Here is a 106,477-nt window from a genome sequence, read left to right as displayed (position 1 = left end):
TAACGCGTCAGGTGAAAGACCTGGCAAGTCCTTGAAAGATTAGACGGCGGTGTTTCGCAAGAAACGTCAAAGTTATAGGGTCAAGTGACTAAGAGCATGTGGTGGATGCCTTGGCGATTACAGGCGACGAAAGACGTGATAGCCTGCGATAAGCTTCGGGGAGCTGGCAAATAAGCTTTGATCCGGAGATTTCTGAATGGGGAAACCCACCTCGCAAGAGGTATCGCATGATGAATACATAGTCATGCGAGGCGAACCGGGTGAACTGAAACATCTCAGTAGCTCGAGGAAAAGACATCAACCGAGATTCCGAAAGTAGTGGCGAGCGAAATCGGAAGAGCCTTCTATTGATAGCACGACTGTTAGCAAAACGGAATGGAAAGTCCGGCCATAGCAGGTGATAGCCCTGTATGCGAAAACAGACGTGTGGTACTAAGGTAGAGAAAAGTAGGGCGGGACACGAGAAATCCTGTCTGAATATGGGGGGACCATCCTCCAAGGCTAAATACTCGTAATCGACCGATAGTGAACCAGTACCGTGAGGGAAAGGCGAAAAGAACCCCGGGAGGGGAGTGAAATAGATCCTGAAACCGCATGCTTACAAAAAGTAGGAGCCCGCAAGGGTGACTGCGTACCTTTTGTATAATGGGTCAGCGACTTACATTCAGTGGCAAGGTTAACCGAATAGGGAAGCCGTAGAGAAATCGAGTCCGAATAGGGCGAATCAGTCGCTGGGTGTAGACCCGAAACCAAGTGATCTATCCATGGCCAGGATGAAGGTGCCGTAACAGGTACTGGAGGTCCGAACCGACTAGTGTTGCAAAACTAGCGGATGAGCTGTGGATAGGGGTGAAAGGCTAAACAAACTTGGAAATAGCTGGTTCTCTCCGAAAACTATTTAGGTAGTGCCTCAAGTATTACCGTCGGGGGTAGAGCACTGTTTAGGCTAGGGGGTCATGGCGACTTACCAAACCTATGCAAACTCCGAATACCGACGAGTACAGCTTGGGAGACAGAGCACCGGGTGCTAACGTCCGGACTCAAGAGGGAAACAACCCAGACCGCCAGCTAAGGTCCCTAAAATTGGCTAAGTGGGAAACGAAGTGGGAAGGCTAAAACAGTCAGGATGTTGGCTTAGAAGCAGCCATCATTTAAAGAAAGCGTAATAGCTCACTGATCGAGTCGTCCTGCGCGGAAGATGTAACGGGGCTAAGCCAGTTACCGAAGCTGCGGATTTGCAATTTATTGCAAGTGGTAGGAGAGCGTTCTGTAGGCCTGTGAAGGTGTCTGGTAACGGATGCTGGAGGTATCAGAAGTGCGAATGCTGACATGAGTAGCGTTAAAGGGGGTGAAAAGCCCCCTCGCCGTAAGCGCAAGGTTTTCTACGCAACGTTCATCGGCGTAGAGTGAGTCGGCCCCTAAGGCGAGGCAGAGATGCGTAGCTGATGGGAAACAGGTCAATATTCCTGTACCGATCAATAGTGCGATGTGGGGACGGAGAAGGTTAGCTCAGCCAACTGTTGGATATGTTGGTTCAAGCCTGTAGTCGTGCCTGGTAGGCAAATCCGCCGGGCTTAGATGAGGGGTGATAACGAGTCTGCTTGCAGACGAAGTGAGTGATACCCTGCTTCCAGGAAAAGCCACTAAGCTTCAGCTATTGACGACCGTACCGCAAACCGACACTGGTGCGCGAGATGAGTATTCTAAGGCGCTTGAGAGAACTCAGGAGAAGGAACTCGGCAAATTGATACCGTAACTTCGGGAGAAGGTATGCCCCAAGTAGGTGAACCTGTACAAGGCGAGCCCAACGGGGTTGCAAAAAATCGGTGGCTGCGACTGTTTAATAAAAACACAGCACTCTGCAAACACGAAAGTGGACGTATAGGGTGTGACGCCTGCCCGGTGCTGGAAGATTAAATGATGGGGTGCAAGCTCTTGATTGAAGTCCCAGTAAACGGCGGCCGTAACTATAACGGTCCTAAGGTAGCGAAATTCCTTGTCGGGTAAGTTCCGACCTGCACGAATGGCGTAACGATGGCCACACTGTCTCCTCCTGAGACTCAGCGAAGTTGAAATGTTTGTGATGATGCAATCTCCCCGCGGAAAGACGGAAAGACCCCATGAACCTTTACTGTAGCTTTGTATTGGACTTTGAACAGATCTGTGTAGGATAGGTGGGAGGCTTTGAAGTGAGGTCGCTAGATCTCATGGAGCCAACGTTGAAATACCACCCTGGTGTGTTTGAGGTTCTAACCTAGGTCCATTATCTGGATCGGGGACAGTGCATGGTAGGCAGTTTGACTGGGGCGGTCTCCTCCCAAAGCGTAACGGAGGAGTTCGAAGGTACGCTAGTTACGGTCGGACATCGTGACGATAGTGCAATGGCATAAGCGTGCTTAACTGCGAGACTGACAAGTCGAGCAGATGCGAAAGCAGGACATAGTGATCCGGTGGTTCTGTATGGAAGGGCCATCGCTCAACGGATAAAAGGTACTCTGGGGATAACAGGCTGATACCGCCCAAGAGTTCATATCGACGGCGGTGTTTGGCACCTCGATGTCGGCTCATCTCATCCTGGGGCTGTAGCCGGTCCCAAGGGTATGGCTGTTCGCCATTTAAAGAGGTACGTGAGCTGGGTTTAAAACGTCGTGAGACAGTTTGGTCCCTATCTTCCGTGGGCGCTGCAGATTTGAGGAAGCCTGCTCCTAGTACGAGAGGACCGGAGTGGACACACCTCTGGTGTATCGGTTGTCACGCCAGTGGCATTGCCGAGTAGCTAAGTGTGGAAGAGATAACCGCTGAAAGCATCTAAGCGGGAAACTCGTTTCAAGATGAGATCTGCCGGGGCCTTGAGCCCCCTAAAGAGTCGTTCAAGACCAGGACGTTGATAGGTCAGGTGTGGAAGCGCAGTAATGCGTTAAGCTAACTGATACTAATTGCTCGTGCGGCTTGACCCTATAACTTTGATAGCCAACACACGCAAGTGTGCAAAGCTCAAAGATTGTTATGCCAAGTTGACGCAGTCAAAAGACACAAAATCTGATTCCATACTCTATGAATTCGCCAGGCTGTTCCACGAACAGCCCAGCACCAAGTTATGCCTGATGACCATAGCAAGTTGGTACCACTCCTTCCCATCCCGAACAGGACAGTGAAACGACTTTGCGCCGATGATAGTGCGGGTTCCCGTGTGAAAGTAGGTCATCGTCAGGCTCTTACAGCCCAGAAAACCCCAGTCAGCAATGACTGGGGTTTTTTGCTTTGAGGGATGGCGAAAAGCACGTTGTGGGTAGTGCGTCTTCCGTGACACCACTGGCGTTTATCGAAGCTAAGTCCGGCAGGCGCGGGCGGTACACCCCGAGGATCGAGGGAAGGGCCTGCACGAAAGCCCGGTGGCTCAACCGCCTTGCCGCTGTCCGTCCACGAACACCAGCAGTTCTTCCTTGCCGAAGGCCGTCCACTCCTCATTCGTGGTGAGGGGGGCCGTCACGATCACGGCCACGCGGTCCGTGGCCGTGGTCCGGGTGGCGAAGTCGATGCGCACGTCCTCGTCCGACAACTGTGCCTCGCTGAACGGGTGTTTGCGCTCGATGTAGTACAGCCCTGTGGATGCATGGGCCCACAGCGCCTGGCCGTTGGAGAGCAGGAAATTGAAGGTGCCATGCGGCGCGATGCGCGCGGCCAGCTCTTTCAAGGTGATGGTCAGTTCGGCAATGCTGGGCACGCTGGCATGGGACTTGGCCAGCTCCTGCATGATCCAGCAGAAGGCGTGCTCGCTGTCGGTATCCCCCACCGGATGGAAATGCGCATGCAGGCGGGGGCGGAAGTCCTTCAAGTCACCGTTGTGGGCGAACACCCAGTACCGGCCCCACAGCTCGCGCACGAAGGGGTGGCAGTTCTGCAGGCTCACCACACCCTGGGTGGCCTTGCGGATGTGCGCGATCACGTTGCGGCTCTGGATGGGGTAGCGACGGATCAACTCCGCCACGGGCGAATTCACGGCGGGCAGATGGTCCACGAAGTGCCGCAGTCCCCGGTCTTCGAAAAAGGCGATGCCCCAGCCGTCGGCATGGTCGGCTGTGTTGCCGCCGCGCTGCGCGAAACCGGTGAAGCTGAAGGTCACGTCGGTCGGCGTGTTGCAGTTCATACCGAGCAGTTGGCACATGGTCGAGCAAAGTCCGGATCAATCGGCCATCAGGCCGGGGGTGAAGGGGGGGAGGTATCGGCCGGCGCCGCAGGCGCTTCGCGCAGCTGCCATGCGGCAACCAGGGCCAGCAGGCACAGCACGGTCAGCATCAGAAAGGTCTCGCCAAAGGCGTCGATGCGGGCCGTGTTGCTCGCGCCCGCGGTCAGCGATGCACCATGCGCCCCCAGGCGCCACTCCAGCACGATACCGCACAGGCTCACGCCGGCGGCTCCGCCGAGCATGCGCAGGAAGCCGATGGCGCTCGATCCCTGCGAGATCAGCGACTTGTCCAGCGGCCGCATGGCCCCCAGGTTGAGCGACGGCAGGATGAAGCCGAGTCCGATGCGGCCCAGGATCGCAAAAGCCACCAGCATCCACAGTGCGGAGCCCAGGCCCACCAGCACCATGAGTCCGAACGACAGGGCCAGCAGGGCCAGGCCGATGCTCACCAGCAGGTGCGTGGGCTGCCTGTCGGCCAGCCGTCCCACCAGGGCGATGGTGATGGCCAGCACGAAGCCCGCGGGCAGCATGATGGTGCCCACGTGCGAGGCCGAGAGCGACAACCCCAGTTGCATGAACACCGGCAACAGGTAGGTGGAGCCGAACAGCGCCGTGCCATAGATGAACGCCACGATGCTGCCCATGGCGAACTGCCGGTACTGGAACAACCGCAAATCCATCAGCGGCTTGCGCCCCTGCCGCAGCTGCCGGCGTTGCCAGCCGATGAAGAGGCCCGTGGCGACCACGGCACCGGCCAGCAACAGGATGGCCTCCGATGCGGTGCCCCCATGCAGTGCCACCAGCCCATTGAGCAGGCACAGCGTCCCGGCCGTGCCCAGCGCCAGGCCGCGCCAGTCGAGCGCCTCGCCCTGGCGGTTGGCGGCCACGCCGCCCGGCGCGGTGACGGGCACGAATTTGTAGGCGAGCCAGAGGGAGGCCAGGCACAGCGGCACGACCATGAAGAAAATGGAGCGCCAGCCGAACCAGTCGACCAGCAGGCCGCCGATGCTCGGTCCGATGGCGGGCGCCAGCACCACGCCCATGCCGAAGATGCCGCTGGCGCGGCCTTGCTCGTGGGGCTGGAAGGCGTAGAGGATGATGACGGCGGGAATGGGCTGCACGACCCCGGCCGCCAGCCCCTCGGCCACCCGGGCGGCCAGCACCAGGCCGAAATCACGGGCCAGCCCGCCGCCGATGCCGCCGGCCAGCAGCAGGAGCATGGCGCCCACATAGGTGGCGCGGTAGCCATAGCGGGACAGGAGCCACGGCGTGGTCAGCATCGAGACCGTGGTGGCCACCATGAAGCCCGAGGTGACCCATTGGGCGCGCTCCTGGCCCAGGGTGAAGTAGTGGCTCATGTCGGGGATGGCCACGTTCACGATGGTCGACGACATGATCGACGCCATCGTGCCGACCATGACGGACAGCAGCAGCAGCCAGCGGTAACGTTCGCCATGGCGTTCGCGCAGGGCGGCGAGGGAACCAGAAGAAGGCTGTGTTGTCATGGATCGGTGGGCTGGCGTTCAGTTGCGAAGAAGCACGGGCTCTTCAGTGGGCTGGCGCAGTCCCAGGCCAGCGCAGTCAGGGACGGGCCGCCCCGCACCGAGGACCGGGCCCTCCCTTTTTCGGATTGCTGCAAAGCAATTCGAGAGCAGGGGGAAGGCGCCCAGTGCCTCGGGGGGATAGTCAGCTCCTCTCCGACCAGAGCTTGCCGCCCGTGGCCCAGTTCTCCCGCTTGACGTCGGTGATCAGGATGTCCACCGACTCGGGCGAACCGCCGAGCACCTCGACGGAGACGCGGGTGATCTCTTCCACCAGCTTGCGCTTTTGCTCGACCGTGCGGCCTTCCATCATTTCGACGTGGTACGTGGGCATATCAGCCTCCTTGGAGATAGTTGCAGAAAACAAAAGCGGAAATCATATCGGCGCCGGCGCGTCCGCAGGGGCGCCGGGCCGGGGCGCCGCTGGAGCGCCCCGCGCGCCGCACGCAGGACAGATACACACCTGGCCCCGTGCTGGGGCCGGCAGCGCCGCCAGCGCTTCCGGGTTGATCACCCGCGCCATGCACCAGCAGCTCTCGGCGGGCTGGCCCGCCGCGATGGCGCACTGGTTCGGCTGGCCGCACAGGGGGCAGCTGGAGGAGGGGGAGGAAGACGGCGCAGCGGATGGCGGGGCACTGGAGGGCGGCATGATGGCGGGCGGCACGCGCCCGCTGTGGATGGGAGGCGGCTGCGGGCCCAGTGTAAGGCGCCTGCGGCGTCCCGTCTTCCGCGCAGCGGGAAAGCCTGGGCGCCGGTGCCATGCGCGGCGGGCGGTCCGTGCCGCGCACCACTGGCACCTGGCCCGCCGCAGCCAGGGCAATCCATAAAAAAACAGCTGCCAGCGCTTGATGGGCAGGCGCTGGCAGCTATCAATAGGTGAGCGTGGCGCGCTTTGCGCGCGGCGCTCCCGGAATCAGGTGGCCTGTGCGGCCTTGAGCTTCAGGCGCCAGGCATGCAGCAGGGGTTCGGTGTAGCCGCTGGGCTGCTCCTGGCCCTTGAAGACCAGGTCGCAGGCGGCCTGGTAGGCCATGCTGGTGGCGAAGTGGCCCGCCATCGGCTGGTACAGCGGGTCGCCCGCGTTCTGGCCGTCCACCACCGCGGCCATGCGCTCGAAGGTCTCGCGCACCTGCGCTTCGGTCACCACGCCGTGCAGCAGCCAGTTGGCCATGTGCTGGCTGCTGATGCGCAGCGTGGCACGGTCTTCCATCAGGCCCACGTTGTGGATGTCGGGCACCTTGGAGCAGCCCACGCCCTGGTCCACCCAGCGCACCACATAGCCCAGGATGCCCTGGGCGTTGTTGTCCAGCTCCTGCTGCTTCTCGGCGTCGCTCCAGTTGGGGGCGGCTGCCACGGGCACGGTGAGCAGGCCGGTCAGCAGGTTGTCGCGCTCGGCGTTCACGTCGGTCTTCTCCAGGCCGATCTGGATCTCGGCCACGTTGACCTGGTGGTAGTGCAGCGCGTGCAGCGTCGCGCCGGTAGGGCTGGGTACCCAGGCGGTGTTGGCGCCGGCCTTGGGGTGGGCGATCTTTTGCTTGAGCATCTCGGCCATCAGGTCGGGCATGGCCCACATGCCCTTGCCGATCTGTGCCTTGCCGCGCAGGCCGCAGGAGAGGCCCACCAGCACGTTGTTCTTCTCGTACGACTGGATCCAGGCGCTGGTCTTCATGTCGCCCTTGCGCACCATGGGGCCGGCGTGCATGGCGGTGTGCATCTCGTCGCCGGTGCGGTCCAGGAAGCCGGTGTTGATGAACGCCACGCGGCTCGATGCAGCGGCAATGCAGGCCTTGAGGTTGACGGAGGTGCGGCGCTCTTCGTCCATGATGCCCAGCTTCACGGTGTTGGCGGGCAGGCCCAGCAGTTGCTCCACGCGGCCGAACAGGTCGCTAGCAAAGCCCACCTCGGCCGGGCCGTGCATCTTGGGCTTGACGATGTAGACGCTGCCCTTGCGGGAGTTGCGGATACCGTTCGCGCCGTGGCCTTGCAGGTCGTGCAATGCGATGGCCGTTGTGACCACTGCATCCATGATGCCTTCTGGGATCTCGCGCTGCGCGCCCTGCGCGTCGGTCCAGAGAATGGCCGGGTTGGTCATCAGGTGGCCCACGTTGCGCAGGAACATGAGCGAGCGGCCGTGCAGGCGCACCTCGCCACCTTGCGGGCCCGTATAGATGCGGTCAGGGTTCAGCCCGCGCGTGATGGTCTTGCCGCCCTTGGCGACCTGCTCGGTCAGCGTGGCCTGGATGATGCCCAGCCAGTTGCTGTAGCCCAGCACCTTGTCCTCGGCGTCCACGGCGGCCACGGAGTCTTCCAGGTCCAGGATGGTGGAGAGCGCGGCTTCCAGCACCAGGTCGCTCACGCCCGCCGCATCGGACTGGCCGATGGGCGTGGAACGGTCGATCTGGATGTCCAGGTGCAGGCCGTTGTGCTGCAGCAGCACCGACGAAGGCGCCGCGGCGTTGCCCTGGTAGCCCTTGAACTGCGAGGGATCCTTCAGGCCCGTGGTGCTCCCGTTGGCGAACGAGACGACCAGCTGGCCGCCTTCCACCTTGTAGCCCGTCGAATCCTTGTGCGAACCCGCAGCCAGCGGCGCGGTGTCGTCCAGCACCTGGCGCGCGAACGCGATCACCTTGGCGCCGCGCACGGGGTTGTAGCCCTTGCCCTTTTCGGCGCCGCCTTCTTCGCTGATGGCATCCGTGCCGTACAGCGCGTCATACAGGCTGCCCCAGCGCGCGTTGGCGGCGTTCAGCGCATAGCGGGCGTTCAGGATGGGCACCACCAGCTGCGGGCCGGCCTGCGTGGCCAGCTCGTCGTCCACATTGGCGGTGGTGGCCTTCACATCGGCGGGCTGGGGCACCAGGTAGCCGATCTTTTCGAGGAAGCTGCGGTAGGCCACCATGTCCTTGATGGGGCCGGGATTGGCCTTGTGCCAGGTATCGAGCTCGGTCTGCAGGCGGTCGCGCTCGGCCAGCAGGGCGATGTTGCGCGGGGCCAGGTCGGCCACGATGGCGTCAAAGCCCTTCCAGAAGGCGGCGGCATCGACACCCGTGCCGGGCAGCACCTTGTCTTCGACAAAGCGGTACAGGGAGGTGGCCACTTGCAGGCCGTGGACTTTGGTGTGATCGGTCATGGGGTGCCTAGAAAGTTGTGCAAACGTGGATCAATGAAAAAGAAAATGGGACCTGCATGAGCAGGCCATGGACAGACTGTATTGCAAATATTTGCCCACATAAATACGCTGAAAATCTCTAAACCAGTGACTTTTACGCACAACTGGTGGCCGTCCGTAGTCGCCCGGAATGGTGCTTTGGCCGGTTACCCACTACGCTGCGCACACAATAAACCCACCGGGAGACAAACCCATGCAGGCACCCCTGGCCGCTGGCGCGCTGAACGCAGCCTACAAGAACAAGATCGTCAGCGCCGCCGACGCGGTGTTGCTCATCCACGATGGCGACACCGTGGCCACGGGCGGCTTCGTCGGCATCGGCTTTGCCGAGAGCATCGCCGTGGCGCTCGCCCAGCGCTGGGAGGCCACACAGACCCCGCGCGACCTCACGCTGGTCTACGCCGCAGGCCAGGGCGATGGCAAGCAGCGCGGCCTCAACCACCTGGGCCACGCGGGCCTGCTCAGGCGCGTGATCGGCGGGCACTGGAGCCTGGTGCCGCGCATCCAGAAGCTCGCGGTGGACAACCAGATCGAGGCCTGGAACCTGCCGCAGGGCGTGATCACGCACCTGTTCCGCGACATCGCCGCGGGCAAGCCCGGCACGCTCACGCGCGTGGGCCTCGACACCTTCGTGGACCCGCGCCATGGCGGCGGCAAGCTCAATGCGCGCACCACCGAAGACCTGGTGCGCATCCTGCCCATCGACGGGCAGGACTACCTGTTCTACAAGGCCTTCCCGATCCACGTCGGCATCATCCGCGCGACGACGGCCGACGCGGACGGCAACCTCACCATGGAGCGCGAGGCGCTCACGCTCGAAGCGCTGGCCATCGCCATGGCCGCGCGCAACTCGGGCGGCGTGGTCATCGCGCAGGTCGAGCGCATCGCCGAGCGCGGCACGCTCAACCCCCGGCAGGTGAAGGTGCCCGGCGTGCTGGTGGACGCCGTGGTGCTGGCCACCGAGCCCGCGCACCACCACCAGACCTTTGCCGAGCCCTACAGCGCCGCGTTCGCGGGCGAATTGCGCGTGCCCGTGGACACGCTGGAGGCCATGCCCCTGACCGAGCGCAAGATCATCGCCCGCCGCGCGGCGCTGGAGCTGCGCCCGCACCAGGTGGTGAACCTGGGGATCGGCATGCCCGAGGGCGTGGCCAACGTGGCGGCCGAGGAGCGCATCATCGACCTGGTCACGCTCACGGCCGAGCCCGGCGTGATCGGCGGCATCCCCGCCGGGGGCCTGAACTTCGGCGCGGCCGTGAACCCGCAGGCCATCATCGACCAGCCCAACCAGTTCGACTTCTACGACGGCGGCGGCCTGGACATCGCCATCCTGGGCCTGGCGCAGGCCGACCAGCACGGCAACCTCAACGTGAGCAAGTTCGGGCCGCGCCTGGCGGGTGCGGGCGGCTTCATCAACATCAGCCAGAACGCCAAGACCGTGGTGTTCGTCGGCACCTTCACGGCGGGGGCGCTGCAGGTGGAGGCGGTCGACGGCCACCTGCACATCCTGCACGAAGGCGGCGCGCGCAAGCTGGTGCGCGAGGTCGAGCACCGCACCTTCAGCGGCGCCGAGGCGCTGCGGCGCGGCCAGCGCGTGCTGTACGTCACCGAGCGCTGCGTGTTCCGCCTGGTGCCCTCGGGCGAGGAGGGCGGTGGCGGCGCGCTGGAGCTGATCGAGCTGGCGCCCGGCATCGACCTGCACCGCGACGTGCTGGCCCACATGGCCTTCACGCCGCGCATCAGCCCGGGCCTGCAGGCCATGGACATGCGCCTGTTCGAGCCCGGCCCGCTGGGCCTGCGCGAGCAGCTGCTCAACCGCCCGCTGGTGCAGCGCTTCGAGCTCGACGCCGCGCGCAGGCTGCTGCACATCGACTTCTCGGGCCTGCAGATCAACACGGCCACCACCATCGACGCCATCGAGCACGAGGTGCGTCGCCTGCTGGCACCGCTTGCCGCCCAGGGCGAGCGCGTGGAGGTCATCGTGAACTACGACCACTTCACCATCGCGCCCGACCTGGCCGATGCCTACACCGCCATGGTGCAGGGGCTCACGCGCGACCACTACGCGGACGTCAAGCGGTATGGCACGGTGGGTTTCCTCAAGTCGCGCCTGTTCTGAATGCTATAAAAACAATAGCTATTGGCGCAATGCCCCCGGGCGCTGGACGCTGTTTTTGCTTCAAGGCCGGGGGCGTAAGGCCCGTGCGGCGCCGGGCTTGCACGCCCTCGGATGTCTCCATAATCACTGCCCATGGACAAACTCAAGGCCTTCGAATCCTTTGTGTCGGTGGCCACGCGCGGCAGCCTCACGGCCGCCGCCAAGGCCGAGGGCGTGGCGCCCGCCATCATGGGGCGGCGGCTCGACGCACTGGAAGAGCACCTGGGCGTGAAGCTCTTGGTGCGCACCACGCGGCGCATCAGCCTCACGCACGAGGGCAGCGCGTTCCTGGAAGACTGCCAGCGCCTGCTGTCCGACGTGGCCAATGCCGAGGCCAGCGTGTCGGAAGGCGGGGTCAAGGCCACGGGCCATTTGCGCATCACCGCGCCCGCCGGTTTTGGCCGCCGCCATGTGGCGCCGCTGGTGCCGCGTTTTCGCTCGGCGCACCCGGACGTGACCATCTCGCTGAACCTCAGCGACCGCGTGGTGGACCTCGCGGGGGAAGGCTTCGACTGCGCCGTGCGCGTGGGCGACCTGCCCGACTCGTCGCTGGTGAGCGTTCGCATCGCCGACAACCGCCGCCTGTGCGTGGCCACGCCCGAATACCTGGCCCGGCGCGGCACGCCGCGCGCGCCGGCCGAACTCGTGCAGCACGACTGCCTCACGCTGTCCAGCGACGCATCGCAGACGCGCGGCTGGGCGTTCCGGGTGCCCCTTGCGGATGGCGCCACGGAGGTCATGCATCTGAAGCCCGGCGGGCCGCTCGACTGCTCCGACGGCCAGGTGCTGCACGACTGGTGCCTGGGCGGCTGGGGCATTGCCTGGCGCAGCACCTGGGAGGTCGAGGCCGAGATCGCCGCTGGTCGCCTGGTCGCGGTGCTGGAGGACTTCGCCGCGCCGCCCAACGGCATCTATGTGGTGTTCCCCCAGCGCAAGCACCTGCCGCTGCGCGTGCGGCTGTGGATCGACTTCCTGAAACACCAGTACGCGCAGCCCGCGTTCTGGAAAGGCGAATGACTTCCCCTGAGCCGCTGCGCGCCTTCCTCCGACGCGAAGCGGGATGCCTCCGGGGGCCAAGCCGGTTCCACGGTAGCGCTGGCCTTGGCGCGCCCCATGCGTTGGCCCGCTCCGTGCGACGGGTGGTGCTGATGGACCGCCCCGTGGCAGACTGCGCACTCCATGGCCGAGCCCACGCTTCTCGTCGCTGACGACCACCCGCTGTTCCGCGCCGCCGTGCTGCACGTGCTGCATGAGCGTCTGCCGCAGTTCCGCACGCTGGAGGCGGCCAGCGCCGCCACGCTGGGCACGGCGCTGCAGGAGCACTCCGAGGTGGAGCTGGTGCTGCTGGACCTGAGCATGCCCGGCGCGCGCGGCTTCTCCTCGCTGCTGCACGTGCGCGGCGAGTACCCCGAGCTGCCGGTGGTCATCATCTCGTCCAACGACCACCCGCGCGTGATCCGCCGCGCGCAGCAGTTCGGCGCGGCCGGTTTCATCCCCAAGTCCGCGCCGGCCGAGGCCATGGGCGAGGCCATCGAGGCCGTGCTCGACGGCGGCAGCTGGTTCCCGCCCATGGCGGCCGAGCGCTCCGAGGCCGACGCCGAGCTGGCCGCGCGGCTCGCGCAGCTCACGCCCCAGCAGTTCCGCGTGCTGCTGTGCCTGGCCGACGGCCTGCTCAACAAGCAGATCGCCGCCGCGCTGGGCCTGGCGGAGAACACCGTGAAGGTGCATGTCACGGCCATCCTGAAAAAGCTCGCGTGCTACAGCCGCACGCAGGCGGCGGTGCTGGTGAAAAGCCTGGAGGCCGAAGGGGTGGAGCCGGATTGATGGGATGCTTTTGAGAAAAATAGGCTCTAGCGCATATTGGATAAGCGCAAGCAGCTATGAAAAGAGGAGTGAGGGAATGGATTATCCAGCGCTGCAAGCCAGGCTGCGCAGTTTTGCCGCAGCCCGGGACTGGGAGTCTCGCCACACACCCAAGAACCTGGCCATGGCGCTGACGGTGGAGTCGGCGGGGCTGCTGGAGATGTTCCAGTGGACGACGCTGAGCGAATCGCGGGGTGTTGTGCGCGATCCCGCCCACAAAGAGCGCGTGGCCCATGGGATTGCCGACGTGCTGCTTTGCCTGTTGCAACTGGCAGACCATGCAGGGGTGGACCTTCCAGACGCCGTGGAGCACACGCTGCGTGCAAAGACGCTCGAACACCCACCCAAGCACCCGGAACTGGAGCCTCCCCTACCCGCTGCCGTCGTGTCCGGCATATGCGCCCCCACAACCCCTGCGACCTCCAGAGTGCACCTGCTCGTTGATTGGGAAAACGTGCAGCCCAAGGGCGATGAACTCAAGGCACTGGTGCCGCAGGGCACGGATGTGTGGCTGTTCCATGGCCCACATCAGACGGTGGACCCTGCGGGACACCAGCAGGTTTACGGGGCAGAGCAGGTGACACGTGTTCCGAGAACAGGTGCGGGCAGGAACGCGCTGGATTTTCAACTGGCTTACTACGTTGGATACATCTCGGCCCGTCAGCCGGAGGGCACGTTTGTGGTCGTCTCCAACGACCAGGGTTATGAACCCATGTTGGAGCATGCGAGGGAGCTGGGGTTTGATGCGCAGCGGTGTGGGTTCCGCAGGATGCCGACACCGCCCGCCGCATCCCTAGCGCTGAAGTCCGCGCCCTTGCCGCAGCCAGAGCCTCCATCGGCGGCGACCCCTGCGGTGGAGGCGACGGTCAAGACCACAGCAAAAGCTGTAGCACCACGGCCTCCGCCTGCAAAAGCTGCTCCGGTCCGCCCCCAGGCCACGCGGGCAGACATGCAGCAACTGCTGGCCCAACTGGATGGGCTGACTCCACCCCACCGCCCCGCGCGGAAGGATGCGCTGTTGATGCTGCTGCAAAGCTGGTTGGGCGAGTCCAGTGCCCGGTCGCCGCGCACATCGCACGCCTTGGCTCAGTTGCAGGCGCGAAAGCGGGTGGTGGTCAAGGGCGACGCGGTGTCCTACCCGCCCGTGTTGGAGGCCCAGCCTGTGGCGAAAACGTCCGCCGCTAAGGCTGCTTCTTCCAAGGCAGGGACTGCAAAGGCCGCGCCTGCCAAGAAAGCATCCGCTTCCAAAGCGCCCGCACAACCGCCACTGCCGAAGAAATCTGCCGTTTCAGCTCCATCCAAGTCGCACCTCCCTGCCGCTGGTAAGACCGCAGCAAAGGCTGTGCAACCCCCCACCGCAGCCCAGGTGGCGCGGGCGGTGCTGGCCAGCCTTCAGAAGATGAGTAAGAACAAGCCCCGGCAACGCTCGGGCTTGCTCAAGCATATCCAGGCCCACTCTGCACGGGCAGAAGACCCCGCGACCATGGCGCAGCGTGTGCTGCGCTTGCTGGAGGCGCGCAAGGACGTGGCCACTGCATCGGATGGCAAAGGGATTACCTACTTGACATTGAAATAGGTGCGTGGCGCTTGTCCATCAAGCGCTTAAAGCTATGAAAAATGCAGCATTAAGGCGTATCTTGCTGCAACCTCAGCAGCGTCTGGCTCACCAGCGCCCGCAGCGCCGGCGCCCGCACCGGCTTGGCCAGAAAGCCCCAGCCGCGTTCGGCCGCCTGCCGGCGCAGCGTGGCGTCGTGCTCGGCGGTGACCAGGATCACCGCTGGGGCCTGGCCCCAGCGTTCGCACAGCTGGGCGTAGACATCGGGGCCATGGTGGCGGGAGCCCAGGTGCACGTCCAGCAGCACCAGCTGCGGCGCCTGGCCGCGTTCGGCCTGGGCCAGCGCCTCGGGCGCGCCGCCGGCCAGCGGCACCTGGCAGCCCCAGCGCTCCAGCAGGGCGCGTGTCGCGGCGCAGGTGGGCCCGTCGTCCTCGATCACCCAGGCGCTGCTGCCCTGCAGCGGGGCGTCTTCCTGCGGCTGCCGTGGAGCGGCCGTGGCGGCGGCGGCTGGCTGTTGCCGCGCGGCGGCGGGGTCGCCCAGCGGCACGCGCACCCAGAACACGCTGCCGCGCCCCAGCTGCGAGCGCAGCCCGATCTCGTGCCCCAGCAGGCGGCCCAGGCGCTCGACGATGGCCAGGCCCAGGCCCGCGCCCCGGTCGTCGGCGCGGCCTTCGTCCAGGCGGCGGAACTCCTCGAAGATCTCGCGCTGCAGCGCCTCGGGGATGCCCGGGCCCTGGTCGTGCACCTCGATGCGCAGGTGGTCACCGGCCCTGCGGCAGCCCACCACGATGCGCCCCTGCCGGCTGTAGCGGATGGCGTTGGAGACGAAGTTCTGCAGGATGCGGCGCAGCAGGTTCTCGTCGGTGCGCACCACGGCGCGCGTGGGCACGCAGCGGAGCTTCAGGCCCTGGCCCTCGGCCAGCACGCCGAAGTTGTGGGCCAGCACCTGCAGCAGCGGGCCCAGGGCCACGTCGTGGATGTGCACGTCCAGTTGCCCCGACTCCATGCGCGAGATATCGAGCAGGCTGCTCAGGATCGCGTCCTGCGAAGCGAGCGCGCCGTCGATGCTGTCCACCGTGCGCCGCTCGGCGTCGTCCTGCAGGTGGCTGCGCAGCAGCGAGGTGAACATGCGCGCGGCATTGAGCGGCTGCAGCAGGTCGTGCACGGCGGCCGCGACGAAGCGGGTCTTGTAGCGGTTGGCGCGCTCGGCCTCGCGCCGCGCGGCGTCCAGGTCGCGCGTGCGGTCGGCCACGCGCTGCTCCAGCGCATCGGCCAGGCTGCGCAGTTCGCGTGCGGCGTTCTTGTAGCTGGTGATGTCGGCATAGCTGGTCACGAAGCCGCCTTCGGGCAGCGGGTTGCCGCGGATCTCGAGCACCGTGCCATCGCCCTTGGCGCTCTCGTGCAGATGGGGCAGGCCGCTGCGCAGGTGCGACAGGCGCCGCTCGATCGCCTCGTCGGCCGGGCCGGGGCCCAGCAGGCCGCGGCGCGCGTTGTGGCGCAGCAGGTCCGCGATGGGCTGGCCCACGCGCATCAGGTCGGCGGGGTAGCGAAACAGCTGCACGTAGCGCGAGTTCCAGGCCACGAGGTTCAGGTCGGCATCGATGATGACCACGCCCTGGGGCAGGTGCTCCAGGCTGCGCGACAGGCCCGTGTCGGTCTGCTGGGCGGCCTGCTGCGCCGCCTGCACGATGCCGTCCTGGGCGGTGCGCAGCTCCTGCGCGTGCTGCTGCAGCACGGTCTCCAGCTCCTGGCGGCTGCGCTGGCGCAGGTTCGCCAGGCGCTGCCGCTGGCGCACGAACAGCACCAGCAGGGCCAGTGCCAGCCACCCCCCGCCGCCGGCCGCCGCGGCCCAGCGGCTGTCGGCGATGCTGCTGTGCGTGTCGTGCACCAGGTGCAGCTGCCAGGGCGTGCCGGGCAGCGGCTGGGTCTGCCACAGCACGCGGCCGGGCAGGGGCGGCAGGTCGGGCGACAACAGGCGCACCAGGCGGCCGCCGTTGTCCATGTGGTCGTCCACGCGCCAGGCCAGCGGGCGCAGCGGCTGGTTCGAATACTGGCGCGTGGCGTTGAGCTCGCGGCGCTCCTCGTCGCCCAGGGGCTCCAGCAGGCGGTAGCGCCACGCGTCCTGGCTGGCCAGGAACACCACGCCGTGCGCGTCGGAGGCCAGCACGATGTCCGGCGTCTGCAGCCACTCGCGCTCGAGCTCCTGCAGCGCGATCTTGATCGCCACCAGACCCAGCGTGTGGCCGCTGGCGTCGCGGATGGCCTGCGACAGGAAGTAGCCCGGCTCGCCCGTGGTCACGCCGATGCCGTAGAAGCTGCCGCGCCCCTGCGCCAGCGCCTCCTGCACATACGGGCGAAAGCTGTAGTCCACCCCCACGTTGCTGGTGGTGGTGCGCCAGTTGCTGGCCGCCACGGCCAGCCCTTCGCGGTTGAGCAGGGTGAGCGTGGACGACTGGCTTGCGCCGTTGGCCTGCTCCAGCTTGAGGTTGAGCTGCTCCACCTCCGCCGGGCTCAGGGCGCGGGTCAGCGCATCCTGCAGCTGCGCGTCCAGCGCCAGCACCTCGGGCAGGGTGCGGTAGCGGTCGATGCGCTGGGCCAGCGTCTGGCCGTACAGGGTCAGCTGCTGCTGCACGCTGTCGCTCTCCTCGTGCAGCGAACGCTGCCACGCCCACTGCCCGGCCACGAACATGCTGCCCGCCATGCCGGTGAGGAGGATCAGCAGGGTCCAGAATTTGCGAAGGCGCGGCGTCGTCATGGGGCAGAAATCAGGGGGCCGGGAGCGTGCCCCGGGCTTGATGGTGAGGGCAGCGAGTGTGCCTCACCTCGCTGGCGCCTAGGGGTTTTCCCTATATTGGGGCACGGGGCGCCCTCTGGCGGTGCCACCGACTAATACCAATAGGTTATCGGCTGAATCCGGGGGCGGCGGTACAAACGGCACCCTCGACGCACCCCGCTGGTGCAGTCACCGTGATTTCAGGAGACATCCCCATGCACGCCATTACCGCCCCCACCGCCCATCCCGTGCGGCTTCCCTTTTACCGGCAACTGTACTTCCAGGTGGTGGTCGCCATCGTCCTCGGGGTGCTGCTGGGCCACTTCGAGCCGGCCTACGGCGAGGCGCTCAAGCCGCTGGGCGACGCGTTCATCAAGCTGGTGAAGATGATCATCGCCCCGGTGATCTTCCTGACCATCGTGACCGGCATCGCGGGCATGTCGCAGCTGTCCACCGTGGGCCGGGTGTTCGGCAAGGCCATGGCGTACTTCCTGTTCTTCTCCACGCTGGCGCTGGTCGTCGGCCTGGTGGTGGCCAACGTGGTGCAGCCCGGCGCGGGCATGAACATCAACCCCGCCGACCTGGACCAGACGGCCGTGAAGACCTACGTGGCCAAGTCGCACGAGATGTCGCTCACCGGCTTCGCGATGGACATCATCCCCAAGACGCTGGTCAGCCCCTTCGTGGGCGACAACATCCTGCAGGTGCTGCTGGTGGCCGTGCTGTTCGGCATCGCGCTGGCCATGGTGGGCGAGGCTGGCCGCCCGGTGCAGAATTTTCTGGAAGCGCTGACCACGCCCGTGTTCAAGGTGGTGGGCATCGTGATGAAGGCCGCGCCCATCGGCGCGTTCGGCGCCATGGCGTTCACCATCGGCAAGTTCGGCCTGGGTTCGCTCGTCAACCTGGCCTGGCTGGTGGGCTCGTTCTACATCACCTCGCTGCTGTTCGTGGTGGTCATCCTGGGCTTCGTGGCCCGGCTGTGCGGCTTCTCGGTGCTCAAGCTGTGCCGCTACCTGAAGGCCGAGCTGATGCTGGTGCTGGGCACCTCGTCGTCCGAATCGGCCCTGCCGTCGCTGATGGAGAAGATGGAAAAGGCCGGCTGCAGCAAGTCGGTGGTGGGCCTCGTGGTGCCCACGGGCTACTCGTTCAACCTGGACGGCACCAACATCTACATGACGCTGGCCGCGCTGTTCATCGCCCAGGCCACCAACACCGAACTCTCGCTGGGCCACCAGGTGGCGCTGCTGCTGGTGGCCATGCTGTCGTCCAAGGGCGCGGCGGGCGTGACCGGCGCGGGCTTCATCACCCTGGCCGCCACCCTGGCCGTGGTGCCCGAGGTGCCGGTGGCCGGCATGGCGCTGATCCTGGGCGTGGACCGCTTCATGAGCGAGTGCCGCTCGCTGACCAACTTCATCGGCAACGCGGTGGCCACCGTGGTCGTCTCGCGCTGGGAAAACGCGCTGGACCACGAACGCCTGGACGCCGCGCTGAACGGCCATCCGCTGCCCGCCCCCGGGGTGGTGCCCGCCGCCGAGGTGCCCCTGGGCGCGGTGGCCCGCTCCGCGGCCTGATACGCCGCCACTCGCCGCCGCAGCGGCGCGGGCCCCGGGGCTTGCGCCGCTGTTTTTTTGCTATTGATGTAATAGCTGCTTGCGCTTGCTGGACAAGCGCTGGCCCCCGTCTGTGTTCAGGCGAATGCCTTGCGCCGCTGCGCCACCATGCCTGCCGAGCCCGCCAGCAGCGTGAGCAGCAGCAAGCCCCATCCGCCCAGTGCCGGGATGCCATGGGCGCTGGGGGGTGCGGCGGCCAGGGGCATCGCCGGGTCCAGGATCTCGCCGTTCTGCAGGCCATCGTCATCGCCCACGCCGCCGTCGGTCACGTCAAAGCCCACGGTGTTGCCGTTGATGAGCAGGTTGCCGGGCGTGATGAAGTTGCCATGGCTGTGCTTGATGAAGTCGTCCACCGCCTGCGGCCAGATGGTGGTGACGCGCACCGTCGCGCCCGGGGTGCAGCCCACCAGCTTGAAGCGGAATGCGCCTTGCGGCGCGGTGCGGCCTGGCGGCGTTGCGGCCGCCGCGATGAACCCGGTGGCCGCCGGGTCGAAGCGGCAGCCCGCCCCCCCGCCGGTGAAGCTGGCGCTGGCCGCGCCCCCCGCGCCGCCGGCCGGCACGGTGGTGCCGGTGGCGGTGGTGATGGCCGCGTACTGCGCCTGCACGCCGCGCGGGGCCTGCACGTTGGCGAGGGTGCAGGTGCGGCTGGGCAGGTCCACGCCGTCGCAGCCGGTAAAGCCGGTGAAGGTGAAGCCCGCGTGGGGCGCGCTGGCGGTGCAGGTGGCGCCGCCGCCGTGGTTCACGCTCGCCGGGCAGGTGACGATGCCGCCGCCGGCGGGCGATGCGCTGGCGCTGAGGGCATGGGTGTTGATGGCGAAGCTCGCCGTCACGCTGCGCGCCTGGTCCAGGGTGACGGTGCAGGTGGTGGCGCTGCCGACGCAGTCGCCGCCCCACACCACGTGCCAGTCGGTGGCGGGCGTGGCCGTGAGGGTCACCACGCCGCCCGCGAGGTAGCTGGCCTGGCAGGTGCCGCTGCTCGCAATGCAGTTGGTGATCTGGCCTGCCGTGGGGGCGGGCGGGGCCGTGGCGCCCACGCTGCCGCCCGTGGACAGCACGGCCACTTGCAGCAGCTTGTCGTCGCGCAGGTCGGCGTCGGCGCGGTCAGGGCCTGCGTTCCGGCCCCGCATCCCGGCGCCGGCCGCGTTGCCGCTGACGCTGTGTTCGCAGCCGGGCGCCAGGGTCAGCTGGCCATCGTTCCACAGCCCGCCCACGGCCTGGCCGCCAGCGAAGCTGGCAGGGTGACCACTACCGCCACCGCCCGCGGCCAGGTTGGCGCTGATGGCGCAGCCCGCGCCCTGCACCGTGAGTTGCGCGCCCGGCGCGTTGTAGATGCCGCCGGCCGCCGCGCCGCCGGCGCTATTTCCGCCGCCGCTAATCCATCCCCCGCCCCCGCCGCCGCCCACCCAGACGCCGCCGAGCGTGGCATACCCCCCGCCGCCGCCCGTGTCACCAGCATTTCCTGGAAAGCCCGTGCTGCCGGTGCCGCCGTTTCCTGCAAGGGTTGCGCCTGCGCCGCCGCTGCTGCCGTTGCTGCCGTTCCCGGCGTCGGTGTTCCCACCGCCGCCGCCATAGCCGCCACCTCCCGCGCCGTACCATCCGCCACCGCCACCGCCGCCCGCCCAGCCACCGCCGCCGGCACCGCCACCACCGGCGCCCCCGCCCCCCGCGCCCCCGCCATGGCTGCCGCTGCCGCCATTGCTGAAACCCTCCCCACCCGTTGGTGCGTCGATGGCGCCGCTACCGCCTCCATTGAGGCTGCTGCCATTGCCTCCGCTGCCGCCCGCGCCCTTGATCTCGCCCGGCTGGCCGATGTTCAGCCCCACGCCGCTGCCCCCGCCGCCGCCGCCCATGCCGCTCTGCCCGCCGCCCGTGGCGTAGTTGCCCTGCACCTGCACGCCGTCGAGCGTGAGCGTGCCATCGTTGCGGATGCCCGCGCCCCAGGACGAGCCCGACTGCGCCGTGCCGCCCACGTCGATCCCCTTGCCTGCCAGCAGCCCGCGCGTGATGACCAGCCCGCGCAGGGTGGCGGTGGCGCCCGCGTTGACCCACAGCACGCGGCCCCGAAGCTGCCCGTCCAGCGTGACGCCGGGGCCGTCGATGGTGACGCTCTTGCCGATGACGAGCTGACCCAGCAGCGCCACGCGGGACACGCCGCCCGCGAAGGCGATGGTGTCGCCGCTGGCGTTGGCATCGGCGAGCGCCTGGCGCAGGCTGCCCGGGCCGCTGTCGTTGCCGTTGGTCACGGTGAGGCTGGCCGCCTGGGCGGCGCCAGCGGCCACCAGCGCGGCGGCGCAGGCCAGCCCGCGCAGGGGATGGGGGCACGGGGTGTGGAACATGGCTTGTTTGCTTTTGTTTTGATAGCTGTTTGCGCTTGCTGAGCGGGCGTTGAAGGGTGTTTTGGCTTTAAACGCCGCCTCGCCGCCGGTGCAAGCCCAGCGCGGCCACCAGCGCAGACAGCAGCGCCAGCGCCCAGGGCGCATCCACGGGGATGGCCGCGGGCGGCGCAAGGGGGTTGACGAAGCGGCCCGCGGCTGCGGGGCAGCTCGTGTCGCTCTCCGGCCAGTACTGGTTGCCCGTGCCGGTGAAGGGGATGGCGCTATAGCAGTTGTCGCCGGGCGTGTTGTCGGTGATCTGGTTGTGGTTCAGCGTGAACGTGTGCCCGGCCGGAGCACTGAACCGGACGCCCGCGCCCCTGTTCGCGCCGCCTGCGGCGGGGCTGGCGTTGTTGGCAATGATGCTGCCGGTGACCAGCGTGTTCACGCCGCTGTAGAGGGCGCCGCCCTGCTGGCCGGCGATGTTGCCCGTGAAGCGGCTGTTCGTCACCGTCAGCGAGCCGCTGCCCGTGCTGTAGACGGCGCCGCCCAGGCTGGCGGTGTTGGCGGTGAACTGGCTGTCCGTGATGGTCACCGTGCTGTCGCGGCTGAAGAGGCCGCCGCCGTTGGCCAGGGCCGTGTTGCCGGTGATGACGCTGTGGTCGATGTTCAGGGTGACGCCGTCCGCGTAGATGCCGCCGCCATCCGTCGGGCCGCCGCCGGCGGTATTGCCGCCGGCCAGCGTCAGCCCGCGCAGCGTGAGCGTGGTGCCCGCCAGCGTGGCGGTGACCAGGGGTGTGGCGCCGCCGCCGTCCAGGGTCACGCGCCCGCCGCCGTCGATGGTGGTGTTCGAGGCCTGGTAGATGTCCAGCGCGCTGCCCAGCGTGATGGTGCTGCCTGCGGGAAAGGCGGCGGGGTCGAACGCGATGGTGTCGGCGCCGCTGCCCAGCGGGCAGTCGGCGTCCCAGACGGTATCCGTCACCGCGCTGCCGAGGGCCTCGGTCAGGCTGCACAGGCCGTCGCCCCCCATGACGGTCGTGGTGTTGACGGTGATGGTGGCCGCGGGGGCCAGGCTGGCGGCCAGCAGGCAGGCGGCGGCGAGGGCGATTCGTTTGGGCATAAAAAAGGCTTCCAGCGCCCACACAGAAAGCGCAGGCAGCTATGAAATTGAAAGCATTGGCGTGAAGTCACAGATGGTAGGGATTGGCCATGCGCCTGTCTGTCCTCAGAACTGATGACATGGCGCTGCTGCCCGGCGCTTGCCCATAATCCAGCCCATGGCTCCCGACACCGCCCCGCCCCTGCCCGCCCCCTGGCCCGCGCGCCTGCCGGCTCCTTTGCGGGTGGGCGTGGTCGAGGACGACCCGGCCTGCCGCGACACCTTCATCGCCATGATCGGCGCGCAGCCCGACCTGGCGCTGGCCATGGCGGCGGCCAGCCGGGCCGAGGCGCTGGCGCTGCTGCCCCAGTCGCCCATGGATGTGCTGCTGGTGGACCTGGGCCTGCCCGACGGCTCGGGCCTGGACGTGATCCGCGCCGCGCGCGCGCAGTGGCCCGGCTGCAGCGTGCTGGTGAGCACCATCTTTGGCGATGAAACGCACGTGCTGCGCTCCATCGAGGCCGGGGCCATGGGCTACCTGCTCAAGGACGTGAGCGCCGCCGAGCTGGCCGAGGAAATCCGCAGCATCCACGCGGGCGGCAGCCCCATCAGCCCCATGGTGGCGCGCAAGATCCTGGCGCGCGCCGCCGCCAGCCTGCCGCCCGCCACCGAGCCGCCCGCCGCGCTGCTGTCCGCGCGCGAGCAGGAGGTGCTGCGCTGCGTGAGCAAGGGCTTCACCACCGAGGAGACGGCCCGCACCATGGGCGTCTCCCGCACCACGGTGCTCACCTTCGTGCGGCGCATCTACGCCAAGCTGCAGGTCAACACGCGCGCCGAGGCCATCCATGCCGCCCACAGGCAAGGCCTTCTGGCGAACGGGTAGGTGGTGCGCCGCGCTGCTGTTGGCCGCCTGGCTCGCGGCCTGCGGCGGCGGCAGCGCTACCGATAACCCCACGCACCTGCGGCAGGCCGCCTTCCGCATGGAGCCCGGCGCGGGCTGGGAACCTCCGCCCGCGCCGCCCTTCGCTGGGGAGGAGGAGAAAGGCGCGTGGGCCAGCGTGCCGCTGCCCCACGCGCGGGAGCGCAGCCTGGCCGAGGGCGGCGCCTCGCTGCGGGCCCCGCCCGACGTGGCCTGGTACCGGCTCGACCTGCCCCCGCCCGGTACACCCGGTGCCCCCAGCGCATCGGGCGCGCCGGGCCAGGACTTGTTTCTGTACCTGCCGCGCTGGCAGACCATCGGCATCGTCGCCGTCTATGTCGATGGCCGCATGGCCTACCGCACGCGCGGCAGCCGCGTGTGGAACAGCTTCAACCGGCCCCTGTGGGTGGCGCTGGGCAACCAAGCCGCCGGTGGCGAGCCGCCCCGCACCGTGTGGCTGCGCATGGCCAGCCAGCGCGGCGTGGGCGGGGCCGTCTCCAGCGCCTGGGTGGGCACCGAGCAGAACCTGCTGTGGCGCTACAGCGTGCGCCGCTTCGTGCAGAACGACTTCATCAGCCTGACCGGCGCCGCCTTTCTGGCCATTGGCCTGTTCGCGCTGGCCGTGGGCTGCGTGCGCCGGCGCGAGCCCATCTACCTGCTGTTCTTCGCCATCTCCGTCACCACCTTGCTGCGCAGCCTGCACTACGTGGTGGACGACCGGCCCCTGCCCGTGCCCGACGACTGGTTCGGCTGGATGACCGTCAATTCGCTGGGCTGGGCCATGGTGTGCACCTTCGCCTTCGCCTTCCGCGTGCACGGGCGGCGCATGCCCGCGCTGGCGCTGGGCATCGCGGGGCTGGTGTCGCTGGGCACCGTGCTCACCCTGCCGCTGCCGCCGCTGCTGCCGTACCTCGATGCCATGCTGCCGCTGGTCTATCTCGTCATCACCGTGCTGACGGCGGTGGTGGCCGCGTCGGGCCTGTGGGCCTCGTGGCGCGCGCGGTCGCGCGAAGGGCTGGTGCTGTTCGCCTGGTTCTCGCTGAACGTGCCCGCGGGCGCGCACGACCTGCTGATGGTCAACTACCGCATCGACATGGAGCATGTCTATCTGGCGCCCTACAACGCCATCGGCCTGTTCGCCATCTTCCTGGCCATCGTCTGGCGGCGCTACGTGGGCGCCATCCACGCGGTCGAGGTGGCCAACGCCGGGCTGGAAAGCCAGCTCGCCGCCCGCGAGCGCGAACTGACCGCCAGCCACGAGCAACTGCGCGCGCTGGAGCGCCAGCAGACCCTGGCCACCGAGCGCCAGCGCATGATGCAGGACATGCACGACGGCATCGGCTCGTCGCTGATGAGCGCGCTGCGCATGGTCGAGCGCGGCCAGGCCAGCACGGCCGACACGGCCCAGGTGCTCAAGGACTGCATCGACGACCTCAAGCTCGCCATCGACTCGCTGGACCCCGCCGATGCCGACCTGCTGGCGCTGCTGGCGGCCGTGCGCTTTCGCCTGGCGCCCCGGCTCAAGGCCGCGGGCATCACCCTTGCCTGGAACGTGCAGGACCTGCCCCCGCTGCCCTGGCTCGACCCGCAGTCCGCGCTGCACGTGCTGCGCATCCTGCAAGAAGTGCTGGCCAACATCCTCAAGCACACCCAGGCCACCCTGATCGACGTGGCCACCGCGCCGCAGGCGCAAGCCGGGCAGGGCGGCGCGGGCGTGGTGGTGCGCATCCGCGACAACGCAGGCGCCTTCGTGCTGTCCGAAGGCCCGCCCGCCGCCCTGGCCGGCCAGGGCCTGCTCAACGTGCGCCACCGCGCCCAGGCCCTGGGCGGGCGCTGCCAGTGGGCGGCATGGGAGGGCGGGGGCGAATTCACCCTGTGGCTGCCGCTGGCGCGCGGTGATTGAAGAACTACTCTTTTGATAGCTGCCGGCGCTTGCCCGCTAAGCGCTGGAGGCCTGTTGGGCATCAAACCCCGGCAAGGCCTTGTCCTCAGTTCTGAGGACATACAGGCGTGTTGCAATTTCTTAACATTCCGGCGGTTCGTCACACACCAAGGCCCCGCCATGCCCCGCCGCCCCTGCGCCCTGCGCGCCCTGCTGCTCCAGTTCGTGTTCATCGCCATCGCCTGCCTGGCCGCCTGGCCCGCCGCGCACGCCCAGGCGGGCACCTGGGCGGCCAGCGGCAGCCTGGGCGATGGGCGCCAATGGCACACCAGCACCCAGCTGCCCAACGGGAAGGTGCTCGTCGCGGGCGGCTATGGCGGCGGCAGCCTCAGCCACCTTGCCAGCGCCGAGCTGTACGACCCCGCCGCCGGCCAGTGGGCCGCCACCGGCCCGCTCGCCCACGCGCGCCGCGGCCACACCGCCACCTTGCTGCCCCATGGCAAGGTGCTCGTGGCGGGTGGCTACGACGGCAGCGCATTCATCGCCAGCGTCGAGCTGTACGACCCCGCCACCGGCTTGTGGAGCGGTGCCAGCGCGCTGGCCCAGCCGCGCACGGAACACACCGCCACCCTGCTGGCCGATGGCCGGGTGCTCGTCGCGGGCGGCCACGCCAGCGGGGGGCAGGTGGCCCAGGCCGAACTGTACGACCCCGCCACCGGCGCCTGGTCCCCCGCCGGGCAGTTGGCCGAAGCGCGCCAGGGCCATACCGCCACCTTGCTGGCCGACGGCAGGGTGCTCGTCGTCGGCGGCGGCAACGGCACCGGATACCTCGCCACCGCCGAGGTGTACCGCCCGAGCGACAACACCTGGGGCTCCGCCGCCCCGCTGCCGCAAGGGCCGCGCAGCGATTTCACCGCCACCTTGCTGCCCAACGGCAGGGTGCTTGCCGTGGGCGGAAACAGCGGCAGCGAGCAGCTTGCCAGCGCCGAGCTGTACGACCCCCAGGGCGATACCTGGGCGCCTGCCGCCCCGCTGAACAGCAAGCGCTTGTTCCACACCGCCACGCTGCTGCCCGGCGGCAAGGTGCTCGTGGCGGGAGGCTTCGGCAGCGGCAGCGCTCTCCAAAGCGCCGAACGGTACGACCCTGACACCAACCAATGGACCGCCGCCGGCGGCCTGAACGACGGGCGCTGGCGCCACATCGCCACCCTGCTGCCCCAGGGCAAGGTGCTCTTCATCGGGGGCGCCAGCGACCTTGGCGCGCTGCTCGCCAGCACCGAGCTCTACGACCCCGCCATCGGCACCTGGGCGGGCACCGGCGCGCTGCCAGGCCAGCGCACGGAGCACACGGCCACCCTGCTGCCGGACGGCAAGGTGCTCGTCGCGGGCGGGGGCGCCGGTTATGGCACCGGGCAGCTCATCGGCGCCGCCGCGCTGTACAACCCCGCCACCGGCGCCTGGGCCGCCACGGGCCCGCTGGCCGCCGCGCGCGCCTACCACACCGCCACCTTGCTGCCCGGCGGCAAGGTGCTCGTCGTGGGCGGCCTCGGCAGCGCAGGCGCCGTGCTCGCCAGCGCCGAACTCTACGACCCCGCCACGGGCACCTGGAGCGGCACCGGCGCGATGGCCAGCCCCCGCTTATGGCATGCCGCCGCCCTGCTGCCCAGCGGCCAGGTGCTGGTCGTGGGGGGCTGGGGCAGCAACATCAGCAACAGCCAAACCGCCACCGCCGAGCTGTACGACCCCGCCACCGGCCTCTGGTCCGCCACGAGCGCGATGAGCGCCGCACGCCAAGGGCCCACGGCCACCCTGCTGCCCACCGGCAGGGTGCTCGTCGCGGGGGGGAGTGGCAGCGGCGGCCCCCTGGGCAGCGCCGAGCTGTACGACCCCGCCTCGGGCACCTGGAGCGGCGCCGGCGCGATGGCCAGCCCGCGCTGGACACACACCGCCACCCTGCTGCCCCAGGGCAAGGTGCTTGTAGCGGGGGGGTACAGCGGCGCATACCTCGGCAGCGCCGAACTCTACGACCCCGCCCTGAACGCATGGAGCCCCACCGGCCCGCTCAACACCGGGCGCGCCAGCCACACCGCCACCCTGCTGCCCGGCGGCAAGGTTTTGGCCGCTGGGGGCTTTGGCGGCGGCTACCTGGGCAGCGCCGAGCTGTACGACCCCGCCACGGGCGCCTGGGCCGCCACCGGCGCGCTGGCCACTGTGCGCGCCTACCACACCGCCACCGTGCTGCCCGATGGCACGGTGCTCGCCGCCGGGGGGCGCGACGGCGTCACGGCCACCAGCGGCATCGCCACCGCCGAGCGCTACGACCCTGCCGGCGGCGCCGTGCCCCCGGCCCGCATTCCCGCATTGACCGGCGGCCCCGCCCGGTTGAGCGGCGCGGCCTTCACCCTCACCGGTTTGCGGCTGCGTGGCGACAGCGAGGCCAGCGGCGGCGGCACCAGCGCATCGCCCACCCCCTTGCCGCTGGTGCAGTTGACGCGGCTGGACAACGGCGCGCACACCTGGCTCGCGCCCACCGGCTCCACCGCCGCCAGCATCGACGTGGCCGCGCCGGGCGTGCTGCCCAGCGGCCGGTATGCGCTGCGGGCGTTCGTGAACGGCATGGCGTCCAACGCGCTGCTGCTGGGCACGCAGGCCCAGCCCACGCTGGCCCTGTCCGCCAGCGCCGTGGGCGCCAGCGCCGTGGGCGCCAGCGCCGTGGGCGCCAGCGTCACCTTCACCGCCACGCTGAACGGCGCATCCGCCAGCCCCACGGGCCAGGTGGCGTTCAGCGTGGATGGCGCGCCGCTGGCCTGCACCACGGCCACCTTCAGCGGCGGCGTGGCCACCTGCGCCACCAGCAGCCTGGCCATGGGCCTGCACAGCATCACCGCCAGCTACACGGGCGACGCCGACAACGCGCCCGCCACCGCCAGCCCGCTGGCGCACACCGTCAACACCGCCGCCGTGCCCGTGCCGGGCGGCGGCGGCGGCACGGCGCAGGTCGGCATCACCGGCGGCCCGCCCGGCTGCACCGTGAACACCCTGGGCCTGAGCGCGGCCACCGGCGCCGACAACCTGCCCGCAGGCGCCACCGCCCCGCTGGGCGTGCTGCGCTTCACGGCCACGGGCTGCGCGAATGCCACGCTGGCGGTGGCCGTCACCTACCCCAGCGGCAGCCTGGCGGGGCTGGTGCCGCGCAAGTTCGGCCCCGCCACGGCCGGTGCCACGGCGCTCTGGTTCCCGCATGGCGCGGTCAGCGGCGACACGGTGAGCTTTGCCGTCACCGACAACGGCACGGGCGACAACGACCCCGCCCCCGGCGCCATCGCCGACCCGCACGCCATGCTGCTGCTGGCCGCCGGGCCCGCCGGCGCGCAGGCGATTCCGGCGCTGTCCGAAGGGGGCTTGCTGCTGCTGTCGGCCCTGCTGGCCCTGGTGGCGCTGTCAGCGGGCCGCGTGGGAAGGCGGGTGGTGTGAATGACTTCTCTTTTTGTAGCTGTTGGCGCTTGATGGGTGGGCGCTGGGGGCTATTTTTTGCATAGAACCCTGGCAGGGCCTTGTCCTCAGTTCTGAGGACATACAAAAACGGCAGGCAACGGCAACATGGCGCATCTTCATCGCCACCAGCCCACCCATGCCATTCCCCTCCACCACCGCCCGCCTTGCGGGCCTGCTGCTGGCCGCCGCGGCTGCGCTGCCGGGCGCGGCCCCTGCGCAAGTCCTGTACGAAGGCTTTGACGACACCTTCACGCTATCGGGCAATGGCTGGGTCATGCAGAACAACAGCGCCCCGGTGGGCGCCATGGGCTGGTTCCAGGGCACCCCCATCTCTGCCTTGCCGGACCCCGGCCCGTTCGACGCCTACAGCGGCGCAGCCAATGCCTACATAGCGGCCAACTTCAGGAACACGGGCAGCAGCGGCACCATCAGCAACTGGCTGGTCATGCCGAACCGCACGCTGAGCAATGGCGACGTGCTGACCTTCTACACGCGCAAGCCGGTCCCCAACCCAACGGACTACCCCGACCGCCTGGAAGTGCGCATGAGCACGCAGGGCGCCAGCACGGACGTGGGCACCACCGCCACCGACGTGGGAGACTTCACCACGCTGCTGACGAGCATCAACCCCGGCCTGGCGGCGGGCGGCTACCCCGCCGCCTGGACGCAGTACCGCATCACCGTGTCCGGGCTGGCCGCCCCCACCTCGGGCCGCGTCGCGTTCCGCTACTTCGTGACCGGCGCCGGCACCTTCGGCGCGAACGGCGACTACATCGGCATCGACGACGTGACGCTCTGCCCCGCCCCCGCCATGACGGCCACCGGCACGCCCGCCAACGGCACGGCCGGGGCCGCTTATGCCTACACGCTGGCGCAGGCCGGGGCGGTGGGCGGGTCGTCCTTCGCGGTCGCGGCGGGGGCGTTGCCTCCGGGTCTGGTGCTGTCGGCTGCAGGCGCCATTTCCGGCACCCCCACGGCCACGGGCACGTTCAGCTTCACGGCCACGGTGACGGACAGCCGCCACTGCTCGGCGTCGCTGCCCACTTCCATCACGGTGCAGGCAGGCAAGCCGCCCCCGCCGGCCAGCGCCACCGCCACCGCGGGCGACGCCGAGGCGACGGTGGACTGGAGCCCGGAACGGTGGGCGGACGCCTATGGGGCCCCCATCACCAGCTACACCGCCACCGCCGTGCAAGACCCCGCCAGATCCTGCACCGTGACCGGCTCCGGGCACAGCTGCACCGTGGCGAACCTGGCCAATGGAACAAGCTACACGTTCCGCGTGGTGGCGCACAACGGATCCCCCACGCAACCCGATTCGGACGCCGCCGTGACCAACGCGGTCACGCCCCTGGGCGCGCAGAGCATCACCTTCCTCCCCGCCACCATCCCCGCGCAGGCTGCGGGCACCACGCTGACCCTGGGCGCCACGGCGACGTCGAACCTGCCGATCACCTACAGCGCCACGGGCGCGTGCAGCGTGGCGGGCAGCGTGGCCAGCTTCAGCGGCGCGGGCTCGTGCACGCTGACGGCCAGCCAGCCGGGCGGCGGGGCCTGGGCGGCGGCGGCGCCCGTAGCGCGTACCTTTGCCGTGATGGCGGCGCCCACGCTGGCGCTGGCGGCCAACGCCAACCCCAGCGCACTGGGGGCCAGCGTCACCCTCACCGCCACGTTCGGCAGCGCCAGCAACCCCACGGGCACGGTGAGCTTCAGCGCGGACGGCCTGCCGCTGGCCTGCGCGGCCCCGCCCGCCATCACGGGCAGCGTGGCCGCCTGCACCGTCAGCGGCCTGCTGGTGGGCGCGCACGCCATCACCGCCAGCTATGCGGGCGATGCCAACAACACCAGCGCCACGGGCGGGCCTCTGGCGCTGACGGTGGGCCAGGCCAGCCTGGCGGTGCCCGGCGGCGGCATGGCGCAGGCCAGCATCTCCGGCGGCCCGGCGGGCTGCACCGTGGGCAGCCTGGCGCTGACCGCCGCCGCCCCGGGCGACAACCTGCCCGCAGGCGCGACCGCACCGCTGGGCGTGCTGCGCTTCACGGCCACGGGCTGCGCGGGCGCCACGCTCGCGGTGGCCATCACCTACCCCGGCGGCAGCCTGGCGGGGCTGGTGCCGCGCAAGTTCGGCCCCGCCACGGCCGGTGCCACGGCGCTCTGGTTCCCGCATGGCGCGGTCAGCGGCGACACGGTGAGCTTTGCCGTCACCGACAACGGCACGGGCGACAACGACCCCGCCCCCGGCGCCATCGCCGACCCGCACGCCATGCTGCGGCTGGCCGCCGGCGCGCAGGCGATTCCTACGCTGTCCGAATGGGGCCTGCTCGTGCTGGCGGCGCTGCTGGGGCTGGCAGCGCTGCGCAGGTTTCAAGCCGGATCGGCCTCCAGCGCTTGATGAGAAAGCGCTGAAAGCTATCAAATCAGGAGTTTTTTGCCGGATGCGCTAGCATTGCCAGTCCCATTCTCACGAGGCGCCCCATGACCACTGAAGCCCTGCTGGCCTACGCCCACTTTCTGGCCATCCTGACCATGACCGTCTTCCTGGCCAGCGAGGCGGCCCTGTGCCGCAAGGAGTGGCTCAACGCCGCGGTGGTGGAGCGCCTGGCGCGGGTGGACATGGTCTATGGCATCTCCGCCATCGCCGTGCTGGCCACGGGCCTGGCGCGCACCTGGTGGGGCATGAAGGGCGCGGGGTGGTACTGGTCGCAGCCCCTGCTGCACACCAAGGTCACGCTGTTCGTGGTCATCGGCCTGATCTCCATCGTGCCCACGGTGCGCTTCCTGCGCTGGCGCAAGCAGCTGCGCGCCACGGGTGCGCTGCCCACCGAGGCCGAGGTGCGCGGCACGCGCCGCCTCGTGATGATCGAGGCGCACCTGCTGGTGGTGATTCCGCTGCTGGCCGTGTTCCTGGCGCGGGGCGTGGGCACGCGCTAGAAAGCACAAAGCCCCGCGTGCGGGGCTTTGTTTGGGGGCCAAGGTGTGTCAGGCGGGCTTGTTGCTCAGGCATTCCTTCATGAAGGCCTTGCGCTCGTCGCCCTTGAGGGTCTTGGCCTTGGGGTCTGCGTTGCAGGTCTTCATCTTGGTCTGCTGCTTTTCCTGCTTGTTGGCAGACAGGCATTCCTTCATGAAGGCCTTGCGCTCGTCGCCCTTCTTTTCCTTGGCGTCGGCATTGCAGGTGGCCATCTTGCTCTGCTGCGCGGTGGGCGCCTTGGCCGGCGCGGAGGCCGCGGCAGCAGGCGCGTCGGCGGCATGGGCCAGGGAGAGGGTCAGGCCGATGGCCGTCATCAGGGAAAGCAGTTTCTTCATGTAATGCTCCTGCGGGTAGGGGGATGGATGGCCCGGTGGACACCGGGCCATTCAGCATAACGCCACAGCGGAGGGATGGGATGACGGGGCGCCCCCGTAGAATCCCCGCATGCTCTCCGTCAAACAGGAATTGCTCGCGGCGCTCGCCGGCGAGCTGGAAAAATTGTCGCCCGGCACTGCCGGGCGCGCTGCGTTCGAATCCCCCAAGGTGGCCGCCCACGGCGACTTCGCCTGCACGGCGGCCATGCAGCTGGCCAAGCCGCTCAAGCTCAACCCGCGCGCGCTGGGCGAGCAGCTCAAGGCCGCGCTCGAGGCCACGCCCGCGTTTGCCCGCTGGGTTGATGCCATCGAGATCGCCGGCCCCGGGTTTCTCAACATCCGCCTCAAGCCCGCCGCCAAGCAGGAAGTGGTGCGCGAGGTCTTGGGTGCCGGAGACCGCTTTGGCTACCAGGCCGACAACGGCCAGCGCGTGCTGGTCGAGTTCGTCTCGGCCAACCCCACCGGCCCGCTGCACGTGGGCCACGGCCGCCAGGCGGCGCTGGGCGACGCGATCTGCAACCTCTTTGCCACCCAGGGCTGGAAGGTGCACCGCGAGTTCTATTACAACGACGCGGGCGTGCAGATCCAGACGCTGACCACCAGCACGCAGCTGCGCGCCAAGGGCTTCAAGCCCGGCGACGAGTGCTGGCCCACCGACCCCGAGAACCCGGCGTCCAAGGCGTTCTACAACGGCGACTACATCCAGGACATCGCCAACGACTTCCTCGCGAAGAAGACCGTCAAGGCCGACGACCGCGCGTTCACCGCCAGCGGCGACGTGGACGATGTGGAGTCCATCCGCCAGTTCGCCGTGGCCTACCTGCGCAACGAGCAGGACAAGGACCTGCAGGCCTTCAATCTGAAGTTCGACGAGTACTACCTCGAGTCGAGCCTGTACACCAGCGGCCGCGTCGAGGCCACCGTGGGCAAGCTCGTGGCCAACGGCAAGACCTACGAGCAGGACGGCGCGCTGTGGCTCAAGAGCACGGACTACGGCGACGACAAGGACCGGGTCATGCGCAAGAAGGACGGCACGTACACCTACTTCGTGCCCGACGTGGCCTACCACATCGCCAAGTGGGAGCGCGGCTTCACCAAGGTCGTCAACATCCAGGGCACGGACCACCACGGCACCATCGCCCGCGTGCGCGCCGGGCTGCAGGCAGCCGGCGTGGGCATCCCGCAGGGCTACCCCGACTACGTGCTGCACACCATGGTGCGCGTGGTCAAGGGCGGCGAAGAGGTCAAGATCAGCAAGCGCGCGGGCAGCTACGTCACGCTGCGCGACCTGATCGAATGGACCAGCAAGGACGCGGTGCGCTTCTTCCTCTTGAGCCGCAAGCCCGACACCGAGTACACCTTCGACGTGGACCTGGCCGTGGCGCAGAACAACGACAACCCGGTGTACTACGTGCAGTACGCCCACGCGCGCATCCAGTCGGTGCTGCGCGGCTGGGCCGAGCAGGGCGGCGGCGATGTGGCCTCGCTCCAGGGCGCGGACCTGTCGGCGCTCGAAGGCCCGCAGGCCCAGGCGCTGATGCTGCAGCTGGCCAAGTACCCCGAGATGCTCACCGCCGCCGCCGACGGCGAGGCGCCGCACGACGTGACCTTCTACCTGCGCGACCTGGCCGCCAGCTACCACAGCTACTACGACGCCGAGCGCATCCTGGTGGACGATGAAACCGTCAAGCGGGCCCGGCTGGCCCTCGTCGCCGCCACCGCGCAGGTATTGCACAATGGCCTGGCCGTGCTGGGCGTGTCGGCTCCGGCCAGAATGTAAGCAGTCACTATGAAGAAACAACAGACGGGTGGGACCATCATCGGCTTCATCGTCGGGGTCATCGTGGGCCTGGGGGCCGCACTGGCGGTGGCCGTGTACGTGACCAAGGTGCCGGTGCCCTTCCTCAACAAGGGCAACGGGCGGGGCGTGGACATGGATGCCGCCGAATCCCAGAAGAACAAGAACTGGGACCCGAACTCTCCGCTGTACGGCAAGAACCCCGCGCGTCCCCCCGCGCCGGCGGTGGCGGCGGCTTCCGCGCCCGCCTCCGCGGCGGCGCCCGAGGTGCGGGCGGCCGCCTCCGCGCCCAAGCCGGTTGCCAGCAAGCCCGAGGCGGCCAAGGCCGAAAGCAAGCCCGGCGCCGATCCGCTGGGCGATCTGGCCGTCGCCAAGGCCGCCGCCAAGGGCAACCTGGACCCGTTCGACTACTTCGTGCAGGCCGGGGCATTCCGCACCCAGGCCGATGCGGATGCCCAGCGCGCCAAGCTGGCCATGCTGGGCTGGGAGGCCCGGGTGAGCGAGCGCGAGCAAAATGGGCGGGCCGTGTTCCGCGTGCGCGTGGGCCCGTTCACCAAGCGCGATGATGCCGAGCAGCTCAAGGAAAAGCTCGACGGCGCCGGGGTGGAATCGGCCCTGGTGCGGGTGCAGCGCTGAACTGCCGCGCAGCGGGAGCTGAACTTTTTGCGGGGGCATGGCTCACATCCCCCAGACCAGAACCAGGAGAGTCTTTGCCATGAAACGCCGTGAGTTTTCTTTGTCCGCCGCCTCGGCGGTTGCCGCTTCCGCCCTGACGCTGCCAGTGGCCACCCCCGCGCTGGCCCAGGCCCGCCAGTTCAAGGAGGGCAAGGACTTCAAGCGGCTGGACAAGCCCGTGGCGCCCGATGCGCCCGCCGGCAAGGTCGATGTGATCGAATTCTTCTGGTACAGCTGCCCCCACTGCCACGCCTTCGAGCCCACGCTCGACGCATGGGTGAAGAGCGCCCCCAAGGACATGAGCATCCGCCGCATGCCCGTGGCCTTCAATGCCAGCTTCGTGCCGCAGCAAAAGCTCTACTACACGCTCGAAGGCATGGGCAAGCTCGACGCGCTGCACGCCAAGGTGTTCCGCGCCATCCATGTGGAAAAGCAGAAGCTGGCCAAGGACGACGAAATCCTGGCCTGGGTGACCCAGCAGGGGGTCGATGCCGCCAAGTTCAAGGAGGTCTACGGCTCCTTCACCGTGTCCAACCAGGTGCGCCGTGCGTCGCAGTTGCAGGACGCGTATGGCGTGGAAGGCGTGCCTTCCATGGGCGTGGCCGGCAAGTACTACACCGATGGCACCATGGCCGGCAACATGCAGAACGTGCTGCAGGTGGTGGAGCATCTGGCCGCCACGGCGAAAAAGGGGTGACGCCTCCTTGAAGGAAGCGTGGCCCTCGTGAGCCGCCTTCCTGCCAAGGGGAACGCACCCGGCGGCCCGGCAGCGCCGGCTCCACGGGTGCAGGCGTCGGCTTCCAAGCGCCGACGGCCTCGGATGTCCCAAGAAGAAGCCCGCGGATGCGGGCTTTTTTCATGGCGCGCGCCGTGGGGTGGCTACAATGACCTGCAAGATTCGTGCCCTATGAACTACCGCATCCTCCCCCACCTCCTGCTTGTCGCCCTGGCCTGCCATCTGGGCGCGGCGCACGCCGAAAAGGCCGACCGCGCCAAGCCCATGAACATCGAGGCCGACGCCTTGCGACACGATGAGCTCAAGCAGACCAGCGTGTTCTCGGGCCGCGTGGTCATGACCAAGGGCTCTATCGTGCTGCGCGGCGCGCGGCTGGACGTGCGCCAGGACGCCGACGGCTACCAGTACGGCGTGGTCACGGCCGAGGCGGGCAAGCGGGCCTTCTTCCGCCAGAAGCGCGATACCGTGGCCGGCGCGCCGGACGAGTTCATCGAAGGCGAGAGCGAAGTCATCGAGTACGACGGCAAGGCCGACAACGTGCGCTTCATCACCCGCGCCGAACTGCGCCGCTACCGCGGGGCGGTCCTCAGCGACGAGATCACCGGCGCCGTGATCGTCTACAACAACCTCACCGATGTGTTCACCGTGGACGGCAAGCGCACCCCCGCGACCAATGCGGCGGGCGATGCGCCCGCGCCCGGCAGCCGGGTGCGCGCGGTGCTCGCGCCCAAGGACCCGCCCGCCGGTACCGCCGCGCCGGAGGCCGCGCCCCCGGCATCGGCGCCGGTGCTGCGCCCCAGCAACAGCCTTGGCGGCGGCTCCAAGTGAGCGCGCAGCCCGTCAGCTCCGGTCCTGACGCCCAGGCGGGCAGCCGCCTGGAGGTGCAGCACCTGGCCAAGTCGTATGGCAGCCGCAAGGTCGTCAAGGATGTGTCGCTGGTCGTGCAAAAGGGCGAGGTCGTGGGCCTGCTGGGGCCCAACGGCGCGGGCAAGACCACCTCGTTCTACATGATCGTGGGCCTGGTGCGCAGCGACGCGGGCGACATCCGCATCGACGGCCATTCGGTGGCCCACATGCCCATCCACCGCCGCTCGCGGCTGGGGCTGTCCTACCTGCCGCAGGAAGCCTCCATCTTCCGCAAGCTCACGGTCGAAGAGAACGTGCGCGCGGTGCTGGAGCTGCAGCGCGCGGACGACGACGGCAAGCCGCTGTCGCGCGAGGCCATCGAAGAGCGTCTCACGGCCTTGCTCCAGGAGCTGCGCGTGGACCACCTGCGGGCCTCGCCCGCCATGGCCCTGTCGGGCGGCGAGCGCCGCCGCGTCGAGATCGCCCGCGCGCTGGCCACGCAGCCGCGCTTCATCCTGCTGGACGAGCCCTTTGCGGGCATCGACCCCATCGCCGTGATCGAGATCCAGCGCATCATCGGTTTTCTCAAGGCGCGCGGCATCGGCGTGCTCATCACCGACCACAACGTGCGCGAGACGCTGGGCATCTGCGACCACGCCTTCATCATCAGCGATGGCCAGGTGCTGGCCCAGGGCACGCCGTCCGAGATCGTGGACAACGCCGAAGTGCGCCGGGTGTACCTGGGCGAACATTTCCGCATGTAGACATGGCCTCCACGCTTGTCACTTCGTGTACTGCGCTGCCCCCCGAGGGGGCCTTCGCGCCTTGGGGCGGCCCGGCGGCGCGGTACGGTGTCCCCACGCTCCCCGCTGCGCGTGGTTCGCTGCCCCCCGAGGGGGCCTTCGCGCCTTGGGGCGGCCCGGCGGCGCTCAATCAATGAAACCTGGACTCTCGCTGCGCGTCTCGCAGCATCTTGCATTGACCCCCCAGCTTCAGCAGTCCATCCGGCTGCTGCAGTTGTCCACGCTGGAACTCTCGCAGGAAGTCGAGCAGATGCTCGACGAAAACCCGTTCCTCGAACGCAACGTCGACGAGGCGCCGCGCGAGGAGTTTGGCCTGGAAGCCGCCGATACGCCGGCCCAGGCCGACGACTACAGCGCGGATGATGCTATTTTTTCAGGAGCTACCAGCGCAAGCAGTACCAGCGCTGAGGCTCAAAATGATGCTGAAACACCGAGCGCGGGCGCCGACGAGCCCGACTGGAGCGGCGACGGCACGGTGGAGATGGCGCCCAACGACGCCGAGTGGGGCGGCGACGCCCCCGCCCGCAACCGCAACGACGCCGAAGGCGACGAGGCCGACGCCACCGAGCTGGCCCGCACGCACGAATCGCTGACCGCCTTTTTGCACCGACAGGCGCTGGCGCTGCGCCTGTCCGAGATCGACCGCGCCGCGCTGCGCTTCCTGATCGAATCGCTCAACGACGACGGCTACCTGGAGGATCCGCTCGAAGAGCTGGCCATCAGCCTGGCCGGGCCCGACGACCTGGAGCAGATCGAGGAACTGGTGCACCGCTTCACCGTGGCACAGCGGCTGCTGCAGAGCCTGGAGCCCGTGGGCGTGGGCGCGCGCGGCCTGGCCGAGTGCCTGACGCTGCAGCTCAAGGCGCTGGCCGCCGACGAGGACATCGACATCGACCCCGACACCGTGCAGACCGCGCTGCGCGTGTGCCAGCAGCCGCTGGAGATGCTGGCGCGGCGCGACGTGCGCCGCCTCACGCAGGCCTGCGGCGACAGCGAGGAGCGCACCCGCGCCGCCATGGCGCTGATCGCCCGGCTGGAGCCGCGCCCGGGGCGCCGCTTCGCCGACGTGGAGCGCAACATCATCATCCCCGACGTGATCGTGCGCAAGGCCGGGCGCGCCAATGGCCGCGACGGGCAGCACAACTTCATCGTGCAGCTCAACCCCGACGTGATGCCGCGCCTGCGCGTGCACGACATCTATGCCGGCGCCCTGCGCGGCCACAAGGGCGGCGAGGGCCACCAGGGCATGCAGCAGCGCCTGCAGGAGGCGCGCTGGTTCATCAAGAACATCCAGCAGCGCTTCGACACCATCCTGCGCGTCTCGCGCGCCATCGTGGAGCGGCAGAAGAACTTCTTCACCCACGGCGAACTCGCCATGCGCCCGCTGGTGCTGCGCGACATCGCCGACGAGCTGGGCCTGCACGAGTCCACCATCAGCCGCGTGACCACGGCCAAGTACATGGCCACGCCCATCGGCACCTACGAGCTCAAGTACTTCTTCGGCTCGGGCCTGGGCACCGAGACCGGCGGCAATGCGTCGAGCACCGCCGTGCGCGCCCTCATCAAGCAGTTCGTGGCCGCCGAGAGTCCGACCAAGCCGCTGTCCGACAGCCAGATCGCCGAGATGCTCAAGGAGCAGGGCATCGAGTGCGCGCGCCGCACCGTCGCCAAGTACCGCGAGGCGCTCAAGATCGCGCCGGCGAATCTGCGCAAGGCCCTGTAGGCGCCGTGCGAGCGTGTGCACGGCGCATGCGCCTGGTGGCCCGTTTTTCCGCTCCGTTGCCGTCTTTCCCTCTCACTTCGCCACCCCGTCCATGGCCCGCATCGTCTTCGACCTTCCCGCGCACTTCGGCTTCGCCACCGAAATGCAGATCTACATCAGCCATGTCAACCAGGGCGGGCACCTGGACAACGCGCAGCTGCTGAGCCTCGTGTCCGAGGCCCGGGTGCGGTTTTTCCAGTCACTCGGCTACCCCGAGGCCGACGTGGGCGGGCTGTCCATCGTGGTCGGAGACATCGTGGCGCAGTACAAGTCCGAGGGCTTCCACGGCGAGACCATGCGCGTGGAGATGGCGCCTGCGGACTTCAACCGCTATGGGTTCGACCTGGTCTTTTGCATGACCGAGAAGACCTCGGGCCGCGAGGTGGCGCGCGGCAAGATCGGCATCGTTTTCATCGGCAAGGCCGGCCGCAAGGTGGCGCCGATCCCGGACTCCATCCGCCAGTTGCTGCTGGCCCGTGCCGGCACGCCGGATTCACACGCACTTTCCGAGCGCGTATCCTCACCATCGTCATGAACCAACTCCAACTTTTTCTCCCCTGCGCCGCCGGTGTGGAGGGCTTCCTGGCCGACGAAGTGCACGGCATCACCGGCCTCACGGGGCAGGACCTGCTGGTGGGCCGGGGCGGCGTGCTGCTGCGCGCCTCGTGGCGCGACGCGCTGCTGCTGAACCTGCACAGCCGCCTGGCCCAGCGCGTGCTGGTGCAGCTGGCGCACCGCCCGTACCGCTCCGAGAACGACCTCTACGCCGCCGCCAGCGACGTGGCCTGGGAAATCTGGTTCACCACGCGCCAGACCTTCAAGGTCGAGGTGACCGCCCAGCACAGCCCGCTGCAGAGCCTCAATTTCGCGGGGCTCAAGGTCAAGGACGCGGTGGCCGACCGCTTTCGCGCCAAGAGCGGCGTGCGCCCCGACGTGAACACGCAGTGGCCCGACGTGCGCATCCACCTGCACCTGACCACCGACGAAGCCACCATCTACATCGACACCTCGGGCGAGCCGCTGTTCAAACGCGGCTGGCGCGAGGACAAGGGCGACGCCCCGCTCAAGGAAACCCTGGCCGCCGCCATGATCGCCGCCAGTGGCTGGGACCCCCACGGCGACAACCCCCAGCCGCTGTACGACCCCTGCTGCGGCAGCGGCACCATCGCCATCGAGGCCGCGCAGATCGCCTGCCGCATCCCGGCGGGCATGCTGCGCCGCTTTGCGTTCGAGAAACTGCTGCCCTACCAGGCCCATGTCTGGTCTGCTATTAAAAATGAAGCTGAAGGTGCAATACAGACAGGCGCTGTGCCTATTTTCGGCAGTGACGTCGCCTTCCGGATGGTGGATTTCGCCGAGCGCAATGCCGAGCGCGCCGGCGTGGCGGGCGCCGTGCAGCTGCGCGGAGGCGATGCGCTGCAGCGCATGCCGCCGTGCGAGCAGCCCGGCGTGATGCTCCTGAACCCCCCGTACGGCGAACGCATCGCCGCGGCCGGTGCCGCGGGCCGCAATGCCAGCGAGCGCGCGGCCGACCGTGCCCAGGGCCTGGCCGTGGGCCGTGAAGAAGCCCATACCGACGATGGCGGCGAGTTCTTCAGCCAGCTGGCCGCGCACTGGAAGAAGAACTACAGCGGCTGGACGGCCTGGATGCTCACGCCCGACCTCAAGCTGCCCGGCAAGATGCGCCTGAAGGAGTCGCGCCGCGTGCCGATGTGGAACGGCCCCATCGAATGCCGCATGTTTCGCTTCGACATGATCAAGGGCGCCGTGCGCGACCGCGGTGCCAAGGCGCCGCCCCAGGCGCCCGATGCCGGCGGCCCGCGCGATGCGGGTTGAGCTTTCGCTGCCCGCCGAGGCCGCTGAGGGCGAGCCCGCGCGCCCCGTGGTGGTGGACACCAACGTGGCGCTGGACCTGCTGATCTTCAGCGACCCGCGTACCGCGCCGCTGCGCACGCTGCTGGCCCAGGGGCGCCTGTCATGGATCGCCACGCAGGTCATGCGCGATGAGCTGGAGCGGGTGTTGGCCTACCCGCACATCGCAGAGCGCATGGACTACTACCGCGTGGACGCGGCGCAGGTGCTTGCCGTCTTCGAAGCAGAGGTCCGCCTGGTGGACATCGCGCCGCGCATCACCTACGTCTGCAAGGACGCGGACGACCAGAAGTTCATCGACCTGGCGGCGGCGCACCGGGCGATCTTGCTGAGCAAGGACAAAGCGGTGATCTGCATGCGCAAGCGGTTGGCGAACCTGGGGGCGGATGTGGCGACGGAGGTGGTGCTGGAGCGTGCTGCTGTTGATGAGAGCATCCTCATCGCGGTTTAGTAACGTGAATTTTGCTAAAAAAACAGCATTACGCACGACGCAGCAATCGAAATAACGAAGCTCACAATTACGGTGGTTCGAATTGTTTCAAGCTGATTGTGCCGTCTGGTGCCATCACCGATGCTAAATGTTTCCATCGGGAAAAATTTATCTCTAATTTTATTTAAGGTAATGGCAATAACCCATGGAATGAGTCCTGATAGTATTCCTGCGATCTTTAAATCTCCGGAGAAGCTATTCTGTGCGACTTCTTTCATTTTTCCCATAATTAATGCGGCTAACAATAGAATGGTGGCTGCCATCACCATTAATCCTAGAAGCAAATTTTCCCAATTGGTTCTTGCGACAATCGAGTACCATGGGCGCATGGATTCTATGAGGTCTTCGAAAAATTCGTTTAAGCGGGTGGCGGTTGTTTCGGTTGCATCAACTGCAAAAGAGACGTTGGATTGACGCTGTGAACTAAAAGACATAGAGCATCGTTGCCCGAATGCGCTATCGCGTGCAATGAACTCTAGCTCTGTAATTTCAGTTTTCTTTGCATTTCTGAAACTGCATAGTTCATCGAGATCTTCAAAAGATCTTGTTAGGCCATCTGCACTGGTTGCGCTCAAAGATATTTTTGGAAGATCAACCGAAAGTTTTTTGTGAATTTTCTGAATATCATCCCATGTTAAAACGAAGGCTGTAGTGATCCTGCAGCGGCGGCTGATTTGCATCTTTGCTCCGGCTTAGTAATTAATTTCAGTTTCAGGGGGGCGTGAGCTTGGTGCATGCCGTCAGCAAGTCATACGCCGCCCGCACCCGCTGCAAGTCCCGCCCCAGCTTGCGGCTCGCAGGCAGTTGCCGCATCCACCCCATCCGGCGAACGCTGGTCGCCAGCACCTCCCGCATCTCCGTGCTCCCCTGCGCCACCCACGCCGCCCAGCACTCGCGCCCCTCGCCCAGCGTGCCGCTCTGGTGCAGATAGATGGCCGTGGAGTGCGCATAGCACAGCGCATCGCGCACATGGCATACCGGCAGCGGCAGCACGGACGCAGGATCGTCCTCGAAGTCGATGCAGGCCACTTCGCCATCGGGGCAGCGCACCAGGTTGCGCGCAAAGGCCTGGCTCAGGCACGTGCCCTGGCGGTGCACATGGGCGAGTGTGTCCAGCCCCTGTTGCCACAGCGCCAGCACGGCCGCCGTGTCGCCCGCCTGCACGGCATGGTCGATCTCGTTGCCCAGCGAATGGGTCTCCTCCCCCGTGCGGCCCAGGTGCCGCATCGCGAAGCCATCTCGCTGCGCGGCCAGCACCACGGGCACGCGCACACCCCGCGCCGCCAGGTCCGTGAGGCGCCGCACCTCGGTGGCGATGGCGGCGGTGCCGCCGGGGTTGGGCACGGGGCGCAGCACCGGGAGCCGCAGCAGGCCGGCCAGCACGGCCATGGCGCGGTAGCGCCCCGTGCCGTGGGGCGCGCCCGCGCGCTTGATCCAGATCTGTTCGCCGCCCAGCACGTGGGCCATCACCGCGTGAAGCTGCGTGGCCAGGTGCTGCTGCAGGAAGGCGCCGTAGTCGGCGGTGGCCCCGGGGATGTCCATCGTCATACGGCCGCGTCCCCTGCCACCGCGGCGGCGGTGCCTGCCGCCGCCGCATGGACCAGCTCCACATGGTGCGGGATGGAGGGCTCCAGCGCGGGCTCGCTGGCCTGGAAGCTGTGCGCGCTGGCCAGGGGCCAGTACAGGCGGAACACGTTGTGCTGCGCGTCCAGCGGGCCCAGCAGCGCGCCGGGCAGCATGCGCGTGATGAGGTTGGACAAGAGGCGCACCTCGGTGTCGCTGATGCGGCGCACGATGTGGTGGGCCGTGATGTCCTTGGGGTGGGTGAGGCCGGCGGCCTGCACCAGCTCCTGCAGCGCGTGTAGCGTGCTGCGGTGGAACTGCGCCACGCGCGTGGCCTTGTCGGGCACCACCAGGGCCTGCTGGCGCAGCGGGTCCTGCGTGGTCACGCCCGTGGGGCAGTGGCCGGTGTGGCAGCTTTGCGCCTGGATGCAGCCCAGCGCCATCATGAAGCCGCGCCCCGCGTTGCACCAGTCGGCGCCCAGCGCCATCATGCGGGCGATGTCGAAGGCGCTGATGACCTTGCCCGCGCAGCCGATGCGCACGCGGTCGCGCAGGTTCACGCCCACCAGGGTGTTGTGCACCAGCAGCAGGCCCTCCTGCAGCGGCGCGCCCACGTGGTCGCTGAACTCCACCGGGGCCGCGCCGGTGCCGCCCTCGGCGCCGTCGACCACGATGAAGTCGGGCGTGATGCCCGTGACCAGCATGGCCTTGACGATGGCGAACCACTCCCACGGGTGGCCCAGGCAGAACTTGAAGCCCGTGGGCTTGCCGCCCGAGAGCGTGCGCAGCCTGGCGATGAACTGCATCATCTCCACCGGGTTGCGGAAGGCGCTGTGGCTGGCGGGCGAGATGCAGGCCTCGCCTTCCTTCACGCCGCGCGCGGCCGCGATCTCGGCCGTGACCTTGGCCCCGGGCAGCACGCCGCCGTGGCCGGGCTTGGCGCCCTGGCTCAGCTTCAGCTCGATCATCTTGACCTGCGGGTCGGTGGCGTTGGCCGCAAAACGCTCTTCGCTGAACGTGCCGTCGGGATTGCGGCAGCCGAAGTAGCCCGAGCCGATCTCCCAGATCAGGTCGCCGCCGTGCACGCGGTGGTGCTGGCTGATGCTGCCCTCGCCCGTGTCGTGCGCGAAGCCGCCCTTCCTGGCGCCCTGGTTGAGCGCCAGGATGGCGTTGGCCGACAGCGCGCCAAAGCTCATGGCCGAGATGTTGAACACGCTCGCGTGGTAGGGCTGGGTACAGGGCGCCACGGACGGCGACGGTGCATCGGGGTTGCCGCCGATCCACACGCGAAAGTCGTGCGACGGCAGCTGCGTGGGCGCGAGCGAGTGGTTGACCCATTCGTAGCCCTGCGCGCCCACGTCCAGGTGGGTGCCGAAGGGGCGGTTGTCCGGGTCGCCCTTGGCGCGCTGGTACACCAGCGAGCGCTGCGCGCGCGAGAACGGCGCGGCCTCGCTGTCGCTCTCGATGAAATATTGGCGCACCTCGGGCCGCACGTATTCGAGCATGAAGCGGATGTGGCCGATGACCGGGTAGTTGCGCAGGATGGCGTGGCGCGACTGCTGCAGGTCGTACACGCCCACGGCCACCAGGGCGGCGAACACCAGCACCACGGGCAGTCCCACGCTAAAGGCCACCAGCGCGAACAGCGACAGCAGCAGCCCGAAAACGCACAGCGCGAAGGCCGTGTAGCGCACCGGGTACAGGGAGTTCAGTTGGTGGATCATGGGGGTCCTGATTCTGCGGGATGCCGGGCGCCAGGCGGCGAGAGGGCTACACTGGCCGCCTTTTCGCAGGCCCGGCCGCAAGCGGCGGACCTGCGCAGCATCATAGAAGTAAAAAATTGTTCTTCTTCGCCCCTGAGCGATTGACCGGAGCCCTGCCATGACCGATACCACGCCTGCCGCCTCCCCCCTGGGGCTGGGCCCCGACGAACTCGAAGAGATCGACAACATCCTGGACGACCTGCGTTCGCGCGGCGAGGAAATCCCGCAGTGGGAGTTCTGCGACGGTTTCATGACCGCCGTGATCTGCAGCCGCCGCCCCATCGCCCCCGCCGAATACCTGCCCATGCTGCTGGGCGACGGCGCCGAGCTCGATGTGGCCGAGGGCGAGCCCCTGCCGCTGCTGCCCGCCTTCGCGGATGCCGCCCAGCAGGCGCGTTTCCTCGCGCTGTGGGACCGCCGCTGGAACGAGATCGTGGCGCAGCTGGACACCAAGGTCGAAACGCTGGATGACGACCGCACCTTCCAGCCCGAGGCCATGGACATGCGCGGCGCGGTGGCCAGCCTCACCGACGAGCAGCGCGCGGAGATGGGCGACGACCAGGAAATCCCGTCCTTCGGCCAGGTCTGGGCCCTGGGCTTCATGTTCGCCGTGGAGAACTGGCCCGAGGACTGGGCCGCCCCGCGCGACAAGGAGGCCGCCCGGTGGCTGGACGACGCGCTGGACAGCATCGTCGCGCTGACCGAGGACGACACCGGCAAGCCCGAGGTCTGCATGTACAGCGAGGACGGCCCGCCCAGCACCAGCCAGGCGCGCGTCGAGGCCTTCGGCGAAGCCATCTGGGCCGTGTACGACCTGCGCCAGATCTGGAAGAGCATGGGCCCGCGCGTGGAAACGGTGCGCAAGGCCCCCGAGCCGGGCCGCAACGACCCCTGCCCCTGCGGCAGCGGCAAGAAGTACAAGAAGTGCCACGGGGCGACCTGAGTTCCGGTCTCCATGGGTTGGATTGCTATTAAATGAATAGCAATTGGCGCTTGTCACGCAGGCGCCACGGCCTTTTTTGATTTGAAACCCGCGCACCGCGCGGGCTGCTTCTCAGGCCGCCCGCAGCCCGCCGATGCGCTGGCGGCGCACGGCATCCAGCGCGTCGAGCACCTCGGTACCGTGCGCATAGCCCTGCTGCACGATCTGCTCGAAGCGGTTCCACTGCAGCATGCCCACGCGGTCCATGGGCGGGTTGAAGTACAGGTCGGTGAGCTGCTGCGACTGGCGCTGGCGCGACATGCTGTACAGGATGGTCACGTTCATCAGGTAGCTCGCCAGCGACGGCAGCCGGTAGCGCCGCTTGGCGCGCGGCCGCAGCTTGTCGCGCAGCAGGGCCCAGCTCGTGGGCACGTCGTCCAGGTCGATGCGCCGGGGCTTCCTGAAGTTCAGGTCCACGCCGATCACCGTGCCCACGCCGCGCATGCCGCGCATCACGTCCACCGGAAAGTTGTTGAACGTGCCGCCGTCGCACAGCAGGTCGCCCTCGTGCACCACGGGCGGCAGCGCGCCGGGGATGGAGATGCTGGCCAGCAGCGACTTCACGAGGCTGCCCCGGCGCACGACCTGCTCGCTTGCCTTGGAGTAGTTGGTGGCCACGCAGTAGTAGTTCTTCCACAGGTCCTCGATCTGCGCGGGGAAGCCCACCAGCCGCTCCACGGCCGCGAGCAGGATGTGGCGCAGGCGCCGGCCCTTGATGAGCGACAGCAGCGGCAGCAGGTTGAAGTCGCCCGTGGGGTTGGTGCGAAAGGCCTCGCGCGCATTGGCCATCACGTCCTCCAGCGGCTGGTCGGAGGCGACGTACGCCGCCATCACCGAACCGATGCTGGTGCCGCCCACGCAATCGATCTCCACGCCTTCTTCCTGCAGCGCGCGGTAGACGCCCAGGTGCGCGAAGCCGCGCGCGCCGCCACCGGCCAGCACCAGGCCCACGGCCGTGCGGCTCTGGATGCGGGCCAGGCGCGCCATGTCGCGGTCGAGGGCGGGGCGCACGTGCAGATGGTCGGCCACGGGGCGGCGGTCCAGCCAGCGCTGGGTGCCTTGCGGGCACCGGGTGCCGGCCGGGTGCAGCAGCACCAGGATCTCGGCGGCCTCGGCCAGCGGCGCGCGGCGCAGCAGGCACTGCTCCTCGATGGCGTGGAGGGCGGGCTCGGCCTGCGCGTCGGCCAGCAGCAGCAGCTCGTCGCAGTGGCGGCTCACGCGGCGCGTCCAGGGCGTGGGCTCGGGGTCGGCGACCAGCAGCACGAAGTCGTTGCGCGCCTCGATCTCGTCGAGCAGCATGGCGATGCGCCGGTTGGCCGTGGCGTCGGCGCCCTCGCGCTGCGCGATGCCGGCCTCGCGCAGTTCGGCGTCCACCGTGGCGGAATCCACCACGCGCACACGGCCGATGAGGCCCAGCTGGCGTGCCATGCCCTGGCCGAAGCCCTGCAGGTCCACCCCGGCGCTGATCGGCAGCAGCCCCATGGCCACGGGGCGCTCCAGCGCGGCCACGTTGGCGGCCGTCCCGGACTGCAGGCGCTGGATGATCTGGCGCGTGAGCGCGATGGACACCTGCGCGCTGCTGGCCAGCAGGGTCTTGAACACGTCCTTGGTCAGGCGCACCAGCACCGAGTCGCGCACGGCCACCACGGTCGCGGCGCGGGGGGCATCGGTGAACAGGCTGATCTCGCCGATCACCTGGCCGCGCCCCATGTCGGCCACGCGGCGCTGGTGGCCGTCGTCGCCACGCACATAGGCGCGCAGGCGGCCGCTCACCGTGAGGTACATCGATTCGCCCGGCTCGCCCTGCGCCATCAGCGTGCTGCCGCCGGGCAACTCCACCCATTCCAGGTGGGCCCGCAGCAGCTCCAGCGCCTCGGGCTCGATGCCGTGCAGAAAGCTGCGCAGGTGCTCGGTGAGCAGTTGGTTCTGGGTGGCGGTGAAAGGGGGCATGGTCGCGCAATCGGCAGGGCTTGTTTTGGGGGGGCGCTGCGGAAAACGGGGTGCCTGCGCACAGGACTTCGCAACGGATTCCGCAGCTGCGAAGCGGCGGATTCTAGGAACGCCGGAGCCCCTGCGCGTGCCCGGCGGCAGGCGCCGGCCGGGGCCTGCGTGAACAAATGCACGCCTGCCGCGGCGATTGTGGTCCGTGCGCGGCCCGGGCCCGCGCCGTCAGCGCATGAAGGCGCGCAGCGCGCCGGCCGTGGCCTCGGGCAATTGCTCGGGGATGAAGTGCCCGGCGGGCACGGCCTGGCCGGTCACGGCGCCCGCGCACTGCGCCTGCCACAGCGCCAGCGGATCGAACAGCCGGTGCACCACGCCGTGCTCGCCCCACAGCACCAGCGTGTCGCAGGCGATCTTCTCGCCCTGCGCGCGGCCCGTGCGGTCGTGGTCCAGGTCGATGCCCGCGCTGGCGCGGTAGTCCTCGCACGCGGTGTGGATGGCCTCGGGCGTGCAAAAGCAGCGCTCGTAGTCGGCCAGGGCCTGGGGTTCGATGTGGGCCAGGCCCGCGCTGCCCCAGCCGCCCAGCTTGGCGTGCAGGTAGGCGCGCGCGTTGCCGCCGATCATGGTCTCGGGCAGCGGCGCGGGCTGGATCAGGTGGAACCAGTGGTAGTAGGCCCGCGCGAAATCCATGTCGGTGCGGGCGTACATGTCGAGCGTGGGCGCGATGTCGATCACGCACAGCCTGCGCACGCGCGCCGCGTGGTCCAGCGCCAGGCGGTGCGCCACGCGGCCGCCCCGGTCGTGGCCGCACAGGAAGAACGCCTCATGGCCCAGCGCCGTCATGACCTCGGCCATGTCCTGCGCCATCGCGCGTTTGCTGTAGTTGGCGTGGCCGGGCAGGCCGGGGGCGTGCGACGAGTCGCCATAGCCGCGCAAATCGGGCATCACCAAAAAGTAGTCGTGCTGCAGTTGCTGCGCCACGCGGTGCCACAGCGCATGCGTTTGCGGAAAGCCGTGCAGCAGCAAGAGCGGCGGCCCCTCGGCGTTGCCGCCCGTGCGCACAAAGATATCTGCCTCGCCCGTGGCGATACGTTGGGTGTTGAATCCTTGGAACCAGTGCATGGTGTGCGCCGCGAATGAGGTGCGCCCATGCTACACCGCAGCGCTGCAGCGCAAGAGCGCGCTGGCGGTGGACGCGGTGGTGGGCGCGCGCGAGGGGCGCGTTGGCGACCGGGTGCCCCAGTTCGCGCCGCGGGGCCGCCGTCAGATCGTCTTTGCTTACGTAAAGTTACACTGACGGCCGGCTCGCGCGGTGGCACCCCGGGGTGTCCGCATGCAGCCGGCAGCAGCCTGGGGCGCGGTGCGCGGCAGCCCCGCGTGGCACCGGGTTTTCCCTCGCAGGTTCTGAATTCCACCGGTGGTTCGGCAAGGTGCTCGGCGCGAAAAAAAAGAAACAGGCCCTGTGGGCCGAAAAAGGAATGGTTGTGGGTACGACAGAGATGGGCTGTACAGGCGGGGCGGGGCTTGGGGTGGGCGTGATTTCAAGGGGGCGGGGCCGGCTGATGGCACGGCTGCTGCTGCCGTGGTGCCTGTGCCTGGCGGCGTCGTTTGCGCTGGCGGCTCCGGCGATGGTCTCGGTCGTGCCCAGCGACTCCCCGGTGTCGGGCGGTGACGCCTTTCATTTGACGGTGACCTACGACGTCGCCATGGACACCGCCGTCACTCCGGTCATCTCGTTTCCCACGGCGGGTGAAGACCCCGGGGCGTTTCTGGTGCCCACCACCTCGACCTGGCTCGATGCCACGACGTTCCGGCAGAACTATGGCACCGCCAGCATGGTCGTGAACATCAGCCCGGTGGACGTGGCGGTCAGCGGCGCGAAGGACACCGTGGGCGCGGTCCAGTCCCCCGGCTTTCAGGCCGACGTGTTCGAGATTGTCTTCATCCCTCCCCCGCATGTCGTCGATATGAAGGGTGTCATCGATGGCGGCATCCTGGTGCACCCGGCCGGCAGCGGCCATGTCCTCACCGACGCCGACATCGGGAAAACCGTCACATTCGTTATCCGGTATGACATTGCCAGCGACTATGGCGGGTGCCCCAATGGGGTGCCGCTCAACTATCTGTGCACGAACCTGGTGTTCACCAACACGGGTGGCACGCCGCTCACGCTCGGCAATGTCACATCCACATGGGCGAACCGCAACCGCTACATAGTGACCTGGACGATTGCCGATGGCGACGAGCAGTTCGACAGCATCAACGTGCTGATCGCCGGCGGCGTGGGGCGCAAGGACGACCCCGACAACAAGAACACCGATTTCGAACTCACGGGCGTGTTCAGCATCGACACCAGGAACCCCAGCGTCCTGGCGGTCGCGCCCAGCACCGCCGTATTGCGCAGCGACCTGACCACGCAGCGGGGCGGCAGCATCCTGCGCGCCGGGGAGCTCTTCACGCTGACGATCACTTTCAGCGAACCCATGGACACCGCCAGCACGCCGGTGTTGAGCTTCCCCAACCAGCCGGGGCTGGCTGCCGTACTGACGCCCACGGGCGGCAGCTGGACGGACAGCACGCACTACGTGCAGAGCTTCACCGTGGGCGCGGGCAATCTGGTGCTCCCGGCGGTCGACGTGCAGGTGACGGGAGCGCGCGACGCCCACGGCAATCCGCAGAACCTGGGCCTGCTGTCGGGGGTGTTTGCCGTGGCTCTGGGGGCGGCCATGGCCGTGCCCACGCTTTCGTCGTGGGGGCTGGTGCTGCTGGCAGGTCTGCTCGGGCTGGCAGCGATCCCTGCAAGGCAGCGCGGTGTTTTTCGCGGCCGCGCATAGGCCGACCCGCCTGCGGGCGTCGTCTCATGCGGATGTGCGTTCAACCGTATAGCCCAAGCGGAAGCCGCAGGCAGTGCGGTACCGCGGCAACGCGAATCAACGGCGTGAGACGGCGCAAGGCAACGCCGCCTCAGGCGGGCAACCAGGCCAGCAGCCGCTGCAGCGCATAGCGCACCGTGGCCGTGCGGATGGCGGCGCGGTCGCCCGCAAAGTGCTGCATCTCGCTGTGGGTTTCGCCATTCACGCACCAGGCAAACCACACCGTGCCCACGGGCTTGGCGTCGCTGCCGCCCGTGGGGCCGGCCACGCCCGTCACGGCCAGGCTGACCTGCGCCTGGGAATGGGTGAGCGCCCCGTCGGCCATGGCGCGGGCCACGGACTCGCTCACGGCGCCGTCCTGTTCGATCAGGGCGGCGGGCACACCCAGCATGTCGACCTTGGCGGTGTTGGAGTAGGTGACAAAACCACGCTCGAACCACTGGCTGGAGCCCGCCAGGTCGGTGCAGGCCGCCGCGATCATGCCGCCCGAGCAGCTCTCGGCGGTGGCCAGCAGGTGGCTGTGTTTCAGCAGCCGCAGAGAAATTTGCGTCAAATTGGCCTCCAGCGCTGATGTATCAAGCGCCAGCAGCTCTTCATTCGATAGCGATGCGGTTGTCATAGGAACCTCCACAGTGCAATGGCCAGCAGCGTGCAGAAGGCTGCCACAAAGTCGTCCCACAAGATACCCCAGCCGCCGCGCCAGCCAAAGCCCTTGAACAGGCTGTCGGCCCAGCCCACGGGGCCGGGCTTGGCGGCATCGAAGAAGCGGAACAGCGCGAATGCCGCGAGCTGCCCCCACCAGCCCATGGGCATGGCCAGCCAGAGCACCAGCCAGAAGGCCACCACCTCGTCCCACACGATGCTGCCGGGGTCGGCCACTGCCATGTTGCGGGCGGTGGTGGTGCAGGCCCACCAGCCCACCACGGTGCTCCCTGCAATCAGCAGGCCCATGTGCTGGGGCGACAGCCATTGCTGCAGCACCAGGTAGCTCAGCCAGGCCCACAGCGTGCCCACGGTGCCCGGCGCCACGCGCGACAGCCCGGCGCCAAAACCCAGGGCGATGAAGTGCGCCGGGTGAGAAAACATGAACGCCACGGTGGGGCGCCGGGGGGCGGGTGTGTGGGCGGAAGGAGAGCTGGGGGTCATATCAACAATCAACGGTGCTTCGTGCAACCCACGGCGTATGGAGCTGGCGCGCACAAGGCCAGCGTACCTGTGAAACTGGCTTTGCCAGGCCACCGGGTGCGTCCCCTTCCCGCGCAGCGAGAGAGGGGTGACGGCGCGAAGCGCCTCAGGGGGTGCCTCATCATTTACTGGCGCTCTTGCAGCTCCACATCCTTGGGATACCGGATCGTGTGCTCGGCGCTGAACTGCGCCGTGGCGCCCGCGCCCAGGGCCTGCTGCCAGGCCACGGTGCCGGGCGTGCGGTTCCAGGCCATGTCGGCGGGCTGGGGCTGGTAGCGCGATTCGACCTCGATCTTCTCGTTGCGCGAGACCGGCGCGGCATGCAGCACCTGCAGCGTGATGCCGGTCTTGTGGCGGTTTTCCACGCTGTAGGCGCGGCGGGTCTTGCGCTCGGTGCGCGAGCCGGTGAAGCCCGCGCTGCCGGTCAGGTCCTGCGCGGGCTCGGCCCGCACCGTGACCAGTTCATCGCGGCCGAACGACAGGCTGGTGCTGCCCGCCGGAGCGCCCGGGCTGGGCGTGCCGAAGTCGATGCGCCCGCTGCCCACGAACGCGCCGTCGCGGTACAGGCCCGCCGGGCCCGCGGGCCACACGCCGGGCGGCTGGGCGATGTCGGCCACCAGGTAGGCGGCTTCTTCCACGGCGGGGGCCGTGCGGGTGATCAGCGTGGCGGGCGCGGCGTGGCTGCCCAGCGCCAGCGTCACGCGCTGGCCGCTCGATGGCACGGTGATGCGCTGCGGCACCGCGAATTCGGTGGCGAAACCCTTGTCGGTGGCGCTCACGTCGAACGTGGGCATGGCCTCCTCGGCCACATTGCGCGCGCGGGCCGCGGGCGCGGGGGCGGGCGGGGCCATGGCCATCATGGGGGCCGCCGCGGCCACGGGCTGCGGCGGCGGTGCCAGGTCCAGCGTCCAGGCGCGCGGCAGGCGGCCCTGGGTGGCGCGGCCGGGCTGGCCGGTGGAAAGGGTCAGCTGCACGTTGCCCCAGTCCTCGCCGCTGTTTTGCGCCACCAGCGCCTGGCGCTCGACCAGCACCTTGGCTTGGCCGGCGTCTAGCGTGGCGCGGTAGGTGGGCTGCCAGCCCGGGCCGCGCACCTGGTAGGACAGGCGCAGCTCGGCCTCGCGCTCGGTGGCGAGGTTGATGGTGACGGACACCACCCGCGCGCGCTGGCTGGCCACGCGCTCGCGCTCGGCCACCAGGGGCTTGAGCGCCAGTTCCAGCGATTCCTGCTTGCGCTGGAGCTGGTGCGCGCGCGCAAAGCTGTCCTGCCCGGACTTGCGCAGCACCTCGGCCGTCGCGGTGATCTGCGCGGGTGCGGGGGCGAGGCCGCCGGTGCGGCCCGCCGCCGCCGCATCGCCGGGGGCGGGCCCCGCGTGGGCCACGCCGCGCAGGTAGCTGTCCACCAGCTGCAGCGCCGAGGCCTCGGCCTTCACGCCGGCGATCTGGTCCTCCAGCTCGCGGATGCGGCCGTCCAGGGGGCTGGCGCAGGCGGCCACCACATCGCGGTCTTCGGTGAGCACATTGAACTCGCCCACCCGCACGCCGGGGTCAGCGTTGATCTGCAGGCTTTGCGCATCCAGCGACGCGGGCAGGCAGGCCAGCGTGAGGCTGCGCGCGCCGGCGGGCACCTTGGCCACCCGCTCCACGGTGGCGCTGCCCGGATAGACGGTGACGCGCGTGATGCGCGAGGTGTCCTGGGCCAGGGCCGCCGGGGCCACGTTGCACAGCACGGCCAGGCCGGCCAGGCACGCGTGCCGCAGCGGGCGTGGAGCGCGCAAGCGCAGGGCGATGGGGAAGTGGATCACGGGGTTCCTCGGGCGCGGTGGACAAACGGAAATGGGATGCTAGCAGCCGTGTGGCGTTGCCGGATGCTCACAGCATCCCCGGGACCTCGTGCGCCAGGAAGTCATACACGGCGCGGATTCTGCGGCTGGTGCGGATCTCGCGGTGGACCGTGAGCCAGATGGGCAGCTCGGGCAGGGGCAGCAGGGGCAGCACGGCCACCACCTCGGGATCGGTGCGGGCCAGGTAGCGGCCGACGAAGCCGATGCCCAGTCCCGCGCGCACGGCCGCCCAGTAGGCCATGAGATCGTCGGTGCGGAAGGCGAAATGCTGGCGTTCCACCGGGTAGCCCATGGCCGCGAAGCCCTGCGGAATGTCCTCGTGCCGGTCGTTGCCGATCAGCTCGTGCTGCAGCAGGTCGGCCGGCTGGCGCGGCACGCCCTTGCGGCGCAGGTAGTCGCGGTGGGCGTAGGCGCCCAGGGTCACCGCCCCGATGCGCCTGGCCACCAGGCTGGCCTGGCTGGGGCGCACCATGCGCAGCGCGATGTCGGCCTCGCGGCGCAGCAGGTTGGTGACCTCGTTGCTGGCCACCAGCTCCACCTGCACCTCGGGCAGCGCCTGCCGCATGCGCGCGAGCACGGGGGGCAGCAGCGCGCAGGCCACGGGCTGGCTGGCGGTGATGCGCACGGTGCCGCTCACCCCGGCCTGCGCGCCCGACACGCTGCGCGCGAGCTGGTGCGCGCCGGCCTCCATCGCGCGCGCCGATTCGGCCAGCTGGAGCGCCGTGGCCGTGGGCAGCAGCCCGCGCCCGGTGCGCTCGAACAGCACCACGCCCAGCTGTGTCTCCAGCTCGGCGATGTGGCGGCCGATGGTGGGCTGGCTCGCGTTCAGCACGCGCGCCGCGCCCAGCAGGCTGCCCTGGTCGAGCGCGGCCAGGAAGGACTGCACCAGGCTCCAGTCGAAGGTCTGATTCATGGGGCGGCGGCGTGCTCCGGTTTCTGCGGGCCTTGCTATTCAAAAATGAATTGCTGATATGAAAAGTTAGGCAATTGTGTAGTTCGCCGCGCATTTCCACAATCACCCCATTCCTTCTTTTCACAAAGGCCCCCGATGACCACCAGCGCCACGCTCAGCACCGCCGCCCCGGCGGCTTCCACCGTGCTGATCCTTGGAGGCCGGGGCCGCCTGGGGCAGGCCGCCGCCCGCGCTTTCGCCCAGGCGGGCTGGCAGGTGCTGGCGCAGGTGCGGCCGGGCGCCCAGGGAGCGGCGCTGCCGGCCATACCCGGCGTGTGGTGGCTGCCCGCGGCGGTGCAGGACACCCCCGCGCTGGCGGCGCAGGCCCGGGGCGCCCAGGTGGTGGTGCATGCGCTCAACCCGGCCTACACGCACAAGGCCTGGCGCGACGAGGCGCCCGCCCTCATGGAGGCGGCGGTCGCCGTCACGCGCACGCTGGGCGCCACGCTCATGCTGCCCGGGAACGTCTACAACTTCGGCGAGGGCATGCCCGCCGTGCTGCGCGAGGACACGCCCCAGGTCGCCACCGGCTTCAAGGGCCGCCTGCGCGTGCAGCTCGAGCAGCGCCTGGCCGCCGCCACGCGGGACGGCGGACTGCGGGCAGTGGTGGTGCGCGCGGGCGACTTCTTTGGCAGCGGCACGGGCAGCTGGCTCGACCAGGCCATCGCCAGGGAGCTGCCCCGGGGCCGCATCACCTGGCCCGGCCCGCTGGACGTGGCCACGCCCTGGGCCTACCTGCCCGACCTGGCGCGTGCCTTCGTGCGCGTGGCCCAGGAGCGGCATCGCCTGGCCGCCTTTGAATGCCTGCATTTCGCGGGGCACCACGCCAGCGCCCGGCAATGGCTGCACAGCTTCACGGCCATTGCCGCGGAACAGGGCTGGCTGCCCGATGCCGGCGCGCTGCGGGTGGGGCGGCTGCCCTGGCCGCTGCTGCGCATCGCGGGCGCCGTGGCGCCCACGTTCGCCGCGCTGGCGGCCATGCGCTACCTGTGGAGCACGCCGCACCGGCTGGACAACACGCGCCTGCGCGCGCTCATCGGCGATGAACCCCACACGCCCTTCGACCAGGCGGTACGCCAGGCGCTCGCCGACCTGGGGCTGCTGGCGCCGCAGGCGCGCCGTGCCGCGCTGGCCTGACCCGTGTCTGTCTTTCTCACCCCTCCAAGGAGCGTCTCCATGCATCGCCGCAACTTCATTCGATTGGCCGGTGGTGGCACCATCGCCGCCGCCACGGGCACGCTGGCCGCGTGTGGCGTGGCCGGCCCGCACTACCCCGCCGAGGCGGTCGAGGCCTGGCAGGGCCCCGTGGGCGAGACCGAGGTGCGCCGCCGCGCCGTGGCCTACGCCATCACCGCGCCGAACCCGCACAACCTGCAGCCCTGGGTGGTGGACCTGCGCGAGGACGGCGTGATCACCCTGCGCACCGACCGCGAGCGTGTGCTGCCGCACACCGACCCGCTGGGCCGACAGATCCTGATCGGCCACGGGGCGTTCCTGGAGCTGCTGGTGCTGGCATTGGCGCAGCAAGGCGCGGGCAGCGAGGTGCAGCTGTGGCCGCAGGGCCCGCTGCCCGAGGCGCTGACCGCCTGGGACGACCGGCCCGTGGCGCGTGTCACCCTCCAGCCCGCGGGCCAGCCCGATCCGCTGTTTGCGCAGGTGCTGCAGCGCCGCACGCCCAAGAGCGACTTCGACACGGCCCGCCCCGTGGCGCCCGAGGTGCTGGCCGCGCTGCTGGCCAGCCAGCGCCCCGGGGCGCCGCTGCAGGCCGGGGGAACGGTGGACGATGCCCGCCTGGGGCCGCTGCGCGCGCTGTGCTGGGAATCCGCACAGGTCGAGCTGCTCACCCCGCGCACGATGATGGAGAGCATCCACCTCACGCGCGTGGGCCCCTCCGAAATCCTGCGCCACCGCGACGGCATCTCCCTGAACTCGCCCTTCGTGCGGGCGGTGGCGGCGCTGGGCATGTTCGACCGCACGGCGCCGCCCGCCGAAGGCAGCGCGGCCTACAAGAGCGCGATGGGCCGCTTCGAAGGCCACAGCCGCACGGCCATGGGTTTTGTGTGGATCGCGGGCGGCAACACGCGCGCTGACCAGGTCCAGGCAGGTCGGGCCTATGCGCGCCTGCAGCTGCGGGCCACGGCGCTGGGCGTGGGCATGCACCCCATGAGCCAGGCGCTGCAGGAGTTCGCCGAGATGGCGCCGCACTACGAGCGCGTGCACCAGCTGGTGCTGGGGCGGCCCGCGCCGCGCAGCGCGGACGATGCCACGGTGCAGATGTTCTGCCGCATCGGCTACCCGCAGGGCGAGGTGCCCGCCACGCCGCGCCGGCCGCTGGCGCAGTTCGTGCGCGCTTGAGCGGGGCGGTCGCCGCGCAAGGAAGGCCCGTTTGCCGGCTGGCTGGTTGGCTGGAGGGCCGGGGCGGCTTCCCGTTCCCGCCGGGCGGCGGCGTCGAACCGGGGCTTCGCGCGCGGCGCGTCAAGCGGGAAAGGGCGGCCCGTGGGGCTGCAGGCACATGGGCGTTTCGTCGAAGGCCAGCCAGCCCAGCGTGTCGCACAGCGCCTGCACCCACGCGGTGTAGTCGGTGCGCAGCGAGCAATGCATGGCCAGCGGGCCTTCGGAGACGTTCTCGGGAAGGTGGAACTCCACCCCGTGGCCCAGCACCGTGGCATGGCCCCAGGTGGGCAGGGCCCATTCCAGCCCCGGCAGCACCTGGGCGAGCGATGCCTTGATGTGCTCGATGTCGCGCAGCACCAGCACGGTGTCGGGCGAGAGGTCCTCCGTGCGCAGCGGCAGCCGGGCGGGTTGAAAGAACAGGTAGGTGTAGGCCATGGAGCGTGATGTTGCACGCTGCGGGCCTGGCGTTGCAAAAGCCCGCAGGGCGCCGCGTGAACTATTGCGCAGCGCGGCCGCTTTGGCGCCTGGCCTCAAGGCCCCGGGGTGCCGGCGGGCGCTGAAAGGTACTCCCGCACCAGGGCCCGCGCGCGGTGCAGGCGGCTCTTGGCCGCTTCGCGCGTCACGCCCAGGCGCTGGGCCATCTCCTCGATGGTCAGCTCCTCGAAGTCGCGCAGGAGCAGCGCGTCGCGGTAGAGGGGGGGCAGCGAGTCGATGGCCAGGGCCAGGTCGTGGCGCAGTTCGTGGTCGGGCCGGTGCGACCATGCCAGCGTGTCCTCCACCTGCGCCAGGGGCTCGGCCTTGAGCCACGCGAGCATGGGCCGCATGCACAGCCGCTGCACGATGCGCACCACCCAGCCGCCAAACGCCGCCACCTCGCGCAGCGCGCCCACCCGGCGGTAGACGATGATGAGCGCCTCCTGCACCACGTCGTCGGTGGCCGTGGTGGCCGCGCAGTGGCGCAGCGCATAGCGGCGGATGTCGGGGCGGGTCAGGCGCAGCAGCTGCTCCATCGCCACGGCGTCGCCGCTGCGCGCTGCGGGCAGCAGCTGGGCGAGCGTGGGTAGTGGTTGGGTGGGGCTCATCTTCTCAGTTCTCCACGGTGCATTGCGCCACCCGCAGCCCATGAGACCGGCGCGCTGGCTGCGCCTCCCTGCCCGCGCGCAGCGTGAGAGCGGGGGGTGAAGGCACGAAGCGACTCGAGGGGGGAATGTCTCATGTCATTCCACGGGCCTGCGGCCCACCATGGCACAGGCGGGGCAGTAGCCCAACGCGCCGCTCAGGATGCTGCCGACGCCCGCGGCGGCCAGCGCCAGGCCCAAGGGGGGTGCGGCCAGCCACCACAGCCCCGCAGCGATGAGGGCGACGCCCCCCACAACGCGCAGCAGGCTTTCGGGGCGGGTGATGTTCTTGCGGTACAGCATGGGAATTGGTTCCTTGGTCGGTTGAAGGAGATGCCAGCACAGGGCGCCTCCCCCACCAAGAGCCGCTGGTTTCGCCAAAGGATTCATGGTCCGCGAAAAAAAGTGGCCGCCGGCCGCCGGGGCCCGTCACCGGAAATGGTCGAACGAGGCATAGCGGTTGTCCATGGGCTGGCCCTGCGCGTCCAGCAGCTGCAGTCCGGGCTCGGCCCGCACGGTGCCGATGCGGGTGACGGGCGTGCCGCTGGCCTGCGACGCGGCGGCCACGGCGTCACGCTGTGCGGGCGGGGCGGTGAAGGCCAGCTCATAGTCGTCGCCGCCTGCCAGCGTGCATTGGTGGATCAATTCCAAGCCAAATTGGCCGCCGGCGCTTGATGAGTAAGCGCTGAAAGCTATCATTTTTGAAGTAATGTGCGTGTCGATGCGGGCCCCGACGCCCGAGGCCTTGAGGATGTGCGACAGGTCGCCCAGCAGCCCGTCGCTCACATCCATGGCGCTGCTGGCCACCCCGCGCAGGGCCAGGCCCAGGGCCACGCGCGGGGTGGGGCGCTCCAGCCGCTGGCGCGCGCGGGCCAGCACGCCGGCGGGCAGGGGGGCGTGGCCCAGCAGGGCTTCCAGCGCCAGGCGGGCGTCGCCCAGCGTGCCGCTGACATAGATGTCGTCGCCGGCCCGTGCGCCGCTGCGCAGCAGGGCCTGGCCCGGGGGGACCTCGCCAAATACCGTGATGCAGATATTGAGCGGGCCCTGCGTGGTGTCGCCGCCCACCAGCGCACAGCCGTGGGCGTCGGCCAGCGCCAGCAGCCCGCGCGAGAAGCCCGCGAGCCAGGCCTCGTCCACCCGGGGCAACGACAGGGCGAGGGTGAACGCCAGCGGGCGCGCGCCACAGGCCGCCAGGTCCGACAGGTTCACGGCCAGCGCCTTGTGGCCCAGGGCCTCGGGGTCCACGTCCGCAAAGAAGTGGCGGCCCTCCACCAGCATGTCGCTGGAGATGGCCAGCTGCATGCCGGGCGCAGGCGCCAGCAGCGCGCAGTCGTCTCCCACGCCCAGGGCCACGGCGCCGCCGGGGCGCGCGGGGCGGGTGAAGTAGCGGGCGATCAGGTCGAACTCACCCATGGCAGGGCCTTGTGGTCATGGGGTGTGTGCGGTGTGGATGGTGGGCCGGGGAGGGCCAAAAATCAGAAAACATGTGCGGCAGCAAAAAAGAGCGTGGCATGGTGGTGCGCTAGCGCGGGTCAAACCACCGCGCCCAGTGGTCGATGCAGGCCTGGATCTTGGGCAGCCGGTGCCTGCGGGTGAGGGTGATGGCATGGATCGGGCTGGGCTGCAGGTTCACGCAGTCGGCGAGCACGGGCGCCAGCAGGCCCTGGCGCACGAGGGGCTCGGCCACCACCGTGGCCAGACGCGCAATGCCCAGGCCCTGCAGCGCCATGCGCGCCGTGATGGCGGTGCTGCCCGAGCGCCAGTGGCCCTCGGCCACCAGCACGCGGGGTTCTCCATCGACGAGGAAGGGCCAATGGTTCAGGAAAGCCACCGCTCTGGTGGGCGAATTCGCCTTCCAGCTCGTCGAGCGTGCCCGTGATGCGGCGGCAGTAGTCCAGGAAGGTCAGTCCCTCGGGTGTGGGCGCGAGGCCATGCGTGGAGCGGTGCAGCAGCCGCGCGCCGCAGGCTTGCTCGATGCGCGACAGGGTGCGCGAGACCTGGCTCACCGGCGCGCCGCGCTCGCGCGCCACCGCCGAGAGCGAGCCCAGGTCGGCCACGCGCACGAACAGGTGCATGTCTTCAAAGCGGATCTCGCGCATGGGGCGATGGTAACGGCGGGGCCTTGCAATCCGCGCAAAACGGTCTTGCGCCGTGCGCCGTTTCCGCCGCGCCCGGGGCTGCCTACAGTGGCTTCAAGCCCTGCAAAACAGCCCTCGAAAGGAACCGCCATGCACCAGCCCATGCACCCCGCTGAGTACCAGAGGCTGCGCGATTGCGCCCGGCGCGACGCGCTGCGGCTGCGCCAGAAGGCCCTTCGTGACGCCCACGCCTGGCTGGCGCGCACTCTGGTGCGCGCGGGCCTTTGGGTTTTGCGCAGCGCCGGGCTGAACACGCCATCCCCTGCTGCTCCCACCCCGCAAGAAAGGAAGACAACACCATGCCAACCCTCGTTCTGAAACTGGCCCCGCTGCAAAACCCCGAACGCTACCGGCAACTGGCCTGCGCTGACGGACCTCACGGTGGACCTGCTGAGCAAGCGCCGCGAGGTGACGGCGGTGGTCATCGACGACCTGCCCGCCGCGCGCTGGCACATCGGCGGCGCACCTGCCGAACAGCCCACGGCGTTGCTGGAGATCAGCATCACGCAGGGCACGAACACGCAGGAAGAGAAGGCCGCCTTCATCCAGGCGGCGTTCGCGGAGCTGCAGCGCCAGCTGGCCGGGGACGGCGTGCTGGCCCCCGCCAGCTACGTGGTTGTGCGGGAGCTGCCCGCCAGCGACTGGGGCCATGGCGGGCGCACGCAGCGCTCGCGCCAGCTGGCGGTGCTGCCGGCGTGACGGCGGGGCCGCGCAGGATCAGGCCGTGGCGCCGCGAAAGCGCTGCGCCGCCTGGCGGCTGACCTCGGCCAGCAGTTGCTCCTCGCGCTGGCGCTCGCGCAGCCAGCGCGCATCGTTCTGGCCCGCTTCGACCTCGGTGCGCAGCATGTGCATGGCGCTCGATGCGCCTTGCACGGCGGCGTGGCCGGCGATCTTGTCCATGGTCTTGAGGATGTGCTCGCGCAGCGGCATGTGGTCGCCCGTGGCCGGGTCCACGTACACCGCGTCCATGCCGAAGCGGCAGGCCTGGAAGCGGTTGTAGGTGTAGACCAGGTAGTCGTCCTCGGTGGGCATGAAGGGCTGCTCGGCCAGGAACCAGGCGCCCAGCGACTGCACGTAGCCCGCCAGCGCGGCGGCGCGCTCGATGGTGAGCGGGGTGTCGAACACGCGGATCTCGATGGTGCCGAACTCGGGCTTGGGGCGGATGTCCCAGTAGAAGTCCTTCATGCTCTTGACCACGCCGGTGCGCGTCATCTTGTCGAAGTAGGCGGTGAAGTCCTCCCACGTGAGCGCCAGCGGGGCGCGGCCCGAGAGCGGAAACGCGAACACCGAGTTCAGGCGCGCCGAGTCGAACGCCGTGTCCTGTCCCTGCACGTAGGGGCTCGATGCCGACAGCGCGATGAAGTGCGGGATGTAGCGCGACATGCGGTGCAGCATGAGCAGCGCGGCGTTCGCGTCGGGGCAGCCGATGTGCACGTGCTGGCCGAAGATGGTGAACTGCTTGGACAGGTAGCCGTACAGCTCCGACAGCTCGCGAAAGCGTGGCTTGTCGTAGATGCGCCGCTCGTGCCATTGCTGGAACGGGTGCGTGCCGCCGCCCACCACGGCGATGTTGAGCTTGTCGGCGCTCTTGACCAGCGCGTCGCGGATGGGCGTGAGCTGGCCCAGCACCTCGCTGCTGGAATGGCAGATGCCCGTGGAGATCTCGATCATGCTGTTCGTCATCTCGGGCACCACGCTGCCGGGCAGCGGGGTTTTCTTCATGAGGCGCAGCATGTCCTCGGCATAGGGGGCCAGGTCGTAGTCGTTGGTGTTGACGAGCTGCAGCTCCAGCTCGACGCCCAGCGTCAGCGGTTCGGAATGGTTGAAGGCTTCAAGACTCACGATGGGGTGTCTCCGTTGTGGCCACGGGTCGTCAGTGGCGCCCAGGGTTTAGAGCTCTCGCCCGCGCGGTAGATGGCCACGGTGGCGATCACGGCGCCCAGCACTTCCATGAGCAGGATGGCGGGCAGCGCCACGCCGGCGATCACATGGCCCGTGGAGGGCGAGGCGAGCACGAACTGCGAGGCAATCAGCAGCGCGATGGACGACATCGGCGTCATGGCGCAGCCCACCCACAGGGCCTGCTTCCAGCTGGCGCCGCTGCCCACGTTGCCCAAGGCGACACCCGTGGCCTTGGCCAGCAGGCGCACGGCGATCAGTGCCAGCACGACGCCCGCCACCGGCGCGCTCCAGTCCGCCTGCGCGGCCACGGTGGACACCAGCACGAACATCAGCATGGTCAGCAGCGAGGACGCATTGCCCAGCTGGCGCGGCCATGCCCAGGGGCGCGGGTTGAGCTGCTTGAGCAGCATGCCGCCCAGCAGCGCCGCCAGCGGCGCCGAACCGCCCATGTGCGCCGCCACGGCGGTGCCCGCCGCCACCAGCGCGAGGAACAGCATCGAGGTGTTCTCGCTCGTGGGGCTCATGAAGCGCAGCGCCATGCGCAAGACCAGCGCCAGCACGGCCGCCACCACGATGGAAACGCCCAGCACCACGATCACCGGGTACACGGTTTCCACCACGGTGAGGCTCTGGCGGTTGATCAGCTCGGCCTTCGCGCTGCCCAGCGTCAGCGCATACAGGGTGGACAGGGTGGTAAGCACGATGGCGCGCTCCGTCACCGGGCCGGCCGCGCGGGTGTCCGCCACCACGCGCGTGAGCACGGCGGGCGATGCCGCCAGGGCCACCAGCGCCAGCGGGCCGGCCACCTGCGGGGGCAGGTTCAGCCACACCAGCACCCAGTACACGGCAAAGTAGGTCAGCACGGATTCAGCAATGCTCTGCACCAGCACCATGGGGTTGTGGCGGAACCAGCGCAGCGGGATGCGGCCACCGCATTCAAAGAGCACCAGGGCGATCCCCAGCTCCAGCAGGAACAGGCCGATACCCTGCAGCGGCCACACGGCGCCGCTGAAGCCTGCGAGCCCGGCGGCGGTGCCCACCAGCGAGTAGCCCAGCACCTTGGGCAGGCCGGTGTGGCGCTGCGTGAGATAGCCCACCATGGCCGCCACCGCGAGCAGCAGCGACCATTGCACCGTGGGCAACCCGGCCGAGGGGCGCAGCCATTGCGCCCAGAAGCTCAGGATTTCATTCATGTTTCGGGACCTCTGCGTCAGACGGGCTGGCCCGTCGGTGTGAAGGAGCGGGCGCACACCGCCTCCGCGGGGGAAGGGGTGCGCCTGGCGTGGCCTGAATTTACAGGCGGAAACAAAACGTCTCTGTAGGACAGGGGCGGCGCTTGGTTCCACCCGCCGCTGCGCCTCAGGGCGCGGTGCGGCGTTCGGGCATGAAAAAACTCAGGGGCGCCGAACGCATGCGCGCGCGGATCGCCGCGTAGATGCGCGACCGGTCCACGCCGCTCACGTTCTGCGCGCGCAGCGCGAGGCTGAAGGCCAGGTAGAAACTGACGGTGACATTCAGCGCGCCCAGCAAGGGAAGCGACGCTACGGCCCACCAGAAGGCGGGCATGTGCAGCACTCCCAGGCCCAGCGCGGCGCTGGCCGCGCCCACCTGGCCTGTGGACAGTGTGACATGGCGCACATCCAGGGCCAGTCCGAAAAACCCTGCAAAGGCCGGGACGAGCCCCAGCATGAAGCCCAGCGAGATGTTGGCCGCGAAGCCCGAGAGGTTCTCGCGCAGGAAACGCGCCCAGCGGGCGGCCCGCTCCGTGCCCAGCATGCGGGTGATGCGCGGGTTGTAGTGCATGGCCGAGTCCAGGCGGTTGAGCACGAACCAGTTCTCGGTCCAGCCCGCGATGATGCTGGAGGCGAACAGCAGCACCCCGGTGAATGCCGCGAAGAGCAGCGACGGGCCCAGCAGGTGCAGGGACTCGAACACGTGCGCTGCCTCGCGCTCGCTGATGGCCGGGCTGCCGGTGGCCAGCGCGATCAGCATGGCCAGCCCGAGCACCGCCGGGAACACCACGAACACATTGCCCAGCACGGCGGCCACCTGGGAGCGCACCAGGTGCGTGATCTCGTCCACGAACGACTCGATGGCGTCGCTGGCGCCCAGCTCCTTGAGCTTTGCGGCCATGGCGGGCGCCGTCATCGCGGGCTGCTTGGTCGCCACGGTCAGGTGCAGCAGCTGGATCAGCACGAACGTGACGGCGTAGTTCACGCCCGCCCAGAAGCCGCCCCAGAAGGCGGACAGCGCCAGTGCATAGAGGCCGAACTTGGCCAGCGTGGTGAAGGCCATGACCGCGCCGCCCCCTGCCGCCTTGCGGACCATGGCCCGGTACTCGGCCGCGGTGCGCGTGATGTAGTGTTCGCCGGTTTCCGCGCTGCGCTCGACCACCTTGGCCGCCAGCAGCGAGGAGTTGGACGCCAGCAGGGCGCGCAGGCTGCGCCGTTCCTGGCCCACCATCACCAGGCGTGCCATGAGCCGGGCGGCGGTGACGGACGGCTTGGGCGACAGCAGGCAGTCCAGCAGCTCGCGCACGCGCAGGATGCGCTCGCGCAGTTGCCGCAGGCGGAAGACCAGGCCCACGGAGATGCCGTTGTCCTCGAAATGGGTGTAGACCGTGGCGGCCGCGGCGCGGCAGGCCTCCAGCCGCTCGCGCAGGCGCTGCGCGGCCTCGTTGAGCCGGTCTGGAGTGCGCAGCGCATGCAGCACCTCCACGCGCAGGCTTTCCACGTCGCGGATCAGGGCATGAAAGGGCTGGGCTTCGCGGGCGGATTCGCTCATGCGCAGGCGCAGCTCGGGTGCGAAGCCCGTGGAGAGAATCTGTCCGGCGCAGTAGGTGATGGCATCCAGCAGGGCCCGTTGCCAGCGCGAGGGGCCCGGGTTGCCTTCGGTGCTGGGGGGCGCCAGCAGCGCCACAAGGCGGGTGAGCTGGGCTTCTTCCAGGGCCGACAGCCACTGCGCGTCGAACTCCCCGGGCAGGGCCAGCATGAACAGCTCGGACGCGTCGATGGTTTCAGGGCTGCCCGGCAGCAGCTTGGTGCGCAGGCGTTCGGCCAGCTCGCTGACCAGCGCGGTGCGGGGCGCGAAGCCGAAATCCGCCAGCAGGGTGGTGATGTCCACCTGGTCGACCAGCGTGGCCCACCACGCCTGAAGCCGCAGCTGGATGTCGGGCCGTGCCTGCACCGCATCCAGGAAGAGCTGCACGCGGCCCACGGCGGAGGCCACGGAGTCGCGCTCGCCCCGCACCCAGTCCAGCAGGTGGATGAGCCACAGGTGGCGGTGCGCGAGGTCGGCTGCCGGATCCAGCGCCGACAGCAGGCTGGCCAGGTCCGGGGTGGTCTTGCCACGCTTCAATGCAGCACCCGACCGCTCAGCGGCTCACCCGACGGGCCGTGGTTGATCGCTTCCAGCACGAAGAGCGGCACGGGCGTGTTGAAAGGCTCCCCGTCCTCCGCCACGCAGTGGAACGTCCCGTGCATGGTGCCGCTGGCGGTGCGCAGCCGGCATCCGCTGGTGTACTGAAACGATTCACCGGGCTTGAGCAGCGGCTGGTGGCCCACCACGCCCAGGCCCTTGACCTCCTCGGTGTGGCCGCGGGAATCGCTGATGATCCAGTGGCGCGAAATCAGCTGTGCTGGCGCTTCCCCCGCATTGGTGATGGTGATCGTGTAGGCGAAGCTGAACACGCCGGTGTCCGGGGCGGACTGCTCGGGCAGGTATTCGGGGCGCACCTCCACGGCGAACTGGTACTTTGGCATGGGGCGAATGGTAAGCCAATGGTGCAGAAACCCCGCGTGCCCGGGGCCTGAGTGCGCGGCGGCGCCCGGGCGGAGGCACGTCGCGTGCACGCAGCGCAATAGGCGAGGCTTGCCCTGTGGAACCGCTGAACTGCGACAATTGCCCCCATGAGCCGTTCTTTCCGCATCGCCCCCTCCATCCTCTCCGCCGACTTCGCCCGCCTGGGTGAAGAGGTGCGCAATGTCATCGCCGCTGGCGCGGACTGGATTCACTTCGACGTGATGGACAACCATTACGTGCCCAACCTGACCTTCGGCCCCATGGTCTGCCAGGCACTCAAGCCGCATGCCCGGACCGCCGCCGGCGTGCCCGTTCCGGTGGACGTGCACCTGATGATCGAGCCCGTGGATGCGTTGGCCGCCGCGTTCGCCGACGCCGGGGCCGACTACATCAGCTTCCATCCGGACGCTTCGGCCCATGTGCACCGCAGCATCCAGGCCATCCGCGCCAAGGGCGTGAAGCCCGGCCTGGTGTTCAACCCGGCCGCACCGCTGGATGTGCTCGACTGGGTGATCGACGACATCGATCTGATCCTCATCATGAGCGTGAACCCAGGGTTTGGTGGCCAGAGCTTCATCGACTCGGCGCTGCGCAAGATCGAGGAGGTGCGCCGCCGCATCGATGCCACGGGCAAGGACATCCGCCTCGAGGTGGACGGCGGCATCAAGACGGACAACATCCGCCGTGTGGCGGATGCGGGCGCCGATACGTTCGTGGCGGGCAGCGCCATCTTCGGCAAGCCAGACTACCAGGGCGTGATCGACGCCATGCGCGTGCAGCTGGCCTGACGTCCACGGCGGCTGGCCAGGCCGCGCCGCTGCGGCCTGCCGCGGCACGATTACCAATACGGGGCTGCCACTGCCTATTGCGGCACGACGGTGGTCGTGGTGGATTCACGCAGCACCCCGCCACCGGGCACCGAGCCGCTGGCCGGGCTGTTCTGGATGCGGCGCACGCATTCCGTCTGCTCCGCCGCCGTCGGGAACGCCGCGCAGCGCTGCGTGGCGTTGTCCGTGGCGGCGGCGCCCGGGTTGCTCAGCTGCCCCTTGCGGGACGCGTCCAGCGCGTTGTTCGCCTCGCGCAGGCAGGTCGCGAGGCTGTCCTGGGTGTTGTTGGTCATGCACTTCTCGCGCTCCTGCTCGTAGCGCGCACGGGCATCCGGGGGCGGCGTCTGGGCGAGGGCGCCTGCGCAGGCTGCGAACAGGGTCGCCGTGAGGACGGGGGCAAAAAAAGCGGTGCGGGTCATGTAAGGGCTCCTGGCAATCTCGGTAATCACAAACGGGCTGGCTTCAGCGTAGCCCCGGGCGCCTTGCGACCCTGTCAGACACCGCCTCCCGCCTCCGTGCGCCCTCGCGCCTTCCTTCTTTCATGGAGCATGCTGCCGCTTCGTTCGTGCGGAGCGTTCACGTGTCCGCGCGAATGCCTTGGCGCGCCCGGCGGATGGGCACGGCGCCAAACAAAAAAAAGGCCGACTTCATGTCAGCCTTTTTGGCCTGGGACACCGTGGCTCAACGTGCGTTCTCTTGGTACCAGAAGCGGCGCTTGCGAGGAATGCCCAAGGTGGCCGTGGATTTCCCTGCTTCAATCCCTGATTCCTTGGGATTCGGTGCCCCGATCACGAATTCCTTCTGCTTGGTCACTTCCGACGTTGTGCCATCTGCGTTGGTCTGGGTGTAGGTGATGGTCACGAATCCCGCCACGGGGCTGGGGGGCAGGCCGCCGCCATTGAGCTTCTGGCTTGCCGGAGCTCGGCAAAAGAGCGGCGCAGCGTAGGTGCGTGCCTCTCCCAGGTTGGCTGAGCATGTATTGCCCGGCGGTGTCGGCTTGTTGGTGCCGAAGTAAGTCTGGCCACGGAAGGTCGTCGCCGCATTCACCACCTTTTCGCCCGCCGTCATGGGAAAGTAGCAGCCATTGGTCATGTTGTCGGTGGTGCTGCCGGACAAACCGAGAGAGCCCGGCAAGATCGGGGTGAAGGATGTCGCCGTACCCTTGGCGGTCCGGTCATCAAACACGGTGAAAAAGCGGTCGGTGCCGGCTGTTGTGCCCTTCAAGGGCTTTTCCCGGTCGCCAGATCCCACTTGCACAGCGGTAAATGTTTTTGTCGGTACCACGTCAGGCGCGTAGAAGAACTTTCGGGTGTCCGTTCCTGCCAGCGCCGCCAGCTTGTAGATGCCCCAATCCGAGACGGCCGAGGAGGAGGGGGTCTCCAGATCGATGCGGTAGATGTTGCCACCGGTGTCCACCGCGTAGGCGCGGTCGGTGTAGCCGTCATAGTCTGAGTCGACAAGGGTGACGTCCGCGGGGACGCTGCGCGCGGTGTCAAACCTCTTGAGAACCGATCCCGTGAATGCGTCGAGCACGTAGACCGCATTGCCCATCGTGGTGCTACCAGGTGTGGCCGCGTCTTCCGCAGCGGCATCGTAGCCCCCGCCCATCACCAGCACGGGGTCGGCATGCCCCTTGATCTTTGCCACTCTGGGTTCGGACCACGTCTGCCCCAGCACGCTCAAGCGAGAGTCCGTGTCGGTATTGGATTTTCTCCAGAGGAACTTCGGTTGTGTTGGGTCCGTGACGTCCAGCGCATAGATGAAGCGTCCGCCACGACGCATGCCCACATACAGGTACACCTTGGCATTGGAGCCGTCCGCGTTCACTTTTTGATAGACGCTGATCGGCCCATCAACGAAGTAGTCGCGGGGCTGGGGCTTGCTGGCGGAGGTCTCGTCAATCACGAGCGTCGTGGACAAGCGGATATCCGGCGTGTTGTCGTGCAGCCGTTGGAGCTTGCCGAAATGCTCTTGCGGGATGAATCCCCAGAGTTCCGCGCCTGCATCATTGCCGCTCTGGTTGCCGTTGATGGCTCGCAGCATGCCGTCGTTCGAGCCATAGAACACCACGACACCCGTATTCCCTCCATAGTTCACAACGGCTGGACGTGAATGCAGGATATCGCCGTGCACGCTCGGTCGGATCGTCGTTGCCGGCGTGGTGGTGGGGCCCACTTCCGCCGCGTTGTTGGTGCCACGCACCCAGTTGATGGTGCTGGTGTCCAGTGTGGAAGTGAGTGACGAGTTGGAAGTGCTGAACCGGGCGGAAGTGCTGGTTGCAAGGTTGGTTCCTGTGGCACATCCGATACAGGTATACAGGTTCCGTGTAGCCTGGTTGGTGGCATAGGCGCTCCGGATCAGTTGTGCGACGCCGCCTTTTTCGACAACCTCTCCATCCGGTGAGTCCGATGCGCTGGGAGGCGTGCCCATGGGATCCTTGGCCCAGAAAGTGCTGGGTGATGTCCAGAAGGAAATCGCTGTGGGCGAGATGAAGCCGGACGCACCGCTGACCGCCGCCTTTCCATCCGCCCCCGCCAGGAAGAGGGTGTCCGTGGGCACGTCGTATCCGAACTGGTACTGCTTGAGGTTGCCGCGCCAGCGGGGACGAGAGTCAGGGTCAGGTCGGAACATGCCCATGAACACCTGGTTCTGGTAGGTGCCTCGGGCATTCACGCTGACGGGCAGGCTGGCGGACGAAAACACGCTGTCACTCGCCTGGAGCTGGTTGAATATGGATACCAGCTTCTCAGCGATATCAGTACCCGCGGAGCTGACGGCGAAGTATTCCCCACCGCTGTTGACCGCCATGCTTCCAAGCAAGGCGCTCCATCCCGGGCCCTGGCCGGTCGTGACACGGTCCACATCCATGGTGTAGGTTGTGATGTTGCTGGGCGACTTCTTCATGAAGCGCGCCCACTCATCGGCAAAATTGCTTTGTGAACCGTTCGGCGACAGGTCCGTGATATCGGCTGGACGGGCAAGGCCGGCTGCTGCGTAGGCTGCAGACAGGCGGGTGGATGCATCGGTGTTGTCGCTGTTGTTGTCTTGCGCTGCGCCGTTGCTGATGTAGATGATGTAGTTGCGCGCGCAGGCGTCAACGAGCGGGCTGCGATAGGGGGATCCCGCGAAAGACGGCAGGGCATTGTTGGGCTGTGCGTAGATGGCATTGGAAAATGCCGTGCCTGAAGCATTGCCTGCGTAGTCCGCCTTGACCTTGTTGTTCCCAGAGTTGGGCGCAGCACCCGTGAAGTAGTAGTAGGCCTCGGCCATCGTCTTGCCGGCCTTCCCGCCATTGGATTTGTCCCCCAGCTTGTCCAGGCTGCCGAGCATGTTGGTGAACGTGGTCTTGTAGGCAGCGTCCAATGGCCTGATGGCCGCGCGCAGATAGCCGCCATCGACGTTGTTGTTGGGGTTGCCGGTTTCCGTGAACAGCATCAGGCCTACGCGAAACTTGCCAGCCGGCAAGGCATTGATGGTGCTCACCATGGCGGCAATTTCGTTGGTAAACGCATTGTTCCAGTTGGCCGTGTTGTCCAGCAGGATGAGTACGTTGGGGGGATCCGAGGTGGATGTGCCGCTGTAGATATCGATGTCGCTGGTGTACTGAGCGAGGCAGGGCAGGGTGGCTGCCAGCCCCATCGCCAGGACGGTCCACCGGCGCAGTTGACGGGTTGTGAAGCCTTGCATGGTGAAACTCCTGTGGCTACTTGCAGAAACTGGATACTTCGTTGCCGAAGACCACGACGGCGACGCCCTGGTTGACGGCGACCTTGGTTTGAGTCTGTGGATCGCTGACTTGCGCCCTGACATTCCACTCGCTGTTGGCGCAGCTTTCAGGGTCTGCGCCGGCGATCGGTGTTTCCAGGTCCACGAACGTTCCCCCCTGCTTGGGAGCGGCACGGCAGGGCGCGTAGACATCGATGGTGGTTGGCGTCTTCGGCGCCGGGGGAAGGTCGCCGGCAAGGATGGGTTTGGCGCGCGTGCACTGGGGTCTTGGCGAAAGCACCGCGGAGTAGTCCGTTGTCCCGTTGCCATCCATGTCGACCAGAACCGGCGAGGCAGCCACCCCGTCGGGGTTGGTATGGAAGGTGGACGCGCTGATGGTTTTCTCCACCGCCAGCTGTGCCGCGGAAAGCCCTTCCTGGCGCGCCTGCGTATTGCCGATGATGCGCAAATTTCCGGACGAACTGTTGAACGCGCTGATGGCAAACAGGCTCATCAGCACCAGGAAGATCAGGGCGACCACCAAGGTGGCGCCACGCTGGGTGGTATGGGTGTTCATGGTGATGACGCTGGCGTGGCGGGGGGAGAAACCTCGCGCAGACCTGCCACGTTGGTAAGGCGCACCGTGGTGGTGTACACGCGGCGCTTGAAGCCGCTGCCGTCTCCGGAGATGCTGGAGGGGCCCATGACATAGGTCTTGCCGCTGTCGCTGTAGCCCGGAGACTTTTCCGTGGTCCTGGAGAGCAGATGAAGACGCACGGCAACGACGTTGGCCCAGTCGTTGTCGCGGGCGCCCACGACCCCGCTCAGCCCGGGGCGAAACACATCAGGGCCGCCTTTGCTGGCGTCGGTTGCGGGGTCCGCATCGGCGGGATCGGTGGTGTCGAAACCATACTCGAGGACGAGATTCTCGATCCCCTCGGCCAGCGGCACGGTCACCATCTGGGTCCCACGCAGCTCCGCCATCTTGAGTGTGGGCGTCGTGTCGCTACCGCACTCGTTGCAGTCGGCGATGTAGTAGATGCGGGAAACGTATTGCCGGACCGGGTTGATGCCATTGCACTGCAAGTTCCTGAGGGTGAAATCCCCCGAGGTTGCGGACACGAGGAAGGGGTCGGCCACAGGATCGGTGACACATCGGGATGTCTGCACGTAGGGCGCATTGGCAACCTTGGCTGCATGCGCCACGAGATCCGCCCCCAGCCGATGGATTGCAAACGCGATGGTTCCAGCCTTGTGGTTTGTGATGCATGTCGCCGGCAAGGCTTGAGCCTGTGCCGCTGTCAGGCCCATGAGGGGCAGCGGTACCTTGGAGTCTGATGGAACGGTTTTGTCCCAGCCCAGGTCGGGCAGCGCAGTCGCGCAGACGTCGGGGGTGGTATAGCCCAGGAAGTCCGCCGGCACCTCGCCGTAGAAGCCCGCAAGGGCGAGATCGTCGTGCAGCAGCTCCTCCGCATAGCGGCCGTTTTCAATCTGCCGGATGCTTTTTTCGAGTTCGTTCCCCGACTGGCTGCTGTTGGCAAACAGCAGAGCCAGCCCCGCGACCAGCACCAGGCCGATGGCAAGGCCCACCATCAGCTCCACGAGCGAAAATCCGCGCTGGCGCTGGCGCAGGCGTGCAGACGGCGTGTGCGAGGCTGCGAATGTAGGTTTCATGGGCGGTTCAGGGTGCGGGATCCGTGAGCTGGGCCACCTGCATCACGACGGAAACGACGCGGCGGGTGTCCTCGCTGCTGTACGCGTTCTGGCCACAGGCGTTTGCGGGAGCCCCGCTGGGCTGCAGGCCTTGCCATGCCACGGAGATCAAGTACTGGTTGGTTGCCGGATTGGTGATGCAGCCGCGTGCGTTCAGCATGGCGCCCACCTTGGTGCCGCCCTGCACCTCCCCTGCCCCTTGGATGGTCGTGGCCCATTCACACATATCCCGCTGCGCGGTCGTGAGGGCCGCATTGGTGCAATCGCCTGGCGCCGCCGTGCCGATGCTGCTGCCTACATAGGCCACCGCATCACCACGGTTCAATTTCATGCGCTCGGCCATGTCATTGACCAGGATGAGTGCCTGTGATCGCTGATATCCCTCGAGATTGGCCACGGTGGTGCGGGCCTGCAGGCCAACAAAACCCAGTACGCCAAATGCAACGATCAGCATGGCAATCAGCGCCTCGATCAACGCGACACCTTGCTGGGGAGAGGAAGAGGACTTCATGGCGGGCAAGCGGTGGTGGCGCTCTTGGGGCGACCCGAGGGATCGAGTGAAATGCAGCGGCTGCGATTGGCATCGCTGTTCATCAGGGCGAAACGGGCCACGGTGGTGGAACTGGAGACGCGACCGTTGCGATCGAATGTGACAAGCGCTGGTCCGGTGAAAGTCACGCCGTTGCCGACGGGGTTTTTGCGGCTCACGACCTCTGTGCCCACCATCACGCTCCAGCCGGACTCCCAGTGGGAGGCATCGCCTGAAGTGGGGCGAAGCGTGACCGGGGTGGCAAGCTGGCCGCGCTTGAGGGCTTCGTTGCGGGCCAGTGTCAGGTCCGCCATGAGGTCGAAGGCCGCGGCACGCATGCGCTGCATTTCCAGCAAGTTGCGAAAGGAAGGGGCCGCCAAGGACACCACCACCGCCAGCAGGGCTACGGTGACCATCAGCTCAATGAGCGTGAACCCGGCGGCCGGGCGGTGTCTGAGGGTATGCATGGCGCGTCTTCCCCTACCAGCAGCCCGTCTGGGCGTTTCCGTTTTTCACGGCGGTCTTTGCTCCCGTGTGGTCCACGCCCAGGGTGCCGCACTTGTCGTTCAATTGGCTGCCCTGGGGTGTCGCTGTGGCGGTGAAGGAAGGAGGGGTGCTGGCCGGTGCACTGACAGTGATGGTGTAGTTGGCGGTGACCTGAGGAGGAACCGCGACATTCAGGGCGGCCGCCGTCGCCGCGTAACTGCGCGTGTCCAGGAGCATTTGTTGCTGCCGGGTGCCGATGTTCATGAGTACCGATTGCGCTTCTGCACGGCGTGATTTGCGCACGTGCTCCTGGTAAGAGGGATAGGCGACGGCAGCCAGGATGCTGATCACAGCCACTGTGATCATCAGCTCTATCAGGGTAAACCCCTTGTTCCGATCCATGTCGGTTCTCCTCTGCCAAGCTGCGGTGTTGCGATGAAATGTGAAATTATCACATTCATTCTATTGCAAAATGTTGCACGGAGGTGGGCTGGAGGCGGTGTCGTGGTCGATGGAGCGACAGCAGACAACCGCGTTGGAAGGTGAGTCCGTGGCGCCTTGGGCAGCATGGCAAATGCCGCGAAATTCGCGGAAAATCGCGGGTTATTCCGAACATTCATGCAAGATCGAATTTCCTGGACCCAAGCCGCCCTGGCACGCATCCTGCGGCCAGCGGTGCGTCTGGCCCTGGCGATGGGTCTGAAGCATCCGCAGCTCGAAGAGGTGCTGCGCGACCTCTTGGTCGACGAGGCCAGGACTCTATGGCTCGCGAAGGATGGGGCGAAACCCAATCTCAGCCAGTTGGCCACCACGACCGGGCTCAATCGCAAGGACGTGACAGCCCGGGTGCGCGACACGCGCTCCGTGTTGCCTGCCACCGAGGGTTCTGCGGCGGCGAAGGCCTACACGGCCTGGCTCCAGGTGGTCTCGGAAGATGAATCGCAGCGCACATTGCCCTTGGCGGATTCTGGGAAGGGCCATTCCTTCGAACTGCTGTCCCGGTTCGCGACCCGTGGCAATGTCCACCACCGCACCGTGCTGGAAGAGTTGCTGAGGCTGAACCTGGTCGCTCTGTCGGACGGTGAGGTCCACTTGCTGGGGGACAGCTTTTTGCCCACCGCCAGCGTGCGCGACATGCTCGCCTTCCTGGGAGACAACGTGCGAGACCATCTGCAGGCCGCGGTATCCAACACGCTGGGCCAGCAGCCCCGCATGCTGGAGCGCGCGGTCTATGCCTCCGGCTTGACACTGGAGGACTGCGAGCGCATACATCAGGTCGCACGCCAGCACTGGGAGGCGACCCACCATCTGCTCGTGCGGGAGATGACAGACGCCGTGGAACAGAGCGACGGGCAGGGGGCGGGGCGCATGCGTGTCGGGATCTACGCCTACTACGAGGACGAACGGGATCGGCCCCACGGCATCGAGGCGCCCGTGGTGCCTCTCCAAGGGGCCGGCCAGCCGAGAGCATCTGATCCGTTGAAAGAATAACAGTGAGATATCCCATGAATGTGTTGATTCGGTCAGTCTTGCTGACTCTGTGGCTCGCCTTGGCAGCTTGTGGCGGTGGGTCGCAGGAGGGCACTGCGCCCGCAGGAGTGGGAGGCGGTGGAGTCTCGGGCCCAGGCACTGATGCCGGCACAGGTTCGGGTTCGGGCACTGATGCCGGCACAGGCACAGGCACAGGCACAGGCACAGGTTCGGGTTCGGGTTCGGGTTCGGGTTCGGGTTCGGGTTCGGGTTCGGGTTCGGGTTCGGGTTCGGGCACTGATGCCGGCACGGGCACAGGCACAGGCACAGGCACAGGCACAGGCACAGGCACAGGCACAGGCACAGGCACAGGCACAGGCACAGGCACAGGCACAGGCACAGGCACAGGCACAGGCACAGGCACGGGCACGGGCACAGGCACGGGCACGGGCACAGGCGATGGGGTGGGAGATGGTGTTGCTGCCGCCCCAGGGGACGCGGGCGGCGTGGGCTCCGGAGGCACGGGGGTGACGGCTTCCGCCGTGGGCATCGGCGTTGCGGACGGTTTTGGCAGCGTGATTGTCAATGGCGTGCGATTTGCCACCGACACTGCGCAGATCACGACAGAGGATTCGGACGCGTTGCGCCTGGGGATGACCGCGTTGATCAGCGGCTCCATCCGGCCAGACCTGGCCACGGGGGTCGCGACCAGCGTGCTTTCGGTCCCCGAGTTCCGGGGGCCGGTCACGGCACTGAACGTGGCCGCAGGCGAATTCGAAATCTGGGGGAACCGGATTGCGGTGGATGCGACCACGGTGTACGACGGCCTGGCGGGGCTGTCCTCGATGGCTGTGGGCACCACCTTGCAGATCTATGCGCTGCCGGTGGGGGATGGCCGGTGGCGTGCGAGCCGGGTCGAACGCAAGGACCCGGGCATGCCGTTGATCATGGCGGGTGCCATTGAACAGCTTGATGGTGCTTCCAGGACCTTCCGGCTGGGCGGCCATCTGGTGAGCTACGCGGCCGCGTCTTTCAAGGGCACGTTGCTCGGCACTTCATTGGCCAATGGCATGGTGGTGTACGTGCGGGCCATGGCGCCGCCCGTTGATGGCGTGCTGAACGCTCAACAGATCCGGCGAGGCCACACCTTGCCCACGGCGGGGAGCTTCGCGGCCAACCTGCTGGGCATCGTGTCGAACTTCAGTCATCTGAATGCCGAGTTCTCGCTGTACGGAACGCGGGTGAATGCCGCGTCCGCGCTCATCACGGGCGGGCCCGCCACGGCCATTGGAAATGGCGTCAAGCTCGAAGTCGCCGGAACGATGTCCGGCGGTGTGCTGGTGGCCCAGCGGGCGCGCATTCGCCATGTGCCGGGGACGGGCGGGCCTGCCACCTTTGAGCTGATCGGTGCCATTGGGCAGTATCGGTCCATCCATGACTTCCGTGTGAACGGACAGCCCGTGAATGCCTCCGGTGAGGGCGTGGTGTTCGCCAACGGGACGGCGAAGGGTTTGCGCAATGGCGTTCGCGTGACGGTGCGAGGCCGCCAGGTGGTTTCCGGGGTACTTCAGGCCACCGAAGTTCAATTCGAGTGATGCCCTGGGAGCACCCGGACCGGGTGCTGCGCAGGCATCTCGCAACGCGCTGTGGCGCAGCCGCGGGAACCTGATGCGCGGTGGCCGGTGCAACCCCGCTGCCCCCCGTTGCGCGTGGGGCGAAGGCGTCAGCCCAGGCGCTGAAAGGTCAGGACGAAGGCCACGCCATCGGTCGTATTGCGCGCGTTGACGGTGCCGCCCATCTTGGCCATGTAGGTCTTGGCCACGAACAGGCCCTGGCCCCGGTGCCCGGTCTCGCCCTCGGGCATGGGCAGGCTGGGGTCGGAGACGCCCAGCTCGAAAATGCGCCCCAGCAGATCCTCGTCGATGGTGGCGCCCTGGTTGTGCAGCGTGGCGCTGGCGGTGGATTCGGAGGCCACCAGCGTCAGCGTGATCGCCGTGCCCGCCGGGCGGTAGCGGTCGGCGTTGCGCAGGATGTGGGTCACCACGTCCTCCAGCGCAAACTCGTCCGCACGCACGATGACAGGCCCCGCGCCGCCTTCATAGACCACCTGGTCGATGCCGGCAAAGTGCGCGTTGCCGGCCACATGGCGCAGGAAGGCGTCCAGGTCCAGCCGCCCCTGCGGCACGTCCGCCGCCTGCAAGGCCTCCGCCGGGGATGCAGTGCCATAGAGCACGTGCACCGCCTGCTGCATGCGCTGGATGTAGCGGTGGCCCGGGTCGCTTGCGCCGCCGTGCAGCACCATGAGCGATTGCAAGGGGGACATGATCTCGTGCCCCACGGCATGCCACATGTCGCGCTCCTGCTGGGCGCGCAACTGTTCGCGCTGGATGTCGTCCTTCACGCGCTGCAGAAGGTCGGCCAGGCCTCCGGCCAGAATGCCCAGTTCGTCCGACCCACGCAGGTCCGATACGTCGAGGTCGCCCAGGCGCGGGCCGATGTGCCCCTCCTGCACGTTGTACGAAACCGCTGCCGCGCGGCGGGTGAGGGCGGTCACGCGGCGGATGAGGCCCACTTCCACCACCAGCCAGGCCAGCGCGATGGCCGCGAGCATCGCGCCCAGGTACCACGACACCCGGGTGGCCACGGCCGCAAGCCCCTGCTCCACGCCGCGCAGGTTGCCGGTGAAGGTCACGGCATAGTTGCCCGCCGGAGTGTCCAGAATGTCGAGGCCCGCCGGTACGGGCTGCGTCCTGTTGTCGCCAGCGGCCTGCCACTCCAGCGGCAGCCAGCTGATGAGGCGCAGCAGCCAGGGCGCCGACGGATCTGCCTGCACCTCGGAGCCCTTGAGCGTGATCGCTTCGCTGTCGCTCGTGCCCAGCTTGCGGATCTGTACCTGTTCGCCAGGCAGCAGGGTGCGCGCCACGTCCGCCAGCGATGCGGCGGCCTGGGCTCCGGGGGCGTTGCTGTCGAACAGGGGCGCAGCCGCACCGGGCGCCAGCATTTCCACGCGCACGCGCATGCTGCCCAGATCCTGTGGCGGCCAGACCAGGCGCTGCTTGTCAAACAGCGCTTCGCGGAACAGCTCCACGGGAAGGCGGATGGAGTAGAAGGTGCGGCGCAGGCAATCGGGCGCGGCGCCCGCGAGGTCCCGGCACTGGCCGTTCTGCCAGAGCCAGCCGCGAAAATCCCGCACCGGCCGGGCGCGGGCGTCCAGGGATTCCTCGCCACCGTCCACGAAACCCGTCAGGCGGCCCCGGGTGCTGATCGTGCCCTGGGGGGGCAGTGCTTCAAAGGGCGCGACCCAGCGGGATGTGGCGCCGCGCATGTCCAGCGTGACGCGGGCGCGGTGCACCGCCTGCAGGTCCAGGGCACCACGTTCGCGCGGCACCAGCGCGCCCGCGTAGAAGCTGCCCACCAGATAGATGAAGCCCCCGGCATACGGGTTGTTGCCGATGGCCGCGCAGACCGACGCGCCGTCGGGGTACTGCACCGCGCAGCCCGCCATTTCCACGGCCTGCTGGGCCTTGTTCTGGTCGTCGAAGTCCAGCGCCGCATAGGGCAGCAGCAAGGGTGCGAGCGGTGCCGGGGCCGAACCCCGGCTGCCCGCGTTGAGCAGGGCCAGCTGCCCCGAGGGGTGGCGCAGGCGGGCCATGACCTCGGACTGGCTGCGCGCGAAGCCGTGCCGGTAGCTTTGCCAGCCACGCTCCTTTTCTTCCTTGAGCAGCACCACGCTCAGCGCGACGGTGGCCAGCGCCAGCAGCACAAACACACCGCGCACCAGAATCCGCAGCCGGAAGGCGGGCAGGCCCAGGCGGGGCATTTCCAGCTTGGGGATGTCGAGCGTGGGGCGCAGCAGGCGTTTCATTTCAGGTCCCCCTGCGTGAAAGCACTGCACACGGCGTCTGAACCCGGCGCGGCCCAGGCCAGGGCCGCCGTGCAAGGGCCGCCCCGCCGCACTGGCGGCGTCCCCCTTCCCGAATGGCGCAGCCGTTCGAGAGAAGGGGGAAGCGGCGAAGCCGCTCAGGGGGATGCCTCACTTGCCTACCCAGCGAAAGCCCCGCATGGGCACGTTTTCAATGCCTTCGAAGGCGGGGTCCACCTCGCGCAGGGCTTCGCGGATGGTGCTCACATGCTTGCGCACGTTGTCCCGGTTGCGCCCGCTCTTGACCACCTCGAACAGCTCGTCGTACGACACGACCTCGCCGCTGCGCTGGTGCAGCGTGGCCAGGATGCGCTGGGCCGTCAGCGGCAGGTTGATGCGCTCGCCGCGCCAGGTGGGGGTGCGCTGCCACAGCGGGTCCAGCACCAGCGCATCCGGCGCCGGCGCGGACAAGGACGTGGCGGCGTTCGCCGGGGCCTGCGTGGTGCGCAGGATGTCGAGGAAGGTCTCGATGAAGTCGGCCTCCTCGAACGTGGTCTTCTGCAGGTAGTCCCACGCGTCCAGCGCCTTCATGATGCTGCGGTAGATGGCGGCGGGCATGGCCGACACCACCAGTACCGGCGTGCCCTGGCGGCGCTTGTTGATGGCGTTGATGAGCGCCACGCCCGCATGGCGCTCGCGGCCCAGTTCGATGTCGAGCACCACGGCGTCGTAGTGCTCGCGCGCCAGGGCGGCTTCGGCGTCGTCGCGCGTGAACCACTGGTCGATCACGATGCCGTTTTTCGCACTGGCAATCCAGCCCGCCAGCTGGTTGCTGGTGGGCAGGTCGTCTTCGATCACGGCGATGCGGGTCATGGTGGGGCGCGGAGTGGGTGGGTGTGCGTGGATTATCCGGGGCGCCTGACTTGCCCGGTGTGAAGGTTTCTTCCGGGCCCGGAGGGTTTGCGCGGCGGGCGTGAGGGCTTTGGGGGCTGCGCTGCATTGTTGCTTCCGGGGTGAATCCGAAGAATCAGTCCCCAATGAGCAGCCAGGTTGGGCCGCTCAGAGGCAGACAACAAATTCACCACCCAAGAGAGAGAAACGCCATGAAAACCGCCTGGAACCGCATCGTGCAAGCCCTGCGTGGCCGCAACGCCGCCGCCCACCCGCTGGACGCCCGTGCCGAAGGGCCGCAAGCTGCGGCACCTGTGGAAGCCGACGTCCCCACGCCAGCATCCGCGGCCGAAGGGCGCATCCACTGGGCCTACCTGCTGCCCACGGCCAGCACGGCGCGCTGGATGGCGGCCGCAGCCGTGATGGTGGCCGCCGGTGCCCTGGTGGTGCGCCACCCACCGGTGCAGCAACTGGGCCAGGGCGAGCTGGCGGTCCGCATGAACCAGTTCACCGGTTCGGTGAGCCAGTGGCGCGATGGCAGCATGTGGGTGGTGCCGGGCCTGCACAGTGTGCGCATCTTCTCCTTGCGGGACCAGAGCTATCGCCCTGAAGCCATGCGCCTTGCCAACGGCAGCGCACCCCTGCAATCCGTGGAAGGCCTGTCGTTCGGGCTCGACCTGAGCGTGCGCTACGCGCTCGATCCCGCCTCCGACGCCGTCCGGGCCGGCCGCCTGCCCGATGACGTGGATGCCGACATCGTGGCGCCTGCCGTGCAGGGCTTGGTCTACAGGGTGTTTGCCCGCTACACGGTGCGCGAGATTTTCTCGTCCAAGCGCGCCGAAATCGCGCAGGCCATTGAAGCCGAACTGCGCACCCGCCTGGCCGCCGAAGGCGTGCTGCTGCGCCATGTGCAGATCGGCAAGGTGGACCTGCCCGCCGAATACCGCCGTGGCATGGACAGCCTGCTGGCCGAGGAGCTGGCGTCCGAGAAGATGCGCTACACGCTGGAGCTCAAGGACAAGCGCGTGAAGGAGACCGAGCTCGACGCCAGCGCCGACAAGGTGCGCCGCGAGGTGGCCGCCGAAGCCGCCGCCCGCGAGCAGGTGATCGCCGCCCGCGCCCAGGAAGAGGCCATGAAGCACGTGCTGCCCTTCAAGCAGCGCCAGATCGAGCAGCGCCAGCTGGAGGCCGAGGCCGAGAAGGTCTCGCGCATCAAGGCCGCGGAGGGCAGCGCGCAGGCGCGCCGCATCGAAGCCAACGGCGAGGCCGATGCGCGCCAGAAGCTGGCCGAGGCCGAGGCCTACCGCATGGACCGCATCGGCAAGGTCAACGCCGAGCAGATGGCGCGCGAAGGCGCCCTGGTCACGCGCCACCCGTTGCTGATCCAGAAGACGCTGGCCGACAAGCTGTCGGACAAGATCCAGGTCATCATCGCGCCCCCGCCGACCAATGGCGATTTCATCGGTGCCGCGCTGCTGGGCGGCAACCGCAATGCCCAGGCCGTGGCCGCGCAGGCTGCCGCCGGTGCCGACGACACCGCCACGACCCCCGCCACGGAGCAATGAACATGGACCGCACCACCCTCACGCTCGTCGCAGTCATCGCCTCTGCCGCCGCGATGCTCGCCACCGCCGCAGTGCCCCCCGCGCCCGCCAGCGCATTCGGCAGCGCCATCGTCGTGCAGGACCAGGCCAGCCTGCGCGCCGCCCCCCGCGACTCGGCCCAGCAGCAGTCCGCCCTGTGGCAGGGCGAGGTGCTCGAAGTGCGCGGCGAGCGCCTCGACTACCTGCAGGTCTGGGACCACAAGCGCGAACGCGGCGGCTTCATCCGCGCCAGCGACGTGCGCCGCGTGGCGCTCGATGAGGCCCAGGGCCCGGCCCTGCTGTCGGTGCTGCGCTTCGTGCGCGACAGCCCGGGCGCCGAGGCGCTGGGCATCGGCATCACGGCCGCCTACCTGCAGGCCGCGCCCGCCAGTGCGCTGGCCGGTGAGCAAGGTGCCCAGGCCTTCGACGCGCTGGGCACGCTGGCCGACCGGCTGGCGCGCCGCGCCTCGGCCGCCGTGCCGGGCAAGGCCTCGGGCGCCACGCTGTCGGCCCACCTGGACGTGGCCAACGGCTACGGCGTGCGCTTCTCGACCTACGAGGTCGAAGGCCGCATGCAGGTCTGCTACGACGGCGAGGCCTTTCGCCGCGTGCTGGCCATGCCCGTGGCCGATGCCGAGCAGCGCGCCCGCGCGGCCTTGGCCCTGACGCGGCCCGAATGCGTGAACCCCGACCTGCCGCCGCACGAGCGTGCCCGCATGCAGGAATGGCAGTCCGATGTGCTCGAACGCGTGGACGTGGCCGGCCTGCCCTCCTATGTGCGCAACCGCATCCAGGTGCGCCGTGCCAGCGTGTGGAGTGCCCTGGCCTTCCAGCAGGCGCGCAAGGATGCCGTCGGCCCGGCCGTGGCCGCTGCTGCGGCCCGCGCCCTGGCCGAGTTCTCCGGTGTGAGCAGGAACGACCTGCCCGACGAGGACCAGCCGGCCTACAACGACGCCGCCATGCGCGTGGGCGCCGTGCGCTGGGCCCTGGTGCCCGCCAGCCTGCCGGTGGCCCAGGGCAGCCGCCCGGGCATCGTGACCGAGCCCGGTGCGCCCGGCGAGACCTGCGTGCTGCTGGTCGATGCCCACAGGGGCGTGAAGACCCCGCTGCTGCGCCGCTGCACCTATGGCGTGGTCTGGGCTGCCTCGGCCAGCGTGAACCGCGAGGGCACGGCCGTGGCCCTGGCCGTGCAGCCGCTGGAAGGCTGGCGCGAGCTGTGGGTGATGCGCAAGACCGCCGAGGGCTGGCTGGTCGACGTGCTGCCCCCCGCCGCCACGGCGCCCGAAACCGGCGTGGCCGAGTGGGCTGGCTGGGTGCCCGGCGGCCAGCAGATGCTGGTGGCGCGCGAGGCCCGGGGCCAGGGCCGCTACCGCAAGAGCTTCGAGATCGTGCGCCTGGAAGGCCTGGCCACCGAGCGCGTGACGGGTGACGTGGCCGCGCTGCCCCTGTTCCAGCGCTGGCAGGACCCGGCCTGGAAGCGCCAGACACTGAGCTTGAGATGAGCACCCCTGAGTCGCTTCGCGCCTTCCCCCTCTCTCAGATTGCTTCGCAGTCTGGGCGGGAACGCTCCCAGCGCGGCGGGGCGGCCCTTGCGCGGGAGCACTGGTTTTGGCCGCGCCAGTTTCACGGGGCAATGGCCATGCATGGCGGTCGCGATGTGCGACGAAGATGGGCCCTTTAAAATCCAGGCAGGCCGGGCAAGATGCCCGGCCTTTCCTCGTCTGCACTGCAAGGTTTTTTCGCATGTCCACATCCTCGCCCCTGTCCGCCCTGTTGTCCCGCGTGGACGCCGCCATCGTGGACCTGGACGGCACCATGGTGGACACGCTCGGGGACTTTGCCGAGGCGCTCAACCGCATGCTGCGCGAACTGGCGCTGCCACCCATCGAGGCACCCTCCATCGAGCGCGTGGTGGGCAAAGGCTCGGAGCACCTGCTGCGGTCGGTGCTGGCCCATGTGCTGGCATCCGAGGGCCAGCCGGCCGATGCGGCGCAGGTCGAATCGCTGTACCCCGCGGCCTGGGCCAGCTACCAGAAGCACTACCTGGCCATCAACGGCCAGTATGCGCAGGTGTACCCCGGCGTGGTGGCCGGCCTGCAGGCGCTGCAGGCCGCGGGCCTGCGCCTGGCCTGCCTGACCAACAAGCCCCTGGATTTCGCCGTGCCCTTGCTGAAGGCCAAGGGGCTCGACGGCTACTTTTCGCAGGTGTTCGGTGGCGACAGCTTCGCGCGCAAGAAGCCCGATCCGCTGCCCCTCGTCAAGACCTGCGAGGCCCTGGGCACCGCGCCCGCGCGCACGCTGATGGTCGGCGATTCCAGCAACGATGCGCAGGCCGCGCGCGCCGCCGGCTGCCCCGTGGTGCTGGTGACCTACGGCTACAACCACGGCCAGCCCGCGCGGGCCGTGGATGCCGATGGTTTCGCGGATGCGCTGAGCGCGTTCGCGGGCTGATCAGGCCGCGATACGGCGCTGCGCGGCCGTTGGCAGCACCCGTGCGCTGCCGGCTGTACGGGCCGGTGGTGCCGTGGTGACGAGTGCCGCATGCGCTGGCGCGCCAGCGGCAGCGTCGCTGCCCAGCTGGAACACGGCCACGGCATCGACCAGCTGGCCTGCCTGGGTCTTGAGGCTGTCGGCCGCTGCGGCGCTTTGCTCCACCAGGGCCGCGTTCTGCTGCGTGGCCTGGTCCATCTGCGTGACCGCCTCGCCCACCTGCGACACGCCCTGGCTCTGCTCGCTGCTGGCCGCGCTGATCTCGCCCATGATGTCCGTCACGCGGCGAATGGCCCTGACCACCTCGGTCATCGTGGCGCCCGCCTTGTCCACCAGCGCGGTGCCCTGTTCCACGCGCTCCACGCTGGTACCGATCAGGGCCTTGATTTCCTTGGCGGCCTGCGCCGAGCGCCCGGCCAGGCTGCGCACCTCGCCGGCCACCACGGCGAAGCCCCGGCCCTGCTCGCCCGCGCGCGCCGCCTCCACCGCCGCGTTGAGCGCCAGGATGTTGGTCTGGAACGCGATGCCGTCGATCACGCTGATGATGTCGGCGATCTTGCGGCTGCTGTCGTTGATGCCCTTCATGGTGTCCACCACCTCGGCCACCACGTCGCCGCCCTGCTGGGCGACGGTGGAGGCGCTCATCGCCAGCTGGTTGGCCTGGCGCGCGTTGTCCGCGTTCTGGCGCACCGTGGAGCCCAGCTGTTCCATCGAGGCGGCCGTCTGCTGCAGCGCCGAGGCCTGCTGCTCGGTGCGGGCCGACAGGTCGTTGTTGCCCGAGGCGATTTCGGCACTGGCGGTGGCCACGCCTTCGGCGCTGTGGCGCACATTGCCCACGATGGTGGCCAGGCGCGATTGCATGGTGGACAGCGCCTGGAGCAGCTGGCCTGTCTCGTCGCCGCCATGGGCTTCGATGGCGTGCGTGAGGTCGCCGCTGGCAATGCTCTCCGCCGCCTGCTTGCCCCGCTGCACGGGCCGGACGATCGAGCGCGTGACCGTCCAGGCCAGCAGGGCCCCCAGCGCTACCGCCACCAGGGTGCCCACGCCCAGAAGTGCCTGGCTGGCCTTGGCAAGGGTACCGGTGTCGGCCTGGCTTTCAGCCAGTTGCGTGGCCATGGCCGTGCGCAGGTCGTCCAGTGACTTCAGGTATTTGTCGGCCAGCGGGCGAAGGTCCTTGTCCACCAGGGCGGGCACGTTCGGCTCGCCGCCCCGGTGCAGTTCGCGGATCTCGGCCTGCTTGTCGTTGTAGGCCGCGCGCGCCGTGGCAATGGCGGCCAGCAGTGCGCGGCCAGGCTCGCCCTGCACCAGCGCCTCGATGCGCTGGACCTTGGCATCCATGCCCTTGGCCGTGGCCTGGGTGTCCGCGGCGAGCTTGTCCATGTAGTCGCGGTCGATGGCCTTGAGGAATGCCTCCGTGCGGACCCAGTTCAGGCGGATGTCGGAGGCCCAGTCTTCCACCAGCATCTGTTGCTCGATCTCCTGCGTGGCGACACGCTCGCTGGCATTCTGCAGGCTGGCGATGCGCCATATGCCGGTGGCTGCGATGAGGGCGGTGATGAGCAGGATGGCCCCAAAGGAAGCGCCCAGGCGCAGGCCGACGGAAAGGTTGCTGAATTTCATGGTGATGGCGGGCGCAAAAAAGGTGTCTGGGGGCGGGGCTGGGGCTCTGGGGTGGCAAGGGCCGTGGCGCATGCGGGTGGCGCAGGGCGCCCGGGCCGGGCTGTGCGTGGCATCACATGGCGCGGGTGGCGCCGCAGGGGCATGCGGTGCAGGTTGCGTCGAAGGCCCGGAATTCCCTGGATCAAAGGTTACGCCCCGGTGCGGCCCGCCGCTGTCGGGCGGGTGACAGCCGCAGGCATGGTTTCATGGGGGTTTGCCCGTAGCGGTGGTGTCCCGGGACGCGCAACCGGCGCGGGTGGCTATGCGGGCTTGCCGAGCAAGGCATCCTTGAGCTTCCAGTCGGCCGGTGTGTTGCCCAGCCAGATGCCCAGCAGCGCGTTGAAGAACTCCGGCTCCTTGAAAGGCTCGCCCTGCGGCTTGCCCTTGACCGTGATCACCGTGCCGGTGCCGGGTATCCAGTCGATCATGAACTGGTCGCCTGCCTGCAGCTTCTTGTGGTCCGAGAAGATCTGGCTCATGCGCAGCACGCCGGGAATCAGCTTGGAGAACGCCGCGCGGTCCATGTTGTCCTCCATGCCGCGCGAGAAGAGCTTGCCCAGCTCGGTGGAGTCGATCTCGCGCAGCATGGTGATGCTCATGCGCTTGGGGCCCTTGAGCGTGGCAATGTCCTGCGGCGTATGGGCTTTCTTTTCGAGATACAGGCCGGCCGTGTAGACCTTGAAGACCGCCTTGTAGCGCACGCCTGCCCCATTGAGCTGCAGGCTGCTGCCGCTCAGGCTGGTGGTTTCTTCGTACTTGACGTCGGCCACGGTGATGGTCTGGGCAATGGCACCGGCCGTCAGCAGGCACAACGCTGCCGCTGCGGCGCATCGCTGGAGGAACTTCATGCGCAACTCCTAAAAAAGAACGGTCGTTCGTTTCAAATTGTTGCTGCACCTGCTTTTTGCCGCAACAGGGTTTTCGAGTGGTTGCGCGGCGCGGCGTTGCGGTGTGTCAAAGGCGGGGCGGCCGGGAACCTTTGCTACACTTTGGGCCATGTTCATTCACCACGTGTTCATCACAGGTTGCAGCGACCGGGGAGCCTGGCCCTGGCGTCAGCCTGTCTCCTTGAACGCCTGATGGCACCTGGGCAATTGCCCCAGCGTGCACCCGTGGCCCTACCGGGGCCGATTGAATGGACCGCAGCGCCCCCTTTTATTGCCCGGGGGACACGCGCTGCCACAGCTGGGAGCTCTCCCCGTGATCACAGAACTTGAATTCAAAAGCCTGGCCGGCGAAGGCTACAACCGCATTCCGCTCATGGCGGAAGCCTTTGCGGACCTGGAAACCCCTCTCTCCCTGTACCTCAAGCTGGCCCACAGCAAGGACGGCGGCAAGCACAGCTTCCTGCTCGAATCCGTGGTGGGCGGCGAGCGCTTCGGGCGCTACAGCTTCATCGGCCTGCCCGCGCGCACGCTGCTGCGCGCCAGCGGTTTTGGCGCCAGCGCCAAGACCGAGGTGGTGACCAACGGCGAGGTGGTGGAGTCCGCAGCGGGCAACCCGCTCGACTTCATCGAGGCGTACCAGAAGCGCTTCAAGGTGGCCTTGCGCCCCGGCCTGCCGCGCTTTTGCGGCGGCCTGGCTGGCTACTTCGGCTACGACGCGGTGCGCTACATCGAAAAGAAGCTGGAAGACACCTGCCCGCCCGACACGCTGGGCTGCCCCGACATCCTGCTGCTGCAATGCGAGGAACTCGCCGTCATCGACAACCTGTCGGGCAAGCTCTACCTCATCGTCTACGCCGACCCGGCCCAGCCCGAGGCCTACGCCAAGGCCAAGAAGCGCCTGCGCGACCTGAAGGACCAGCTCAAGTATTCGGTGAGCGCGCCCATCGTCAAGCCCACCGAGAGCCACCCCGCGCAGCGCGACTTCTCCAAGGCCGACTACCTCGCCGCCGTGGACCGCGCCAAGGAACTGATCGCCGCGGGCGACTTCATGCAGGTGCAGGTGGGCCAGCGCATCCACAAGCGCTACACCGAAAGCCCGCTCTCGCTGTACCGCGCGCTGCGTTCGCTGAACCCGTCGCCGTACATGTACTTCTACGACTTCGGCGACTTCCACGTGGTGGGCGCGAGCCCCGAGATCCTGGTGCGCCAGGAGAACACGCCCGACGGCCAGAAGGTCACCATCCGCCCCCTGGCCGGCACGCGCCCCCGTGGCGCCACGCTGGAGAAGGACAAGGCCGCCGAGGTCGAGCTCATCAACGACCCTAAGGAGCGCGCCGAGCATGTGATGCTGATCGACCTGGCGCGCAACGACATCGGCCGCATCGCCAAGACCGGTACGGTAAAGGTGACCGAGGCCTTCGCCATCGAGCGCTACAGCCACGTGATGCACATCGTGAGCAACGTGGAAGGCATCCTCAACGACGGCATGACGGCCATCGACGTGCTCAAGGCCACCTTCCCCGCCGGCACGCTCACCGGCGCGCCCAAGGTGCATGCGATGGAAATCATCGACCAGCTCGAACCCACCAAGCGCGGCCTGTACGGGGGCGCCTGCGGCTACCTGAGCTACGCCGGCGACATGGACGTGGCCATCGCCATCCGCACCGGCATCGTGAAGAACGGCACGCTCTACGTGCAGGCGGCCGCCGGCGTGGTGGCCGACTCGGTGCCCGAGCTCGAATGGAAGGAAACCGAGCACAAGGCCCGTGCGCTGCTGCGCGCGGCGGAGCTGGTCGAGGAGGGCCTCGAATGACCCGCGCCATCGACAAAGTCAAATCCTGCGCCGCCATGCCGGACGTGCGCCGCGAGGTGAACAGGCTGGACGACGTGCTGGTGCCCCTGCTGGTGGAGCGCGTGGGCTACATGACGCAGGCCGCGCGCATCAAGCAAGACGCCACGCAGGTGCGCGATGAGGCGCGCATACAGGCCATCGTGGACCGCGTGCGCGAGCAGGCGCTGGCCGAAGGCGGCGATGCCGACGTGATGGAAGCCATCTACCGCAGCCTCATGGAAGCCTGCATTGCCTATGAACACCGCGAGTTCGCCCGCCTGCGCGAATCCGCCTCTGCCGGGAGCGCCGCATGAAACTCTTGATGGTCGACAACTACGACAGCTTCACCTACAACATCGTGCAGTACTTCGGCGAGCTGGGTGCCGAGGTCGAGGTGTTCCGCAACGATGAAATCACGCTTGAAGGCATTGCGGCGCGCGCGCCCGACCGCCTGGTGATCTCGCCCGGCCCGTGCTCGCCCGCCGAGGCCGGCATCTCGGTGGCGGCGATCCAGCACTTCGCGGGCAAGCTGCCCATCCTGGGCGTGTGCCTGGGCCACCAGAGCATCGGCGCGGCCTTCGGCGGCACCATCGTCCGCGCGCAGGAGCTGATGCACGGCAAGACCAGCGTCATCACCACCACACAGCAGGGCGTGTTCGCGGGCCTGTCCGAAAAATTCACCGTGAACCGCTACCACTCGCTGGCCATCGATCGCGCCGCGTGCCCCGACGTGCTGCAGGTCACGGCCTGGACGGATGACGGCGAGATCATGGGCGTGCGCCACAAGGAGCTGGCCATCCAGGGCGTGCAGTTCCACCCCGAAAGCATCCTCACTGAACACGGTCACGCGATGCTGAAGAACTTTCTGGAGCAGCGCGCATGACGGCGCCGGCCGATGCTGCAGCGGCCTCGGGTTCGTTCGCCCAGCTGTTCCAGTACAAGCGCTGGGCCAACGACGAACTGCTTGCGCTGGGCGAAGCCTCGCAGGCCACGCTGCCCGAGGGCGATCACCGGCTCTTTGTGCGCATCCTGAACCACACCTACGTGGTGGACCGCATCTTCGCGAGCCACCTGCAGGGCCTGCCGCAGACCGCCTACGCGGCCACCAACACCGAAGAGACGCCCGCACTGCCGGCCCTGCGCGAGGCGGTCCGCGCGTCGGACGACTGGTATGTGCAGTACGCGAACGGGCTCACCGCGGACCAGCTGGCCGAGCCCGTGCAGTTCCGCTTCACCGACGGCGACACCGGCACCATGACGCGGGCCGAGATACTGAACCACGTGGTGGTCCACGGCACCTACCACCGGGGCGCGGCCGGCCGCATCCTGGCGGGGCACGCGGTGCCGCTGCCGCGCGACTCGCTCACCACCTTCCTGCACCGCCTGCAACCGGAGCGACGCTGGTCGTAACACCATGCCCGACAGCCACCAACTGCTCATGTTCATCGCGGCCGGCTGGCTGCTGAACCTCACGCCCGGCCCGGACGTGCTCTACATCGTGTCCAACGCGCTCAAGTCCGGCACCCGCGCGGGCATCGTGGCGGGCCTGGGTATCACGGCCGGGTGCTTCGTGCACATCTTCGCGGCCGCCGTGGGCGTGGGCGCGCTGCTGGCCACGTCGGCCACGGCGTTCACCGTGCTCAAGTGGGTGGGCGCGGCCTACCTGATGTGGATGGGCGTTCGCATGCTGCTGTCCAAACCGTCGGGCGACGGCGGCAGCGCGGCGGCCATCGCGGCGGCGCAGGCGGGGGCATCGTCCGGTGCCGCCACGCCGCTGTCCAAGATCTTCCTGGGCGGCTTCTGGACCAACGTGCTCAACCCCAAGGTCGCCATCTTCTTCCTGGCCTTCGTGCCGCAGTTCATCACGCCCGGCACCGAGAACAAGGCGCTGGCCTTCGTGCTGCTGGGCGTGCTGTTCAACGTGAACGCGATTCCCGTCAACACGGGCTGGGCGCTGGCCGCGGGCTGGATGGCGCGCCGCATGGGCGCGGTGCAGCGCGGCATGCACTGGCTGGACCGCGTGGCGGGCGCCATGTTCATCGGCTTCGGCCTGAAACTGGCCTTCACCGATCAACCCACGCATTGAACTAGACAGACAGATACCGTCGAAAAGACACTGGAGACACCATGTCCATCACCCCCCAGGAAGCGCTGCAGCGCACCATCGAGCACCGCGAAATCTTCCATGACGAGATGCTGCACCTGATGCGCATGATCATGAGCGGCGAGCTCTCGCCCGTCATGACCGCGGCCATCGTCACCGGCCTGCGCGTGAAGAAGGAAACCATCGGCGAGATCACGGCCGCCGCGCAGGTGATGCGCGAGTTCTCCACCAAGGTCCATGTGCCCGACAGTAAGCACCTGGTGGACATCGTGGGCACAGGCGGCGACGGTGCCAACACCTTCAACATCTCCACCTGCTCCATGTTCGTGGCCGCAGCGGCGGGCGCCAAGGTCAGCAAGCACGGCGGGCGCGGCGTGTCCAGCAAGAGCGGCAGCGCGGATGTGATGGAGGCCCTGGGCATCCACATCAACCTCAAGCCCGAGCAGATCGCGCAGTGCATCGCAGAGGTCGGCATCGGTTTCATGTTCGCGCCCAACCACCATCCGGCCATGAAGAACGTGGCCCCCGTGCGAAAGGAGCTGGGCGTGCGCACCATCTTCAACATCCTGGGCCCGCTGACCAACCCGGCCGGCGCGCCCAACATCCTGATGGGCGTGTTCCACCCCGACCTCGTGGGCATCCAGGTGCGCGCGCTGCAGCGCCTGGGCGCCGAACACGCCATGGTGGTCTACGGCCGCGACGGCATGGACGAAGTGAGCCTGGGCGCGGCCACGCTGGTGGGCGAGCTGAAGAACGGGCAGATCACCGAGTACGAAATCCACCCCGAGGACTTCGGCATGTCCATGTCCAGCAACCGCGCCTTGAAGGTCGAATCCCCCGAACAGTCGCGCGAGATGCTGATCGGCGTGCTCAAGGGCGAGCCCGGCGCCGCGCAGGACATCGTCTGCCTGAACGCGGGTGTGGCACTGTATGCGGCCAATGTGGTCGACTCGGTGCCCGCAGGTCTTGCCAAAGCGCGGGCTGCGGTCGCCTCCGGCGCAGCGCTGGCCAAGCTCGAGCAGATGGTCACGCGCACGCATGCGCTGGCTGCATGAAGATCAACCCCCTGAGCGGCTGCGCCGCTTCCCCCTTCTCCTGCGGGAAGGGGGACGACACCCGCAGCCTGGCAAAGCCAGCTCTGCGGTGTCCTCCGCTTTGGGCCGCGCGGGCGTTGCGCTCGCGCCATGTTTCAACGTTCAATCGCGACCCCGCCGGGGTTGAAAAGGCAGGTTTCCCATGAGCGACATCCTCAACAAGATCGTGGCCGTCAAGCACGAAGAAGTGGCCGCTGCGAAGAAGCGCATGCCCCTCGACGCCATCCGCGCCGATGCCGAGAGCCGCGTGCTCACGCGCGACTTCGAAGGCGCGCTGCGCGCCAAGATCGCCAAGGGCCAGGCGGCGGTGATCGCCGAGGTCAAGAAGGCCAGCCCCAGCAAGGGCGTGCTGCGCGCCGACTTCATCCCCGCCGACATCGCGCAAAGCTATGCCGATGGCGACGGCAAGGTGAGCGCCGCCTGCCTGTCGGTGCTGACGGACAAGCAGTTCTTCCAGGGCAGCGTGGACTACCTCAAGCAGGCGCGTGCCAGCTGCCAGCTGCCGGTGCTGCGCAAGGACTTCATGGTCGATGCGTACCAGATCTACGAGTCCCGGGCGATGGGGGCGGATGCCATCTTGCTGATCGCGGCCAGCCTGGATGATTCGCAGATGGCCGACTTCGAAGCCATCGCGCGCAGCCTGGACATGGCGGTGCTGGTGGAGGTGCACGACGGCGCCGAACTGCAGCGCGCGCTCAGGCTCAAGACGCCGCTGGTGGGCATCAACAACCGCAACCTGCGCACCTTCGAGGTGACGCTGGACACCACCCTGGGCCTGCTCAAGGACGTGCCGGCCGACCGGCTGCTGGTCACCGAGTCGGGCATCCTGAAGCCTGACGACGTGAAGCGCATGCGCGATGCCGGCGTGCACGCGTTTTTGGTGGGCGAGGCGTTCATGCGCGCGCCGGAGCCGGGCGAAGCGCTGGCGAAACTGTTCGCCTGATTCTGCGTTTGCTCATTATTTGATAGCTTGTTGCGCTTGTCCATCAAGCGGTAGAGGCCTTTTTGACCATGAATGACGCCGCTGCAAACCCCACCCAGCTGCAAAGCGCTGACCCCGCGGACTGGCCGGTGGCCTCCGGCTGGCAGCCGCTGGTCGATGACTTCTTTGCCGGTGTGCGCGGCCAGTCGCTGCTTGCCTTTCTGCAGTCGCGGCTCGATGCGGGCGCGGTGATCTTCCCGCCCCGCCCGCTGCGGGCGCTGGAACTCACGCCGCCGGACGAGGTGCGCGTGGTCATCCTGGGCCAGGACCCCTACCACGGGCGCGGCCAGGCCGAAGGGCTGGCGTTCTCGGTGGCGCCGGGCGTGCGCCTGCCGCCCTCGCTGCAAAACATCTTCAAGGAAATGCAGCGCGACCTGGGCGTGGCTTTCCCGCCGTTTCCGAACCCGGGGGGCAGCCTGGTCAAGTGGGCGAAGAACGGCGTGCTGTTGCTCAACACCGGCCTCACGGTGGAAGAGGGCCAGCCCGCCAGCCATGCCGGCAAGGGCTGGGAGGCCCTGACCGACGCGGTCATCCGCCATGTGGCCGAGGGCGAGCGGCCCGTGGTGTTCATGCTCTGGGGCTCGCACGCGCAATCCAAGCGCGCGCTGATCCCCCAGGACCGAGGCCACTTGCTGCTCCTGTCCAACCACCCTTCGCCGCTGTCCGCCCTGCGCCCGCCCGTGCCGTTCATCGGCAACGGGCATTTCGGCAAGGCGCGCGCGTTCCGGGCGCAGCACGGGTATTGAGGCGCCAGCGCGGCGGCGCTGCGCCCCCGCGGTCTACCAGCGCCCCGGCAGCCGCTCCTTGAGCAGGTCGAGAAAGGCCTGTGCCGCCACGGGCAGGCTGCGGCCCGCCAGGGTCTGCACCTCCAGGTCGCGCAGGTCCATGCCAGGGTCGCTGATGGGCACGGCCACCACGGCGCCCGCCGCCACCAGGTGGCGTGCCGCGATCTCGCTGGCCACCGACAGCCCCCCGCCATGCGCCACGAAGTTGAGCACCGTCTTGGCATGGTTGCTGATGAGCACCGCCTCCAGCTGCAGGCCCTGGCGGCTGCACACGATGTCGATCATCTGGCGCACCGTGGTCTCGGCGGGCGGCAGGGCCAGGGGGTAGGCGGCCATCTGCGCGAGCGTGACGCTGGCCGATTCCGCCAGCGCATGGCCGGGCGGGATGAGTGCCAGCACCGGAGCGCCTTGCCGGTAGGCGACCTCGATGTCCTTGTGCGGCGCACGGCTGAAGCACAGGCCGATGTCGGCCGCGCCGCTGCGCACCGCGTCGGGCACCTGGGCGGTGGGCAGCGAGATCACGCTGAACTGGATGCCCGTGTGCGTGCGCTGGAATTCCACACACAGGCGCGGCACCAACTCGTTGGCAAATGCGTCCGACGTGGCCAGACGCACCTGCCCCGCGCGCAGGCCCTGCAGCGCGCCGATCTCGCCCAGCGCGCGTTCGGCGTCCAGCACCGTGCGCCGGGCGTGCACGGCCAGGATCTCTCCGGCCGCGGTGAGCACCATACCGCGCGGGTGGCGGTCGAACAGCGGCGTGCCCAGCTGCGCCTCCAGCCCGGCGATCTGGCGGCTGAGCGCCGAAGCGGCCACGTGCAGCCGTGCCGAGGCTTCGGTGAGCGAACCGCTGTGCGCCACCTCCAGGAAGTAGCGCAGGGCGGTGTCTTGCAGGAGCTGGGGGCGCATGGGCAGGGCAGGGGGCTGGAGTGGGGCGTATTGCCGGGTGGTGGCCCAAAGTATGAAGTGGTTTGCCGCTACGGCAAAGCTGCTTGCCTATTTGGCGTTGGTCTTCCGGGGGCTGGCTTCCTAAGATGGCTGTCTGGTTGCCCCCGGGCGGGGCCCTGCGGCTCCCCCTGTCCCTGTCTGCGTGCGCGGTCCGGCATCGCGCGTTTCCCCTTCTTCTGGAGTACCTGTATGCGTCTTTTTCCCTGGGGCCGTGGCGTCGTGTGCCTGGCCTGGTTGATGGTGTGGGGCGCCAGCGCACAGGCGCAGGCCGCGTGGCCCGACCGGCCCGTACGGGTCATCGTGCCGTTTCCGGCCAGCGGCGCCACCGACCTGGTGGCCCGGGTGGTCACCCAGCGCGTGGCGGCCGACATGGGCCAGCAGCTGGTCGTGGACAACAAGCCCGGCGCCGGCGGTACCCTGGGCACGGCCGAGGCGGCCAAGGCCGCACCCGATGGCTACACCCTGCTGCTGACCACCAGCAGCACGCATGCCATCTCGCCCCATCTGATGCCCAAGCTGGCCTACGACCCGCGCAAGGACTTTGTGCCCGTGGCCCACGTGGCTGACGCACCCAGCGTGCTGCTGGTCACCAACTCGCTGCCGGTCAAGACCGTGGGCGAACTCATCGCCTACGCCAAGGCCCATCCAGGCAAGCTCAACTACGCCACCAGCGGCAACGGCACCATCGTGCACCTGAACACGGCAGCCTTCAGCGCGCAGGCCGGCGTGGAGATGACGCACATCCCCTACAAGGGCACGGCGCTGGCCATTCCGGACCTGATCGCCGGGCAGACCCACGTGCTGTTCGACTCCCTGCCCACGGGCATGCCGCACGCCAAGGCCGGCCGCCTGCGGGCCCTGGCCGTGACCAGCGAGAAGCGCAGCACGCTGGCGCCCGAGCTGCCCACGCTGGCCGAGTCCGGCCTGCCCGGTTATTCGTCGGTGACCTGGTTCGGCGTGTACCTGCCCGCGGGCGCACCGCCCGCGCTGGTCGACAAGGTGCACAAGGCCTTTGCCAAGGCAGTGCAGGCGCCCGAAGTGGCCGAGAGCCTGGCCAAGCTGGGCGTGGAGCCTGCCGCGCCGCGCACGCCCGCGCAGTTTGGTGCCATGGTGCAGGCGGACAGCAATCGCTGGGCGACGGTGATCCGGCAGCACAAAATCGCGGTGGAGTAGCCCCCCTGAGTCGCCTTCGGCGCCTTCCCCCCGAGGGGGACGACGCCCTCGGTGCGGGGCGGCCCTTCCTTGGCGTCTCTCGCTTTGCGCCGCGCCAGTTTCCACGCACCGCAACCCTTGCGAGCCACGGAGTCAGAACGCTATGAATAACCCAACCCTCGACTGGTCCCTTCCCTACGCCTCCCACCGCAGCGCGGTCATGGGGCGCAATGTGGTCTCCACCTCGCAGCCGCTGGCCGCGCAGGCGGGGCTGCGCATGCTGCTGGCGGGCGGCAACGCGGTGGATGCCGCCATCGCCGCCGCCATGGCGCTCACGGTGGTCGAGCCCACGGGCTGCGGCATCGGCAGCGACGGCTTTGCCATCGTGTGGGACGGCAAGGAACTGCACGGTCTCAATGCCTCGGGCCGCTCACCGGCCGCGTGGTCGCCGGAGTATTTCAAGAAGCTGGGCGGCATCCCCGAGACGGGGTGGAACGCGGTGACCGTGCCGGGCGCCGTCTCGGCGTGGGTGGCGCTGTCCAGGCGCCTGGGCAAGCTGCCCTTCGCACAGCTGGCGCAACCCGCCATCGACTACGCGCGCCATGGTTTTCCGGTGTCACCCACCATCGCCCGCCTGTGGGCGCTGGGTGGCGCCAAGCTGGGCGCGCAGCCGGGTTTTGCCGAGTGCTTCCTGCCCGGTGGCCGCGCACCGCGGGCGGGCGAGATCTTCCGCAGCGAGGCCCATGCGCGCACGCTGGAACTGATCGCCGAAACGCAGGGAGAGGCGTTCTACCGGGGCGTGATCGCCGAGCGCATGGTGGCCCATGCACAGGCCCACGGCGGCGCGATGACGCTCGAAGACCTCGCCTCGCACCAGGCCGACTGGGTGGGCACCATCGAGCAGCGCTTCGGCGACTCGGTGATCCACGAGATCCCGCCCAACGGCCAGGGCATTGCCGCGCTGATGGCGCTGGGCATGCTGGACGCGCACGGCATCGGCGCGCACCCGCTCGACAGCGTGGAGACGGTGCACGCGAGCATCGAGGCCATGAAGCTCGCGCTGGCCGACCTGGACCAGTACAACGCCGACATCGGTGCGATGCGTGTCGCGCCGAAGGAGCTGCTGGAGGCGGACTATCTGCGCGGCCGCGCGGCGCTCATCGACCCCGAGCGCGCGGGCGACCCGGGCCACGGCGCGCCGCGCCCGGGGGGCACGGTGTACCTGGCGGCGGCAGATAGCCAGGGCATGATGGTCTCGTTCATCCAGTCCAACTACATGGGCTTCGGCTCGGGCGTGGTGGTGCCGGGCACGGGCATCAGCCTGCAGAACCGGGGCCACGGCTTCAACCTCAAGCCAGGCCACGCCAACGAAGTGGGCCCGCGCAAGCGCCCCTCGCACACCATCATCCCGGCGTTCGCGATGCACTCGGACGGCACGCCGCAGATGGCCTTCGGCGTGATGGGCGGCCCCATGCAGAGCCAGGGCCACACCCAGATGGCGCTGCGCGTGCTGCGCTACGGCCAGAACCCGCAGGCCGCCGCCGACGCGCCCCGCTGGCGCGTGACGGGCGGCAAGGGCGTGGCCGTGGAGCCCGCGTTCGATCCCGCCGTGGTGGCGGCGCTGCGTGCGCGCGGCCACGAGGTCACGGTGGAGGAGGGCAACGGCGTGTTCGCCTTTGGCGGGGCCCAGCTGGTCCTGCGCGACGGCGGGCACTACATCGCCGGGTCGGACCCACGCAAGGACGGGCACGCGGTCGCGTTCTGAGAACCTGCCAGGTTCCCTGGTCAACCGGCGGCGCAGTCCGGAAACCGCCGTGCCAGCTCCGCTGCCGGCATGGTTTCCGCCAGGTCCATGTTGTGCGCGAGGGGGATGTACTCCCCGGGATCCGTGAAGCGCATGAGCGTGGTCACCAGCCGGTTCCCGGCGCTGCCCTTCTGGCAGCCTGCCAGTTCCACCCCCAGGCCCAGCTCGCGCGGGCCGTCGTCCACCGTTTTCCAGGCCAGGGCCTTGGCGCGCAGTGCCTGCAGCCGGGGCAATGCCTCCGGGTCGATGCGCCAGACCTGCACCGCGGTGCGGGCAGTGTCATAGGGTGCCAGCGGGCTGCGCTCTGCGGTGCCGCTCAGCTCCTGCAGCGGCAGCTTTTCTTCCCATCGCTCGGTGGTGGTGCCGCCGCCGGGCTGGCGCACCTTGCGGGACACGCTCACCGTCAGCTCCAGCGCCGGGCCATGGAGCCGCAGGCCGGGGCCGTGCACCACGGCGGCGCGCAGCGCGGCGGGGTCGAGCGTCTCCAGCTGGAGCTTGCGCAGCTTCCACAGGGACGACACCGGCACGGTGCCGCAGGCGGCCAGCAGTGCCGTGCACAGGAGGAGAACGCCAAGGCCCGCCCCGCGCCGCCATGGCGGCCGGACGGGTGAAATAGGGCCCCGGAGCAGGCGGGTGCCGCTGCGAAAAGGGATGGGCGGGCTGAGTGTCATGCGGGTCGGACGGTGTTGAAATTTCTGTTTAACGGTATATTATTATTGTTTTACAGAAAAAATTGCCAAACCATGACGCGAACTCTGGCCACCCCGGTCTCCCCCGTCCACAGCCCTTCATTCCGCCGGCTGGCCTGGGGGCTGCTGGCCGCCAGCTGGGTGTGTGCCCTGGTGTCGCTGGTTTTTTCGCTGGCGCGCTGGGCGGCGATCGGGCACGAGACCGGCTGGGGTGGGTGGATGCCCCTGACGGTGGTGCCGACGCAGGCCCTGCTGGTCGGGCTGACCCCGCCGCAGTCCATGGAGACGCAATGGCGGTGGGTGGGTGTGGCGCTGGAGTGCATTCCGGCCCTGGCCATGCTGTACGCGGTGCTCTGCGTGCACCGCATCTGCCGGGCCTTCCTGGCGGGCGCCGTGTTCGGGCCCGTGGTCGTGCGCGGGTTCCGGGGCGTGGGCTGGGGCTTTCTGGCGATGTTCGCGACCTCGCTGGTCTACCAGGTGGGCGTGACGGCGCTGCTGTCGTGGCTGGCCTCCGGCCAGCAGGGCGGGCTCATCGCGCTGGGCGTGGGCTCGTTTGAAATGAGCGTGCTGGTGGTGGGGCTGATGATGCTGCTCCTGGCCCACGTGCTGGCCGAGGGCTGCCGCCTGCAGGCCGAAGCGGATGCGTTTGTGTAGCCACTCCCAGGTACCGTATTCCCCATGGCGATTGTTGTGACCCTGGATGAAATGCTCGCGCGCCGCAAGGTCAAGTCGCGGGACCTGGCGGCCCATGTGGGCATCACCGAGGCCAACCTGTCCTTGCTCAAGAGCGGCAAGGTCAAGGGCGTGCGCTTCGAGACGCTCTCGGCCATCTGCGAGTACCTGCAGTGCCAGCCCGGCGACCTGCTGGCGTGGGTGGACAGCGGCGGTGATGGCGCGGACGACGGCGCGGCGCAAGAAGGCGTGTAAGTGCGCTGGTGGGGCTGGGGTGCCGCTCCCGTCAGCCGGCGCAGGCGCGTGGCAGTGGCCGTGGTGGCCTCGGTGCTGCTGCACGGTGTCATCCTGACCGCGTGGAATCTGTCGACCAGCCGCGTCTCGCCATCGCTATCGGCACCACCGCCACCATTCACATCACCGCGACAAGCGATGGAGGTGCAGTGGATCACGCACGCCGAGGTGCTGCAGCCCGCCATGGCGGTGCTCGGCCCGGGGCGTGCGCAGGCTCTCCCCAAGGGGCCCGTTTCCGCGCCCGCATCTGCATCGCGCCCGGTGCGTGCGGCAGAGCGCCACCGCAGCGCCGACGCGCCCACCGATGCAGTGACCGGCACGGTCATCGGCACCCCGGCACGCGCCGTGCAGCAGCCCCCTCCGCAGGCCGCGACTGCCGCTGCGCCCGCGCCCGAGCTGCCTGCGTCCGACAGCCGGATGGCCGATGCACCTCTGCGCTGGAGCCCCGACGCCGTGGGCCGTGCCGACCGCCAAGAGCGCGAATGGCAGCGCCGCCACGGTGCCGTACCGGCGGCGCAACTGGCAGTGGGAGACGGCGCGCCAGCGGCCAGGCCCTTGGGTGCTGCGATTTCGACCCGCGAGTGGCGCGGTGGCGATGGCTCCCGGGTCACGCAGGTGGAGAGCCCGTCGGGCACCTACTGCGTGCGGCTGCCCTCGGCCAATCGCCTGCCCGATGTGGGCGCCGCACCGCGCGTGGCGCCCGTCAGCAACTGCCCTTGACCCCGCCGATTGCCGTGGAGCCGCAGGGCCGCATCGCCGGTCAACGCGCGGGTGGGCGCTCCAGCAGCATCGCATCCCCGTAGCTGAAGAACCGGTACCCCTGCGCGATGGCGTGCCGGTACAGGCCCATGGTGTGCGCATAGCCCGCGAACGCGCTCACCAGCATCATCAGCGTGCTCTTGGGCAGGTGGAAGTTGGTGACCAGCACATCCACCACCTGGAAAGCAAAGCCCGGCGTGATGAAGATGCTGGTGTCGCCCGTGGCCAGACCGGTCTTCGCCCACGATTCGAGCGTGCGCACCGTGGTCGTGCCCACGGCCACCACGCGGCCACCGCGCTGGCGGCAGCGCTCCAGGGCGGCCAGCGTGGCCAGCGGCACCTCGTACCACTCGCTGTGCATCTGGTGCTCGGCCAGGTTTTCGGTCTTGCAGGGCTGGAAGGTGCCCGCGCCCACGTGCAGCGTGACGCTGGCGCGCTCGATGCCGCGCGCGGCCAGGCCGGCCAGCACGCCCTCGTCGAAGTGCAGCGCGGCGGTGGGCGCGGCCACGGCGCCGGGGGCGCGCGCAAACACCGTTTGGTAGCGCTGGCTGTCCTCGGCTTCGTCGGGGTCGTGGCCGGTGTTCTGCTGGCGTTCGATGTAGGGCGGCAGCGGCAGGTGGCCGTGGCGGTCCATCAGCTCCCACGGCGACTCGCCTGCGGGGCCGTGCAGCGCAAAGCGGAACAGCGGGCCGTCGTCATGGGGCCAGCGGCCCAGCAGCGTGGCGTCGAAACCACCGCCGTGGCGGCCGCCCGCCATGTGCACGGTGCTGCCGGGCAGCGGCTTCTTGCTGACCTTCATGTGGGCCACGACTTCGTTGCCCGTGCCGCCGGCTTCGGCGGGCAGCACGCGCTCGATCAAGAGCTCCAGCTTGCCGCCGCTGGCTTTCTCGCCAAAGATGCGCGCCTTGACCACCCGGGTGTCGTTGAACACCAGCAGGTCGCCTTCGCGCAGCAGGCCGGGCAGGTCGCGGAAGATGCGGTCCACGGGCTCGATGGCGCGTCCGTCCAGCAGGCGCGAGGCGCTGCGTTCGGCGGCGGGGTGCTGGGCAATGAGTTCGGGAGGCAGCGAGAAGTCGAAGTCGCTGAGCGTGTAGGTGCGCGGGGCAGGCGGGCTGGATGCGGTCATGGGGCTTGAGGGCCGGACAGGCCCGTGCCAAGAAAAAAGCGGGGAGGCCGCCATTTTCCCACGGCGGGGCCGGGGGCCGGGCCTACCAGGTCTTTTCGGGAAAGCCCGACCACAGCTCGTTCAGGTCCGGAAAGCGCCACTTGTCCGGGTCTTCGCGGGCGACGATCTTCTCGTGGCACCCCGGGGCGGAGAGATCCACCGTCTCGGGCGGGACGCGCAGGCCGGAATTGGTGGAGAAGAACACCTTGACGTGGGGCGTGGTGAGCGCCGCGGCCGATTGCTCGGTCACCACGCCGATGCGCCCCGAGGTCAGCCGCACGAGCGAGCCCACGGGATAGATGCCGATGCTCTTGACGAACGCCTGGAACAGCCGCGCGTCGAAGTGGTCCTGGGTCCATTCGGCCATGCGGCGCAGCGATTCGGCGGGGTCCCAGCCGCGCTTGTAGGGGCGGTCGGAGGTGATGGCGTCGTACACGTCGCAGATCGCCGTCATGCGCGCGATCACGCTGATGCCGTCGCCCTGCAGCTTGTCCGGGTAGCCGGAGCCGTCCACCTTCTCGTGGTGGTGCAGGCACGCGTCCAGCACCGCGTCGGGCATGTTGCCGCCTTCCTTGAGCATGTGAAAGCCCTGCACCGGATGGCTGCGCACCACGGTGAACTCCTGGTCGGTGAGCTTGCCGGGCTTGTTGAGTACCGCGAGCGGTACCGCGGCCTTGCCCAGGTCGTGCAGCAGGCCCGCCATGCCGGCCAGCCGCTGCTGGTCGTCCTTGAGCCTGAGCTGCTTGGCCAGCGCCACCATGAGCGCGCACACGGCCACCGAATGCATGTAGGTGTAGTCGTCCGCCGTCTTCAGGCGCGCCAGGCTGATGAGCGCGCCCGGGTTGCGGGTGACGGAGTCCGAGATTTCCTCCACCAGGCTCTGCGCGCTGGCGGAGTCCACCGCGCGCCCCAGGCGTGCCTCGTTGAACATCGAAATCACCGCCTCCCTGGATTTCACGCAGAGGGCGGCGGCGGCCTTGAGCTCGCTCTTCATGTCGGCGGGCTTGCGGTCGCGCCTGGGCGGCGGGGGTGGGGAGGGCAGCGTGACCTTGATGGGCGGCAGGTCCTCCAGCCGGCTGAAGTCCGTCTCGATCTGGGCGTCCACCTCCTCGCGGGACACCGAGGCGGTGCCGGGGGCCACGTCCCGGCCCCGGGAGGTGTCGATCCAGCATTCATGGATCGCGGTGGCCTGGATGCGGGCGAGGTCCTTGGGGTCGCTCAGCAGGAACTTGGCCCGCCAGAAGGGGTGCTCCATCCACGAGCCGCAGAACTCGTGCAGATACATGCCCAGGGTAAGGTGCTGAATTTGGATGCGCTTGAGCATGGCAAGACCCCTGGACTCGGAAAAGGCGCCTGCTTTGACGCGCTGGCAGTGGTAACCATGGTAGCCTTTTTGCCCATTCGTGTCGTTCGTAAAACCCGCTACATGCCCGCCGCCGTATCCAGAGTTTCCCCTAGGGGACATGTGAATGCCGATTCGCCCTAGCCCCCCGGCGGCGGCGGCGCCTGCCGTGTCCAAGGGCGGTGCATCGGTGGCCCAGAAGGCGCTGCAGAAGCTGGGCCTCAAGCGCGACATCGACCTGGCCCTGCACCTGCCCCTGCGCTACGAGGACGAAACCCGCATCACCCCGCTGGCCAGCGCGCGCGACGGGCAGATGGTCCAGATCGAAGCCACCGTGATCGCCAGCGAGGTGCAGCTGCGCCCGCGCCGCCAGCTGGTGGTGCAGGTGGAGGACGGCTCCGGCACGTGCGAGCTGCGCTTCTTCAGCTTCTACCCCTCGCACCAGAAGACCCTGTCCGTGGGCGCGCGCCTGCGCATCCGGGGCGAGGTCAAGGGCGGGTTCTGGGGCCGGCAGATGCTGCACCCCGCGTTCCGCCTCGCGGGCGGCGAGCTGCCCGCCGCGCTCACGCCCGTCTACCCCACCACGGCCGGCTTGCCGCAGCCCTACCTGCGCCGCGCGGTGGTTGGCGCGCTGGCCCGGGTGGACCTGTCGGACACGCTGCCACCCGGCACCGAGCCGCCGTATGCGCGTTTTACAAGCCAGAATGGCCTCCCGCGCTTGTTCAGCCTGCGCGAGGCGCTCACTTTTTTGCACCACCCCACGCCGGATGTGGCGCTGTCCACGCTGGAAGACCACAGCCACCCCGCGTGGCAGCGCCTGAAGGTGGAGGAGCTGCTGGCCCAGCAGCTGTCGCAGCAGCAATCACGCCGCGCGCGGGACATGCTGCGTGCGCCGGTGCTGAAGGTGCGTCGGCCCACCGATGGTGCGCTGCCGCTGCACGAGCAACTGATGGCCGTGCTGCCCTTCAGCCTGACCGCCGCGCAGCGCCGCGTGGGCGAGGAGATCGCGGCCGACCTGGCGCGCCAGGTACCCATGCACCGGCTGCTGCAGGGCGACGTGGGATCGGGCAAGACCGTGGTGTCGGCCCTGGCCGCGTGCCTGGCCATGGACGCGGGCTGGCAGTGCGCGCTCATGGCGCCCACCGAGATCCTGGCCGAGCAGCATTTCGCCAAGATGATCGGCTGGCTCGAACCCCTGCTGGCCGAGCGTGGCCGCAGGGTGGCCTGGCTGGTGGGCGGGCAAAAGAAAAAGGACCGCACCGCCATGCTGGCGCTGGTGGCCAGCGGCGAGGCCGCGCTGGTGGTGGGCACCCACGCCGTGATCCAGGAGCAGGTGCGGTTCAAGAACCTGGCGCTGGCCATCATCGACGAGCAGCACCGCTTTGGCGTGGCGCAGCGGCTGGCGCTGCGGCAAAAGCTGGCGGAGGGCGTCGCCGCCGGGCCGCCCCAAGGCGACGCGGCCCCCTCGGGGGGCAGCGACCCGCGCAGCGGCGGAGCGTGGGGGCGCAAGGTTCCCATGGAGCCGCACATGCTGATGATGAGCGCGACCCCGATTCCGCGCACGCTGGCCATGAGCTACTACGCCGACCTCGACGTCTCGGTGATCGACGAGTTGCCCCCCGGCCGCACGCCCATCGTCACCAAGCTGATCGCCGACAGCCGCAAGGACGAAGTCATCGAGCGCATCGGCGCCCAGGTGGAGGCCGGGCGGCAGGTGTACTGGGTGTGCCCGCTGATCGAAGAGAGCGAGGCGCTGGACCTGACCAATGCCACCGCGACGCATGCCGGTCTGAGCGAAGCGCTTCCCGGCGTCATGGTCGGGCTGCTGCACTCGCGCATGCCCAGCGCCGAGAAGAAGGCGGTGATGGCGCTGTTCACCAGCGGCCAGATGGGCGTGCTGGTCAGCACCACCGTGATCGAGGTGGGCGTGGACGTGCCCAACGCCTCGCTCATGGTCATCGAGCATGCCGAGCGCTTTGGCCTGTCGCAGCTGCACCAGCTGCGCGGCCGCGTGGGGCGCGGCGCGGCGGCGTCCGCCTGCGTGCTGCTGTATGCCACCAACGACAGCGGCCGCGTGGGCGAGACCGCCAAGGAGCGCCTGCGTGCCATGGCCGAGACCAACGACGGCTTCGAGATCGCCCGGCGCGACCTGGAGATCCGGGGCCCCGGCGAGTTCCTGGGCGCGCGCCAGTCGGGCGACGCGCTGCTGCGTTTTGCCGACCTGGCCACCGACACCGTGCTGCTCGACTGGGCCCGCGAACTGGCGCCGGTGATGCTGGACCGCCACCCGGACCTGGCGGCGCAACACGTGGCGCGCTGGTTGGGTGGAAAATCGGACTATCTGAAGGCATGAAGATGACATTCCCCCCAGGCCGCCGCGCGCTGCCGCGCGCGCAGCATGGGCAGGGGACTGCCATTCACCCCCAGCCCAGGAACAGACCATGACCCTGACCGAACTCAAATACATCGTCGCCGTGGCGCGCGAGAAGCACTTTGGCCATGCGGCCGATGCCTGCTATGTCTCGCAGCCCACGCTGTCGGTCGCGATCAAGAAGCTGGAGGAAGAGCTCGACGTGAAGCTCTTCGAGCGCAGCGCGGGCGAGGTCTCGGTCACGCCGCTGGGCGAGGAGATCGTGCGCCAGGCCCAGAGCGTGCTGGAGCAGGCGGCGGCCATCAAGGAAATCGCCAAGCGCGGCAAGGACCCGCTGGCCGGCCCGCTGACCCTGGGCGTGATCTACACCATCGGGCCCTATCTGCTGCCCGACCTGGTGCGCCAGGCCATCGGCCGCTCGCCGCAAATGCCGCTCATGCTGCAGGAGAACTTCACGGTGAAGCTGCTGGAAATGCTGCGCACGGGCGAGATCGACTGCGCCATCCTGGCCGAGCCGTTTCCGGACACGGGCCTGGCCATGGCGCCGCTGTACGACGAGCCCTTCATGGCGGCGGTGCCCAGTTCGCACCCGCTGGCGGCCAAGAAATCCGTGACGGCCGCCGAACTCAAGAGTGAAACCATGCTGCTGCTGGGGGCGGGCCACTGCTTTCGCGACCACGTGCTGGAGGTCTGCCCCGAGTTCGCGCGCTTTGCGAGCAATGCCGAGGGCATCCGCAAGTCCTTCGAGGGCTCGTCGCTGGAGACCATCAAGCACATGGTGGCCGCGGGCATGGGCGTGACCCTGGTGCCGCGCCTGTCGGTGCCGCGCGACGCCCTGCTGACCGTGTCGCGCCGCCGCAAGAGCGACGAGACCTACATCCGCTACCTGCCCATCCGTGAAGAGGACGGGGGGCCGCCGCCCATGCGCCGCGTGGTGCTGGCATGGCGGCGCAGCTTCACGCGCTACGAAGCCATCGCGGCACTGCGCAACGCCGTGTATGCCTGCGAGCTGCCCGGCGTCAAGCGCCTGTCCTGACCCCGCCTGCGCGGGACTACACTCTCGCCCCGCATGGCGTGCGGCTGCTTTCGGGCGGCACGCCGCGGGCGGCGCCAACGGGCCGCCCGCACCGCGGGGCTGCGCCACATGCGCACCGCGGGCGCCCTGCGCACTCCACAACCCAAGGAAAGCAATAGATGAAAAAAATCCTGATGGCCGCCGGCCTGGCCCTGGGCCTGGCCGCGTGCACCAGCATGCCCACCAACGCACCCTCGGCGGGCACGGTCAAGAAGGCCGACATGGACCGCCTGGTGGCCGTGCTGCCCGCCGCAGCGCAAGGCAGCTTCACCGAGTTCCTGGCCCAGGCCGCGCGCGAGAACCCGCTGCTGCGCGCCAGCGTCTCGGCCTATGCGGCCAAGCAGCCGCTGGCGGGGGATGACCTGGTCAACATCGGCCGCCTGCTCGGCCTGTACAACCGCCTGCACAATCAATCCGCGGTGATCGACGCCACGGCGAAGATGGTGGCGCTCCCCACCTTCCGGTCCGAGAAAGTGCCGCCGCACGAGGACAAGTCCATCATCGCCTTCGGCGCGCTGGTGGAACGCATGGCCCGCGATTTTGGCCTGCAGTACCGCAATGTGGACAACCGCATCTTTGAAGTGAAGCTGCCCGGCACGGGCAAGGAGGAGTTCGGCATCCTCACGCACGCCGACGTGGTGCCCGTGGTGGCCGACGAATGGGTGCTGGACGACGGCACGCGCCTCGATCCCTTCAAACTCACGCGCGTGGGCGGCAACCTGTACGGCCGCGGCTCCATCGACGACAAGGGCTCCATCGCTGCCGTGCTGTACGCCATGAAGGCCGTGAAGGAAAGCGGCCTGCCGCTGTCGCGCACCATCCGCCTCATGATCGAGACCACCGAGGAAACCGGTGGCGACGCGATGAAGTACTACCGCGCCAGGACCGCGCTGCCCGAGTACAACATCGTGCTCGACAGCAAGTACCCCGCCGTGGTGGCCGAGAAGGGCTCCGGCGCGCTGCGCGCCTCGTTCGCGCTGGGATCGATGGGTAGCGTCAGTGCCACCGCCATCACCGCCATGGCCGGCGCCGCATCGGCCAACGCCGTGCCGCAGACCGCCACGGCCAGGCTGCAAGGCGGCAACACGGCCGACGTGGCTGCGCGCCTGAACGCTGCCAAGGCGGCATTCGTCGAGAAGTACAAGCCGCAGGGCGGGCCCTTCAGCATCGACGTCACGCAGGACGGCGCCGCCGTGCAGGTCAAGGTCACCGGCGTGTCGGCCCACGGCTCGCGCCCCGAAGAGGGCGTGAACCCGCTGCCGCGCCTGGCGCTGTTCCTCAAGGAGTCCGGCGTCGCTCTGGCCCCCAACGGCTACGCACAGGCCGTGCGCTACCTCACCGACCTGTACGGCACCGACTACCTGGGCCGCACGCTGGGCCTGGCGTATGCCGACGACTTCATGGGCACGCTGACGATGTCGCCCAACCTCATCCGCGAGAAGGATGGCAAGGTCGACGTTCTGGTCAATGTGCGCATGCCCCGCGGCAGCACGCCCGAGGCGCTCTCCAAGGCGACGGCCGCGAAGATCAAGGCCTGGGGCGCCCAGGCCGGCGTGGCGGTGGAGGTGGACCACAGCCAGGGCAACTGGATGGCCCGCGACCCCCAGGGCGCCTGGCTCTCCACGCTGCTCAACACCTTTGGCGACACCACGGGCCTGGAAGCCAAGCCCGTGCCTACCGCCGGCAGCACTACGGCCAAGCTCATGCCCAACGCCATCAACTTCGGCCCCGCGATGCCGGGCAAGAAGTACACGGCCCACAACGCCAAGGAGTTCAAGGAAGTGGTGGACCTGGACGCGGACATGCAGATGTTCACCGAGATGCTCGTGCGCATCGGGAATTTGAGCCAGATGCAGTGATGGCTTTGGCGCCTGCGCTACAGTGACCACCAGCCGCCGCGCGCCGTGGCCCGGAGCCTTCCGGGCTGCGATGGCGCGGCGGATTCCATCGATTGACCCCCATTCCAACGAAGGAGCTT

89 protein-coding genes, 2 rRNA genes and 1 pseudogene are annotated in these 106,477 nt (G+C 68.5%); 49 read left to right on the top strand and 43 right to left on the bottom strand.

Annotated features, from left to right (window positions below):
- Positions 1-78: 78 nt before the first annotated feature.
- A 23S ribosomal RNA gene (locus AC3RCE_RS23900) occupies positions 79-2,957 on the top strand.
- Positions 2,958-3,100: 143 nt separating this feature from the next.
- Positions 3,101-3,213 (top strand): 5S ribosomal RNA (gene rrf, locus AC3RCE_RS23895).
- A 184-nt stretch (positions 3,214-3,397) separates the two neighbouring features.
- Here the strand turns inward: rrf and AC3RCE_RS23890 are convergent.
- From AC3RCE_RS23890 to AC3RCE_RS23870, 5 genes are all read right to left on the bottom strand, one after another.
- Entirely contained in the window at positions 3,398-4,165 is a 768-nt protein-coding gene (locus tag AC3RCE_RS23890) for a class II glutamine amidotransferase (protein ID WP_218296735.1), read from the bottom strand.
- A gap of 29 nt (positions 4,166-4,194) precedes the next feature.
- Complete coding sequence (locus AC3RCE_RS23885; protein ID WP_492254111.1) at positions 4,195-5,691, bottom strand: DHA2 family efflux MFS transporter permease subunit; 1,497 nt, start codon at positions 5,689-5,691, stop codon at positions 4,195-4,197.
- 181 nt (positions 5,692-5,872) lie between these two features.
- The gene (locus tag AC3RCE_RS23880; RefSeq protein ID WP_218296737.1) at positions 5,873-6,061 is read right to left on the bottom strand and encodes a 4-oxalocrotonate tautomerase; all 189 of its coding nucleotides are present in this window, start codon (positions 6,059-6,061) and stop codon (positions 5,873-5,875) included.
- A 42-nt stretch (positions 6,062-6,103) separates the two neighbouring features.
- On the bottom strand, positions 6,104-6,376 hold the full coding sequence (locus AC3RCE_RS23875) for a cysteine-rich CWC family protein (protein ID WP_492254110.1): 273 nt from the start codon (positions 6,374-6,376) through the stop codon (positions 6,104-6,106).
- A gap of 264 nt (positions 6,377-6,640) precedes the next feature.
- A complete protein-coding gene (locus tag AC3RCE_RS23870; protein ID WP_492254109.1) occupies positions 6,641-8,851 on the bottom strand; it encodes a malate synthase G in 2,211 nt (736 codons plus the stop codon).
- A 232-nt stretch (positions 8,852-9,083) separates the two neighbouring features.
- On the opposite strand from AC3RCE_RS23870, the gene AC3RCE_RS23865 reads away from it, so the two are divergent.
- From AC3RCE_RS23865 to AC3RCE_RS23850, 4 genes are all read left to right on the top strand, one after another.
- Positions 9,084-11,009 carry an acyl CoA:acetate/3-ketoacid CoA transferase gene (locus AC3RCE_RS23865; RefSeq protein WP_369643624.1) on the top strand — a complete coding sequence of 642 codons (1,926 nt, stop codon included), beginning with the start codon at positions 9,084-9,086 and terminating at the stop codon, positions 11,007-11,009.
- A gap of 132 nt (positions 11,010-11,141) precedes the next feature.
- On the top strand, positions 11,142-12,065 hold the full coding sequence (locus AC3RCE_RS23860) for a LysR family transcriptional regulator (protein WP_218296741.1): 924 nt from the start codon (positions 11,142-11,144) through the stop codon (positions 12,063-12,065).
- A gap of 162 nt (positions 12,066-12,227) precedes the next feature.
- Positions 12,228-12,872, top strand: a complete 645-nt coding sequence (locus AC3RCE_RS23855) for a LuxR C-terminal-related transcriptional regulator (RefSeq protein ID WP_492254108.1) — start codon at positions 12,228-12,230, stop codon at positions 12,870-12,872.
- A gap of 76 nt (positions 12,873-12,948) precedes the next feature.
- On the top strand, positions 12,949-14,487 hold the full coding sequence (locus AC3RCE_RS23850; RefSeq protein ID WP_492254107.1) for a nucleotide pyrophosphohydrolase: 1,539 nt from the start codon (positions 12,949-12,951) through the stop codon (positions 14,485-14,487).
- A gap of 49 nt (positions 14,488-14,536) precedes the next feature.
- Here the strand turns inward: AC3RCE_RS23850 and AC3RCE_RS23845 are convergent, their stop codons facing one another.
- On the bottom strand, positions 14,537-17,221 hold the full coding sequence (locus AC3RCE_RS23845; protein WP_492254106.1) for a hybrid sensor histidine kinase/response regulator: 2,685 nt from the start codon (positions 17,219-17,221) through the stop codon (positions 14,537-14,539).
- 233 nt (positions 17,222-17,454) lie between these two features.
- On the opposite strand from AC3RCE_RS23845, the gene AC3RCE_RS23840 reads away from it, so the two are divergent.
- A complete protein-coding gene (locus AC3RCE_RS23840) occupies positions 17,455-18,810 on the top strand; it encodes a dicarboxylate/amino acid:cation symporter (RefSeq protein ID WP_218296744.1) in 1,356 nt (451 codons plus the stop codon).
- A 116-nt stretch (positions 18,811-18,926) separates the two neighbouring features.
- On the opposite strand, the gene AC3RCE_RS23835 is transcribed toward AC3RCE_RS23840, so the two are convergent.
- Together AC3RCE_RS23835 and AC3RCE_RS23830 are read right to left on the bottom strand one after the other, a co-directional pair.
- Complete coding sequence (locus tag AC3RCE_RS23835) at positions 18,927-21,185, bottom strand: IPTL-CTERM sorting domain-containing protein (RefSeq protein ID WP_492254105.1); 2,259 nt, start codon at positions 21,183-21,185, stop codon at positions 18,927-18,929.
- 67 nt (positions 21,186-21,252) lie between these two features.
- Positions 21,253-22,281 carry a right-handed parallel beta-helix repeat-containing protein gene (locus AC3RCE_RS23830; RefSeq protein WP_492254104.1) on the bottom strand — a complete coding sequence of 343 codons (1,029 nt, stop codon included), beginning with the start codon at positions 22,279-22,281 and terminating at the stop codon, positions 21,253-21,255.
- A 157-nt stretch (positions 22,282-22,438) separates the two neighbouring features.
- Between AC3RCE_RS23830 and AC3RCE_RS23825 the strand changes: the two genes are divergently transcribed.
- The 5 genes from AC3RCE_RS23825 (at position 22,439) to AC3RCE_RS23805 (ending at position 31,487) form a co-directional block, all read left to right on the top strand.
- On the top strand, positions 22,439-23,143 hold the full coding sequence (locus AC3RCE_RS23825; RefSeq protein ID WP_218296746.1) for a response regulator transcription factor: 705 nt from the start codon (positions 22,439-22,441) through the stop codon (positions 23,141-23,143).
- Between the two features lie 19 nt (positions 23,144-23,162).
- Positions 23,163-25,082 (top strand): sensor histidine kinase, encoded by a 1,920-nt coding sequence (locus AC3RCE_RS23820; RefSeq protein ID WP_492254103.1) that lies wholly within the window; start codon positions 23,163-23,165, stop codon positions 25,080-25,082.
- 159 nt (positions 25,083-25,241) lie between these two features.
- Positions 25,242-28,535, top strand: coding sequence for an IPTL-CTERM sorting domain-containing protein (locus AC3RCE_RS23815; protein ID WP_492254102.1), 3,294 nt, complete (start codon positions 25,242-25,244; stop codon positions 28,533-28,535).
- Between the two features lie 157 nt (positions 28,536-28,692).
- Positions 28,693-30,948 (top strand): IPTL-CTERM sorting domain-containing protein, encoded by a 2,256-nt coding sequence (locus AC3RCE_RS23810; protein WP_492254101.1) that lies wholly within the window; start codon positions 28,693-28,695, stop codon positions 30,946-30,948.
- A gap of 83 nt (positions 30,949-31,031) precedes the next feature.
- Positions 31,032-31,487, top strand: a complete 456-nt coding sequence (locus AC3RCE_RS23805; protein ID WP_218296750.1) for a DUF2214 family protein — start codon at positions 31,032-31,034, stop codon at positions 31,485-31,487.
- 48 nt (positions 31,488-31,535) lie between these two features.
- Here AC3RCE_RS23805 and AC3RCE_RS23800 read toward each other — a convergent pair whose 3' ends face one another.
- On the bottom strand, positions 31,536-31,859 hold the full coding sequence (locus AC3RCE_RS23800) for a PsiF family protein (RefSeq protein WP_492254100.1): 324 nt from the start codon (positions 31,857-31,859) through the stop codon (positions 31,536-31,538).
- A 109-nt stretch (positions 31,860-31,968) separates the two neighbouring features.
- Between AC3RCE_RS23800 and argS the strand changes: the two genes are divergently transcribed.
- The 9 genes from argS (at position 31,969) to AC3RCE_RS23755 (ending at position 40,841) form a co-directional block, all read left to right on the top strand.
- Positions 31,969-33,678: an arginine--tRNA ligase gene (gene argS / locus AC3RCE_RS23795; protein ID WP_218341193.1), complete on the top strand. Its 1,710-nt coding sequence runs from the start codon at positions 31,969-31,971 to the stop codon at positions 33,676-33,678.
- Positions 33,679-33,687: 9 nt separating this feature from the next.
- A complete protein-coding gene (locus tag AC3RCE_RS23790) occupies positions 33,688-34,332 on the top strand; it encodes an SPOR domain-containing protein (RefSeq protein WP_218296753.1) in 645 nt (214 codons plus the stop codon).
- A gap of 79 nt (positions 34,333-34,411) precedes the next feature.
- On the top strand, positions 34,412-35,068 hold the full coding sequence (locus AC3RCE_RS23785; protein ID WP_218296754.1) for a thiol:disulfide interchange protein DsbA/DsbL: 657 nt from the start codon (positions 34,412-34,414) through the stop codon (positions 35,066-35,068).
- A gap of 210 nt (positions 35,069-35,278) precedes the next feature.
- The gene (lptA, locus tag AC3RCE_RS23780; protein WP_218296755.1) at positions 35,279-35,935 is read left to right on the top strand and encodes a lipopolysaccharide transport periplasmic protein LptA; all 657 of its coding nucleotides are present in this window, start codon (positions 35,279-35,281) and stop codon (positions 35,933-35,935) included.
- Positions 35,932-36,717, top strand: coding sequence for an LPS export ABC transporter ATP-binding protein (lptB, locus tag AC3RCE_RS23775; protein WP_492254099.1), 786 nt, complete (start codon positions 35,932-35,934; stop codon positions 36,715-36,717). The genes lptA and lptB overlap by 4 nt, the downstream gene beginning before the upstream one ends.
- A gap of 172 nt (positions 36,718-36,889) precedes the next feature.
- Positions 36,890-38,479 carry an RNA polymerase factor sigma-54 gene (locus AC3RCE_RS23770; RefSeq protein WP_492254098.1) on the top strand — a complete coding sequence of 530 codons (1,590 nt, stop codon included), beginning with the start codon at positions 36,890-36,892 and terminating at the stop codon, positions 38,477-38,479.
- A 91-nt stretch (positions 38,480-38,570) separates the two neighbouring features.
- Positions 38,571-39,053: an acyl-CoA thioesterase gene (locus tag AC3RCE_RS23765; RefSeq protein ID WP_218341196.1), complete on the top strand. Its 483-nt coding sequence runs from the start codon at positions 38,571-38,573 to the stop codon at positions 39,051-39,053.
- Complete coding sequence (locus AC3RCE_RS23760) at positions 39,050-40,354, top strand: THUMP domain-containing class I SAM-dependent RNA methyltransferase (protein ID WP_492254097.1); 1,305 nt, start codon at positions 39,050-39,052, stop codon at positions 40,352-40,354. The genes AC3RCE_RS23765 and AC3RCE_RS23760 overlap by 4 nt, the downstream gene beginning before the upstream one ends.
- Positions 40,344-40,841: a putative toxin-antitoxin system toxin component, PIN family gene (locus tag AC3RCE_RS23755; RefSeq protein WP_492254096.1), complete on the top strand. Its 498-nt coding sequence runs from the start codon at positions 40,344-40,346 to the stop codon at positions 40,839-40,841. The genes AC3RCE_RS23760 and AC3RCE_RS23755 overlap by 11 nt, the downstream gene beginning before the upstream one ends.
- 14 nt (positions 40,842-40,855) lie before the next feature.
- On the opposite strand, the gene AC3RCE_RS23750 is transcribed toward AC3RCE_RS23755, so the two are convergent.
- The 3 genes from AC3RCE_RS23750 to AC3RCE_RS23740 are packed head-to-tail and all read right to left on the bottom strand — an operon-like array spanning position 40,856 to position 44,167.
- Positions 40,856-41,560, bottom strand: a complete 705-nt coding sequence (locus AC3RCE_RS23750; protein ID WP_492254095.1) for a hypothetical protein — start codon at positions 41,558-41,560, stop codon at positions 40,856-40,858.
- A 31-nt stretch (positions 41,561-41,591) separates the two neighbouring features.
- On the bottom strand, positions 41,592-42,428 hold the full coding sequence (locus tag AC3RCE_RS23745) for a BUD32 family EKC/KEOPS complex subunit (protein ID WP_492254094.1): 837 nt from the start codon (positions 42,426-42,428) through the stop codon (positions 41,592-41,594).
- Positions 42,425-44,167 (bottom strand): FMN-binding glutamate synthase family protein, encoded by a 1,743-nt coding sequence (locus AC3RCE_RS23740; RefSeq protein WP_218341201.1) that lies wholly within the window; start codon positions 44,165-44,167, stop codon positions 42,425-42,427. The genes AC3RCE_RS23745 and AC3RCE_RS23740 overlap by 4 nt, the downstream gene beginning before the upstream one ends.
- Positions 44,168-44,324: 157 nt before the next feature.
- On the opposite strand from AC3RCE_RS23740, the gene AC3RCE_RS23735 reads away from it, so the two are divergent.
- Positions 44,325-45,149, top strand: coding sequence for a UPF0149 family protein (locus tag AC3RCE_RS23735; protein ID WP_492254093.1), 825 nt, complete (start codon positions 44,325-44,327; stop codon positions 45,147-45,149).
- A gap of 111 nt (positions 45,150-45,260) precedes the next feature.
- On the opposite strand, the gene AC3RCE_RS23730 is transcribed toward AC3RCE_RS23735, so the two are convergent.
- A complete protein-coding gene (locus AC3RCE_RS23730) occupies positions 45,261-47,138 on the bottom strand; it encodes a patatin-like phospholipase family protein (RefSeq protein WP_492254092.1) in 1,878 nt (625 codons plus the stop codon).
- A 219-nt stretch (positions 47,139-47,357) separates the two neighbouring features.
- A complete protein-coding gene (locus AC3RCE_RS23725; protein WP_492254091.1) occupies positions 47,358-48,251 on the bottom strand; it encodes an alpha/beta fold hydrolase in 894 nt (297 codons plus the stop codon).
- Between the two features lie 440 nt (positions 48,252-48,691).
- On the opposite strand from AC3RCE_RS23725, the gene AC3RCE_RS23720 reads away from it, so the two are divergent.
- The gene (locus tag AC3RCE_RS23720) at positions 48,692-49,963 is read left to right on the top strand and encodes an IPTL-CTERM sorting domain-containing protein (protein ID WP_492254090.1); all 1,272 of its coding nucleotides are present in this window, start codon (positions 48,692-48,694) and stop codon (positions 49,961-49,963) included.
- Positions 49,964-50,093: 130 nt separating this feature from the next.
- Here AC3RCE_RS23720 and AC3RCE_RS23715 read toward each other — a convergent pair whose 3' ends face one another.
- The 4 genes from AC3RCE_RS23715 to AC3RCE_RS23700 all read right to left on the bottom strand — a co-directional run bounded on the left by AC3RCE_RS23715 (position 50,094) and on the right by AC3RCE_RS23700 (position 53,941).
- Positions 50,094-50,621, bottom strand: a complete 528-nt coding sequence (locus AC3RCE_RS23715) for a CinA family protein (protein ID WP_218296767.1) — start codon at positions 50,619-50,621, stop codon at positions 50,094-50,096.
- A complete protein-coding gene (locus AC3RCE_RS23710; protein ID WP_218341206.1) occupies positions 50,618-51,148 on the bottom strand; it encodes a phosphatidylglycerophosphatase A family protein in 531 nt (176 codons plus the stop codon). The genes AC3RCE_RS23715 and AC3RCE_RS23710 overlap by 4 nt, the downstream gene beginning before the upstream one ends.
- Positions 51,149-51,312: 164 nt before the next feature.
- On the bottom strand, positions 51,313-52,989 hold the full coding sequence (locus AC3RCE_RS23705; RefSeq protein ID WP_492254089.1) for a DUF4139 domain-containing protein: 1,677 nt from the start codon (positions 52,987-52,989) through the stop codon (positions 51,313-51,315).
- Between the two features lie 67 nt (positions 52,990-53,056).
- On the bottom strand, positions 53,057-53,941 hold the full coding sequence (locus tag AC3RCE_RS23700; RefSeq protein WP_369643601.1) for a LysR family transcriptional regulator: 885 nt from the start codon (positions 53,939-53,941) through the stop codon (positions 53,057-53,059).
- A 135-nt stretch (positions 53,942-54,076) separates the two neighbouring features.
- On the opposite strand from AC3RCE_RS23700, the gene AC3RCE_RS23695 reads away from it, so the two are divergent.
- Positions 54,077-55,117, top strand: a complete 1,041-nt coding sequence (locus AC3RCE_RS23695; protein ID WP_492254088.1) for an NAD-dependent epimerase/dehydratase family protein — start codon at positions 54,077-54,079, stop codon at positions 55,115-55,117.
- Between the two features lie 39 nt (positions 55,118-55,156).
- Entirely contained in the window at positions 55,157-56,335 is a 1,179-nt protein-coding gene (locus tag AC3RCE_RS23690) for an Acg family FMN-binding oxidoreductase (protein ID WP_218296771.1), read from the top strand.
- 120 nt (positions 56,336-56,455) lie between these two features.
- Here AC3RCE_RS23690 and AC3RCE_RS23685 read toward each other — a convergent pair whose 3' ends face one another.
- From AC3RCE_RS23685 to AC3RCE_RS23660, 6 genes and pseudogenes are all read right to left on the bottom strand, one after another.
- Positions 56,456-56,809: a hypothetical protein gene (locus AC3RCE_RS23685; protein WP_218296772.1), complete on the bottom strand. Its 354-nt coding sequence runs from the start codon at positions 56,807-56,809 to the stop codon at positions 56,456-56,458.
- A 95-nt stretch (positions 56,810-56,904) separates the two neighbouring features.
- Entirely contained in the window at positions 56,905-57,456 is a 552-nt protein-coding gene (locus tag AC3RCE_RS23680) for an RNA polymerase sigma factor (RefSeq protein WP_218341209.1), read from the bottom strand.
- Between the two features lie 135 nt (positions 57,457-57,591).
- The gene (locus tag AC3RCE_RS23675; protein ID WP_492254087.1) at positions 57,592-57,795 is read right to left on the bottom strand and encodes a YgaP family membrane protein; all 204 of its coding nucleotides are present in this window, start codon (positions 57,793-57,795) and stop codon (positions 57,592-57,594) included.
- A 126-nt stretch (positions 57,796-57,921) separates the two neighbouring features.
- Complete coding sequence (thiL, locus tag AC3RCE_RS23670; protein WP_492254086.1) at positions 57,922-58,905, bottom strand: thiamine-phosphate kinase; 984 nt, start codon at positions 58,903-58,905, stop codon at positions 57,922-57,924.
- Positions 58,906-59,014: 109 nt separating this feature from the next.
- Positions 59,015-59,323 carry a LysR substrate-binding domain-containing protein gene (locus AC3RCE_RS23665; RefSeq protein ID WP_492254085.1) on the bottom strand — a complete coding sequence of 103 codons (309 nt, stop codon included), beginning with the start codon at positions 59,321-59,323 and terminating at the stop codon, positions 59,015-59,017.
- Between the two features lie 136 nt (positions 59,324-59,459).
- Positions 59,460-59,567 (bottom strand): annotated as a pseudogene (locus AC3RCE_RS23660) (LysR family transcriptional regulator); the annotation flags it as partial.
- A 153-nt stretch (positions 59,568-59,720) separates the two neighbouring features.
- Here AC3RCE_RS23660 and AC3RCE_RS23655 point away from each other — a divergent pair.
- Entirely contained in the window at positions 59,721-59,948 is a 228-nt protein-coding gene (locus tag AC3RCE_RS23655) for a hypothetical protein (RefSeq protein ID WP_492254084.1), read from the top strand.
- Positions 59,949-60,011: 63 nt separating this feature from the next.
- Complete coding sequence (locus AC3RCE_RS23650) at positions 60,012-60,329, top strand: tautomerase family protein (protein ID WP_492254083.1); 318 nt, start codon at positions 60,012-60,014, stop codon at positions 60,327-60,329.
- An 18-nt stretch (positions 60,330-60,347) separates the two neighbouring features.
- Here the strand turns inward: AC3RCE_RS23650 and AC3RCE_RS23645 are convergent, their stop codons facing one another.
- The 4 genes from AC3RCE_RS23645 to apaG all read right to left on the bottom strand — a co-directional run bounded on the left by AC3RCE_RS23645 (position 60,348) and on the right by apaG (position 65,293).
- Positions 60,348-61,472, bottom strand: a complete 1,125-nt coding sequence (locus AC3RCE_RS23645; protein ID WP_218296778.1) for a YbdK family carboxylate-amine ligase — start codon at positions 61,470-61,472, stop codon at positions 60,348-60,350.
- The gene (locus tag AC3RCE_RS23640) at positions 61,469-62,725 is read right to left on the bottom strand and encodes a cation:proton antiporter (protein ID WP_218296779.1); all 1,257 of its coding nucleotides are present in this window, start codon (positions 62,723-62,725) and stop codon (positions 61,469-61,471) included. The genes AC3RCE_RS23645 and AC3RCE_RS23640 overlap by 4 nt, the downstream gene beginning before the upstream one ends.
- A 166-nt stretch (positions 62,726-62,891) precedes the next feature.
- On the bottom strand, positions 62,892-64,889 hold the full coding sequence (locus tag AC3RCE_RS23635) for a site-specific recombinase (RefSeq protein ID WP_218296780.1): 1,998 nt from the start codon (positions 64,887-64,889) through the stop codon (positions 62,892-62,894).
- Positions 64,886-65,293 (bottom strand): Co2+/Mg2+ efflux protein ApaG, encoded by a 408-nt coding sequence (gene apaG, locus AC3RCE_RS23630; RefSeq protein WP_218296781.1) that lies wholly within the window; start codon positions 65,291-65,293, stop codon positions 64,886-64,888. The genes AC3RCE_RS23635 and apaG overlap by 4 nt, the downstream gene beginning before the upstream one ends.
- A gap of 147 nt (positions 65,294-65,440) precedes the next feature.
- On the opposite strand from apaG, the gene rpe reads away from it, so the two are divergent.
- A complete protein-coding gene (gene rpe / locus AC3RCE_RS23625) occupies positions 65,441-66,121 on the top strand; it encodes a ribulose-phosphate 3-epimerase (protein WP_218341214.1) in 681 nt (226 codons plus the stop codon).
- Positions 66,122-66,195: 74 nt separating this feature from the next.
- Here rpe and AC3RCE_RS23620 read toward each other — a convergent pair whose 3' ends face one another.
- The 7 genes from AC3RCE_RS23620 to AC3RCE_RS23590 form a co-directional block, all read right to left on the bottom strand.
- A complete protein-coding gene (locus AC3RCE_RS23620; RefSeq protein WP_218341215.1) occupies positions 66,196-66,579 on the bottom strand; it encodes a hypothetical protein in 384 nt (127 codons plus the stop codon).
- Between the two features lie 262 nt (positions 66,580-66,841).
- A complete protein-coding gene (locus AC3RCE_RS23615; protein ID WP_369643594.1) occupies positions 66,842-69,847 on the bottom strand; it encodes a pilus assembly protein in 3,006 nt (1,001 codons plus the stop codon).
- A gap of 16 nt (positions 69,848-69,863) precedes the next feature.
- A complete protein-coding gene (locus tag AC3RCE_RS23610; RefSeq protein ID WP_218341217.1) occupies positions 69,864-70,442 on the bottom strand; it encodes a pilus assembly PilX family protein in 579 nt (192 codons plus the stop codon).
- On the bottom strand, positions 70,439-71,539 hold the full coding sequence (locus AC3RCE_RS23605; protein ID WP_492254082.1) for a PilW family protein: 1,101 nt from the start codon (positions 71,537-71,539) through the stop codon (positions 70,439-70,441). Before AC3RCE_RS23605 ends, AC3RCE_RS23610 begins: the two co-directional genes overlap by 4 nt.
- 7 nt (positions 71,540-71,546) lie before the next feature.
- Positions 71,547-72,089: a type IV pilus modification protein PilV gene (pilV, locus tag AC3RCE_RS23600; RefSeq protein ID WP_369643808.1), complete on the bottom strand. Its 543-nt coding sequence runs from the start codon at positions 72,087-72,089 to the stop codon at positions 71,547-71,549.
- Entirely contained in the window at positions 72,086-72,523 is a 438-nt protein-coding gene (locus AC3RCE_RS23595) for a GspH/FimT family pseudopilin (RefSeq protein ID WP_492254081.1), read from the bottom strand. The genes pilV and AC3RCE_RS23595 overlap by 4 nt, the downstream gene beginning before the upstream one ends.
- Positions 72,524-72,587: 64 nt before the next feature.
- A complete protein-coding gene (locus AC3RCE_RS23590) occupies positions 72,588-72,995 on the bottom strand; it encodes a type IV pilin protein (RefSeq protein ID WP_369643592.1) in 408 nt (135 codons plus the stop codon).
- A 216-nt stretch (positions 72,996-73,211) separates the two neighbouring features.
- On the opposite strand from AC3RCE_RS23590, the gene AC3RCE_RS23585 reads away from it, so the two are divergent.
- Complete coding sequence (locus AC3RCE_RS23585; RefSeq protein WP_492255431.1) at positions 73,212-74,084, top strand: DUF6502 family protein; 873 nt, start codon at positions 73,212-73,214, stop codon at positions 74,082-74,084.
- Between the two features lie 506 nt (positions 74,085-74,590).
- Entirely contained in the window at positions 74,591-75,658 is a 1,068-nt protein-coding gene (locus AC3RCE_RS23580) for a DUF5666 domain-containing protein (protein ID WP_492254080.1), read from the top strand.
- A gap of 128 nt (positions 75,659-75,786) precedes the next feature.
- On the opposite strand, the gene AC3RCE_RS23575 is transcribed toward AC3RCE_RS23580, so the two are convergent.
- A complete protein-coding gene (locus tag AC3RCE_RS23575; protein ID WP_492245034.1) occupies positions 75,787-77,928 on the bottom strand; it encodes a sensor histidine kinase in 2,142 nt (713 codons plus the stop codon).
- 168 nt (positions 77,929-78,096) lie between these two features.
- Positions 78,097-78,798 carry a response regulator transcription factor gene (locus AC3RCE_RS23570; protein ID WP_218296786.1) on the bottom strand — a complete coding sequence of 234 codons (702 nt, stop codon included), beginning with the start codon at positions 78,796-78,798 and terminating at the stop codon, positions 78,097-78,099.
- A gap of 422 nt (positions 78,799-79,220) precedes the next feature.
- Here AC3RCE_RS23570 and AC3RCE_RS23565 point away from each other — a divergent pair, with 422 nt between their 5' ends.
- The 3 genes from AC3RCE_RS23565 to gph all read left to right on the top strand — a co-directional run bounded on the left by AC3RCE_RS23565 (position 79,221) and on the right by gph (position 82,850).
- A complete protein-coding gene (locus tag AC3RCE_RS23565) occupies positions 79,221-80,381 on the top strand; it encodes an SPFH domain-containing protein (protein WP_492245121.1) in 1,161 nt (386 codons plus the stop codon).
- A gap of 53 nt (positions 80,382-80,434) precedes the next feature.
- Positions 80,435-81,901 carry a hypothetical protein gene (locus AC3RCE_RS23560; protein ID WP_492245122.1) on the top strand — a complete coding sequence of 489 codons (1,467 nt, stop codon included), beginning with the start codon at positions 80,435-80,437 and terminating at the stop codon, positions 81,899-81,901.
- A gap of 241 nt (positions 81,902-82,142) precedes the next feature.
- The gene (gene gph, locus AC3RCE_RS23555; RefSeq protein WP_492245035.1) at positions 82,143-82,850 is read left to right on the top strand and encodes a phosphoglycolate phosphatase; all 708 of its coding nucleotides are present in this window, start codon (positions 82,143-82,145) and stop codon (positions 82,848-82,850) included.
- Here the strand turns inward: gph and AC3RCE_RS23550 are convergent, their stop codons facing one another.
- Both AC3RCE_RS23550 and AC3RCE_RS23545 read right to left on the bottom strand, forming a co-directional pair.
- Positions 82,851-84,509 (bottom strand): methyl-accepting chemotaxis protein, encoded by a 1,659-nt coding sequence (locus tag AC3RCE_RS23550; protein ID WP_492245036.1) that lies wholly within the window; start codon positions 84,507-84,509, stop codon positions 82,851-82,853.
- Between the two features lie 299 nt (positions 84,510-84,808).
- Entirely contained in the window at positions 84,809-85,396 is a 588-nt protein-coding gene (locus tag AC3RCE_RS23545) for a chalcone isomerase family protein (RefSeq protein ID WP_492254079.1), read from the bottom strand.
- 352 nt (positions 85,397-85,748) lie between these two features.
- Here AC3RCE_RS23545 and trpE point away from each other — a divergent pair, with 352 nt between their 5' ends.
- From trpE to AC3RCE_RS23505, 8 genes are all read left to right on the top strand, one after another.
- Entirely contained in the window at positions 85,749-87,248 is a 1,500-nt protein-coding gene (gene trpE, locus AC3RCE_RS23540) for an anthranilate synthase component I (protein ID WP_218296791.1), read from the top strand.
- Complete coding sequence (locus AC3RCE_RS23535; protein ID WP_218296792.1) at positions 87,245-87,580, top strand: chorismate mutase; 336 nt, start codon at positions 87,245-87,247, stop codon at positions 87,578-87,580. The genes trpE and AC3RCE_RS23535 overlap by 4 nt, the downstream gene beginning before the upstream one ends.
- Positions 87,577-88,149, top strand: a complete 573-nt coding sequence (locus AC3RCE_RS23530; protein WP_492254078.1) for an aminodeoxychorismate/anthranilate synthase component II — start codon at positions 87,577-87,579, stop codon at positions 88,147-88,149. The genes AC3RCE_RS23535 and AC3RCE_RS23530 overlap by 4 nt, the downstream gene beginning before the upstream one ends.
- Positions 88,146-88,676 carry a DinB family protein gene (locus AC3RCE_RS23525; protein ID WP_492254077.1) on the top strand — a complete coding sequence of 177 codons (531 nt, stop codon included), beginning with the start codon at positions 88,146-88,148 and terminating at the stop codon, positions 88,674-88,676. Before AC3RCE_RS23530 ends, AC3RCE_RS23525 begins: the two co-directional genes overlap by 4 nt.
- 4 nt (positions 88,677-88,680) lie before the next feature.
- Positions 88,681-89,352, top strand: a complete 672-nt coding sequence (locus AC3RCE_RS23520; RefSeq protein ID WP_492254076.1) for a LysE family translocator — start codon at positions 88,681-88,683, stop codon at positions 89,350-89,352.
- A gap of 41 nt (positions 89,353-89,393) precedes the next feature.
- Positions 89,394-90,425, top strand: a complete 1,032-nt coding sequence (gene trpD / locus AC3RCE_RS23515; RefSeq protein WP_396504892.1) for an anthranilate phosphoribosyltransferase — start codon at positions 89,394-89,396, stop codon at positions 90,423-90,425.
- 181 nt (positions 90,426-90,606) lie between these two features.
- Positions 90,607-91,407 carry an indole-3-glycerol phosphate synthase TrpC gene (gene trpC, locus AC3RCE_RS23510; RefSeq protein ID WP_492245041.1) on the top strand — a complete coding sequence of 267 codons (801 nt, stop codon included), beginning with the start codon at positions 90,607-90,609 and terminating at the stop codon, positions 91,405-91,407.
- A gap of 68 nt (positions 91,408-91,475) precedes the next feature.
- Positions 91,476-92,192, top strand: coding sequence for a uracil-DNA glycosylase (locus tag AC3RCE_RS23505; protein WP_492254075.1), 717 nt, complete (start codon positions 91,476-91,478; stop codon positions 92,190-92,192).
- Between the two features lie 33 nt (positions 92,193-92,225).
- On the opposite strand, the gene AC3RCE_RS23500 is transcribed toward AC3RCE_RS23505, so the two are convergent.
- Positions 92,226-93,137: a LysR family transcriptional regulator gene (locus AC3RCE_RS23500; protein ID WP_218341229.1), complete on the bottom strand. Its 912-nt coding sequence runs from the start codon at positions 93,135-93,137 to the stop codon at positions 92,226-92,228.
- Positions 93,138-93,365: 228 nt separating this feature from the next.
- Between AC3RCE_RS23500 and AC3RCE_RS23495 the strand changes: the two genes are divergently transcribed.
- Positions 93,366-94,349, top strand: coding sequence for a Bug family tripartite tricarboxylate transporter substrate binding protein (locus tag AC3RCE_RS23495; RefSeq protein ID WP_492254074.1), 984 nt, complete (start codon positions 93,366-93,368; stop codon positions 94,347-94,349).
- 142 nt (positions 94,350-94,491) lie between these two features.
- A complete protein-coding gene (locus AC3RCE_RS23490; protein WP_492254073.1) occupies positions 94,492-96,093 on the top strand; it encodes a gamma-glutamyltransferase family protein in 1,602 nt (533 codons plus the stop codon).
- A 20-nt stretch (positions 96,094-96,113) separates the two neighbouring features.
- On the opposite strand, the gene AC3RCE_RS23485 is transcribed toward AC3RCE_RS23490, so the two are convergent.
- A complete protein-coding gene (locus AC3RCE_RS23485; protein WP_369643582.1) occupies positions 96,114-96,803 on the bottom strand; it encodes a hypothetical protein in 690 nt (229 codons plus the stop codon).
- Between the two features lie 72 nt (positions 96,804-96,875).
- On the opposite strand from AC3RCE_RS23485, the gene AC3RCE_RS23480 reads away from it, so the two are divergent.
- Genes AC3RCE_RS23480 through AC3RCE_RS23470 form a run of 3 tightly spaced genes read left to right on the top strand, consistent with a single transcriptional unit; the run spans position 96,876 to position 98,507 of the window.
- Positions 96,876-97,475 (top strand): DUF2975 domain-containing protein, encoded by a 600-nt coding sequence (locus tag AC3RCE_RS23480; protein WP_492245046.1) that lies wholly within the window; start codon positions 96,876-96,878, stop codon positions 97,473-97,475.
- A 24-nt stretch (positions 97,476-97,499) separates the two neighbouring features.
- Positions 97,500-97,748: a helix-turn-helix domain-containing protein gene (locus tag AC3RCE_RS23475; protein ID WP_218296803.1), complete on the top strand. Its 249-nt coding sequence runs from the start codon at positions 97,500-97,502 to the stop codon at positions 97,746-97,748.
- A gap of 48 nt (positions 97,749-97,796) precedes the next feature.
- On the top strand, positions 97,797-98,507 hold the full coding sequence (locus AC3RCE_RS23470) for a hypothetical protein (protein WP_492254072.1): 711 nt from the start codon (positions 97,797-97,799) through the stop codon (positions 98,505-98,507).
- A gap of 40 nt (positions 98,508-98,547) precedes the next feature.
- On the opposite strand, the gene queA is transcribed toward AC3RCE_RS23470, so the two are convergent.
- Together queA and AC3RCE_RS23460 are read right to left on the bottom strand one after the other, a co-directional pair.
- On the bottom strand, positions 98,548-99,672 hold the full coding sequence (queA, locus tag AC3RCE_RS23465) for a tRNA preQ1(34) S-adenosylmethionine ribosyltransferase-isomerase QueA (RefSeq protein WP_492254071.1): 1,125 nt from the start codon (positions 99,670-99,672) through the stop codon (positions 98,548-98,550).
- An 82-nt stretch (positions 99,673-99,754) separates the two neighbouring features.
- Positions 99,755-101,035, bottom strand: coding sequence for a cyclic di-GMP phosphodiesterase (locus AC3RCE_RS23460; protein ID WP_218296806.1), 1,281 nt, complete (start codon positions 101,033-101,035; stop codon positions 99,755-99,757).
- Positions 101,036-101,180: 145 nt separating this feature from the next.
- Here AC3RCE_RS23460 and recG point away from each other — a divergent pair, with 145 nt between their 5' ends.
- The 3 genes from recG to AC3RCE_RS23445 all read left to right on the top strand — a co-directional run bounded on the left by recG (position 101,181) and on the right by AC3RCE_RS23445 (position 106,358).
- Positions 101,181-103,406, top strand: coding sequence for an ATP-dependent DNA helicase RecG (recG, locus tag AC3RCE_RS23455; RefSeq protein WP_492254070.1), 2,226 nt, complete (start codon positions 101,181-101,183; stop codon positions 103,404-103,406).
- 88 nt (positions 103,407-103,494) lie between these two features.
- Complete coding sequence (locus AC3RCE_RS23450) at positions 103,495-104,460, top strand: LysR substrate-binding domain-containing protein (RefSeq protein ID WP_218296808.1); 966 nt, start codon at positions 103,495-103,497, stop codon at positions 104,458-104,460.
- 158 nt (positions 104,461-104,618) lie between these two features.
- Entirely contained in the window at positions 104,619-106,358 is a 1,740-nt protein-coding gene (locus AC3RCE_RS23445; protein WP_492254069.1) for a dipeptidase, read from the top strand.
- The last annotated feature ends 119 nt before the right edge of the window (positions 106,359-106,477 follow it).

This window comes from Acidovorax sp. GW823-FHT05D11 (assembly GCF_058795695.1).
The sequence above is the reverse complement of the archived record's forward strand: the minus strand, read 5'-3'. Positions and strand labels throughout refer to the sequence as shown.

What these genes read in the sequence shown, in the direction of transcription:
- AC3RCE_RS23890 (WP_218296735.1), bottom strand. Translation starts at nt 4,165, where the DNA reads ATGTGCCAACTGCTCGGTATGAACTGCAACACGCCGACCGACGTGACC.
- AC3RCE_RS23885 (WP_492254111.1), bottom strand. Translation starts at nt 5,691, where the DNA reads ATGACAACACAGCCTTCTTCTGGTTCCCTCGCCGCCCTGCGCGAACGC.
- AC3RCE_RS23880 (WP_218296737.1), bottom strand. Translation starts at nt 6,061, where the DNA reads ATGCCCACGTACCACGTCGAAATGATGGAAGGCCGCACGGTCGAGCAA.
- AC3RCE_RS23875 (WP_492254110.1), bottom strand. Translation starts at nt 6,376, where the DNA reads ATGCCGCCCTCCAGTGCCCCGCCATCCGCTGCGCCGTCTTCCTCCCCC.
- AC3RCE_RS23870 (WP_492254109.1), bottom strand. Translation starts at nt 8,851, where the DNA reads ATGACCGATCACACCAAAGTCCACGGCCTGCAAGTGGCCACCTCCCTG.
- AC3RCE_RS23865 (WP_369643624.1), top strand. Translation starts at nt 9,084, where the DNA reads ATGCAGGCACCCCTGGCCGCTGGCGCGCTGAACGCAGCCTACAAGAAC.
- AC3RCE_RS23860 (WP_218296741.1), top strand. Translation starts at nt 11,142, where the DNA reads ATGGACAAACTCAAGGCCTTCGAATCCTTTGTGTCGGTGGCCACGCGC.
- AC3RCE_RS23855 (WP_492254108.1), top strand. Translation starts at nt 12,228, where the DNA reads ATGGCCGAGCCCACGCTTCTCGTCGCTGACGACCACCCGCTGTTCCGC.
- AC3RCE_RS23850 (WP_492254107.1), top strand. Translation starts at nt 12,949, where the DNA reads ATGGATTATCCAGCGCTGCAAGCCAGGCTGCGCAGTTTTGCCGCAGCC.
- AC3RCE_RS23845 (WP_492254106.1), bottom strand. Translation starts at nt 17,221, where the DNA reads ATGACGACGCCGCGCCTTCGCAAATTCTGGACCCTGCTGATCCTCCTC.
- AC3RCE_RS23840 (WP_218296744.1), top strand. Translation starts at nt 17,455, where the DNA reads ATGCACGCCATTACCGCCCCCACCGCCCATCCCGTGCGGCTTCCCTTT.
- AC3RCE_RS23835 (WP_492254105.1), bottom strand. Translation starts at nt 21,185, where the DNA reads ATGTTCCACACCCCGTGCCCCCATCCCCTGCGCGGGCTGGCCTGCGCC.
- AC3RCE_RS23830 (WP_492254104.1), bottom strand. Translation starts at nt 22,281, where the DNA reads ATGCCCAAACGAATCGCCCTCGCCGCCGCCTGCCTGCTGGCCGCCAGC.
- AC3RCE_RS23825 (WP_218296746.1), top strand. Translation starts at nt 22,439, where the DNA reads ATGGCTCCCGACACCGCCCCGCCCCTGCCCGCCCCCTGGCCCGCGCGC.
- AC3RCE_RS23815 (WP_492254102.1), top strand. Translation starts at nt 25,242, where the DNA reads ATGCCCCGCCGCCCCTGCGCCCTGCGCGCCCTGCTGCTCCAGTTCGTG.
- AC3RCE_RS23810 (WP_492254101.1), top strand. Translation starts at nt 28,693, where the DNA reads ATGCCATTCCCCTCCACCACCGCCCGCCTTGCGGGCCTGCTGCTGGCC.
- AC3RCE_RS23805 (WP_218296750.1), top strand. Translation starts at nt 31,032, where the DNA reads ATGACCACTGAAGCCCTGCTGGCCTACGCCCACTTTCTGGCCATCCTG.
- AC3RCE_RS23800 (WP_492254100.1), bottom strand. Translation starts at nt 31,859, where the DNA reads ATGAAGAAACTGCTTTCCCTGATGACGGCCATCGGCCTGACCCTCTCC.
- argS (WP_218341193.1), top strand. Translation starts at nt 31,969, where the DNA reads ATGCTCTCCGTCAAACAGGAATTGCTCGCGGCGCTCGCCGGCGAGCTG.
- AC3RCE_RS23790 (WP_218296753.1), top strand. Translation starts at nt 33,688, where the DNA reads ATGAAGAAACAACAGACGGGTGGGACCATCATCGGCTTCATCGTCGGG.
- AC3RCE_RS23785 (WP_218296754.1), top strand. Translation starts at nt 34,412, where the DNA reads ATGAAACGCCGTGAGTTTTCTTTGTCCGCCGCCTCGGCGGTTGCCGCT.
- lptA (WP_218296755.1), top strand. Translation starts at nt 35,279, where the DNA reads ATGAACTACCGCATCCTCCCCCACCTCCTGCTTGTCGCCCTGGCCTGC.
- AC3RCE_RS23770 (WP_492254098.1), top strand. Translation starts at nt 36,890, where the DNA reads ATGAAACCTGGACTCTCGCTGCGCGTCTCGCAGCATCTTGCATTGACC.
- AC3RCE_RS23765 (WP_218341196.1), top strand. Translation starts at nt 38,571, where the DNA reads ATGGCCCGCATCGTCTTCGACCTTCCCGCGCACTTCGGCTTCGCCACC.
- AC3RCE_RS23760 (WP_492254097.1), top strand. Translation starts at nt 39,050, where the DNA reads ATGAACCAACTCCAACTTTTTCTCCCCTGCGCCGCCGGTGTGGAGGGC.
- AC3RCE_RS23755 (WP_492254096.1), top strand. Translation starts at nt 40,344, where the DNA reads ATGCGGGTTGAGCTTTCGCTGCCCGCCGAGGCCGCTGAGGGCGAGCCC.
- AC3RCE_RS23750 (WP_492254095.1), bottom strand. Translation starts at nt 41,560, where the DNA reads ATGCAAATCAGCCGCCGCTGCAGGATCACTACAGCCTTCGTTTTAACA.
- AC3RCE_RS23745 (WP_492254094.1), bottom strand. Translation starts at nt 42,428, where the DNA reads ATGACGATGGACATCCCCGGGGCCACCGCCGACTACGGCGCCTTCCTG.
- AC3RCE_RS23740 (WP_218341201.1), bottom strand. Translation starts at nt 44,167, where the DNA reads ATGATCCACCAACTGAACTCCCTGTACCCGGTGCGCTACACGGCCTTC.
- AC3RCE_RS23735 (WP_492254093.1), top strand. Translation starts at nt 44,325, where the DNA reads ATGACCGATACCACGCCTGCCGCCTCCCCCCTGGGGCTGGGCCCCGAC.
- AC3RCE_RS23730 (WP_492254092.1), bottom strand. Translation starts at nt 47,138, where the DNA reads ATGCCCCCTTTCACCGCCACCCAGAACCAACTGCTCACCGAGCACCTG.
- AC3RCE_RS23725 (WP_492254091.1), bottom strand. Translation starts at nt 48,251, where the DNA reads ATGCACTGGTTCCAAGGATTCAACACCCAACGTATCGCCACGGGCGAG.
- AC3RCE_RS23720 (WP_492254090.1), top strand. Translation starts at nt 48,692, where the DNA reads ATGGCACGGCTGCTGCTGCCGTGGTGCCTGTGCCTGGCGGCGTCGTTT.
- AC3RCE_RS23715 (WP_218296767.1), bottom strand. Translation starts at nt 50,621, where the DNA reads ATGACAACCGCATCGCTATCGAATGAAGAGCTGCTGGCGCTTGATACA.
- AC3RCE_RS23710 (WP_218341206.1), bottom strand. Translation starts at nt 51,148, where the DNA reads ATGACCCCCAGCTCTCCTTCCGCCCACACACCCGCCCCCCGGCGCCCC.
- AC3RCE_RS23700 (WP_369643601.1), bottom strand. Translation starts at nt 53,941, where the DNA reads ATGAATCAGACCTTCGACTGGAGCCTGGTGCAGTCCTTCCTGGCCGCG.
- AC3RCE_RS23695 (WP_492254088.1), top strand. Translation starts at nt 54,077, where the DNA reads ATGACCACCAGCGCCACGCTCAGCACCGCCGCCCCGGCGGCTTCCACC.
- AC3RCE_RS23690 (WP_218296771.1), top strand. Translation starts at nt 55,157, where the DNA reads ATGCATCGCCGCAACTTCATTCGATTGGCCGGTGGTGGCACCATCGCC.
- AC3RCE_RS23685 (WP_218296772.1), bottom strand. Translation starts at nt 56,809, where the DNA reads ATGGCCTACACCTACCTGTTCTTTCAACCCGCCCGGCTGCCGCTGCGC.
- AC3RCE_RS23680 (WP_218341209.1), bottom strand. Translation starts at nt 57,456, where the DNA reads ATGAGCCCCACCCAACCACTACCCACGCTCGCCCAGCTGCTGCCCGCA.
- AC3RCE_RS23675 (WP_492254087.1), bottom strand. Translation starts at nt 57,795, where the DNA reads ATGCTGTACCGCAAGAACATCACCCGCCCCGAAAGCCTGCTGCGCGTT.
- thiL (WP_492254086.1), bottom strand. Translation starts at nt 58,905, where the DNA reads ATGGGTGAGTTCGACCTGATCGCCCGCTACTTCACCCGCCCCGCGCGC.
- AC3RCE_RS23655 (WP_492254084.1), top strand. Translation starts at nt 59,721, where the DNA reads ATGCACCAGCCCATGCACCCCGCTGAGTACCAGAGGCTGCGCGATTGC.
- AC3RCE_RS23640 (WP_218296779.1), bottom strand. Translation starts at nt 62,725, where the DNA reads ATGAATGAAATCCTGAGCTTCTGGGCGCAATGGCTGCGCCCCTCGGCC.
- apaG (WP_218296781.1), bottom strand. Translation starts at nt 65,293, where the DNA reads ATGCCAAAGTACCAGTTCGCCGTGGAGGTGCGCCCCGAATACCTGCCC.
- rpe (WP_218341214.1), top strand. Translation starts at nt 65,441, where the DNA reads ATGAGCCGTTCTTTCCGCATCGCCCCCTCCATCCTCTCCGCCGACTTC.
- AC3RCE_RS23620 (WP_218341215.1), bottom strand. Translation starts at nt 66,579, where the DNA reads ATGACCCGCACCGCTTTTTTTGCCCCCGTCCTCACGGCGACCCTGTTC.
- AC3RCE_RS23615 (WP_369643594.1), bottom strand. Translation starts at nt 69,847, where the DNA reads ATGCAAGGCTTCACAACCCGTCAACTGCGCCGGTGGACCGTCCTGGCG.
- AC3RCE_RS23610 (WP_218341217.1), bottom strand. Translation starts at nt 70,442, where the DNA reads ATGAACACCCATACCACCCAGCGTGGCGCCACCTTGGTGGTCGCCCTG.
- AC3RCE_RS23605 (WP_492254082.1), bottom strand. Translation starts at nt 71,539, where the DNA reads ATGAAACCTACATTCGCAGCCTCGCACACGCCGTCTGCACGCCTGCGC.
- pilV (WP_369643808.1), bottom strand. Translation starts at nt 72,089, where the DNA reads ATGAAGTCCTCTTCCTCTCCCCAGCAAGGTGTCGCGTTGATCGAGGCG.
- AC3RCE_RS23595 (WP_492254081.1), bottom strand. Translation starts at nt 72,523, where the DNA reads ATGGTCACCGTAGCCCTGCTGGCGGTGGTGGTGTCCTTGGCGGCCCCT.
- AC3RCE_RS23590 (WP_369643592.1), bottom strand. Translation starts at nt 72,995, where the DNA reads ATGGATCGGAACAAGGGGTTTACCCTGATAGAGCTGATGATCACAGTG.
- AC3RCE_RS23585 (WP_492255431.1), top strand. Translation starts at nt 73,212, where the DNA reads ATGCAAGATCGAATTTCCTGGACCCAAGCCGCCCTGGCACGCATCCTG.
- AC3RCE_RS23575 (WP_492245034.1), bottom strand. Translation starts at nt 77,928, where the DNA reads ATGAAACGCCTGCTGCGCCCCACGCTCGACATCCCCAAGCTGGAAATG.
- AC3RCE_RS23570 (WP_218296786.1), bottom strand. Translation starts at nt 78,798, where the DNA reads ATGACCCGCATCGCCGTGATCGAAGACGACCTGCCCACCAGCAACCAG.
- AC3RCE_RS23565 (WP_492245121.1), top strand. Translation starts at nt 79,221, where the DNA reads ATGGCGGCCGCAGCCGTGATGGTGGCCGCCGGTGCCCTGGTGGTGCGC.
- AC3RCE_RS23560 (WP_492245122.1), top strand. Translation starts at nt 80,435, where the DNA reads ATGCTCGCCACCGCCGCAGTGCCCCCCGCGCCCGCCAGCGCATTCGGC.
- gph (WP_492245035.1), top strand. Translation starts at nt 82,143, where the DNA reads ATGTCCACATCCTCGCCCCTGTCCGCCCTGTTGTCCCGCGTGGACGCC.
- AC3RCE_RS23550 (WP_492245036.1), bottom strand. Translation starts at nt 84,509, where the DNA reads ATGAAATTCAGCAACCTTTCCGTCGGCCTGCGCCTGGGCGCTTCCTTT.
- AC3RCE_RS23545 (WP_492254079.1), bottom strand. Translation starts at nt 85,396, where the DNA reads ATGAAGTTCCTCCAGCGATGCGCCGCAGCGGCAGCGTTGTGCCTGCTG.
- AC3RCE_RS23535 (WP_218296792.1), top strand. Translation starts at nt 87,245, where the DNA reads ATGACCCGCGCCATCGACAAAGTCAAATCCTGCGCCGCCATGCCGGAC.
- AC3RCE_RS23530 (WP_492254078.1), top strand. Translation starts at nt 87,577, where the DNA reads ATGAAACTCTTGATGGTCGACAACTACGACAGCTTCACCTACAACATC.
- AC3RCE_RS23525 (WP_492254077.1), top strand. Translation starts at nt 88,146, where the DNA reads ATGACGGCGCCGGCCGATGCTGCAGCGGCCTCGGGTTCGTTCGCCCAG.
- AC3RCE_RS23520 (WP_492254076.1), top strand. Translation starts at nt 88,681, where the DNA reads ATGCCCGACAGCCACCAACTGCTCATGTTCATCGCGGCCGGCTGGCTG.
- trpD (WP_396504892.1), top strand. Translation starts at nt 89,394, where the DNA reads ATGTCCATCACCCCCCAGGAAGCGCTGCAGCGCACCATCGAGCACCGC.
- trpC (WP_492245041.1), top strand. Translation starts at nt 90,607, where the DNA reads ATGAGCGACATCCTCAACAAGATCGTGGCCGTCAAGCACGAAGAAGTG.
- AC3RCE_RS23505 (WP_492254075.1), top strand. Translation starts at nt 91,476, where the DNA reads ATGAATGACGCCGCTGCAAACCCCACCCAGCTGCAAAGCGCTGACCCC.
- AC3RCE_RS23500 (WP_218341229.1), bottom strand. Translation starts at nt 93,137, where the DNA reads ATGCGCCCCCAGCTCCTGCAAGACACCGCCCTGCGCTACTTCCTGGAG.
- AC3RCE_RS23495 (WP_492254074.1), top strand. Translation starts at nt 93,366, where the DNA reads ATGCGTCTTTTTCCCTGGGGCCGTGGCGTCGTGTGCCTGGCCTGGTTG.
- AC3RCE_RS23490 (WP_492254073.1), top strand. Translation starts at nt 94,492, where the DNA reads ATGAATAACCCAACCCTCGACTGGTCCCTTCCCTACGCCTCCCACCGC.
- AC3RCE_RS23485 (WP_369643582.1), bottom strand. Translation starts at nt 96,803, where the DNA reads ATGACACTCAGCCCGCCCATCCCTTTTCGCAGCGGCACCCGCCTGCTC.
- AC3RCE_RS23480 (WP_492245046.1), top strand. Translation starts at nt 96,876, where the DNA reads ATGACGCGAACTCTGGCCACCCCGGTCTCCCCCGTCCACAGCCCTTCA.
- AC3RCE_RS23475 (WP_218296803.1), top strand. Translation starts at nt 97,500, where the DNA reads ATGGCGATTGTTGTGACCCTGGATGAAATGCTCGCGCGCCGCAAGGTC.
- queA (WP_492254071.1), bottom strand. Translation starts at nt 99,672, where the DNA reads ATGACCGCATCCAGCCCGCCTGCCCCGCGCACCTACACGCTCAGCGAC.
- AC3RCE_RS23460 (WP_218296806.1), bottom strand. Translation starts at nt 101,035, where the DNA reads ATGCTCAAGCGCATCCAAATTCAGCACCTTACCCTGGGCATGTATCTG.
- recG (WP_492254070.1), top strand. Translation starts at nt 101,181, where the DNA reads ATGCCGATTCGCCCTAGCCCCCCGGCGGCGGCGGCGCCTGCCGTGTCC.
- AC3RCE_RS23450 (WP_218296808.1), top strand. Translation starts at nt 103,495, where the DNA reads ATGACCCTGACCGAACTCAAATACATCGTCGCCGTGGCGCGCGAGAAG.
- AC3RCE_RS23445 (WP_492254069.1), top strand. Translation starts at nt 104,619, where the DNA reads ATGAAAAAAATCCTGATGGCCGCCGGCCTGGCCCTGGGCCTGGCCGCG.